At 39.0% G+C, this 115343-nt stretch carries 119 protein-coding genes, 3 tRNA genes and 3 pseudogenes (2 of these 125 cut by a window edge); 16 read left to right on the top strand and 109 right to left on the bottom strand.

What is annotated here, in order from left to right:
- The 47 genes and pseudogenes from C1712_RS12145 to C1712_RS11910 form a co-directional block, all read right to left on the bottom strand.
- Nucleotides 1-835: the 5' portion of a tyrosine-type recombinase/integrase gene (locus tag C1712_RS12145; protein ID WP_245858168.1), read on the bottom strand. The gene continues 284 nt to the left of window position 1, outside the view; 835 of the gene's 1119 nt are visible here — the first part of the coding sequence; the start codon lies at nt 833-835; its stop codon lies off the left edge, out of view.
- Nucleotides 836-949: 114 nt separating this feature from the next.
- The gene (locus C1712_RS12140; RefSeq protein ID WP_102269560.1) at nt 950-1384 is read right to left on the bottom strand and encodes a hypothetical protein; all 435 of its coding nucleotides are present in this window, start codon (nt 1382-1384) and stop codon (nt 950-952) included.
- On the bottom strand, nt 1368-2318 hold the full coding sequence (locus C1712_RS12135) for a DNA-methyltransferase (RefSeq protein WP_102269558.1): 951 nt from the start codon (nt 2316-2318) through the stop codon (nt 1368-1370). The genes C1712_RS12140 and C1712_RS12135 overlap by 17 nt, the downstream gene beginning before the upstream one ends.
- Nucleotides 2319-2368: 50 nt before the next feature.
- Nucleotides 2369-2653: an HU family DNA-binding protein gene (locus tag C1712_RS12130; protein ID WP_087935661.1), complete on the bottom strand. Its 285-nt coding sequence runs from the start codon at nt 2651-2653 to the stop codon at nt 2369-2371.
- Nucleotides 2654-2723: 70 nt separating this feature from the next.
- Complete coding sequence (locus tag C1712_RS12125; protein ID WP_219718873.1) at nt 2724-3116, bottom strand: hypothetical protein; 393 nt, start codon at nt 3114-3116, stop codon at nt 2724-2726.
- Between the two features lie 8 nt (nt 3117-3124).
- Nucleotides 3125-3865: an N-6 DNA methylase gene (locus C1712_RS12120; protein ID WP_180963183.1), complete on the bottom strand. Its 741-nt coding sequence runs from the start codon at nt 3863-3865 to the stop codon at nt 3125-3127.
- Complete coding sequence (locus tag C1712_RS12115; protein WP_102269552.1) at nt 3865-4536, bottom strand: hypothetical protein; 672 nt, start codon at nt 4534-4536, stop codon at nt 3865-3867. The genes C1712_RS12120 and C1712_RS12115 overlap by 1 nt, the downstream gene beginning before the upstream one ends.
- A gap of 35 nt (nt 4537-4571) precedes the next feature.
- On the bottom strand, nt 4572-5666 hold the full coding sequence (locus C1712_RS12110) for a hypothetical protein (RefSeq protein WP_180963181.1): 1095 nt from the start codon (nt 5664-5666) through the stop codon (nt 4572-4574).
- Nucleotides 5667-5678: 12 nt separating this feature from the next.
- Nucleotides 5679-6782, bottom strand: a complete 1104-nt coding sequence (gene dnaN / locus C1712_RS12105; RefSeq protein WP_102269548.1) for a DNA polymerase III subunit beta — start codon at nt 6780-6782, stop codon at nt 5679-5681.
- A gap of 16 nt (nt 6783-6798) precedes the next feature.
- Nucleotides 6799-7776 (bottom strand): hypothetical protein, encoded by a 978-nt coding sequence (locus C1712_RS12100; protein WP_102269546.1) that lies wholly within the window; start codon nt 7774-7776, stop codon nt 6799-6801.
- A gap of 9 nt (nt 7777-7785) precedes the next feature.
- Nucleotides 7786-8292 carry a hypothetical protein gene (locus C1712_RS12095; RefSeq protein WP_102269544.1) on the bottom strand — a complete coding sequence of 169 codons (507 nt, stop codon included), beginning with the start codon at nt 8290-8292 and terminating at the stop codon, nt 7786-7788.
- A 1-nt stretch (nt 8293) separates the two neighbouring features.
- Nucleotides 8294-9040, bottom strand: coding sequence for a hypothetical protein (locus C1712_RS12090; protein WP_102269543.1), 747 nt, complete (start codon nt 9038-9040; stop codon nt 8294-8296).
- Entirely contained in the window at nt 9024-9587 is a 564-nt protein-coding gene (locus tag C1712_RS12085) for a hypothetical protein (protein WP_102269541.1), read from the bottom strand. The genes C1712_RS12090 and C1712_RS12085 overlap by 17 nt, the downstream gene beginning before the upstream one ends.
- A 14-nt stretch (nt 9588-9601) precedes the next feature.
- Complete coding sequence (locus tag C1712_RS12080) at nt 9602-11425, bottom strand: VirD4-like conjugal transfer protein, CD1115 family (protein WP_180963179.1); 1824 nt, start codon at nt 11423-11425, stop codon at nt 9602-9604.
- Between the two features lie 320 nt (nt 11426-11745).
- Nucleotides 11746-13167 (bottom strand): hypothetical protein, encoded by a 1422-nt coding sequence (locus C1712_RS12075; protein ID WP_102269537.1) that lies wholly within the window; start codon nt 13165-13167, stop codon nt 11746-11748.
- Complete coding sequence (locus C1712_RS12070) at nt 13168-13578, bottom strand: hypothetical protein (protein WP_102269535.1); 411 nt, start codon at nt 13576-13578, stop codon at nt 13168-13170.
- Nucleotides 13553-14812, bottom strand: a complete 1260-nt coding sequence (gene mobP3, locus C1712_RS12065) for a MobP3 family relaxase (protein ID WP_102269533.1) — start codon at nt 14810-14812, stop codon at nt 13553-13555. The genes C1712_RS12070 and mobP3 overlap by 26 nt, the downstream gene beginning before the upstream one ends.
- A gap of 12 nt (nt 14813-14824) precedes the next feature.
- Nucleotides 14825-15775 carry a DUF3846 domain-containing protein gene (locus tag C1712_RS12060; RefSeq protein ID WP_102269531.1) on the bottom strand — a complete coding sequence of 317 codons (951 nt, stop codon included), beginning with the start codon at nt 15773-15775 and terminating at the stop codon, nt 14825-14827.
- 46 nt (nt 15776-15821) lie between these two features.
- A complete protein-coding gene (locus C1712_RS12055; protein ID WP_102269529.1) occupies nt 15822-16427 on the bottom strand; it encodes a helix-turn-helix domain-containing protein in 606 nt (201 codons plus the stop codon).
- A gap of 103 nt (nt 16428-16530) precedes the next feature.
- Entirely contained in the window at nt 16531-18180 is a 1650-nt protein-coding gene (locus tag C1712_RS12050; RefSeq protein ID WP_102269527.1) for an AAA family ATPase, read from the bottom strand.
- Nucleotides 18181-18681: 501 nt separating this feature from the next.
- A complete protein-coding gene (locus tag C1712_RS12045) occupies nt 18682-18939 on the bottom strand; it encodes a hypothetical protein (RefSeq protein WP_102269525.1) in 258 nt (85 codons plus the stop codon).
- The gene (locus tag C1712_RS12040; protein ID WP_102269523.1) at nt 18936-19262 is read right to left on the bottom strand and encodes a hypothetical protein; all 327 of its coding nucleotides are present in this window, start codon (nt 19260-19262) and stop codon (nt 18936-18938) included. The genes C1712_RS12045 and C1712_RS12040 overlap by 4 nt, the downstream gene beginning before the upstream one ends.
- Before the next feature lie 49 nt (nt 19263-19311).
- Entirely contained in the window at nt 19312-20250 is a 939-nt protein-coding gene (locus tag C1712_RS12035; protein WP_102269521.1) for a M23 family metallopeptidase, read from the bottom strand.
- 3 nt (nt 20251-20253) lie between these two features.
- Nucleotides 20254-22617 carry a VirB4 family type IV secretion system protein gene (locus C1712_RS12030; protein WP_102269519.1) on the bottom strand — a complete coding sequence of 788 codons (2364 nt, stop codon included), beginning with the start codon at nt 22615-22617 and terminating at the stop codon, nt 20254-20256.
- Nucleotides 22618-22696: 79 nt separating this feature from the next.
- Nucleotides 22697-23110, bottom strand: a complete 414-nt coding sequence (locus C1712_RS12025) for a hypothetical protein (RefSeq protein ID WP_102269517.1) — start codon at nt 23108-23110, stop codon at nt 22697-22699.
- Entirely contained in the window at nt 23110-23391 is a 282-nt protein-coding gene (locus C1712_RS12020) for a hypothetical protein (protein WP_180963177.1), read from the bottom strand. Before C1712_RS12020 ends, C1712_RS12025 begins: the two co-directional genes overlap by 1 nt.
- Nucleotides 23392-23426: 35 nt before the next feature.
- Nucleotides 23427-24980, bottom strand: coding sequence for a conjugal transfer protein TrbL family protein (locus tag C1712_RS12015; RefSeq protein ID WP_102269513.1), 1554 nt, complete (start codon nt 24978-24980; stop codon nt 23427-23429).
- A gap of 7 nt (nt 24981-24987) precedes the next feature.
- Nucleotides 24988-25221: a hypothetical protein gene (locus C1712_RS12010; RefSeq protein WP_087935687.1), complete on the bottom strand. Its 234-nt coding sequence runs from the start codon at nt 25219-25221 to the stop codon at nt 24988-24990.
- 21 nt (nt 25222-25242) lie between these two features.
- Nucleotides 25243-25863: a hypothetical protein gene (locus tag C1712_RS12005; RefSeq protein WP_102269512.1), complete on the bottom strand. Its 621-nt coding sequence runs from the start codon at nt 25861-25863 to the stop codon at nt 25243-25245.
- Nucleotides 25860-26252: a hypothetical protein gene (locus C1712_RS12000; RefSeq protein ID WP_102269510.1), complete on the bottom strand. Its 393-nt coding sequence runs from the start codon at nt 26250-26252 to the stop codon at nt 25860-25862. Before C1712_RS12000 ends, C1712_RS12005 begins: the two co-directional genes overlap by 4 nt.
- Nucleotides 26253-26266: 14 nt before the next feature.
- A complete protein-coding gene (locus tag C1712_RS11995) occupies nt 26267-27139 on the bottom strand; it encodes a hypothetical protein (RefSeq protein ID WP_102269508.1) in 873 nt (290 codons plus the stop codon).
- Complete coding sequence (locus C1712_RS11990; protein ID WP_180963175.1) at nt 27123-31607, bottom strand: SpaA isopeptide-forming pilin-related protein; 4485 nt, start codon at nt 31605-31607, stop codon at nt 27123-27125. The genes C1712_RS11995 and C1712_RS11990 overlap by 17 nt, the downstream gene beginning before the upstream one ends.
- Nucleotides 31608-32420: 813 nt before the next feature.
- Entirely contained in the window at nt 32421-33401 is a 981-nt protein-coding gene (locus C1712_RS11975) for a CAP domain-containing protein (protein WP_102269500.1), read from the bottom strand.
- A gap of 73 nt (nt 33402-33474) precedes the next feature.
- Nucleotides 33475-34146: a hypothetical protein gene (locus tag C1712_RS11970; protein WP_102269499.1), complete on the bottom strand. Its 672-nt coding sequence runs from the start codon at nt 34144-34146 to the stop codon at nt 33475-33477.
- A gap of 34 nt (nt 34147-34180) precedes the next feature.
- Entirely contained in the window at nt 34181-34810 is a 630-nt protein-coding gene (locus C1712_RS11965) for a hypothetical protein (protein WP_180963172.1), read from the bottom strand.
- A gap of 35 nt (nt 34811-34845) precedes the next feature.
- A complete protein-coding gene (locus C1712_RS11960) occupies nt 34846-36336 on the bottom strand; it encodes a hypothetical protein (protein ID WP_102269495.1) in 1491 nt (496 codons plus the stop codon).
- Nucleotides 36308-37066, bottom strand: a complete 759-nt coding sequence (locus tag C1712_RS11955; RefSeq protein WP_180963170.1) for a hypothetical protein — start codon at nt 37064-37066, stop codon at nt 36308-36310. The genes C1712_RS11960 and C1712_RS11955 overlap by 29 nt, the downstream gene beginning before the upstream one ends.
- A gap of 16 nt (nt 37067-37082) precedes the next feature.
- Nucleotides 37083-37439 (bottom strand): hypothetical protein, encoded by a 357-nt coding sequence (locus C1712_RS13075; RefSeq protein WP_245858166.1) that lies wholly within the window; start codon nt 37437-37439, stop codon nt 37083-37085.
- 108 nt (nt 37440-37547) lie between these two features.
- A pseudogene (locus tag C1712_RS13315) lies at nt 37548-37754 on the bottom strand (helix-turn-helix domain-containing protein); the annotation flags it as partial.
- Nucleotides 37744-39132 carry a DNA primase gene (gene dnaG / locus C1712_RS11945; RefSeq protein WP_102269489.1) on the bottom strand — a complete coding sequence of 463 codons (1389 nt, stop codon included), beginning with the start codon at nt 39130-39132 and terminating at the stop codon, nt 37744-37746. The pseudogene C1712_RS13315 and the gene dnaG, both read right to left, overlap by 11 nt.
- Before the next feature lie 14 nt (nt 39133-39146).
- The gene (gene dcm / locus C1712_RS11940; protein WP_146003343.1) at nt 39147-40418 is read right to left on the bottom strand and encodes a DNA (cytosine-5-)-methyltransferase; all 1272 of its coding nucleotides are present in this window, start codon (nt 40416-40418) and stop codon (nt 39147-39149) included.
- Nucleotides 40419-40432: 14 nt separating this feature from the next.
- Nucleotides 40433-40795: a hypothetical protein gene (locus C1712_RS11935; RefSeq protein WP_102269485.1), complete on the bottom strand. Its 363-nt coding sequence runs from the start codon at nt 40793-40795 to the stop codon at nt 40433-40435.
- Nucleotides 40785-41414 carry a hypothetical protein gene (locus C1712_RS11930; protein WP_102269483.1) on the bottom strand — a complete coding sequence of 210 codons (630 nt, stop codon included), beginning with the start codon at nt 41412-41414 and terminating at the stop codon, nt 40785-40787. Before C1712_RS11930 ends, C1712_RS11935 begins: the two co-directional genes overlap by 11 nt.
- Nucleotides 41395-41763 carry a hypothetical protein gene (locus tag C1712_RS11925; RefSeq protein ID WP_102269481.1) on the bottom strand — a complete coding sequence of 123 codons (369 nt, stop codon included), beginning with the start codon at nt 41761-41763 and terminating at the stop codon, nt 41395-41397. Before C1712_RS11925 ends, C1712_RS11930 begins: the two co-directional genes overlap by 20 nt.
- Nucleotides 41764-41892: 129 nt before the next feature.
- Nucleotides 41893-42246, bottom strand: a complete 354-nt coding sequence (locus C1712_RS11920) for a hypothetical protein (RefSeq protein ID WP_102269480.1) — start codon at nt 42244-42246, stop codon at nt 41893-41895.
- A 392-nt stretch (nt 42247-42638) separates the two neighbouring features.
- Nucleotides 42639-43616, bottom strand: a complete 978-nt coding sequence (locus tag C1712_RS11915) for a ParB/RepB/Spo0J family partition protein (protein WP_102269478.1) — start codon at nt 43614-43616, stop codon at nt 42639-42641.
- Nucleotides 43609-44427 carry a ParA family protein gene (locus C1712_RS11910; protein ID WP_180963151.1) on the bottom strand — a complete coding sequence of 273 codons (819 nt, stop codon included), beginning with the start codon at nt 44425-44427 and terminating at the stop codon, nt 43609-43611. Before C1712_RS11910 ends, C1712_RS11915 begins: the two co-directional genes overlap by 8 nt.
- Nucleotides 44428-45036: 609 nt before the next feature.
- Here C1712_RS11910 and C1712_RS13305 point away from each other — a divergent pair.
- The 3 genes from C1712_RS13305 to C1712_RS13300 all read left to right on the top strand — a co-directional run bounded on the left by C1712_RS13305 (nt 45037) and on the right by C1712_RS13300 (nt 46471).
- Nucleotides 45037-45117, top strand: a complete 81-nt coding sequence (locus tag C1712_RS13305; RefSeq protein ID WP_425436028.1) for a hypothetical protein — start codon at nt 45037-45039, stop codon at nt 45115-45117.
- Nucleotides 45118-45370: 253 nt separating this feature from the next.
- Nucleotides 45371-45799, top strand: a complete 429-nt coding sequence (locus C1712_RS11900) for a helix-turn-helix domain-containing protein (protein ID WP_102269474.1) — start codon at nt 45371-45373, stop codon at nt 45797-45799.
- Between the two features lie 69 nt (nt 45800-45868).
- The gene (locus C1712_RS13300) at nt 45869-46471 is read left to right on the top strand and encodes a tyrosine-type recombinase/integrase (RefSeq protein WP_102269472.1); all 603 of its coding nucleotides are present in this window, start codon (nt 45869-45871) and stop codon (nt 46469-46471) included.
- Nucleotides 46472-46763: 292 nt separating this feature from the next.
- Here the strand turns inward: C1712_RS13300 and C1712_RS11890 are convergent, their stop codons facing one another.
- The 5 genes from C1712_RS11890 to C1712_RS11870 form a co-directional block, all read right to left on the bottom strand.
- Nucleotides 46764-47390 (bottom strand): hypothetical protein, encoded by a 627-nt coding sequence (locus C1712_RS11890; protein ID WP_102269470.1) that lies wholly within the window; start codon nt 47388-47390, stop codon nt 46764-46766.
- A complete protein-coding gene (locus C1712_RS11885; RefSeq protein WP_102269468.1) occupies nt 47374-48801 on the bottom strand; it encodes an ABC transporter ATP-binding protein in 1428 nt (475 codons plus the stop codon). Before C1712_RS11885 ends, C1712_RS11890 begins: the two co-directional genes overlap by 17 nt.
- Entirely contained in the window at nt 48798-49475 is a 678-nt protein-coding gene (locus tag C1712_RS11880) for an energy-coupling factor transporter transmembrane component T (protein WP_102269466.1), read from the bottom strand. The genes C1712_RS11885 and C1712_RS11880 overlap by 4 nt, the downstream gene beginning before the upstream one ends.
- Nucleotides 49475-50083, bottom strand: coding sequence for an MptD family putative ECF transporter S component (locus C1712_RS11875; protein WP_219718872.1), 609 nt, complete (start codon nt 50081-50083; stop codon nt 49475-49477). Before C1712_RS11875 ends, C1712_RS11880 begins: the two co-directional genes overlap by 1 nt.
- A gap of 96 nt (nt 50084-50179) precedes the next feature.
- The gene (locus C1712_RS11870) at nt 50180-50761 is read right to left on the bottom strand and encodes a TetR/AcrR family transcriptional regulator (protein WP_180963149.1); all 582 of its coding nucleotides are present in this window, start codon (nt 50759-50761) and stop codon (nt 50180-50182) included.
- Nucleotides 50762-50936: 175 nt separating this feature from the next.
- On the opposite strand from C1712_RS11870, the gene nrdI reads away from it, so the two are divergent.
- Complete coding sequence (gene nrdI, locus C1712_RS11865) at nt 50937-51290, top strand: class Ib ribonucleoside-diphosphate reductase assembly flavoprotein NrdI (protein ID WP_102269460.1); 354 nt, start codon at nt 50937-50939, stop codon at nt 51288-51290.
- A 202-nt stretch (nt 51291-51492) separates the two neighbouring features.
- Nucleotides 51493-51846: pseudogene (locus C1712_RS13295) on the top strand (DUF3793 family protein); the annotation flags it as partial.
- A 138-nt stretch (nt 51847-51984) separates the two neighbouring features.
- Here the strand turns inward: C1712_RS13295 and C1712_RS11855 are convergent.
- From C1712_RS11855 to C1712_RS11795, 13 genes are all read right to left on the bottom strand, one after another.
- The gene (locus C1712_RS11855) at nt 51985-52344 is read right to left on the bottom strand and encodes a hypothetical protein (RefSeq protein WP_102269457.1); all 360 of its coding nucleotides are present in this window, start codon (nt 52342-52344) and stop codon (nt 51985-51987) included.
- On the bottom strand, nt 52337-52663 hold the full coding sequence (locus C1712_RS11850; RefSeq protein WP_102269455.1) for a DUF6809 family protein: 327 nt from the start codon (nt 52661-52663) through the stop codon (nt 52337-52339). Before C1712_RS11850 ends, C1712_RS11855 begins: the two co-directional genes overlap by 8 nt.
- Complete coding sequence (locus C1712_RS11845) at nt 52660-52890, bottom strand: helix-turn-helix transcriptional regulator (protein ID WP_102269453.1); 231 nt, start codon at nt 52888-52890, stop codon at nt 52660-52662. The genes C1712_RS11850 and C1712_RS11845 overlap by 4 nt, the downstream gene beginning before the upstream one ends.
- Nucleotides 52891-52979: 89 nt before the next feature.
- Complete coding sequence (locus C1712_RS11840) at nt 52980-53528, bottom strand: helix-turn-helix domain-containing protein (RefSeq protein ID WP_102269451.1); 549 nt, start codon at nt 53526-53528, stop codon at nt 52980-52982.
- Entirely contained in the window at nt 53525-53791 is a 267-nt protein-coding gene (locus tag C1712_RS11835) for a helix-turn-helix domain-containing protein (protein ID WP_102269449.1), read from the bottom strand. Before C1712_RS11835 ends, C1712_RS11840 begins: the two co-directional genes overlap by 4 nt.
- Before the next feature lie 127 nt (nt 53792-53918).
- Complete coding sequence (locus tag C1712_RS11830; RefSeq protein ID WP_102269447.1) at nt 53919-54920, bottom strand: class I SAM-dependent methyltransferase; 1002 nt, start codon at nt 54918-54920, stop codon at nt 53919-53921.
- Between the two features lie 76 nt (nt 54921-54996).
- The gene (locus C1712_RS11825; protein WP_102269445.1) at nt 54997-55620 is read right to left on the bottom strand and encodes a TetR/AcrR family transcriptional regulator; all 624 of its coding nucleotides are present in this window, start codon (nt 55618-55620) and stop codon (nt 54997-54999) included.
- A gap of 199 nt (nt 55621-55819) precedes the next feature.
- Nucleotides 55820-57553 (bottom strand): ABC transporter ATP-binding protein, encoded by a 1734-nt coding sequence (locus C1712_RS11820; RefSeq protein WP_102269443.1) that lies wholly within the window; start codon nt 57551-57553, stop codon nt 55820-55822.
- Between the two features lies 1 nt (nt 57554).
- The gene (locus tag C1712_RS11815; protein ID WP_102269441.1) at nt 57555-59372 is read right to left on the bottom strand and encodes an ABC transporter ATP-binding protein; all 1818 of its coding nucleotides are present in this window, start codon (nt 59370-59372) and stop codon (nt 57555-57557) included.
- 125 nt (nt 59373-59497) lie between these two features.
- Nucleotides 59498-60442 (bottom strand): helix-turn-helix domain-containing protein, encoded by a 945-nt coding sequence (locus tag C1712_RS11810; protein ID WP_102269439.1) that lies wholly within the window; start codon nt 60440-60442, stop codon nt 59498-59500.
- 118 nt (nt 60443-60560) lie between these two features.
- Nucleotides 60561-62291, bottom strand: a complete 1731-nt coding sequence (locus tag C1712_RS11805; RefSeq protein ID WP_102269437.1) for an ABC transporter ATP-binding protein — start codon at nt 62289-62291, stop codon at nt 60561-60563.
- A complete protein-coding gene (locus tag C1712_RS11800) occupies nt 62288-64033 on the bottom strand; it encodes an ABC transporter ATP-binding protein (RefSeq protein WP_102269435.1) in 1746 nt (581 codons plus the stop codon). The genes C1712_RS11805 and C1712_RS11800 overlap by 4 nt, the downstream gene beginning before the upstream one ends.
- A gap of 153 nt (nt 64034-64186) precedes the next feature.
- On the bottom strand, nt 64187-64798 hold the full coding sequence (locus C1712_RS11795) for a TetR/AcrR family transcriptional regulator (protein ID WP_102269433.1): 612 nt from the start codon (nt 64796-64798) through the stop codon (nt 64187-64189).
- A 210-nt stretch (nt 64799-65008) separates the two neighbouring features.
- On the opposite strand from C1712_RS11795, the gene C1712_RS11790 reads away from it, so the two are divergent.
- From C1712_RS11790 to C1712_RS11775, 4 genes are all read left to right on the top strand, one after another.
- Nucleotides 65009-65626, top strand: a complete 618-nt coding sequence (locus C1712_RS11790) for a TetR/AcrR family transcriptional regulator (RefSeq protein WP_102269431.1) — start codon at nt 65009-65011, stop codon at nt 65624-65626.
- Nucleotides 65627-65692: 66 nt separating this feature from the next.
- Entirely contained in the window at nt 65693-67465 is a 1773-nt protein-coding gene (locus C1712_RS11785; protein WP_102269429.1) for an ABC transporter ATP-binding protein, read from the top strand.
- On the top strand, nt 67437-69182 hold the full coding sequence (locus C1712_RS11780) for an ABC transporter ATP-binding protein (RefSeq protein WP_102269427.1): 1746 nt from the start codon (nt 67437-67439) through the stop codon (nt 69180-69182). Before C1712_RS11785 ends, C1712_RS11780 begins: the two co-directional genes overlap by 29 nt.
- An 89-nt stretch (nt 69183-69271) precedes the next feature.
- Nucleotides 69272-70102: a class I SAM-dependent methyltransferase gene (locus C1712_RS11775; RefSeq protein ID WP_102269425.1), complete on the top strand. Its 831-nt coding sequence runs from the start codon at nt 69272-69274 to the stop codon at nt 70100-70102.
- A gap of 82 nt (nt 70103-70184) precedes the next feature.
- Here C1712_RS11775 and C1712_RS12815 read toward each other — a convergent pair whose 3' ends face one another.
- The 6 genes and pseudogenes from C1712_RS12815 to C1712_RS11755 all read right to left on the bottom strand — a co-directional run bounded on the left by C1712_RS12815 (nt 70185) and on the right by C1712_RS11755 (nt 73388).
- A complete protein-coding gene (locus tag C1712_RS12815; RefSeq protein WP_219718871.1) occupies nt 70185-70628 on the bottom strand; it encodes a hypothetical protein in 444 nt (147 codons plus the stop codon).
- Between the two features lie 12 nt (nt 70629-70640).
- Nucleotides 70641-70787, bottom strand: a pseudogene (locus tag C1712_RS13290) (alpha/beta fold hydrolase); the annotation flags it as partial.
- A 12-nt stretch (nt 70788-70799) separates the two neighbouring features.
- Complete coding sequence (locus C1712_RS12810) at nt 70800-71054, bottom strand: hypothetical protein (protein ID WP_180963146.1); 255 nt, start codon at nt 71052-71054, stop codon at nt 70800-70802.
- A 196-nt stretch (nt 71055-71250) separates the two neighbouring features.
- Entirely contained in the window at nt 71251-71733 is a 483-nt protein-coding gene (locus C1712_RS11765) for an ABC transporter permease (RefSeq protein ID WP_102269424.1), read from the bottom strand.
- A 53-nt stretch (nt 71734-71786) separates the two neighbouring features.
- Complete coding sequence (locus C1712_RS11760) at nt 71787-72650, bottom strand: acyl-CoA thioester hydrolase/BAAT C-terminal domain-containing protein (RefSeq protein ID WP_102269422.1); 864 nt, start codon at nt 72648-72650, stop codon at nt 71787-71789.
- 24 nt (nt 72651-72674) lie between these two features.
- Nucleotides 72675-73388 (bottom strand): transglutaminase-like domain-containing protein, encoded by a 714-nt coding sequence (locus C1712_RS11755; RefSeq protein WP_245858164.1) that lies wholly within the window; start codon nt 73386-73388, stop codon nt 72675-72677.
- 170 nt (nt 73389-73558) lie between these two features.
- Here C1712_RS11755 and C1712_RS11750 point away from each other — a divergent pair, with 170 nt between their 5' ends.
- The gene (locus C1712_RS11750) at nt 73559-74164 is read left to right on the top strand and encodes an L-2-amino-thiazoline-4-carboxylic acid hydrolase (protein WP_102269420.1); all 606 of its coding nucleotides are present in this window, start codon (nt 73559-73561) and stop codon (nt 74162-74164) included.
- Between the two features lie 340 nt (nt 74165-74504).
- Here C1712_RS11750 and rpsI read toward each other — a convergent pair whose 3' ends face one another.
- The 12 genes from rpsI to C1712_RS11685 all read right to left on the bottom strand — a co-directional run bounded on the left by rpsI (nt 74505) and on the right by C1712_RS11685 (nt 84602).
- Nucleotides 74505-74906 carry a 30S ribosomal protein S9 gene (gene rpsI / locus C1712_RS11745; protein WP_102269418.1) on the bottom strand — a complete coding sequence of 134 codons (402 nt, stop codon included), beginning with the start codon at nt 74904-74906 and terminating at the stop codon, nt 74505-74507.
- A gap of 12 nt (nt 74907-74918) precedes the next feature.
- Nucleotides 74919-75356, bottom strand: a complete 438-nt coding sequence (gene rplM, locus C1712_RS11740; protein WP_102269416.1) for a 50S ribosomal protein L13 — start codon at nt 75354-75356, stop codon at nt 74919-74921.
- 238 nt (nt 75357-75594) lie between these two features.
- Complete coding sequence (locus C1712_RS11735; RefSeq protein ID WP_102269414.1) at nt 75595-76401, bottom strand: histidinol-phosphatase; 807 nt, start codon at nt 76399-76401, stop codon at nt 75595-75597.
- Nucleotides 76402-76429: 28 nt separating this feature from the next.
- Nucleotides 76430-77251 (bottom strand): tRNA pseudouridine(38-40) synthase TruA, encoded by an 822-nt coding sequence (truA, locus tag C1712_RS11730; RefSeq protein ID WP_102269412.1) that lies wholly within the window; start codon nt 77249-77251, stop codon nt 76430-76432.
- Nucleotides 77241-78095, bottom strand: a complete 855-nt coding sequence (locus C1712_RS11725) for an energy-coupling factor transporter transmembrane component T family protein (RefSeq protein ID WP_102269411.1) — start codon at nt 78093-78095, stop codon at nt 77241-77243. Before C1712_RS11725 ends, truA begins: the two co-directional genes overlap by 11 nt.
- A complete protein-coding gene (locus C1712_RS11720; RefSeq protein WP_102269409.1) occupies nt 78088-78948 on the bottom strand; it encodes an energy-coupling factor transporter ATPase in 861 nt (286 codons plus the stop codon). The genes C1712_RS11725 and C1712_RS11720 overlap by 8 nt, the downstream gene beginning before the upstream one ends.
- On the bottom strand, nt 78924-79751 hold the full coding sequence (locus C1712_RS11715; protein ID WP_102269407.1) for an energy-coupling factor transporter ATPase: 828 nt from the start codon (nt 79749-79751) through the stop codon (nt 78924-78926). The genes C1712_RS11720 and C1712_RS11715 overlap by 25 nt, the downstream gene beginning before the upstream one ends.
- 478 nt (nt 79752-80229) lie before the next feature.
- Entirely contained in the window at nt 80230-80697 is a 468-nt protein-coding gene (locus C1712_RS11705) for a helix-turn-helix domain-containing protein (protein WP_102269403.1), read from the bottom strand.
- A 394-nt stretch (nt 80698-81091) separates the two neighbouring features.
- On the bottom strand, nt 81092-81667 hold the full coding sequence (locus tag C1712_RS11700) for a ribonuclease E inhibitor RraB (protein WP_102269401.1): 576 nt from the start codon (nt 81665-81667) through the stop codon (nt 81092-81094).
- Nucleotides 81668-81733: 66 nt separating this feature from the next.
- Nucleotides 81734-82369 carry an O-methyltransferase gene (locus C1712_RS11695; protein ID WP_102269399.1) on the bottom strand — a complete coding sequence of 212 codons (636 nt, stop codon included), beginning with the start codon at nt 82367-82369 and terminating at the stop codon, nt 81734-81736.
- A gap of 4 nt (nt 82370-82373) precedes the next feature.
- A complete protein-coding gene (locus tag C1712_RS11690; RefSeq protein WP_102269397.1) occupies nt 82374-83570 on the bottom strand; it encodes a CapA family protein in 1197 nt (398 codons plus the stop codon).
- Nucleotides 83571-83588: 18 nt separating this feature from the next.
- Nucleotides 83589-84602 carry a M15 family metallopeptidase gene (locus C1712_RS11685; protein WP_180963145.1) on the bottom strand — a complete coding sequence of 338 codons (1014 nt, stop codon included), beginning with the start codon at nt 84600-84602 and terminating at the stop codon, nt 83589-83591.
- 170 nt (nt 84603-84772) lie between these two features.
- Here C1712_RS11685 and C1712_RS12805 point away from each other — a divergent pair, with 170 nt between their 5' ends.
- On the top strand, nt 84773-84928 hold the full coding sequence (locus C1712_RS12805) for a hypothetical protein (protein WP_180963144.1): 156 nt from the start codon (nt 84773-84775) through the stop codon (nt 84926-84928).
- Here the strand turns inward: C1712_RS12805 and C1712_RS11680 are convergent.
- The 11 genes from C1712_RS11680 to C1712_RS11630 all read right to left on the bottom strand — a co-directional run bounded on the left by C1712_RS11680 (nt 84907) and on the right by C1712_RS11630 (nt 96640).
- Nucleotides 84907-84992 (bottom strand) — tRNA-Leu (locus C1712_RS11680). The genes C1712_RS12805 and C1712_RS11680 overlap by 22 nt on opposite strands.
- 152 nt (nt 84993-85144) lie before the next feature.
- Nucleotides 85145-85354, bottom strand: coding sequence for a FeoB-associated Cys-rich membrane protein (locus C1712_RS11675; protein WP_180963143.1), 210 nt, complete (start codon nt 85352-85354; stop codon nt 85145-85147).
- Between the two features lie 56 nt (nt 85355-85410).
- Nucleotides 85411-87570, bottom strand: coding sequence for a ferrous iron transport protein B (feoB, locus tag C1712_RS11670; protein WP_102269391.1), 2160 nt, complete (start codon nt 87568-87570; stop codon nt 85411-85413).
- A 13-nt stretch (nt 87571-87583) separates the two neighbouring features.
- Nucleotides 87584-87805, bottom strand: coding sequence for a FeoA family protein (locus C1712_RS11665; protein WP_102269389.1), 222 nt, complete (start codon nt 87803-87805; stop codon nt 87584-87586).
- A gap of 9 nt (nt 87806-87814) precedes the next feature.
- Nucleotides 87815-88024 carry a FeoA family protein gene (locus C1712_RS11660; RefSeq protein WP_219718870.1) on the bottom strand — a complete coding sequence of 70 codons (210 nt, stop codon included), beginning with the start codon at nt 88022-88024 and terminating at the stop codon, nt 87815-87817.
- 414 nt (nt 88025-88438) lie between these two features.
- A complete protein-coding gene (rlmD, locus tag C1712_RS11655) occupies nt 88439-89833 on the bottom strand; it encodes a 23S rRNA (uracil(1939)-C(5))-methyltransferase RlmD (RefSeq protein WP_102269385.1) in 1395 nt (464 codons plus the stop codon).
- Nucleotides 89817-90437 carry an HAD family hydrolase gene (locus C1712_RS11650; protein ID WP_102269383.1) on the bottom strand — a complete coding sequence of 207 codons (621 nt, stop codon included), beginning with the start codon at nt 90435-90437 and terminating at the stop codon, nt 89817-89819. Before C1712_RS11650 ends, rlmD begins: the two co-directional genes overlap by 17 nt.
- 200 nt (nt 90438-90637) lie before the next feature.
- Complete coding sequence (htpG, locus tag C1712_RS11645) at nt 90638-92554, bottom strand: molecular chaperone HtpG (protein WP_102269381.1); 1917 nt, start codon at nt 92552-92554, stop codon at nt 90638-90640.
- A gap of 240 nt (nt 92555-92794) precedes the next feature.
- Nucleotides 92795-93328, bottom strand: coding sequence for a DJ-1 family glyoxalase III (locus tag C1712_RS11640; RefSeq protein ID WP_102269379.1), 534 nt, complete (start codon nt 93326-93328; stop codon nt 92795-92797).
- Between the two features lie 291 nt (nt 93329-93619).
- Entirely contained in the window at nt 93620-94969 is a 1350-nt protein-coding gene (locus C1712_RS11635) for a dicarboxylate/amino acid:cation symporter (protein ID WP_102269377.1), read from the bottom strand.
- 378 nt (nt 94970-95347) lie between these two features.
- Entirely contained in the window at nt 95348-96640 is a 1293-nt protein-coding gene (locus tag C1712_RS11630) for an MFS transporter (protein ID WP_102269375.1), read from the bottom strand.
- A 245-nt stretch (nt 96641-96885) separates the two neighbouring features.
- Between C1712_RS11630 and C1712_RS11625 the strand changes: the two genes are divergently transcribed.
- Nucleotides 96886-97248, top strand: a complete 363-nt coding sequence (locus C1712_RS11625; protein ID WP_102269373.1) for a hypothetical protein — start codon at nt 96886-96888, stop codon at nt 97246-97248.
- A 147-nt stretch (nt 97249-97395) separates the two neighbouring features.
- Here the strand turns inward: C1712_RS11625 and C1712_RS11620 are convergent, their stop codons facing one another.
- Nucleotides 97396-98529: a molybdopterin-binding protein gene (locus C1712_RS11620; protein ID WP_180963142.1), complete on the bottom strand. Its 1134-nt coding sequence runs from the start codon at nt 98527-98529 to the stop codon at nt 97396-97398.
- 146 nt (nt 98530-98675) lie between these two features.
- On the opposite strand from C1712_RS11620, the gene C1712_RS11615 reads away from it, so the two are divergent.
- Nucleotides 98676-98758, top strand: a tRNA-Leu gene (locus C1712_RS11615).
- Nucleotides 98759-98881: 123 nt separating this feature from the next.
- On the opposite strand, the gene C1712_RS11610 is transcribed toward C1712_RS11615, so the two are convergent.
- The 5 genes from C1712_RS11610 to C1712_RS11590 all read right to left on the bottom strand — a co-directional run bounded on the left by C1712_RS11610 (nt 98882) and on the right by C1712_RS11590 (nt 102549).
- Nucleotides 98882-100213, bottom strand: a complete 1332-nt coding sequence (locus C1712_RS11610; RefSeq protein ID WP_102269369.1) for a PTS ascorbate transporter subunit IIC — start codon at nt 100211-100213, stop codon at nt 98882-98884.
- A gap of 21 nt (nt 100214-100234) precedes the next feature.
- On the bottom strand, nt 100235-100516 hold the full coding sequence (locus tag C1712_RS11605; protein ID WP_102269367.1) for a PTS sugar transporter subunit IIB: 282 nt from the start codon (nt 100514-100516) through the stop codon (nt 100235-100237).
- Between the two features lie 21 nt (nt 100517-100537).
- Complete coding sequence (locus tag C1712_RS11600; protein WP_102269365.1) at nt 100538-101272, bottom strand: sugar isomerase domain-containing protein; 735 nt, start codon at nt 101270-101272, stop codon at nt 100538-100540.
- 9 nt (nt 101273-101281) lie between these two features.
- Nucleotides 101282-101725, bottom strand: a complete 444-nt coding sequence (locus tag C1712_RS11595) for a PTS sugar transporter subunit IIA (RefSeq protein ID WP_102269363.1) — start codon at nt 101723-101725, stop codon at nt 101282-101284.
- Between the two features lie 86 nt (nt 101726-101811).
- The gene (locus C1712_RS11590) at nt 101812-102549 is read right to left on the bottom strand and encodes a GntR family transcriptional regulator (protein WP_102269361.1); all 738 of its coding nucleotides are present in this window, start codon (nt 102547-102549) and stop codon (nt 101812-101814) included.
- A 130-nt stretch (nt 102550-102679) separates the two neighbouring features.
- Between C1712_RS11590 and C1712_RS11585 the strand changes: the two genes are divergently transcribed.
- Nucleotides 102680-103375, top strand: a complete 696-nt coding sequence (locus C1712_RS11585; protein ID WP_102269359.1) for a hypothetical protein — start codon at nt 102680-102682, stop codon at nt 103373-103375.
- 246 nt (nt 103376-103621) lie between these two features.
- Here C1712_RS11585 and C1712_RS11580 read toward each other — a convergent pair whose 3' ends face one another.
- A complete protein-coding gene (locus C1712_RS11580) occupies nt 103622-104113 on the bottom strand; it encodes an LURP-one-related/scramblase family protein (RefSeq protein ID WP_102269357.1) in 492 nt (163 codons plus the stop codon).
- 129 nt (nt 104114-104242) lie between these two features.
- Between C1712_RS11580 and C1712_RS11575 the strand changes: the two genes are divergently transcribed.
- Entirely contained in the window at nt 104243-105919 is a 1677-nt protein-coding gene (locus C1712_RS11575) for a DUF1653 domain-containing protein (protein ID WP_102269355.1), read from the top strand.
- A 338-nt stretch (nt 105920-106257) separates the two neighbouring features.
- Here the strand turns inward: C1712_RS11575 and C1712_RS11570 are convergent.
- Both C1712_RS11570 and C1712_RS11565 read right to left on the bottom strand, forming a co-directional pair.
- Nucleotides 106258-106333, bottom strand: a tRNA-Glu gene (locus tag C1712_RS11570).
- 228 nt (nt 106334-106561) lie between these two features.
- Nucleotides 106562-107695 carry a neurofilament protein gene (locus C1712_RS11565; protein WP_102269353.1) on the bottom strand — a complete coding sequence of 378 codons (1134 nt, stop codon included), beginning with the start codon at nt 107693-107695 and terminating at the stop codon, nt 106562-106564.
- Between the two features lie 330 nt (nt 107696-108025).
- Between C1712_RS11565 and C1712_RS11560 the strand changes: the two genes are divergently transcribed.
- Nucleotides 108026-109213, top strand: coding sequence for a S1C family serine protease (locus C1712_RS11560; protein ID WP_102269352.1), 1188 nt, complete (start codon nt 108026-108028; stop codon nt 109211-109213).
- 51 nt (nt 109214-109264) lie between these two features.
- Here C1712_RS11560 and C1712_RS11555 read toward each other — a convergent pair whose 3' ends face one another.
- The 6 genes from C1712_RS11555 to arcA form a co-directional block, all read right to left on the bottom strand.
- Nucleotides 109265-109654: a hypothetical protein gene (locus C1712_RS11555; RefSeq protein WP_102269350.1), complete on the bottom strand. Its 390-nt coding sequence runs from the start codon at nt 109652-109654 to the stop codon at nt 109265-109267.
- Between the two features lie 14 nt (nt 109655-109668).
- On the bottom strand, nt 109669-110916 hold the full coding sequence (locus C1712_RS11550) for an AraC family transcriptional regulator (protein WP_102269348.1): 1248 nt from the start codon (nt 110914-110916) through the stop codon (nt 109669-109671).
- Nucleotides 110917-110992: 76 nt separating this feature from the next.
- Nucleotides 110993-112405 carry a YfcC family protein gene (locus C1712_RS11545; RefSeq protein WP_180963141.1) on the bottom strand — a complete coding sequence of 471 codons (1413 nt, stop codon included), beginning with the start codon at nt 112403-112405 and terminating at the stop codon, nt 110993-110995.
- Between the two features lie 56 nt (nt 112406-112461).
- Nucleotides 112462-113397, bottom strand: coding sequence for a carbamate kinase (arcC, locus tag C1712_RS11540; RefSeq protein ID WP_102269344.1), 936 nt, complete (start codon nt 113395-113397; stop codon nt 112462-112464).
- A 14-nt stretch (nt 113398-113411) separates the two neighbouring features.
- On the bottom strand, nt 113412-114404 hold the full coding sequence (gene argF / locus C1712_RS11535; RefSeq protein ID WP_102269342.1) for an ornithine carbamoyltransferase: 993 nt from the start codon (nt 114402-114404) through the stop codon (nt 113412-113414).
- 56 nt (nt 114405-114460) lie between these two features.
- Nucleotides 114461-115343, bottom strand: the 3' portion of a protein-coding gene (gene arcA, locus C1712_RS11530) for an arginine deiminase (RefSeq protein ID WP_102269340.1). 365 nt of this gene lie beyond the right edge of the window; only the last 883 of its 1248 coding nucleotides appear in the window; its start codon lies beyond the right edge, outside the window; it ends in the stop codon at nt 114461-114463.

The raw sequence follows: 115343 nt of genomic DNA, 5'->3' as shown, positions 1-115343 counted from the left end.
GCGGTGTATAAATCTGTTCCAGATCTTCTACCAAAGGCTTAAAGTAACTGTCGTAATAGTTTCTGTATTGGAACTTCTTTCCACTTTCCGTACTGAATAGGTATTCAGACATCTCATAACGATAGTACCATTCATATACAAAAGGAAATATAACATCCGCAACAGGAATTCTGCGAATGCTATTATCATTCTTTCCCTCAACAATATCAATATACTGTTCATCCAGATTAACATTTTCTTTTTTTATATTCAGCATCTCACTCACTCTTACACCTGTATAAATCATGAAAAGAATCATCTGATAATAAGGAAGTGAGCTTTTCATCCAGAATATCTTGATATCTTTCTTGCTGATCTTTTCTCTTTTATAGCTTGGAATCCTCTTTGCCGCGTACTGTCGTATGCTGATTCCCTTTGCATAGTTCTTTAGACAAAGATCATTCTTGATGGCATAATCATACATCTGTGTCAGCAGTAACTTGACCTTTCTTAAAGTTGGATAATTCTTGCCGCTGTGATCAATCAGTTCTTGCAGCATCTCCAGATCAATATTTGAAAAAATCCGATGATGAAGTGGCTGGCATATTTTATATGCATTTTCGTGAGCATTTTGAAATGATTCTGATATAGTCGGAAACTTAAATTTCTTGAATTCCTGGTAAACCATTTCAAAAGTCATACCTGAATAAAATTTGCCTTCCGTGATGTATTTATTCAGCATGATGATGCCTTCCTTTTTTGTTTTCGTATATCCGATGATCTTATAGCATGCTTCCTTCTTTCCAGTTTTTTCATTCTTCCTTGTGCCATCCCTGACTCTTACCATATAAGGCATATTCCTGTTTCCTGACATTTTGGAAACTGTACCTTTTCCTTTTTCTCTTCTCACGGCATACATCTCCTCATAAACATTATGTCGTGCATTTTCATAAATGTCAGTATCTGTTTTTTATCTATCTCTGCCTCTTTCCTTATGATAGCTGATCATGTTGATTTTCCTGTTTCCATTGATGAAAACATCCATCTGTGGTAGAAGTTCCATATATACATCAGCGTTTTGAAACTTACCGAAAATCTTGCCATCAAAAGATATTCTTTCAACATAGAACAGATCATTTATATATCTTTGCATATTTCTATCTGCTGAGTCCGTCAGCCTGACAATATCTCCAGGATGAACTAAATTGAACAGCTTTTTTAGATTATTCTTATCAAGGTCATCAAATACCTTATGATTTGGTTTCCTTTGTATAATTCGGCTCTTTTTGCAAAATACTTTTCCAGGCCTCATATAAGAATATAACATCTGTTTTTGCCAGTCTATTTCTGATGACTCCCTTTCTCCTGCATATGTCATTATGGAACCATTAAAGTATCTTTTCATCCTGCACTTTCTCCTTTCTGCTAATCCTTTCCTTCATTTTATTGAATGTATCCTTATCTTCCTCAATGAGAATCATATCTCGATTAGATTCCAGTGCGGCTTCACCGGCAACTCCTGAGCCTGCAAACTGATCAAGACCTAATTCATGTTCAACAGATATCAGGTCAATGATTTCTTTTAACAGATCAAGTGGTTTCTCAGCCTGATGAATGCGCTCCTTTTTATTAGGTGCAGGATATTCAAAAGAGGATGGCAGCATTCTCTTTGCACCACTCATTCTATATTCTTTAGATGGATCTGATTTTTCCTTCTTGGCATCTCGTCTAAGCTCTCTTGCCTTTCCTTTGCTGAAGAATACAATGTTCTCTCTATCCTTAACCTTTCTTCCTGTATTCCTTCCTGCCCCCTTTATCCACGGCACCTGTGCATAAAATCGGAATCCTGCTGATATTGCCATTTCTTCAATCTGATTCAGATACACTCTGTTTTCCTCATTTTTATCCGGCAGGAACTCTACCAGAAAGCATCCCGGTTTAAGAACTCTCTTCTTTTCCTGAAAATCTTTGACATCATATCTAAAGCATTTATATTCAGCAAAATTTCTATTTCCGCCTTTATTGCTTTTAAGATCATAAGGGTGATCTGTAATGATGAAGTCTATTGAGTTATTGGCAATATAGGATAAATCACGTCCATTGCCTTCAATCAGAAGACATGTTGACTGATCCCTTGTAACACTATATACACCTTTTGAAAGACGCTGAAAGAGTCCTTTATCAATACCCTCATAAATGCGTGCTCTAATGCTTGGTAGCTTTACTTCCTTTTTCATGAGGTTTAGAACTGCATCCTCAGCTTCCTTCAGTGTAAAATCCTCTGAATCAGCGAAATAATCATATAGACTCAGCTGAATTCCTTGTTCTTTCTGTACCATCACAATCCTTTCTTCCTAAACAAATAAGACCGACTGCTTAGCCGGTCTCATTATTTCACTGCTTCTTTGAATTTTCCTGTAGGTTTAAATATTGGTTTTCTTTTTGGAGATATAATGATTCTCTCACCCGTTGCAGGATTGATACCATTTCTTTCAGGTCTTTCTTTTACTTCAAATTTACCAAATCCGCTAATGCTTACAATGCCACCATTTTCTACACACTCTCTGATTGTATCAAAAATAGTATCCACTATCTCATCTGCTTCACGTTTCAACATGCCATGTTTTTCTGCCACCAATATAGTTAAATCTTTCTTTGTTATATGACTTATCATTTCAATTTCCTCCTTCACTAATAATATAACGTGCTTTCATCATATTCACAACGGTTTATTTTCGTATTATTTATATAATTCTTTCCCCATTGCTTATTGATTTCAATCTTCTTTTTCTATCTATCATTTTTCTGGCTGTTTTCGCTATATCTTCCCATTTTACATAATGGTTTTGTCCACCATGCCAGTCCATAGAATGTTTCATGGTTCTTATAAGAACATGATCATACCATTCATTTCTAAAGAAGCGAACATCTGATATTGAAATGTAAATATACTCATTGTCTGAATTTAATACAGCCGAGAATTCATAATGATTTTTATTGAAGCTGTACAGTTCCATATTGTTCTCTCTGCACATTCTTTTCAGATCATTCCTCATCTGCCTTTGAAACTGAAGATAGTCATTGCCTGTTTCAGAACCACTCGAAAACTCATGATTCAGCCATCTGCTATAATCCATCATTGTTATTAAAATTCTCTTTCCTCATGAACTTTGCCTTTCTTTTTCATCTGTGTTCTGATATATAGTCTTTCCAGTAATTCCGGATAGTAGATATAAGCGGGTGAGGTAATCCATGAATTTCCGGCATCCAGGAACTCACGCGGATGACTGTCTAAGTCAAGACTATTACCAATAATCACCTGCCCCACCTGTCCATGAAGCGACATCTGCACATATGCTGACATTGCCATCATCCAGTCAATATCCTGAGCATAAAAAATGAAATCCTTCATATTCAGGTTTTTATCCTTTATGACATTGCCTGCTGCTATCATCATGCCACCTGTTCCACAGCATGGATCACAGATGGATATTGGATTATTTTCCATCTTTCTATCTAATGACAAATCACTAAGATTTATTTCTGCCATCATATGACTTACATGATATGGAGTCATGAACTGGCCAAAATTTTTATCAAATATTCCTAGATCAGCATATATCTCTGCCAAAAAGTCCTGATTTCTATTCAGTTCCAAAGATTCAATCATAAGATTCAGCATATGCTTCAGTTCATCATTATTTATACGTGAATTCTTAATCTTCATGTCAATCTGTTTCGCTCTTTCCTTATCAGTCTTTAATGAACATGCTGGATTCAAGACAGAAAGGGCGTAAGCAATAAATCCTTCACATGTCTCTCTTCGCCCGACATTCATGGAGTGTTTGTTTATCATGGACAGAAATTCTTTTTGCTGATTATCCATCATCGCTGTCTGCTTTCTCTGTTCTTTAATTTTGAAATTATATCAGGTCTTTTCTTATAAGGAATATACTTTCCTTCATGAAATTCAGGCTGCAATTCTTTATAATCCGATTTAGGTTTAACATCTGTAATTTCCAGAGAAGAACTATCCTTTGCCCAGGAACCAACCAATTCATGATTATGAGCATAATAATCTCCTCCACCCTGTCCATTGCCTAACGCCAGCATCAAAGAAAGAGGTGCTATCGTTGCGGATAAAATCTTACCATTTTCTTCCCAGCTCCCCATGTTTTCCTTGTAAGGGCAATGATCATTATCGATATATTCCTTAGCTGCATGATTCACAATATATCGATATTTTTTCAGACCTTCGCGAACTGGCAATTTCTTGAATTCACTATAAACTCTGTCAAAGATAGAATCTCTTTCTGTATCAATGTTCAACTTATCTTCTATTTCTTTTAACAGTTCAGTATATCTACAATCTGCACCGCTGCCTGCATAATCGCCTATCACATAGACATGATCACCCTTCCAGTCCATAGCCATGTGATTTTCCATTTCCAGTATCAGATCGTTATAGTTATATGACCATTCCATAAGTTTCACAAAATCAGGACTAATCATATATTCCTTTTTATCAATATTTGCAACAAGATAATATTGACCCATTCATTCCTCCTTTATTAGATGTTCAAATTTGAACATCATCTTTCTCTTTCTAATTCTGTCATTCTTTTCTTCATCTTAGGTGTTCCTTTACTGTCATAAAATGTCTTTCCTTTGAATGACATGCTTTCTATATGTGAAAACTCAAAATCGCTTCTGTATCCGCTTCTATGGTTTTCGACAAACTCCCTGACAGGTTCAAATGCCTTTCCAAAATTGAAACTGTCCATAAGTGTAGGATCAGACATTTCGCGAATCAGCTTTTCTCTGTCATATTTGAATGTCATTCTATCATTATCGTATTCAATTGTAACAGATACATTTTTAGCATTTATATCTGACAGCGACATGATCATTTTTCGTCTTTTATAGAACTGATCATATTCATGGTTTCGGTTCTGTATAATTTCATCCATTACGTCCAATGTCCTAAATGCTCTATATACTTTTCTTGAAAGATATTTAAAAATTTTATCATTATGAAAAGCCTCTTCCGCCTTTTCAGCAACGATTTTATTCATATCATAAAATGAAGAAATAATATCATCATCACTTAAGGTCATTTCAGATTTCACAAGATCAAAGAAATAATCATCTTCGTCATGCATGTAATCAAGCAATGTCTTTTCATCCATCTTGTTATGAAAATCAGGCTCTTTCATAAACATACGCAATGCTTTTCTTCTGGCAATCGTATTCATATGTTCATAGTCCTCATTTTCGATACGATGACTAGCAAGATCATGGCGTCTATCAAAAATCAGATTCTTCAATTGTTCATTAACCCTTTTTTCAATATCTGCTTCTATGCCTTCAATACCATTTGCCTTCAATGTAAACTCCTCTTGAATCCTCTTATAGTTATGCATCCCATAATAGTTGCAATATAAAACATTTTCTTTCATATCTACCAGTCCGACAAATTCCTTCTCTTTTCTTAGCAAGAGCCCGCTATTTTCAAATATATGTAGGGTATAGAAGCGATCATCAATATATTTTTTCATCAGATAGTCCGATTGCTGTCTGGAATATCTGTTGCGAATGATTCCATATGTAAAGTCATCCATCATAAAATGAAGCAGCTGCTCTTCACGATTGCCAAAAACATTTCTATAATCAATTGTATTTTCCAACATCAATCACCCCTAATGTCTTCTGGTAGGCAGAAGCAATTGAATATGGCTTTCATCCTGACTGTCCGTAAGAATGAACGGTTTCAAATCTTCATTGAAATGAAGAACACATACTTGTGTATCAAAAGCCTTTAATGCTTCTATCATATACTGCTGATTACATGAAAAATGGACTTTTCTATTTCCTGATACGTTCTCATAAGAAATAGATTCTATAGAGGAACCTATCTCTTTGGATTCTGTTGTCAGAACAATCTCATCATTAAGAAGGTCAAAGGTAACAATCGTAATGCCATCATCACGACAAAAGGATGTTCTATCCAAAGCTTCCAGAAGTGCCATGCGATTGAAATAAATTTCTGTATCAAAATGCTTTGGTATCAGAAGTTCCGTATCAGGAAATACTCCATCCAATAGAACACTTTGAATGATGATATCGTCGTTTGCCATCAATGCCTTGTGCTCATCAAAATAGATATACAGTTCCTCGTCTTCATCAAACAAAGCTGTCTGCATACCCAGCATTTTCTTTGGAATCGTAATGCATATCTCGTTGCTGCTGATAACTGGTCTGGCAACCTGAGACAATCGATAAGAATCTGTTCCAGTTATGATGCACTTATCTTGATTAACCTTGAAGTTCAGTCCGCCAAGGACAGGTCGCGTCTGCTGGTCATTGGCTGAAAAAATTGTCTTATTTATTGCTTCTGTCAGCATTCTGGAATATATCTGGAATCTTGTCTTGGGATAATCAAAGCTGATATGTGGAAATGCCTCACTATCAATAGTGACAAGCTTCATCTCCGCCTTGTCGCTTTTGAGCTTCAGCTGATGATTTTCCTGACGTATCCATATGACTGTATCATTCGCCTTTTTGACAATATCATAAAAAAGCCTTCCATCAATGGCGCAGCTTCCTGTTTCGTAAACGGTAATCTCATCTTGAATGAACTCTCTCATGCTGACTGTACCATCTGTTACCGTTACTATGATTCCATTCTCTTTGACTTCCAGTAAGATAGAATGATATATGGGCAGAATGACTGTTACGGAAAACAGTTTCGATATATGACCCATTACTGTATTGATCTGTTTCTTCGTAATTTTGAAATTCAATTATTCCTCCTCGTCTTTACTCGAAATAGAGCTGATCTATTTCTATATTTCTTGTTGTCTGGGAATTGCTCAGCTGTAGAATATAATACTTCACTTCTTCATTTCTGCTGAAAATCAATTCATAGTGACTGTTGCACTTTTCCTCAGGACATGCGATTTTCTGTACATCGGCAGCTATCTTTGTTTGATCCTGATCGTACAATCCTATTTGCACCGTTTCTTCTCCTTCGATAATTTCTTCAACGATGATATGGCATCCCTGATCATCTGCATATATCTTGTCTATCGGCAGGATTGTACTTGTTCCCATATCCAGCTGAACATTCAGATTCCTGTTATGAATGTTCTGCCCGACATTATGCTGCATATAGAAGTAAATCCCACCTGCCAATAACAGAAGTGTCAGAATGCCTATCATAAGAATGATCATAATCTTTTTCATTCTGCCTGAAAGATGAAGTTTTCGTTTCTGTTTAGGTATTTTGGCTTCAGAAAGCATGATCATATGCCTTTCATAATCTGATTTCAGATTTTTATAGAGAATAACATATGCACGATTCCCTGCTTTTTCATCCCTGATCATTTTTTGCAGCTTTGAGATTTCTGTATACTCCTCATATGCTATAACAATGTCAGCTTTCCTGTGCAGCAGTTCAAAAACCTTTATCAAAAAGGCAACTTCACTAGCATCTGTAAAAGAAGAATAATCAAGAATCAGGCTTCTGACATTATCCAGATGATTGACACTGTTCAGATATCTGATATCACTGCAAGTCAGCACATTTTCTAAGGTATCTCTGATTTCTGTATACTGATTTTCTTTTTCCTCACTGCATATAATGATTGTCAGTGGTTCATCAATCTTACTCACAGGCTGTATCATTTGCACATATTCATTTTCTTTTTCAGAATGTGCGGTATAGATATCTTTCTTTGTATCTCTCTTTCTCAGAAGCTCGTCAATTTTAGTTTTGTCAACTGCTATCTCAATCACTCCTTTTCCCTAATTAAAATATCTTTCATCAGTGTGCTTTTCATCAACATCAATTGTAAAGGTATCTTCTCCAACAACCTTCACTGAATCAACGGAGTCATCAGCATCCAGCATCACTGCAATAAAATCCAGTATATTTTTATCACTCCCTGGCAAGATTGCTAGACCATCATTTTTGTATATGACTTCCAGATAGTAATCAAGACCGTATGATAACTGGATTTCCTGATATCTTCTTTCCTGTATCGCCATTCCAAGCATATATTTTGCCAGCAGGGACAATGCTCTTCCTTTGGAAAAATTCTTAAAGCCTACTGCCCTCACACATTTTTCAGCCTCCTTTTCAACAGCAGATATATATTCCTTACCTATCGTTATCTCCATACCGCTGCAATGATCATTCATCTGTTTCATCACTATCATTCCGACATAGACATGATTCAACATTAGATCTGCTTCCAGTTCCTTATCGGTTTCCTTTAAATTCATAAGTTCAATTTTTCCTATTTTTGCCATATCATTTCTGAAGCTCAAGGCTTCTTTTTCTCTCCTTTCTTTTTACCTTTTTTCTGCATATATCTCGCAGACTTCTGTAATCCAGCACAATCTCCTGTTCATTTCGGCCGTTAAAAAAGGCAAAGACATCTTTCTTATGTATCTTTGCCTGATATACGTATCCATGTTCACTGAATCGGGTTGCAAACCATTCAGCTGTCTTTTTGTCAAGTGTCCATGAAAGAGCTTCATGCTGATTATCTTTTTGTCCTGTTCCCCTATATACAGTAAGAATATCCTGAAATGAACCATACATCTCAAGATCCTCTTCATTCATTAAATATCGAGGATCAGTCTTTTTGAATAGTTTCACTAACTGGCTTTTCTTCAGATTTGCATCAGCATTGGGAAATTCGCAGCTTATCCATGCCTGATGCAGATAAAGAGATAGATCTTTTTTAGATACATGATCTTTTGTAAATCTTAGAAAAGCCATAAAGTAGGTATCGCATAAAACAGATATGAATCCTGTATAGCTATCAGTATTATCTATTCTTTTGAGAATAGTCTGACGAAAATAATCCAATGTATCTGTATCATCTACAATGCTGTTCAAATTTCCATTTTCATCAATAATAAATTCTGATTTAGCATATGGATGATAGATAAACGGTCTTCCAAGCGGATGATTTGTTTCAACATCCATATACAGAAAATGCTTTGCGATTTCTCTGCAGTAGTCCATATCCGTTCTATCTGCTTCTTTCATCCACAGTTTTCTCCTTCCTGCTATCCTTTATCAAATGATTATAATAATCCTCATCTTCCTGCAGTTCATTAAAATAGGCTTCCGGGCTCTGCCAGTCCACAGTGCCAAACACCTCATCTGCAACCTTTTCATACCCGCAGATATTCATAAAGTCACGATAACAATACGGGTCATCACTCAATTCGGGAATATAGCAGACTTCATCAGAATGATTCAGATATGCCCACATATTCTTATAGACAAAACCCTGCTCAGTTGTTCCTCGTTCATAAATCGGTTCACCATATTTATCTATACCTGTTATGCCGCCAATTGTAAGCATTTCATCAAGTACTCTTTTCATTTCTTTTGTATATAATCCCTGATAAACAAGTGTTTCTCTTTGATCCATTCCTCTTTTGATTATAAGGATTTCATCTTTTCCCAGTTCAAGAGGAACGTTTCTGCCATAAACCTGAAAGATGTTACCGTCAGGCAGGATTGTATCAACAATCAGTCTTTTTTTCTCAAGCAGGGTATTTATCTTATTGAATTTACCATTATCCATTTTGCATCACCTTCCTATATCTTTTTATTCATTCTCATGTTCAGCAGCGGTTTAGGAATTTCAAATTCATTCTTGATATCAGGAATATATGGTATAAGTGCTTCATCATGTCTTTCCGGTTCTTCCAGATAATAATCCAAAAGATCATAGAAATCATACTCACTGCAATCCGGCAGTGTTGTCAGCATAGGATTCATGCGCATGCGTATAACGACAGCTTTTCCATCCTCCAGCTTCATCAGTTCATTGGCATTTAGAAGCGGTCTCGCCATAAGGGAACGGCTGACATTTCCATGCGGCATGATGAATACCGACTCTCCGGTCTGCTCACTCACACTTTCCGTTTCAATCGTCCTGCTCCCAATCTTATCTGAAATTTCCTTAGCTGTTTCAAGATTCTGAGTAGAAATATAAATCATAAGATTGCAGTTTGCTTTGATTGTCTGTGTTACCTCTTTGCCATAAATTTCTTCCAGCTGCCCGAAATCCTGAAGGTAAAGATGCCACTGCTGATTTCGTCCACGAGAGATGGAAAGCTTCTTGGGAAGGTCATTCAGCTTCCCGGTTGAAGCTGTTTCGTCCCAGAAATAATGAAATTTTCTAGGAAGCCTTCCACCTGTTTTATTGGCTTCAAATGACAGCACACGATAGATTTCATCTATAAAAAGTCGTGCCAATGAATCCATGCTTGATTTCTCATCAGGATTAATCAAGAAGATAGCAGTCGGTCTGGAAGAAAACTTTGTAATGTCAAATGAGGAGCGTGAGGTCTGTTTAGCAACCAGTGAGGATGAAAACATACCAAGAGTAGCTGAAGCTGATACATAAAAGCTCATTCGAGTTCTGTCCGTAGCTAATGCTGCCGGTCCAAAAGCTGTCCTTGCAACATTGCCCACCGGAAGATTATTGAAGAAATCATTTAACGCTACATGATCATCTTCATCCGGCTGTCCTAATGTGTTCAGAATCTGATAGCAAGTATATAAATTCTTCTGGCTGTCATCACAGTCTGCACCTGCAACTGCAAGTATAAGTGCTGTAATAATTGCTCTCTCTCCATCTGTCCATAATTTTTCTGACATTTTAGACTCCGGGCAGAGTGCTGCTGCGATATCTTTCGCATACATATCTGCCTCATCAGTTTTATTTTCCTTTAGGCATCGAACAACTGAAGTCATTGGGTTCCACTGATCACCGGTCCACTGTTTTCTGAGGTCGAGCAGATAGACATCATATCCCTGCTTTACCAGATAGTTTCTCATCATCTTGTATAATTCCTTTTTAGGGTCATTGACAAAGAATGACTCCTTGTTGATATCGAGCTTTAATCTGACTCTTATCTTTCCTTCTGATGAACAGCACAAAATGCTTTCATCCATCAGCTGAGCATTTCCATCGAAGGAATATCTGACGTTAATATCCTCAAGATCTCGTATGTCAAAATAGCTGTTCAGATCTATCTGCTTCCCTTTTTCAATTACGATTTTCTTAGGATAGACCAGATGAAAAATCTTATATAACTTCTTTAGTTTTCTCTGTTTCCACTGCATCAGACAATACAGAACATCAAGGTTTCCAATCCTGAACGTTTCAATGAATTGCATCCTTTCGAGATGCTTTGCATATTTTCGACTGGAAAGCACTTTAATTCTTAGCACCTTTACTTCACTGGAAACTGCCTGCGAAGCTATCATGATTGATGGAATAAGAGTCTTTCTTGTCTTTCCCGATGACGTCGTTCCGATGATGATGGAATGAATACACTGCATTTCATACCAAATTGTCTGTCCAACCTTCTTTACAACCATACCTCCCGGACTTTTCTTTCCGCCTCGCATCCCCAGACGATAAAGCGATCTCTTATTGAATATTCTGCTGATTTCATGATCAGATGCCCATTTGGCACTTCCATGCTCATCCCTGTTCTGCAAAAAGCCTAGTCTTCTGGTCATCAGCATAAAGATCATTGCATCCAGACAAAAACATACAACTAGATATTTTGTTTCTGAAAATAATTTGACATACAGATATAACGGATTCAGATAATCATAGAATGGATGTATGGAAAAAGTAAAACAGTCAAAAAGATATACCGTTACCATAGGTCCAATGAATAAAAGCAGTACAGCTAGCGATAATGCTGTTCCAGCATATCTTTTCAAATTCCACGTCCTTCCTTCAATCTGTTTGATATTTCAGCATCCCTATCAAGTCGGATTTTTCTGGATTCCTTTGCCATCTTCTCCAGCTGAGAAGCTGATAATTCACATATCTGTCCATTATCCTTCCCATACATTACTGCAACTTTCTCAATGTCATAAAAGTCCTTGTACTCCTTAAGAAATACCTTAAAGTTCTCATTTATATCAAAAGTCAAAATTCCATCGCCTTTCGTGATGGTTTGCAGATTCTCATTCATCAGTTCCAGAATATTAAAGGAATGATTCAAAAAATAGGTCATTGTTTCTCTCTGTGAAATCAATGTTGCATATTTTTCCATGCAGACGTCCTCCAGAATTTGATGAAATGAAACTCTATCAAGATGAAACTGATCTATATGGTATGCTTCAGAAACAGCTTCTAACAGATATCCATTCAATGCCAGTTTTCTTAATCGTTTCTCATCACGAAGTGCACCATCAATATACGATTCCAGATAACCTGATTCTAGAAGACGGCTCTCTTTTATTTTTCCTGCTTCGCTCAAAAAAACATCAATCTGTTCATCCTTATCCATTTTTGAAAATCCATAAAGATGCAGCAGATAGTCTTCAAAGTTTTTTTCACTTTCAAATCCTTCTACAAGTTCTCTTCTGTCAAGCTCACTGATATTCGCTACCTTTTTCACAAAACCAGTATCATGGACTTCGCCCATCAGATCTAGATGAAATTCCAGATGCTTCATGTCAGGCATCAGAAACGCTTTGATTTCTTCATCATCTAATCCCAAAGAAATACCTTTGACGATAGTATTGAATTCATTTGGCTCATCTGTTACTTCAAGTATCATATGAACTTCTTGTGGAAGAATTCCTTCTGTCAGTGCATGTATCATTGCTGGATAAAGCTTTGAATAACAGTCAAAAGAGCTGATTTCTTCAAAAGGAATCTCCATCATGCAGGCACTGCGTATAGCCTTCATTGATTCAGCCGACTTTTCCCTATCGAATATATAGCCATAGTATTCGTCAGTGTAGGAATTCTGTTTCAGAAAAAGTCGAAGTTCTTCCATCTGATCCGCTCTATATACCTTAGGCTGAGCGTACAGGAGTATGCGTGATTCATCCATTCCATCTTCAAGACCCTTGTTGATTTCATCCAGAACTGCGATTTCCGTATCAGGATTACGAAACATTGCATACAGAGTTTTGTTATCCTTATATGTAGCATTCTTAAAAAAACGTACAAATTCATTTATATGCTGACTGCTGTAATTTTCTGAAACAAGCTGTTTTAGCACCGTCATATTTAGTCCGGATGCAATAGCATTTCTGATGGATTCACGCTGACCTTTATTGAATTTACGACCATGAATCAGATCGATATACATCCTGTTTTCTTCTATCTTTCTCAATTTCATTTATCCTCCTCTTTTTGGCATCCTATGATTAAGATAATGGATAACATAACGATTCAGTTTTTTTCTTCTGGTTTCACGATGTCTCCCACAGTATGAAAGAAGCTTAGCAATTCCTCTGCTGTTATAGCCAATGAAATCAGGTGTAATCATTCCTGATTTGATTTCAAGCAGAAGATTGAACATCAGTACATCAATGCACTCCATCCTCATAGATACAATGCGGATGGATGGGTCATTCAGATAAGAGAGAAACGTACTGTCAAGATTATATTCACTGTGCATCAGTCTGTTATTTATCATTTCCAGACAATCCAGACCAAAGTAATCATATACACGAAAACAGATATTCCTTCGCATATCTTTTAAGGTCATCATGTATCGGACATCATGTATTTCTATGTTCCTCTTCATATTCTCTCTCCTCACGTTCCTTTTCCGTTTCTCTTATCATCATTCTCTGGTTTCTCTCTCGAATTCGCTGCATCTGACGAAGCTGCGACAGTTCATGTTTCATAGAGTAGAAAGAAAAACGCATCAGATCATATCCATGACATCTCACAAGTTTTTTGGTTTCCCTGCGTATATCTTTTGCAGCCAGAAACCTTGAAAATCGCATAATAGGCTGTTCACTGACACTCTGACGATATACTTTCAGCATTTTCAGTATGGAATTTCCCAGACTGGCATATAATCTTTTCTTCTGATCATCTAGATACTGCAATTGTCGTTCTCCGCTGCCATATAGTTCTTCATTGGAGTGGTAGACTTCCTTCAGCATATTGCTGTAAGTACGATAATCATCAGCTAGTCCCTTTTGCTTCAGCATGATTTCAATCATATGGTCAATTTCATTCAGATATGGTTCCAAAGCATGGGCATTATAAGACAGTCGTCCAGTTGTTGGCAGCATTTCATTCAGTTTCTGAAACTGGTCAAAGAATTCCTTTGTCAGATGAAATTTTGGATTTACATATCTCTGCACTTCTATTGTCCTGAGCGTTCGATATGACTGAAGCTCTTTTAAAAGCTTGTCATCATTGATGATTTCTCTCATATGAAGAAGCACCTGTCTGGAAGCATCTTCCTTTCCTTTCAGCAGCAGACTTCTGTCAACAGCTTCTCTGGCAATGGCAGCTCGTATCCTGCTGATGCTTCTTGAAGAAAAAAGTGTATTGTCAATCGGATTTCTTTTATCATAAAAGTAGAAATGCACATGAGGATGATCTGTATTGACATGATAGAATCCACCCCATGCGACATCCTTCAATGGAATATTTTTCTCCTGTGCCATCTTCACAACCACTTTCCTTGTCAGTGCAGCAAAATCACGTTTATCCTTCAATCCAAAATCAGCAGCATCTTCTTTAGTAAAGGAAATGACACTCTGCCAGATATATGTCGGCTTATGATTCTGATATTCCTCCATGATATCTTCATAGGATTTATCACCCTGAAAATCAAAACATCCGCTGCTTCCTTTACGATAGAAATAATATGAGAACATATCATTTGCTTCATCATCTTTCATCATTGAAAGCTGGTTCTTATCGGCACGATCATCACGGTCATAATATCCAATGCATTTATCAAAATCTGTAATTCCGGAAATCTTCTTATATTTTGTATTAAAAAACAAGGTACTCATTAAGGCACCTCGCTAACGGCTTCTTTCTTCTTTAGCTTTGTTTTTTGAACTGCGCTGAACTGTTTCTCTTGCACGACTGCCGATTTCCTGTAGTTCGTGTTCTATGTCTATTTTCTGTGTATTCTCATATACAAGCCAGTCCGAAAATCCTATAGAATCATCTACGGTAAAATCAAGCGGATGAAATGTCATACGGTGCTTGATCAAATCATAATGATGATTGATTTCATATCCAGAGCCATAAGCTGCCATAGCCAGTCCGCCATCTGGACTGATTCCAATGTCCATGCCATTTTTTATATCATACTGATTCATAATAAAATCCTGCATGGCATGAACATCAGCAAAAGCAAAATAGCTTGTTTCATGACGCTTGGCGATATCATATCGCTCTATCTTTGCGATAACTGATTTTTCAAATTCTGAAATATCAGATAATTTTTCCAGCATTCCAATTATTTCTTTATTGTGAATCTTTTCTTCGGCTTCAGTGCATTCATGTACAGGCTTGGAATTCAATAGTTTAAAACCGCTTCGTTCCAGAATTGAATCAACAGTTTCATTTTTACCCGGTTCAAACAGTTCTTTTTCAATATTTCTTTTCATATATTTTTTTGTCTCCAGACCATTCAGACCATAAAAATGAACTTCAGGGCTCTTAAATCTTTCATAGAATTTTGCTGCCTGATAATCACTGAGATCAGTAAAATCCTCTTCTGATAAGCCACAGATAAAAAACGTTCCAGCTACAATATCATAGATATTTCCATCACGTGTTCTAAGTGCTCGATTCAAAGGAAGACCTTCCAGTTTTCCTTCATCATTGCATACAAGTCCAACCATATCCTCAAATGGATAGGTACATTGAATACTTCCGCCCACTATTTCTCTATATGTGCTTAAATCCTGCCTGATATCCTTAAGGTATGGAAGCTTGTCTGGCTCTACTATCAGAACTTTCATATATCCACACCACTTTCTATTTCTTCGCTTTGAAACTTATATTGTTTCATGAATCACCCTTTCCTTTTCTTCTATAAAAATCTTCCCTAGCCATGTGTCTGATGTCTTCAACTAATGTATCAATTTCAATGCTGCTTAGATGCAAGGATTCTCTCATGAGATATTTGACCATATAAATGCATTCAAGCATCTGAATTGGAATTTCACGATTATGCTGTATATCTTTTTTCATGGCTCGACTAACTGCTTCCTGTATCATCACAATGATTGTATCCATTGATTTGGTTATATACTCTTCATGGATTCCTTTTTCCAGAATCATGCGAATGTATTGGGAAACATCCATTTCATTTTTTTCTGCTTCCCTTTTAATTTCAGAGTATAACTGTTCAGGCAATCGAATGGATCTGGATGTCATTGGCATCTTCTTTTCCAAAGGAGCAAATTCCGTAATATCATATCCAAAGGCTTCATTGTATTTTTGAATATGATATTTCGTCGGTGTTCTGCGTCCTGTTTCATGTGCAGAAATAACTGATCTGGGAAGTCCGGTCATGATTGCAAGTTCTTCCTGTTTCAGTTTGTTTCTGGTTCTAAGTGCATGGATTACATCTCCAATTTTAAAAGTTTCCTCTTTGATCTTTTCCTCCAATCCTTAAATTTAAAGGTAAAATCATTTCACCTTTTTAATTCTTCTATCTCAACATCGAAGAAAATAAAAACAGAGATTGCTCCCTGTTTCATGTTCATTCAATTCACTTTTCCTGCCACTCTATTGCTGCATCCTTGCCATGATGTGCAAGCCCGATATAAACAACTTTTCCATCTATTTCGATATCATATTGTCTCTCTCTGATCTGTTCAACTGCCTGTTTTGCAGCTGTCTGCAATTTTTCCTGACTGGCTTCGCTGTCTGAACCAATGTACTTAAATTCAAGCACGAAGGATGTCTTGTTTTCATCTTTCGCCTGAAGTATGATATCGCATCTGCCTTTTCCCTCTTCACGATTGCTGATGATTTTATAATCATTCTTTAGCCATGCACACATGCCTAGAAACAGAACATGATAGCTGTTTTCATCCTTTAGGTCATGATATGATGGTAATATTAACAGCATGTTTTGATATCTGTCTTTAAAGTCTTCTTTCTTTTCAAGCCTTAAGGCATTGAATAACCCATTGAAATCTGTTTCCTTTACATCTAAATAGTAGGCAGTAAGGTTCCTAAATTCCTGCTGAACTTCCTGATTTGGAATCTTTAAAACATAGAGGTTATTTTGCCTATCCACTGTTTTTTCAATCGTCAAATATCCTGCATTGACAAACAGTCCCCATAAGTTCTCTATTTCACTGATTTCAAAAAAACTTGTTTCCAGATACATGGTTGTCTCTAAATATCCAGTCTGAACTAGCTTTTCATAATCTCTGTCAAAAGATTGGTTTCTGATTCTCATAGCCTCTCTGATCATTTTATTGCTGCTGGTATATAGCCAATATGGATTATCTTTACCAGTTGCAGCATAGTTTAAAACTGACCATGGATTATAGATCTGCGTATTTCCAAAATGATAGCCATTATACATTATCTTGACAGTATCATTTAATTCCAAATCATAATATTCCAGCAGTTCACTGACTTCCGATTCTGTAAATCCAAAATACTGAGAATAGTTTTCATCGGCAACGGTACATACCACAAGATTATTCAGATCACTGAATAGATTTTCTTTCGCTACTCTTTGAATTCCTGTCAGCATTGCATACTGTAAGCTGTTCGATGATTTTAAGGCTTGATGAAGCATAGAGGATAGATTTTCTCTAATCTCATTATAGAATCCATTAATATGGGCTTCAATGAACGGCGTATCATATTCGTCGATAAATATCATAACTTTTTTCCTATAGTATCTTTCCATTTGCTTCATTAAAAAAGATAGTGCATTATCCAGACCATTCAAATCTGTTTTATCAGGCATAGAAAAATTTCTTTTAATGTTTTCAAAAAAAGGTAAATCATATTCATCTAAATCTTTGAATACATCATTGTTTTTCTGATACAGTTCCGCAAGAATCTGCTGAATGTTGTTAATCATCATTTGTTTATTACCCTTAACATCCGCAAAAGAAAGAAAAATGGTTGGGTACTGATTCATCTCAGAAGCACATTCTGTTTTCATGATTTTGGTATCCCTAAAAAGTTCTTTTGAATCCTTTGTAATATCAAAGAACTCTGCCATCATGGACATATTGATGGTCTTTCCAAATCGTCTTGGTCGAGTGATTAAAGTGACTTCATTTCCTTTATCCAAGTAGTCCTTAATCATCAAAGATTTATCGACTACATAATAATTTCCGGTTTTTAGTTTTTCATAACTTTTTTGACCTAATGGAACTCTTTTTTTCATATAGCCACCTCACTTTTCTAGTTTCATTATAACATAATCATTAATGGGTTTCAGTAACTATTTGTCTTATATCTTGCCAATCTTATTGATTTTTTTCGACATAGATAAGCTTTGAAAAAGAATAAATATCTAACTATAATTCTTAAAAAAATCACTTCATGATTTTTTAGCAGGATAAGGGAATGTGACGCAATGATGCGCCAATTCCCGACTTGAACAACTCACTAGAAGTGAGTTTTACCTTTTAAATAAAGGGTTTAGTGAAATATGTATCATGTATCGCAGGTATCGTGTTTATCCTTATTTTGGAGTGCATCTCATGCGTATATGCTTTTTCTATCGTGCATTTGAATGGAAGCTGCCGTATGATGCAAGTCATCCCATCATGATACAAAATAGCCTGTATCGCTGATGCATTCCTTCGTTGTTTGCCATACGATTCACACGACATATGAACATCTGTATGCTAATACCATTCATAATAAAAAACATGATACAAATTTACCTTCCTCTTTTATGTTCACAAAACTTCTTTCTGCCTTTGCGTATCTGTCTGCCTATCTTGCCATCATTTCTGATAAAATATACGCTTCCATCATTCATCTCAATTCTCTTGCTAAGATAGTCTGAAAGATTAATCTTCTCATCTTCCTGATAGTCTATCGCTGTCAGTTCCTGCGTTTCCGTATCTATAGCCGCGATCCTTTTAATCTTCTCTCCTTTAGAATTCAATGCTAAAAAGTTAACAATCTTAATCATCTTTCTCTTAACATTTCCTTTTTCTTCCTGTTTTCCAAAACATATCTGACCTTTGGAATTTTCTCTTCTCCCATTTGCATAGGAATCAGATATTCAAGGATATCTTTTCTTAAGTTTTCATCAGGAATTCTATCCGCATATTTACCCATTGTTGTTAACAGGAATCTCCCATCCTGATCATATAATGCATAGTCCTTTTCATAATCTGCCATCACTATAAAAGCAGCAATATTCTTCGGATCCGCTTCGATTCTCACGACTGGAAAATCAGAAATCGGCTGACGAAATCTGCATTCATAAACATTCAAATATTCTTTTTTCAAATCGCTTCTCCTTTTTCAAATAACTGATTTCTTTAACACATTGCAATAATCAATCAAAATTCCAAAGCAGTCGTGGGTTAAAGAAAATACTATCCTTATAGCTATAGCCTTCTCTTACATCTGCAACATCAGATGACCAAGTTTCAAAATGAAGATGAGGTCCTGTTACACGTCCGGTGGCTCCGCTATATCCTACAAGATCACCAGCTTTTACTGTATCACCGGATTTTAAAAATGACAGTTCTCTCATATGACAATATATGATAATAAGCGTTCCATTACGCATCATGATTGTATTTCCGCCGGTTTCCGAATGATAAACCACTTCAACAGTTGCATCAGCAGCAGCATAGAGAGGAGTGCCGGTCGGCACAGCAATATCCATTCCATAATGCATTCTCCATTCTCCAAATGGATTGTACATTCCAACATCCCCAATGCCTGACCAGCTTCCTTTTTCCACTGGCAAAGAAAGATTCAATTTCATATATTCCCCCAGCTCTTCCGGAATATTTCCTATTGTCGTAATATCAGCACTTTCCTCATTTGCTTCTATGATTTCAATAACCTTTTCCTTATCCAGTTCGCTAAATTCTGGCTGGCTTATGAGTCTTTCAACAAAGCTCACCAGAGATGTTTCTACATACTCTTCCCCCTCGCTGTCCATTGCCAGCATAACAATTTCTTTTGCCCTGTCATGACCAATCGTGAAAGGATCATCAATCATACAGGAAGGCACGATAACCCATGCGATATGAACGCTGATATGAGTTTCCTCATAAACTTCCTGTATCGGTTTTTTCCACACTTCTTCATAAAGTCTTTGTCCTTCCTCTGTCGTTAAAAGCCCCTTTACTGATGTAAGCTCTTCTGAGGATGACGCTCCAAAGGAACTCATTGCCAGAATGAAAATAAAGACTGTAAAAACAAAGACAATCACAGGCAGCACCATGACTTTTTTGAGTTCATTTAAGCCCAGTTCCTGCATAAATTATGACCTCTGTTCATTCAGAATAAAGCTGTCAAAAAGTTCCTTGCATTTATCCGGAAGGACGACTTCAATCTGCAAAGCGTTGGCTCCCAGACTCATATGACACTGACCGATTTCTGCATACTGAAGATATTCAGCATCCTTATCTGAAATGATTTTATTTGATTTCAGATACTGGATACTTTCTGCTTCCTGCTTGAAGAAAAACTTATAATTGCTGTTTCCAATCAGTGCTGTTCCAAATTCCTTCACAGACTCATTCAGCATATCAGAAATTTCCTGTGTAGATGTTGTCAAACCTCCGTTGTATTTTCTAATCACTTTGATCAGAAGCTTCTGGAACTGCATGACTTCAGGCATATTCTTGTTCATCAGGACATGACATTCATCCTCATAGATTTGTATCCATTTTGAAAATCTCCCTGAGATGACTTCCGTAAGAACATAGCTCAAAATATTGTAATACTGCGTACGAAGCACTGTCGTATCCTTGTTCTGAAGTCCAGCCAGATTAAAGCAGATCGTATCGTTACCAAGAGATATATTTGTATGCCCATTGAACATCGGACTGTCAGCACCTACAGCCATTCTTTTAATGAAATTCTTTGCAATTTCCATGCGATTTTTCTTGTCCAGATTATTCCTGTCCGCCTTCTCAAAACGTTCTTCCATGATGTCATAAAGATCCTTCATAACAGGAAAGTCTTCAGGTTTCTTTTTGACAATTTCTTCTGCTGTTGTTTCAAATGAATAGCCCCATTTTTTATAAAGTTCTTCTATAGCATCCTCAACCTCAGATAGAAGAACTCGATCCAGACCTGTAAAATACATGCCAAAGAATGTCCTCAAAAACTGAATATGAGAAGCAAGCGGAAAGATACGATGCAGTGGAATCTTATCTCCTGAGTCATCATCGTCTATCGTGATTCTGATCTGAAGCGGATTGATGATGCCAAGTACTCCGTTTGAACAGTTGATGACTTCACCATTCAGATGCTTTGTCAGCTTGTTCATCTGCTTTCCCTCAACATCGACTATGATCTGCTTCATTCCTCTGGAATATCTGTGAAGTATCAGATACATGAGAAAATATGTCTTTCCTGATCCGGTACATCCAAAGACAACCTCATTGGAATTGGTTCTTGATTTGGACTTGACAAGATGATTATAGAAGATTGCTCCACCCATGCTTCTTGAACGTCCAATCAGGATTGGAAGATTATCATCGCTCAGTGATTCATATACAAAAGGAAAACCCCAGCTGATGACATTACACACAACATCTTTGGTGTATTCCTTGATTCTGTTACAGCATAATGGTGCAGATGAATAGAAAAGCTCCCTCTGATCAAAAAATCCCTGTCTGATCAACATGTCTAGATTGCTTGTTTCCTGCACTAAAAGATTCTCTAATTCAACTAATTCTTCAAGAGAACTTGCCTCTAAGCGAAGCGTTACGACAAAGCTCACTGCCTTCTTTGTTCCTCTTGAAAGGCTTTCAATCATCAGTTCTACTGATTCCATATCATTTTTTAGCTTTTCCTGTTCTGAACGCTTAGTTGCCTTGTCATAATTCTTGCACAGATTATTGTACTGCTTGTCATAGGTCTTCATCAGTCTGGCAGAATCGCAGTCTTCAACATGCAGAGAAAAATCTACACCCTTAAATCCTGTCAGATAGGAAAGCCATGCAAAAAAAGGAAAATCCGGATATGAATAAACATGGAATGTTTTACAGTAGACACCATCAATATAGATATACTGCGAGAGCTTATCCTTATCTGCCTTGATGCCAATTGGACTGATATAATCGCAGACTTCCAGATCCTTCAGATGACGGATATCCTTTCTTTCGTAAAGACTGCGAAAGGGATTGAAATAGCGATAGATTGTCAGTAGATGTTCATAGAAATCCACATCTCTTGCAGAAAACATGGACTTGAACAGATACATGGCATCATGTTTCAGACGTTCCAGCTCCTCCTTATCTTCATGACGGAAGATGATATAAAAATATTTGTCAACAAGATCGCGATTTCCTGTCTGCATCTGAATATATTTCTTTTCATCTTCTATCAGCTCAAAACGAAGGCGATCACTATCATTGCTTAATTCCATTTTCTTTTGCAAATCAGAAAGCTGATGGAGATAGGTATTGATATCTGATCCAGTTTCTGAACTGAATATCTGATAGTTGGTAAACTTTCTGTTATTTACGAATGTTTCCAGAACATTGATATATTTTGTCTGTTCCTTTTCCCTGACTCCAAAGATGTTTAAGGGACTGACAGCTATAGCTCCTATATATTCCTTAGTATCAGCCAACTGTATGGTCTCATTTTCTTCATCTATCAGCAGATTCATGAAATCCCTGCTGGTTTCATTTCGCTTTCTCCTCTTGGCTTTGATTTTAATATCAGGTATCTTCAATTTCTTCTTCAATCTACACATCCAATCTCTGCTGTCTGCCGATGACTTTTTTCAGCTCAGGAATATTGTCCTTATCATCCTTTTTATGTTTCGATTCCTGATTGCTCTTCATCATATCCTTTAGCTTTCCATCATATTGAAACAAATCAATAATAAACTGATTATTCTGCATGATTCTTCGCTGAAGCTCCTCGCATTCATCTGTATTTCCTGTTTCAGCAACAGCAATCAGTCTTCTCTTCATTGCCAGATTGCATGCCATAAGCTCCTGAATCAATGTTGGCGTGACATCTTCTTCAGCCAGCTCAACATCAACGATCAGAGGCGGTTCTCCATTCCTTCTTTTTTTCGGTTTTCTCTGCAGATACATGCAGACTATTACTGCCGTCATGACTGCAAGAGAGAGTATCTGTACAAGCATTTCCATCATTTCTTCACCTTCCCTTTTTCTTTGTTTCTTGTATCCTGAAAATAAAGCTTCTGTACAAAAATGTACCTTACTGCTTTGATCAGAATATCAAGAAACCTCTGCTGCGTTGTCGGCACTTCGAGAAGAAGTGCACCTATAAATATAATGGCTGAAACCGTCCATTGATAAGCAAGTCCTTTATCATAAAGCTGTATTGTATAAAAAAAGACTGCACCGACGACAGCCATGAATAATACTTCCTTTAATGAAAATCCAAGAAGAAAATTATCCTTGATCATTTTCTTCTTAGGAATAAAATATATTTCCTTTTCCTCTATTTGAACCTCCTTTCCTTGCTGTTTCTACTTTTGTTCAGCCTTCCGGTTGTATTGATCTTTCCAAAACCATTTTCAGAGCTTCTGCTTTCTTTCCCATCTCTGGAGAAAGACCCCGTCTGTCCAGTCATTCTTTCACTCATATCTTCCTTAGAATCCGATGAATAATCGTTATCTTTCATTTTCTGCCCTGATGAATGTATCGTGCGTTCACGAGAAGAAACATCCTTTGAAGTTAACGGACTATCTTTAGAAAACGCTGCTTTCAAATCCGCTTCCTTCTTGCCTTGCCTAAACTGAGAACCTAATCCTCCGGTTCCTCTGGAAACCTTATCCTTTACAGCGTGATAGGCATCACTGCCTAGAATAGTTGCGGCTCCGCCAACACCTCCGCCATACTTCATAGCCTCTTTGACATGGGAAGCACTTCGGTTGATGGAGTCTTTCATTCCGCCTGCATGAGAAACAGCTGTACCGCTCATTCGAGCAATGTTATTCGGTGTATGAGCCAGCATGGAAACACCACTTTTTGCCATGTTTCCAATAGCACCTGCTCCTCCAGCTACTACTTTTGCTGTTGATATTGCACTGCTGGTCATGATTAAAGAGGACTGAAGACTTGACAGACCTTCCATGATACCAGCATTATATCCGCCTATCATTGCAGCGACCTTATTTGGAATAGCTATGATTACAAGAAGAAGTGCAATCGTAAACAGCAGCTTTGCAAGTCCGGATGCTTCTGTTCCTAGTTCAGCAATCAGCTTGAACATGAATAGAAACAGAAATATCTGTACTGTATTCATCAGAAACGGTCCAATGATATTATTTTTCCAAACAGTAAATGCTGATGAATTCTCTTTATTGGTCAGCGATAACGCGCAAAGTGGCGTTATGATCTTAAAGAAAGCCAAAGATACCTGACGACTTGCCATCTGCAATCCAATAAAGAAGATGATAATCCACATGACCAGCCCAACAAACATCGGCATGATAAAGTCAAATTCATAAATGTAGTTTTCTTCATCATCTCTTGCATTGATATCAAAGTCTTCTCCTGTAAAATCATCAATGAATGTCTGAGCCTCTTCCTCCTCCATTCCCGTCGTTGCCACTAGCATGGTTACTGCAAACCCTTCTCCGGCATCCTCTCCGCTGGCTGATGATTCTCCTGAAATCACATCCCCGGCAAGTATAGCCTTGTTGATCTGCGTTACTCCATCTCCTATGGTCGTTAATAATGGAGGCGTGGCAAGAATGATGACTACAATCTGAAAGACCGCAAAGATCTTATGTCCCCACTTTTCAATATCATTCGATATAACCAGCCATATCCACTCATAGACCAGCTTCAGCGGAAGTATGACGAGCGCAATTGTCATACAGGTTGAATAGCAGCTCGTCACAAAGCTCAGGTCAATGAATGAAAAACCTGATATTTCCGTCAGAATGATATCTACGATATCAATGATCCAGCCTAGAATCGCACCCAGCGGTCCGAAAAGAATAGATCGAATCGTATCGCTGATTGTCTGTATAATTCCATCAAACATACGCTAGCTAGACGAATGATTTCAGCCAGTTGATGACATCCGGTGCGAGATAGACAGCAAGAAGAATGGCACCAATCATTCTGATCCTTCTTAAATATTTCTGCTGATTCTGTTCATCGCTGACCTGTGAAATAACCAGATAGCCAACAATCATACAAATCGCAATAGGCAATGCCAGCTGCTGAGCATATCCCAGCAAAGCATTGACAATATTGGTAATGACACTAACGACTCTTTCCAAGCATTCCTCCTCCTTTTACTTTTATATCTGTCTGTCCTGCGTTCTTTGATGAATAGTTCCCTCGCGAAGAGAAAACTGCAGGACAGTAATCTGCTTTTTATTGACAACAGCCTCAATGCTGTAATACTTTCTATCGATGCGGTACTGTTCCTTTTTGATCTCTCGTCCGATATCCTTGAGTACTTCTGCATTATCCTGGTTGGCTTTTAGATAGCTGATGACCTCACTGTAATCACGAAGTATCATTCCGGCAATCATAAGTTTCTCAAACACACGAGTGAGCATTTGATTCTTCTCATCTTTTGTACCTTTTCTATATTTCATGGCATCAAACTCAAGCATCATCGATAGTTCCTTATCCAATGTTCCTGCATTCTTTCTCAAAGCTTCAATTTCTTCGTCAAGAAAAGATGCAGCTGAAGCATCCATAATATCGATCATCATATCTTCATGATGTCGGTTCATATAGGATTCTATCTGTCTGCTCACAGATGAATAAGGTTCAAGAAGAATACGATCAATATGACCTTCAAGACTTGCTGCTTCCTTTTCATCCATATAGGAAGGATTTATTTTCAGGAGCTTTATAATCTCATTACGTATTTCTTCCCTTTCATTTCTTTGAATCTCACTGTGCTTCACATCAGCCTCCTCATCTTTCTGTCAACCTTTTTTAAAAGCTGCAAAGACTGTCTGTTTCGCCTATATTCAGCATCCAGTTCACTGGTTCTTTCTTCAGGTGTCAGCTTGTGATAAAAATGAAGCTTATCCATCAGAAAACTCTCCAGCATATGGAAAACACTTTGATAGCATTCTGCCTTATGTTTGACCTTTGTCTGCTGGAAGATAGTTTTATCGTCAATGCTCAGACTCACAATCAGATTGTTCTTCCCGGCAAAATTACTGTTGGCAATAAATCGCTCCACCTTTTCCCATTCTCTATCAATTTTCTTTTTACCATTTCTATTTACTATGACGTTCACTTTACATAAATTGAGATAGTTGTTATCGACAGATAACTCAACTTTCATGTTCACCTACTTTCTTAATAGAATACAACTTCATATCCAACATACTCCTGTCGATCATTTCTGATTGGATTGCAGTTATATCCATTTGCTTTATGTTCCTTTATCATCTGCTGGGCATAAGTAACAGCTGCCTGATAGCTGCTCTCATAATCATACCCATCACTGAAAAGAAATCTTCTGTTCTCTGCTGTCAGATGTATTTCTGTCTTTGTCGGTTCGGAACTCTCCTGTTTATTTTGATCATTATGAGAAGAACTGCTGATATCATCAGACTGCTCAGGACTGGTTTGAGCTGGTCTGGAAACTGATTCTGTTTCAGACGTTATCTTATCCTGTTGACTTGATTCCTCTCTAACAATAATTGTGTATTCTTTTCTTGCTTCATTGCCCACTTCATCCTTTGCGATGGCTGCAACATGATAAGTTCCGCTCTTGGATAGATTCATATCTCCTTCCAGTATCACTGAAAAGGAACTGTACTCATCCTTAACTTTCATCATTTCAATCAGATCATCCTTAGAGATGCCTGCCTGAACTGTCAGTTCATTCTTTTCTTCCTGAAAGACAGGAGGTGAGGCATCAACAATTTCAACTGTCAGTTCAATTTCATGGTTATTGTAAATATACTGTATTGTCTTTGAACCTAGCCTTGATGTATCAATAAGAGGACAGATGACCGTATCCTCATCCGAAATGATACGGTCACCATCCAGATTAAACTGAGTTATCTTTTGCCCATTAACGGTTTTGACAAGTTCGGCAGAATTGAAGAGGGAACCTGCAGGAATGGTTAAATCCTCTACAAATTCTATTTCTTCATCTCCTGTCGCACATCCAGTCAGCAGCATCAAAAAAGATACAATGATCAGCTTACTTCTTTCGACCATTTCTTTTTCTGATCTTCAATGTTGCCAGTACAATGACACCCGATACAGCCGCAGCACTTATCCATAGAATAATATTGCTTGTATCTCCGGTCTGTACAGACTCACCTTTTGCAGGAAGCAGGACATTCGTCATTGTTACATGATATTCATTATCCTTTGAATCTCCAGTCAGCTCTATTCTGATGACTTCCTCGCTTAATGCATAGCCTTCCAGCGCTTTTGTTTCCTTGCAGAAATAAATTCCATTAGGCATATCTTCAAAGCGAGCAATTCCATCTTTATCACTGACTGCTGTAGCAATCACATTCATATCTCGATCGTATAGAGTGAATTCTACATCCGGCAATGGATCTTTGGAAATCTTGTCAATCTTGCTGATGACAATATCCGTTCTCTTGAGCATATTGACAATTTCCTTTCCTTCATTGATTGCGATATTCAATTCAGGAACATCCTTGCCTTCATATGTGATTTCAAAATCAAAGCTTTCTCCACTAACGATGTAATTATCATCCGTTGCCATTTCGACGATATGATATGAACCAATTGGAAGTTCAGGTACATCCATAAGATGTCCATTTTCATCAATACCACATACTGCAATCAGTGTATTTTCAGCAATTCCTATTTCATCAGCATAATTCATGATATCTTCTGATGCATAGATTCCAAAAGCAACTTTCTTATAGGCTTCCTTATAATCATCCGCATAATATGGATGTTCTTCCATGATTTTCTGAAGTTCCAGATTGACCTTGGCTCTTGTATTTTCAAGTTCGCTTTCAATAATCTGAAGTTCGTTTTTCTGATTATCCTCAATCTCAAAATAATGCTTTTCCATATCCTGTACAAATGGCTCAGGCACAACACGTTCAACATAGTAATATTTGCCTACAGGAAGTTCCTTGCTTTCAACAGGCTCATCCCCGCTCGTTAATGATTCAATCAGTTCATCCTTTTCATAGTAGACAATATCATTGGCTAGTTTAATTTCTTCAGCTGCATAGATATCAATTTCAGCATTGGAAATGATTTTCTTTTCAAATACTGGTTTTTCCACTATACCAAATTCTGTTTCCACTTCTTCAGTACCTGTAAAGACTTCACCCGTCTTTAGCCATTTCAGTTTTCCCATGACCATTTCATCGATCATTTCGACTTTCTGGACAACACCAGTATCTGTTACAGTAAATTCAACTGTCTGGCTGATTGCAAAGCCATAAGGAGAGCTTGTTTCAATCAATTCATAGGTTTTTCCAGGTTCAAGTCCTTTAACAATATGCGGTTCATTCGTAGAAATCCATGTTTCAAAGACCGTTCCATCTTTTTCCTTTAATGTCAGATGAGCTCCTGGAAGTTCTTCTCCTGTTGTTGCATCTTTTTTAGAAATTTCCGTCTTTGTGATTTCATTTTCAAAGTATGCAGTAAGCTTTATTACTTCAACATCCTGACCTTGATATGTACAGTCTGCTTCATATACCGCATCTGTGGAAACATAACCAATTGGCGGTTGAATTTCCCTGATTTCAAATTTATATAATGGCAAGTCTGCCTTAAAAACAGCTTTTCCTTCCTTGTCAGTCAATGCAGTTTCAATCAGCTGTCCTTCCTCTACCAGAAGCTTTTCACTTCCAGCAGCATATATATTTTCTTTAGCGTATAATCCAAATTTAGCACCGCTTAATAGCTGTGCTGTATCCTTGTCTTTCTTGATGACACTGATTTCAGCTTTCTGGCGTTCGTTGATATATTCTGTTTCTTCAAATACAACAGGTGTGTACTGATCGGCATACTTTAATTCAATTTCCTTTATTTCCTTGTTCAATACAAACCCTTCGCCTGCAGCAGATTCTTCAACAGTATATTTACCAAGAGGAAGTTCTATGGTTTGTGCTTTCCCACTGGAAGTTGTCAGTTCAGCAACAGTTTCACCTTTTTCGAATATGATGTCGCCCTGCTGATCTGCACTTAAAATATCTTCAGCTGCTTTTACAGTAAAAGAAGCTCCATCAATCGGTCCGTTTTCATAGATAAACTGGATATTTCCATCATCATCCTTGCTTACATCTGTAAGGTGTTCTCCAGTCTTGATTACAGAAATCTTTCCTTTTGCGGAAACATCCTTCATTGAAACACGAATAATCGGCGTTTTTCCATCTTCAGCCATCTCATAAGCAGTTCTGTTGGTAACAGTAAATTTCACTGGTTCGTCATTAAGGATGTATCCATACGGTGCTTCTATCTCTACCAGTTCATATTCGCCAGCTTCCAATACATCTGCTGTCATCACAGTACCAGTTTCATCTGTTGTATATGTATCTACATAATGAGGCAATGGAAACCATACCCAATGCCCTACATATTCACCTGTTTCAACATTGTGAATCCTGAATGAAGCATCTGGAAGCAACACTGTTTTTCCTGTTTCTTCATCAACCTTGACTGCTTTTATCAAGGCTTTGAAGGAAGCGTCATTCATGACACGCCATACCTGCGGTTCCCTGCTGTCTTCCGTAATATCGATAAAGAAATCAGCAACAGGCATCAGATTTTCAGGAACTTTTGTTTCCCTTGCCTGATATCGTCCGTATGGGAGTTCAATAGACAAAGCATAGCCATTCTCATCTGTTGTCAGAATATCATAAACTTTTGCTTTATCCCATCCGTTCTTTTCAACATCGGATGCCAGCTTGACTGTAAATTCTGCTTCAGGTACCTTTGAAGCTTCTCCTGTTTCATCAGTTGAAATCTTGATAATCTGGAAAGCCTGCTTCTTTACCTGTTCCTTAGATACCTGAGAGCGGGTAATCACTGAAACAGTCTGATTTTCATAAGTACAGCGAATATCATAGACATTTTCATCAAGCAGATACCCCAAACTAGGCGTCTTTTCTCTCAACTGATAATTTCCTAATGGAAGTCCGGTAATATCATCCATAGCACCAGAGGTATCTGTTTCTCTTGTAGCGACTATATCACCTTTTGTGTAGTATTTTTTAGTCTTTGTCTTATTGTAGATATCCTCACCGGCAACAAGCTCATAGACAGCCCCTTCAAGGGTTGCATCTCCCTGTGCAGTTGCACCTGTTTCCTTATCTTCTTTTTTCAGCTTAATGGTAGCCGTAGGTTCAGCATTTGTCTGTTCAGCTGTACCGGTAATCAATTCAGTGTATTGATCCTTATAGCTTAAGGAAACAGTGATTGGCTTGCTATCAAGAAGATAGCCATCTGCTGCCTGTACTTCAGTCAATGTATAAGTTCCAAGCTTTAGGCCATCAATAACAAGCTTTCCTTCTGAATTGGTTTTAACAGTTTCATCAAATCCATTTGGACCTGTTACACGATAAGTCGTTCCTGGAATGACTGAACTCTTATCAGCATTATATTTTGTCAATACAATCTTTCCGCTTGGTTCTTTATTTGTCTGTTCGATGGAACCGACTATAACACTTGTATGCTGATCTTTGTATGACAGTGTGATGCTTACAGGTTCCTTATTTAGAAGAAAGCCATTTGCCGCCTGAACTTCAGTAAATGTATATGTTCCTAACTTCAATCCTGTCAAATGAATGCGGCCGTTCTTGTCTGTCGTATGGTCTGCCTCATATCCTGTATCGCTCGTTACGTGATATTTCGTTCCAGGAATAGTAGAAGATTTATCTTCATTGTACTTGGTTAGCGTAATTTCTCCTGTCGGCTGCTTGTTGACAAAACTGTACACATGATCTGATGGATCATCGCCAGCTTTTACAGTAATCGTTCTTACTGTGTCGTCAATGAGAAAGCCTTCCGGACTGTAGGTTTCTTGAATTTTATATGTTCCAGATGCTTCTTCCTTAAAAATTATCTTACCATCATCATTAGTTGTTCTAGTTACGGTAGAACCGTCAGGATAAGTAATTTTAAACTTTGCACCGGACAATGCATTTCCTTCTTCATCCGTCTTTAAGATTGTAAATCCGCCTAGATCTTCTACCATCTTGAAGACATTCAAAATCTGATAGACTTCTCCATCCTTGTCAATCAGATAGCTTGCATCTGTTACCTGAACCTTATCGCCTATAGCATGAATATATTCATTATCGCCATAATAGATAGCAGCGTGTTCTGCTATTCCATGATTTCCAAAGTAAACCAGATCACCCGGCTTCCATTGTGACTTATTGGTTGTGCTTAACTGCTGCTTTGATTCCATTAGCTGCTGACGCTGAGCTTCCGCAGTTCTTTCAAGTTTAAAGCCTATCGAGTGCTGAAATACATATTTTGTAAATCCCGAACAGTCAAAGCTGTCTGGTCCATTGCCTCCATAGACATACGGTTTGCCCTCATGCTTTTCAGCTTCTTTGATGATGGCAGCCCTGTCAGGATTTGAAAGATCTTTTGCCATGACATTCATAGGTACAGCATTGACAAAAGTCATCAGAACAGTGATCATTACCAGCAATAATCGTTTGATCTTATCTCTCATTTTTCCTCTTTCCTTTCTTTTGTTTTCCTTCATATAGTGATCAATGATTTATGCATTGAAAAAGGGGCAAACGCCCCTAAGTATACCTTACCTTATAATAATTAATCATTACCTCCTCGCTTCTCGTTCTAAAGCTCTAGACTTAATAAATTTTTCCATTTTGACAGGATGATAATCCCTTTCGATGCAGTCATATACATATCGATCATATGCTTCATCTATCTGTTGCGCTTCCTCTTTTGTACAATGAAGACGTTTTGTAAGCAGACTTATATATTCCTCTTCAGAAACTTCAATTGTTTCTATGCCAAATAGATCTTCATCATGAATAAAGCACTGGAAAGGATATGTTTCTGTCTTGGATGGATAAACCTTTCGCTTACATCGATAACAGACTCTAACCATTTTCTTGGACCTACCTCTCGTTTCTCCATATTAGTTTTTCTGTCTTTTTCAGATAATCTTTATATTCATTGACCATATTGCCTATTTCTTCCATTCTGGAATCATCTATTTCCAACCATTCCTGATATAGCGATTCCAAAAGACACTTTTCTTTTAAAAATAGATGCATTTCTGGTACTGAAAATGAAGTCTGATAAATATATTCGGCAATATCATATAAAGCAGAAATCTTATATGCTTCTCTAAAAACTTCATCAGATCCTTTTTTTAGAATATTTTTCTTGTAAGCCTCATACTCTTTTGAAATCTTTTCATTTAATTTCTGTTTTAATTGTTCCTTGCTATTCTTTATTCTTCATTCTCCTTTTCAAGCAAAAAAGACTCGTCATGAGTCTTTTGAATCATAATTCATTGTTGAAAATTCATTGAGACAAATACCAATCCATCAGCATAGCGAACACCAATCGCCATATAACTGTTTTCATCCATAATTGTTCTCCTATGTCCTGATGAAGCAAGAAAACTGTCTAAGACAGCCTGCGGAGACCAGCCCTGAGTACCAGCAAAAACATTCTCACCACCTGCAATAATTCCATAATTGGTTTCAACCCAATATGAATTAACAACTGATCCATCAGGACGTGTATGACTGGCATAGCCCATATCGGCCATATCCTGTGCACGCTGATTTGCAAGACTTTGGATCACAGCATTAGTTCCCAGTGCAGAAAGCCCATTAGCTGTTCGGTAGTTATTCACAAGAGCAAATAACTGATTGGCAAATTCCGTTTCTGAAATCTGTGACTGTGAAGGCGTCTGTTCTTGCTGTGAATCAGATGAACTCTCTTCTTTTTGTGTCTGGCTGTCATTGCTGTTTTGTGATGAACTCTGAGTGTTTTCATTCTTTGCAGTATTTTGTGATGACTGACTGGAAGCTTTGCTTTCAGTAGCTTCGGTTATCTTCTCTTGGGTTCTGCTATTGTCAGTAATCTGATCATTGTCTGCTTCATCCTCTTGTTTAGATGGTTTCTCTTCACTTTCCTGCTGTTCCTGTGGTTCTTCAGTTTTCTTCTCTAGAACAGTTATCCTTGTGGAGAATTCCTTTTGTTCATCCTTAAGCATTGCAATAATCTTAACTGTCTGCGTTCCCACATTCTCTGCTTTATCTTCAGGAATGTCAATCTTATCTGCATTTGTTTCCTTTATCAGCATTTTTTCCGTTAAAACAGTTCCTTCTTCAACTTGTATATCAGAATTGAAGACAACTCGAATGTCATCTGTTTCCTGATGAGAAAACAAAACATACATCAGAAGACATGCAAAACCAACTGAAATAACCATAATACCTGTAATTGTTTTTTTGTGTTCTTTCCATAAAGTTTTCCACATAGTTATCACCTCATGACTATCTTGTCATGTTCGTTCTATATTGTCAGCAAAATATATTCATATATTTCTAATTTCAGATTTCTTTGATATTTCCGGCGAGTGTTATCTTAAGCAAGGTCATATTCAGACGTTTTTTTGCTATATCAGATATCTCCTTCCAGCTACTATCCATATTTGCATCCGTCTTTAATGCAAGTGAATATTTTTCAATAGAATCATCATAATATGACAATAACTTCATTACCTTAGAAGAAAAACTTGCTTTTGGTCCTCTCTTGTGTTCGTCCAGCAGAATCAGCCATTTTCCATAGGCACCGTCAGCTAGGATCATATTGCCTTTTTTCTCATATATAATACCAGATTCACTGAGATACTCTTCAACAGACTTTTCAACATTTACTGTTTTCTTTTTTGCCTTGATCTTTTCCACAGAATTCTTGGAACCTTTTGGACGTCCTCTGCGTTTCTCCATGACCACAGCTTCATCTCTTTCTGTCACAAAATAACGGATAGTCAGTGCAACCCCATACCCGCTTTTAGTGTTTGCTTCAGAAATGACCTGATCATTACTATGCTTCATTTTCCTCATTGCCATGCAGCAACTAGGAAGTGTTGGCTTCTTAGACATCATTTTATGAAGTTCTCCTGCATTGACATCGACATACTCTTTTTCTTCAGCCTTGGCTTCTTCAATCATCTGTGAAATTTTCTTGACATAATCTTCTATTTTTACGCTCTCTTTCATTGTTATACTCCTTAATTTTCTTAAAATAAATGCTTTATATAGTTAGATTATATATCATATGCTTTCTTTTTTCATTATTTCTATATCGAATCTTCAGTTTTTTCAAATAGAACTGCATGGATTCCTCTGGAATATCAGGCTGTGCTAATTCTCTCATTTCTTCAGGAGATATTCCAAAGGATGCAATCTCTCTTAAGCAGCGCATCTGCTCTATCGACAATCGTGGATCACATATAAACTGCATGATGCTATAAGGGATATGTTTTTCAAAACCCATACGTATCTGCTCCATCTGTTTTTCACTGAAACATGGATCAGCATAAAGCTTAACATAACGCAATGGGAGTTCTGCACCTTTTCGGATTTCTATAATCTGCTGGCTAGTGAGATTGTCATTTAAAACAAGGGGAAGAATCTTTGTTCCTCTCTGCTTGAAATAGATGAAACGAATCTGCTGCATGACATCAAGACTCTTTTCAGGCTTCAGATATGTAGCAACTTCCTCTACTGATAGTCCGCACATGATTCCATAATATCCCTGCATGATCTGATCACATGATAGATTCTTATTCGCTAGCAGTGTCAATTCATCATCATTCATACCCGCATCAATACCACGTTCAATGATTTCTTTCTGGTCTTCACTTAACTGTCTGTCACTCATGATATGAATTAATCGAACTGTCCTTTTAGGAATCCTCATAGTCTTTCACCCCTGTTTCTGTCTTTTCTGCTTCTTTCCCTTTCTATTGCCTTCTGGCCTTCTTTTTTAAGCTCATCAACTAGACTATAAAATCTGTCATTTTCAATTGAAGGGCGAAAGGTTACTGACTCATAATCAATCCATTTATCACCATCATGAATCAATGTCCAGTACTCGTCACCTCCATTGACCTGCTGAATGAAAGCCATATTCTTATACACAAATCCATCTCTAATTGCCCAGCTGACATCACTGATAGCATTCATTAAATCCATTCTTCTTTCACATCTGCGAAAATGATATCCGTACTCCTCTTCACTCAAGTCATCATCCTCAAATGGAATTCCACCCTTTTTCAGCCATAGGTTTTCCTGACATTTCTTTATCAGCTCTTCTGTTTCATTAGGCAAAAGATCACTTAGATAATCTTTCGTCTGTTCATATCCCATTACTCTGTCAAATGAAATGCAGGAAGAAGCATCATCCATTAAAATCAAAGCCAGCTCTTTATCCAATCTTTCCAGATGATTGGATTCGTTAAGATAATAGAAATCGTGAACATGTTCTGAGTCATAGTTTTCAAGAAACATCTTGAGTTCTCTAACTCCATTTTTAGAAATATGCTGAGTATATTCATTAAGCTCCTCTTGATTCAATATCTCATTTCTTAGTTCATTGACATCTCTTATTTTCACTGATTCTATGAATTTAACCATCTGACAAATTCCTTCAGATTCATTTTGCATAATATTCAGCTTTATATCCTGTATCTGTTCATAATAATGTCTTAGCATTTCCTTAGGCATAAAATCCTGATTTATGTTTTCCAATATCTTCTCTATGCTTTCTCTGGATTCCTTGCACATAATCTGCTGATATTTGAAATCTACACAAATTCTATTTTCATGACAACCATACTCATCACAGAATTGATAATCTATCCAGAATCCTCTCATAGCTGAAATAATTGGCAGTTCTTGATTACGAAGATCTTCAATATAGTCTAATAATTCTTCATATCTTATAGGTGCATCAAATGACATAAATATCCTATCATTTTCAATGTCCATTTCATCAAGCACTCTAAAATGAACAGATTGTAGATAAGGCAGCAATTTATCATCCAGATTTCTAATGACAGCAGCCTCTAATAATTTAAGATTATTCCACTTCTTTCTTTGTTTTTCTGAAAGGTTATTAATCTTATGCAAAAGTTCATCATACTCCATATAACCATCAATCTGCATTTTAATCCAGAACTGGGTATCTTTAAGTTCTTCTTCAGAAAAAGATTCAAAAACATCAAAGATAAAATGAGGATAAAGTCCATAATGTTCCCACAGTTCTGCAAGAAGCATTATTTTATCTTCCGACATCAGATAATCCATGTATAGCTTCTGCTTATCTTCTGGAAGACCGGAATACTTTATCTTTTCGATTGCTTTATCAGAATAAAAATTATTTTCTATGATTTCCTCCTCTTTCAATATCTAGTGACTCAATAAAATTCTTTTTCAGAAAAGGAATACTCTCTTTCCTTTCAGAAAGGGTGACATTGATGATGCTTAGTCCACCAACATCATAACTAATATCCGAATAACCGAATATTTTCGCGTTTCCATTGATCAGACAACGGCCATGAATAAAGGCATGCTCCTTGATGATTGCCTTATCCCTGACTGTAACAAATTCTTCTATACGACTATGACCGCCTATGATAGCTGAACCATTGATTTCACATCTGCCCCTGAGTTCTGCCTTGCCATACAGATAAGCATTGCCGCCAATAATGCACCTGTCATAGAGCTGAACATCACCAGTTACAATTGCGTTCTCTATGACCCTGCAATGATCCTGAACGATTACATTGCCTTCAACGATAGCATTGTCTTCAATAACCGATTCTCCGCCAATCAGAGCATTTTCTCTTATAATCGCACAGCCAATAACCTTGCTGTATCCGCTAATCTCAGCATCATCTGAAATCATGCTGCTCCCTTTAACAAAAGCATTTTCCAGCACCTTTGCCTGTCCGAATATTTTTGCATTATCATCAACCCAGCATCTGTCATCCTGAGATAGATTATGATAGCCACAGACATATCCGCCAACCGTTCCTTTTTTTATAATGCGTTCAATAGACTCAAATGTTCTTTCAGCTACGATTCTGTATAGGACAACACCATGTTCCATATCCATGATTGTCTGTTCGCTCAATCTATATTTAGGACTATTATTCATCCATCTCTTCACCATCCTCTATGTACCATCGTGAAGGTCGTCTGATTTTTTCAGATGCTTTGCGACGATACCACGATATGATCGTATTATAATGTGATTTATATTTACGACCGGTAGAACCTAGATGATAAGATAAATCATTGATCAGAATCATACCATCCCTGAATCCGCACTTCTTTATGATGCTTTCGTATTCATCTTCACTTAGATAGACATTCTTCAGATTTCCATAAACACCGAAGCGTTCTTCTCCCTTATTTTTAGATAGACTATTTTTATACTTCGTGTCCGCTGGAAGTGTTTCTTCGTTCTGATTGCTTTCCAGTTCGTTTGAATTGGAATGGTCCATCTTCTTTTTCAGATATCTGTATCCGTCGCAGAGTTCCAGATTAAGATAAATCTTTCTGCATCTGACATGACTTCCTTTTCGGATATATTCAATATCAACATATCCTTTTTCCTCAAGCTGATGTATCCATTTGGATACGCTGCTTATAGAAACTTCAAATGTTTGAGCAAAATACTGATTATTGGCATAGCAATACCCTTTCTGCTTTGACAATGCTGCAATTTCAGAAAACAAAAGTCGGCAGCTTGATGATAGTTCATTATCATATCGAACGATATCTGCAAAGATGGAATATGTACGTTTCTTATCCTTCATTGACTCTTCCTTTTTTTATTGGAATTTCAGGAGTAAAGGTACGGTCTGCCATTTTTCTGTCTGTTGCTTCTTTTGTCTGAATCTTCTGCTGGCATAGCTGGTAGGTTTCCCTGATACTTTCCATATCTAATCCATAGTTTTCCTGAATCAGATGGAAAAAATGGGATCTATCCAGAACATCTCTATCCTGATGAATAAAATCATCCATCATTTCCATGATCAGTTCTTTCTGTCTGCGAAAGTTCATGACAGGATCATAGCAGTAGGATGCAGCAAATTCATAGCCATACATATAATTGGCAAGAATTCCATCCATTTCTGCTTTCTGCGTTCTTAGCATGTCATCGGGATCTTTCCCATCAGGCAGAACCGCAAAAGAAGCATCCAGTCCTTCCTTGATGCACTGTCTGTATATAGAAAACATCGCTCTCTGTCCAGCATCATCACCGTCAAGAACAATGACAACATTTCGTTTGATCTGCTTGAGATATTCAATCTGTTCATGAGTCATTGCTGTTCCCATGATAGCCACAGTATTTGGATACCCATTTGCATCCATTGTAATGGCATCCATATAGCCTTCCACAACATAGATTTCCTTTTTGCTCCTTGATTCATGAACTGCATTGTAGTGATTAAAAAGAATCCTGCCTTTATGGAATAAATCAGTGGTAGATGGGTTGATGTATTTTGCATCCAGTTTTGTTTCATACTGTCCTTTTCTTCCGGCAAATCCTATCAGATAATGGAAACGATCATATATAGGAATCGTAATTCTATGTTCATAGGGACTGTAAATCCCAAAGTCATTTATGCGAAAGAAATCATTTTCAGCAATCTCCTCCCTTGTAAACCCGCATTTCTGCTGAAGAAAGCGAATAACGAGATGAACATCATGCATATAGCCCAGTCCAAATCTCTTCTGTGCCTCATCATTTATTCCACGTCCAGTCAGATACTCATAACTGCCTTCAGCATTTGCAGTCTTAATATTGTAGGATAAGTATTCCTGTATGATTTCATTCATCTTGATCTGACGTCGCTGTTTCTCATTATAAGGATTATAGGTGAATTCCTGTGTTATCTTCATCTTCAGGTCATTGCTTAGTCCTCCAAGCTCAACCACCTTATTAAAGGCTTCCTTAAAGCCACAGTTTTCCATCTTCATCACAAATGTGATGACATTTCCTCCTGCCCCGCAGACAAAGCATTTGAACAGCTTCTTTTCTCTGTTAACGGTTAGTGAAGGATTCGTGTCATCATGAAAGGGACATATACCCACATAGTTTCTTCCTGTTTTTTTCAGATCTATATAATTTGAAATGACATCAACGATATCGACCTGATCAACAACTGTCTTAATGACATTTTCTTCCAATCTTCCTCCTTTGTTTAGAACAGCTGATTAAATATAGCCATCAGCACATTGACAACAATGGAATTTCCCGCCTGACGATACATCTGATGTCTGCTGACACCGGCTGATATGACCTTTTCTACATCTTCATCCGTAAATCCCATCAGTCGATAGGCTTCCTTGACAGTCAGCCTTCTAACTAGCTGATCTCCTATTCTTGCCATATCGCCAATATCTTCATCAGGATATTGAGATGAATCTACCAGGTAATAACCTGTATAACCGCATGTCAGGGTTGCAGAGATTCCTCTGCTGTCAAAAATGCGATTGGTCTGTGATACTCTTTTTCCATGAATATTCTTTCTATTGATGCATTTCATGAAATTAAATCTTTTATGTTCTATATTCTGCGGAACATAACAATCAGGCAGCTTCATTGTTTCATCATGTACGGAAATCATCTTCAGCATATCCTTATGACTGATAAAATCAGATTTATCTGCCTTATTTTCCATCACATCCTGAAGTGAAATCGTCAAAGGAACTGGCATAGGAAAATCATAATGGTAGGCTCCATAGATCGATATCATGAAGCATCTTTCTCTATGCTGAGGTACTCCAAAGTCCGAAGCATCCAGAATCTTATAATATGACTGATATCCAAGTGCCTCCAGTTTCGCATACCATTTTCTGAAATTCTTCAAATTCCTTGTTCCTATGACTTCCGGAACATTCTCCATCATAAGAATCATAGGAAGTCGATTCATTGCATATCCTTCCTCTAGAATTCGTTCAATTTCCCAGAGAAGTCCAGAGCGTGTATGAGATTCCTTATCCATTCCTCTCATGGCTCCGGCTCTGCTTAGATCCTGGCATGGAAATGAATAAGTCAGAAAATCTATTTCAGGCAGATCACTCATATGTATCTTTGAAATATTTCCATAGTTCTTGGATAAGACATTTGCCAGATAATATCTTTTGACTTTATCTATGCCTGTTTTTTCTGTAATTGTATGCCTTTGATTTTTGAAGTCATATCCCACATCCAGTTTCTGCAAATAGTCTATCATTTCTTCCTTTTCAGGAAATGAATAGATTTGCATGATTCTGTTAAGGTCACAATGGATAGCAGCATATGCCAATATGGCATCCTTATCAATTTCACTTATTCCTGTGACTTCATGATTTATTTGAAGATTTTCAAATCCCTTTGCCTGAGCTCCAATACCTGCAAAGGTTTCAAAGACTCTGATTGTCTTTTCTTTCGGCCATTTGAATGTAGTATGCAATAGCTCATACAGGTTCAAATGCACCTGATTTCCTAAACAGCATTCACGCTGCCAATCTTCTGAAGCCTGTTGAACGCTTCCCTATATGGAATGTGAAGCGTGATGCCTTCTTTATTTTCCAGAACGATAATCATCTCTTTGCTGCTTAGCTCATAGCCAGCAACGACTACTTCCATTAAACGTCCCTCAACCTGCAGTTTCATTCTGCTCTTGATAGGATAAGGTATTTCAATCAGTTCATCACTGGTTAGACTGCGTTCGTATTGAGCAAGCTGTTCGATAGCCTCTGTCAGCACTTTTGCAATAACTGGAGAAAGCATGTCAAAATCCACTTCCTTTTTGACTAGAACGATTTCACCATTAGGCTTTTCCGCAGTCAGTCGTTTAACTTTCAATATTCCTCTTTTCTTCTATTTTCTTGAATCTTTCTATGGCAATTTCCGGAATTGGATTATCCATCAGTATAGATAATACCTGTTCCTGATCAGCACCATTTGATAATGCTGTTCTTGCCAGTCGCATCAGATATGGATGATATTCTGCTTTAGCAAACAAAAAAAGCTGACTGTATGATAACCCTGTTGACAAACCTTTGGAAATCTCAAATACCTGCAAGTGAGAAAATTGATTTTCCTCCATCATTCTTTTAATGGAATCTCTGCAATATTCTTCATATTTCTGATATTTTGGCATCTGATGATTTCTAGATAAGGCAGCCTGATAGATTTCATGACCTTCTCTAGTCATGCTTTCTCCACATTCAATCAGCTCACGCGTAAACCTAAATATTTCATCCATATCATTGCTAAGCTTATAGCCTCTGTTTGACTTGATGATCAGCATATCTGTACAGTTTTCCTTATATAGAAGCCTGCACTCTCGGATAAGCTCCCTTAGTCTTCTGGGCTTGTAATTTCGGTTGAACTTTTCCTTTAATGTTTTCTGCAATTCGCTCATCACAATCCATTCATCATGTGACAAGCTGTCAAAGATTTCATCCTGCAGTTTGTTCAACCTTGCCTCCTTTCTTAGTTTCTTTTGTTAAATACTCTTCAAAAGTTTTACTGATGATAGTATTTATCTTATATCTGACACCGGATTCTGTAATGCTGCTTTTCATCCCAATGCTGTCATTTGTATCATAGGCACTGCGATATATCAGTGATTTCATGATAAATTCCTGGTCATTTTCAGACATTATATCCATCATCTCTTTTACAAAATCCTCTTTGCTTTGAATAAAACGCAGACGTTCTTCCAATTTTTCTTTGTCTGTAATCAGTTGAATAAGTCTGCTTTCCTGATCCTGCTTACGATTTTTCTGTGGGATACCATCAAAGGAAATACCACTTAATTCGTACATACGTTCCTCTAATATTGCCAGATCCTCTTCTAGCTCGCTTTTCTGTCTCTGCCAGTATGAGTAGCTTAGAAATTCATTGACAAGACTCTTTAAGATTTCAGTGTGAACAGTCCCTGTTTTTACCAATCTCTAATCCATATCAGCAAGCTTTCGAGCAATCTGGTTGTAGTGATAATATAAGAGATTTCCTGACATATTATATTTAGACAGCAATTCCTTTCTATTCATATCCAATACAAATACATCCATCAGCATTTCCTGATCTTTTTCAGGAAGTCTTTGAATGAGCCCCAATACATACTGCATATTTCCTTTGACTCTGATTAGATCTTTTTTGCATCTTTCTATATATACCTGAGGAATTGAATCCTGTGGGTTATCAATGATTTCCTGATAATATTTCATCAGTTCCTTGTTTCCCTTATAATTTTTCAGTTCCCTTAAAATTGCTCGTCTTCTTTCATCTTTTTTCGTATATCTCATCAATCAGTAACACCCGCCTTCAAACCGTCAGATAATAAGATACTCTAATGAATCATTAAAGAAATCATTATACTCCCTGCAATGCAAAAAGAGCTGTCAACAACAGCTCTTTGCACAAAATCATCATTAATATTCACTTATCATCAATATCATGTTATCACTAGAATGTACTTATTTTCGCAGTGCAAAAAATATTTTTATATTTTTACCATATAAAATGCCTTGTTTTACTGCTTTTTCAAGATGTATTCGTCTCTCAAAATATATTATTATTACATTTATTTTTTACTTTGTCATTAGAACAATTATTAAGTTATTTCTTGATAGACTATATATTTCATTATTACTAATAATGAAACATGTATAATCAATAATTATTACACACACCAAACTTACTTATCTTTCATTAATTCAGGATATTCAAGATACACCTTTTCTAAAATACTTAAGACATAATCATATATATTTTTTCCAGCAATTACTATATCATGATTTTCAAACCAATCTGGTAGGCTTTTTTGTGAGAACATCAATGACTGTTCTATTGCTTCCTGTCTCTGTTTTCCTGATGGAATATTATCCATAATTGTTTTATCAATCTCGTAACTCAACTTTGCTTTTTTGTTTTTATCTTTTAATACATCTAATCTTAATTCTTCGTCATTGTGTAATTGCTCTATTAAAAGCTGACTCTCTTTTATACTGATTTTTCTTTTGCTTTCCAATAGAAAGCGATAAATTCTTTGCTGTTTTTTATCATCCAGTTCTGCTAATTTCAATGCAACAGAAATGTTGATTTTTTTATCATCAAGAAATTCCAGAAGTTCATCACATAGCTTATCAAGTGTTAAAAATCTATTCATTGTAGAATCTGTCATTTCATAAAGACTGGCAAAATATTCCCTGGTTGACTGTTTTTCATAGCTTTCATCAGACCTCTTACGGCTATTTACCAGCTGATTGTATTCAGCTTTCATTGCTCTTACTCTTTCAAGATATGAATAATCACTGGTTCCTCTGGAAAAGAAATTAGTAAAATTGATAATCTGAACTTCCTGTATTCTTGATAGATCTCTTTTGATGATGGCAGGAACCATCTTTTTGTTTGCTTTCCTGCTTGCATATACTCGATTATATCCTGCTAGCAAATATCGTTTTTCATCTCTTTCACTGACCAGAATTGCCTGCATGACACCTGCACATTCAATAGACTCAATCAGCTTTTCCATACGAACACCTGTATGAAGCTTAAACTTATGATCAGGATGTGTTTCCAGACAATCAGGATCAAGATAAGTATATTCTTCCTTTTCAAATCTGATTGTTCCATCATTGCCAAAAATATTCTGTATTTCCCTAGGTCTACGCATCTAATGACACCTCCCTTACGATTTCCTGTGCCAAATCAAGAAAGGCATATGATGCTTTCGATGTGCTTCTATGCTGAAGAATGCTTTTTCCTAATGAAGCACATCTTGCGATAGCTGCACTTTCAGGAATAATGCTATTGAATACATGTACCTTTCCATTGCACATGGAACGTATCTCTTGCACATATCCTTTATCTTCTCTCCTCATAAAATGCATCTTATTAACCACTACCCCTAACACTCTTAGCTTTGGATTTTCAGTTATCCTTGCTTCCCCTACAATTCTAACAGCGTCCACGATACCATCCATACTGTACATGGATGGTTCTGATACTACTAAGATGCTGTCAGCAGCTGTATATGCCTGTGCATTTTCAATCCCTGCTACAGGAGGACAGTCAATCAAAATAAAATCATATTTGCTTCTTACCTGCTCCAAAATATCTCTATAAATCGTATTGCGATTTTTTCTGTTTCTGAATTCTTCCTTATAGGTAAAGAGATTTCTACAACCTGCTATGATATCTACATAACGTAAACGGATAATATATCTATTTAATCTAATCTTCTTTTCATCCAGCACATCATCAAGCAGATTTCCTAAATTCTTCTCTTTATATAAATGATTATCTACAATTAAGCCAGTTGTTAGATTTGTCTGTTCATCATTATCTAATACTAAAACCTTATACCCCATTTTAGATAATGCAACACCTGCATTGATGGTTACTGTTGTCTTGCCTGTTCCACCTTTCTGATTGGTTAATGCAATGATATGTCCTTTTTTGTTTTTATTCTTTATTTTCTTCATGTGTATCACCTCGATACACATTATGTCGTGCTTTTGAGTAATTGTCAGCGTCTAGATGTTCAAATTTGAGCATTTTATATATACATAAAAATGCAGAAATGTAGTTTAAATAATAATATGAAAACCACAATTTTATAAATGGTTATTGTCCGCTATAGGCTTTCAACAAAATTATCCGAAAGCCTTGAAAATAAAGGATTTATCATATTCTTCACCTTAGCTCTTTATACGGTTACACACAAGTTTACTCATTTTTCCTTGCTCATAGGGGCAAATGCAAGGACAAGAGAATCTCATAACAAGATATAAGAGAGTGTGGTGATCGTAAAACTGTAATGTTTGTGCGAATATATTATAACAGAGGTTTTTCAATGGACAAGTACATTTACGATGAGAATAACGGATTATAGTATGAATTGCAGGATGACTACTATTTTCCCTGCTTTACCTAGCCAGCCGAAAAAGAAAGACCTATTGGCCTTGGAGGCAGCGTCATTTGCGGTATCTGGAAGAATACCACAGAGTTACATACACCATTCTTCTTACTAGCGGCAAGTTCAATTCCTACCTTGCGACGTCAACAGACAGGCACAGGGTATCACGGAACAGTTGAAGGCAGAAAATGCTTTAGAATGGACACAGAGAATAAATAACATACGAGCGTATGCAAAGGAGATTGTAGAAAAGTGAATCATCTTTGCATAGATAAATGGTGCAGAGAGAAATCTCTGTCGCTAATCATTTTAAGAAATCAGAAATACTTTTTAATCAGTTGTTTTCTGAAATCAACCAACTATCACACATTCATTGAAACTATTTGGTTCAAATAAAACAGCGAAAAGCCCTTGTTATCAACAGTTGCGCTATTGTTAATCTGCATTGCTTGTCATACAATAGATGTCGTTCTATAATTGACTAATCAAATTCAAGGAGGAAACACATAATGTTTAGTGAAAATCTAAAAGTCTTAAGAAAGCAAAAAGGCTTTTCCCAAGAAGAACTAGCAGCAAGACTTCATGTAGCCAGACAGACAATCTCTAAATGGGAGAAAAACTTATCCGTTCCTGATGCGGTTACTTTAATTCGTCTGGCTGAGATATTAGAGGTATCTGTCAGCGAATTGTTAGGGGAGAAAATTGAAGACGAAAATGTTACCAGCGATGTTGCAACGCAGCTATCCAGAATAAATGAGCAGCTTGCAATTAAAAACCGTCGCTCACATCGCATTTGGAAAATTATTGGCATTATACTAGCGACAATCATTCTGGTAAATATTTTTATTGCTATCATCTTTAGCATTCAATACCTCGATAACGGTACTCAGAATAACCAGCCGGTAGTAACTGACGAAACGATAATCGTAGACGAATAAAGTTGCTATAAAACATTCAGCTATATGTATGACGTCGTGTATGGGTAACACCATAGCGACGTTTTTTCTGTGTCTATCTGCTATGTCTCTGTCAAAGGATTTCTTTCTGTGTGGCTGTTGTCTATCCTGCTCCTGCATCTCCTGCAACTGTCTGGGTCTGTTTCAGACGCTCTCCCTTTCGGGCGGCTTCTGCGGGCTACTCTTTTCCTTAACCTGTCGTCCCCATTCGGCAAGACTGCGATTGTGCTGCTTTACAACGGCTTCTGCTTCACGATAGGTCTGCATAAACGTCTGTACATTGGGATAACCTTCCTCTTTGAATGTATCAGGGATTTTATCCAGCCTGCCGAGAATAGAAGAATTCCCGATGACTACAGAGAAATATCCTTTGTCTGCCTCAGCCCAGACGGAGTGGATGAAGTGGCGAGTACGGTAGGGATTATGTATAGGACGGCACACAAGAAGGTCGAGGAGTTAGAAGGCTTCCATTGTCATCAACTCCGACACGCATTTACAAGCAATCTGCTATCGAATGGGGTAGCACCGAAGGATGTGAAGGAACATTTTGGACACGCCGATATCAATACCACAATGAATATCTACGCTCTCGCTACAAAGGAAGCGAAGCGCAGTTTCGCAAAGCTGCTGGATGAAGTAGTCGGCGAGGCATAAAAAATCCCCCTTGTTTCGGCTCGTAAGGTCAAAAACAGAGAAAATACATAAGATTGGAACACAATACAGACGTAAAGCCTTGAAAACAAAGGGATTTTAGAGGGTTGAATAGATAAATTAGAATTTATAAAATCGGATTTTGTAAAAAGTCTAATCACTGTAAAGGATTGTGATTATCATTCAGAGCATTTTTTAAAAATCTAAGGATAGACTCCGAAAGAATATGGAAACATATAGAAAAAAGCGACAATTCTATCGCTCTTGTTTCTATATTTATACATGTAAAATCATACTATAATTCATATATGAGCTTATTCCATTTTGGTAAACGATGCAAGGCACGCACAATATTGCATTGTTCGAGTAAATCACCATCTGCTGAACACATGGTCGCATACCACATTGGTTTTGCAAGCTTTCCATCGTCACATACCAATTTATCTAGAGAACTTGCAAACTGAAAATGAAAATGGCTTAATAATCCTCCTTCCTTGATGGAAGATCTTTCAGGCATTGGAGGCATAGCCAATATATAAGTAAATGGGCTGCCTTCTCTGCCATTTATTGCACGCAGAAGATAATTAGGCTTTGATTCTAACCCTTTTTCCACAATAGAATCCAGTGTATAATCAAAAACCTCTATAATCTGCTTGTCAGATGTAAACCATTCAATCGTCAGAATGCTTTTTTCTTTATTGCTTTCTTTAATATTCCAGCCATAAATCTGAATTAAGTTTTCTTCTGTTATTGTCTTGCATGATTGTTGCCAAAAGACTTTTACTCCTTTTGAAAACATCGGAATACCTTGGCAGATAGATTCAGCTTCTTCCCAGCATGCCAACATGTTTTTATCATGACTGTTAATGTAGTTTTCAAAATTATCCCATTGACCAATCCATTCTTTAATATCCAGTTCCATAATTACCTCCATCTAATCGAATAATATAATCACACCATTGGGCAGTTAATTCTTCATCATGCGTAATTACAAGTACGCATTTTCCCTGTTTTTTTAACATCTGCAATAAATTTCCAACCTGTGTCATATGATAGTGATCCAATCCACTGGTCGGCTCATCCAATACGATTAATTCCTTGTTTGAAAGTATGGCAGATGCAATGGCAACTCTTTGCTTCTGTCCTCCTGATAGACTCATCGGGTGTCGTTCACTTACTTCACTAAGGCCTAGCATTTTCAATACCTGATTACATTGTTCATGATTGCTATTTCCAAGCAATGCCTCATCTCTTACAGAATCACTAAATAATTGATAATTTACATCTTGCATGACAAGAAAGGCATGATCAGTCAGTTGCTTTCCTTTTACCATCTGTCCTTTCCATTGAATGGAACCTGATAATGGTTTGATCAGACCACATAATGTCTTTGCCAGAGTACTCTTGCCTACTCCATTATGTCCTACTAATCCAACAACTGTTCCATTATATAAACAAAAAGTATTTAGCTTATAAACTTCTGTTTTTTTATCATATCCTATGACTAAATTCGAAGCCTTTAATAGCACATTTCCACTTACAGCCTGAGAATTCAATTTATTTTCTATAATTTCTTTCAATATATCAAGTCGCGTTGCTCTCAATCCAACTTCATATAATTCGCTCTGTGAAAACTGCAAAAACTCTTTTGCAGACCATTCCTGTTTTATTTCTCCACTTTCAAATAATACATATCGATCTGCAATATCATTGAGCCATGCAAGTCGATGTTCCGCTATAATGATCGTTTTACCTGACTGTTTCATTTCAAGAATCATCCTACGTAATTTAGAGATGGCTGACGCATCCAGATTACTTGTCGGTTCGTCTAAAACCAATATTTTAGGATCAAGCATTGTTGATGCTGCAAAAGCGACACGTTGCTTTTCACCTCCAGAAAGCTTAAAGATATTTCGATTCATAAGACCATCTAATTGAAATCTTTGAACACATTCGTTAACTCTCTTTTTTATTTCATCAGAAGGAAAGCCACAGTTTTCACATGGAAAAGCTAATTCTGCCGTCGTATCCGTATTGAAATACTGCGTCTTAGGATTTTGAAATACACTTCCTACATAAAGCACATATTCTTCAATCGTAGCATTTCCTGCCTGTAAACCAGATGTATCGCATTCGCCACTTAATTTGCCTGTAAAAAACATAGGACACAATCCATTAAGAAGTCTTGAAAAAGTTGTTTTTCCGCTGCCGCTTCTCCCACAAAGAACAATGCACTCTCCTTCTTCTATTCCAATCGTTATTTCTTTCAATGAAGCCTGTTCACTATTCATATAGGAAAAGGAGATATTTTTGCTAGATATGATATTCATCATAAAAATCCTCCCTTAAACATAATTAGCGGTATCGTACTTATAATCATATAGATCCAGTCGTAAATTTGCATTTTTATCTGTACCATGCTTGTATGTCTTCCTGATAGCCCAATTCCTTTTGTTAAAGCAGCTACCGAAAGATCTCTTGCTACCGTACTGCCATTCATCAATAAAGGAATAATGACATATTCTAAAGATTGTAAGGGATGAAACATACCTATATAAATGTTTCTCATCGCCATACCATCGCGAATCTGTCGATAGTCTTCCATAACGGTAGGAAAAAAGCGTATAACAACAGCACAAGTGATAATAATTCCTTCTGGAATATGACACTTTCTCAAAGCACAAAACAATTCACTTGGTGTAGTCGTACTAAAAGCATAGGCTCCTGCAATCAAACAGGGAAGAATCATTCGTATTCCAACGGCTGCCATTGCGACAAAATTGAGTAGAGTATTTGTCCCAGCCGAATCAGTCATCATTCCGATGATAAGCAAAAGCATATAGATAATCGTAAAACGCAAAGCGCTTTTTGTTTTTCCGGAAAGAAAAAAGGGCAACAAAAACAATACAACGATTATTACTTCCGTTACAGTATTCACATGAAAGAAAAGCAGCAGATTGGCTTCTAAAAGCAGATATAATTTTACTCTTGGATCAAGGCAAATCATTATATAATGCCTGCTTTCTGAAAATGCTTTTTCATCATTCGCTGTCCAAATATTCCACCTATAATTGCACAGATTAAAATAGCAATACAGCAGATGCCGAAGGTTCCCATATTGATTGAAGCAAACATTGCATCAATGTAAGCCGCATCTTTCCCACGTTCAATTAAATTAGCAACATATGCATCTTTCATAAACCACATAGGAAGAACTGGTCCAGTCAATCCAAATGAAAACACAATATAGCTCAAAAGTATCAGCATCTTATTTTTATATTTTCCGATTTTACAGATAATATCGGCTAAAACGCCACATACAATATTAGCTCCAAAAGATAAAATAAAATGACCTGACGCAAAGAAAAACAGTCCCATAACAATACCCATAATGGTTATTGCCCCAAATTTAGGTACTTTAGCAACCATTAACATATATACACATCCTGATATTAAAGTGGCTAATGCAGGAAGCAATACATATGCAAAACCAGCAAACAAAATACCGCTTGAAAATGTTGCTATGGTAACCAGCACAAAATATATTGCTGTATAAATCCCAATTGAAATAAAATCTGGGACGTCTAAACGATTTGCATTGTTCATTTTTTTCATAATAACCTCCATCATTTTCATAAATTTGTTTTTAGACTCAGGAGAATTTCAGTTAGCTTTGTCTAACTCGATGATTAAAATTTTTTGAGTGATTTCTCACTCAAAAATATGATTACAGACTCCTTCAGCCTGCCAAAGCAGTATTGTCGGATAATGCTCACCTAATATATGTCGCTGAGAAACACTCATTAGCAAGCTGCCCAATGCATCCATTGCTAAATCCTCTGAAACCGCTAGATTTCCGTACATATTGAAGAATTTTTTATATAACGTTTTCTCTGAAATACGCTGTTCTTCTTTATCGACATCCGGAATCATCTCCATAACATATAAGGCATCTTCCGTCCAGAAACGCTCCATACCACTTCTATCCAAGGCGTCACAGCCGGCAATAATAGAATTCCTTAATCGTTCAGCAGGATTTATATTACCTGAGGCAAAAAGTTCATTCATGGCAGATTCGTAAACCTTACCATGCAGACTACGTAAAAGGGAATAAAATAAATGCTCCTTTGTTGGATAAAACTTATAAAATGCCCCTATAGAGATTCCCGCCTGATTAGAAAGCTCACGTACAGTAATCTTTTTTACACTTTTTTGCTTAACTAGAGCAAGCGCAGATTCTTCTAATTTCAGTTGGATATTCAGCTGTTCTTCATGAGTAAAAGCTACTGGCATAATTCCTCCTATGAACATTTTTTAGTTTTGTTCATAGGAACAGTATAACACTCTTGATTAACTCTGTCAATATATTATAAATTACTCTAGAATCCTCTATTGACAAAATAGTTAGCTCATGCTAACATTTATCTATGAAGTAGTTAGTTTAGACTAACCGAAAGGAGAATCAACTATGAAAATTGCTTATGCTTCAAGAACAGGAAATGTAGAATCCATTGTACAGGCATTAGGAGCTGATGCTTTAAGAATTGACACAGGAAACGAAACAATAGATGAGCCTTATGTTTTGTTTACCTATACAGACGGATATGGTGATGTTCCAATGGAAGTGGAAACTTTCCTTTTGGCTAATTCTATGAATCTAAAAGGCGTTGTTGTTTCAGGTGATCAGGGCTATGGAGAAGCTTACTGTCTAGCAGGAGATAAAATTGCAGAAACATATGATGTTGAATGTCTGTACAAGGTAGAAAACAACGGTACAGATGAAGATATTGCAGCAATAAATGACATTCTGTCCAAAATGTGATTTACCAAAGGATGAAGTCGAATTTGAAGAGCCGTTAGCTTTGTACTGTGGTCTGGTTCTAAAAAAGGTTAAAATTGCAAATATGTTTCATGTTTCTGATAAACAATTTAACAATGTAAGGGAATTGGTACAACGTTATCAAAACATACTGTTTCATCATGGTGTGCATATTTATCTTTTTTAGGAAGGCTGTCAAAGACTTACAATCTATGTCTATCATAAGGAGGCATTAAAACTCAGACTTTCACAATCAGAAGTTCATTCTTTTTTAAATGTTCTTGATTATCCAGCCAAAGATTTGGCAACCATTTTCAGACATTTAAATAAAAGATTATGTGAAAGCTGCAGCTATCCTCATGAAATTGGTATATTTTTGGGATATCCTTTAGCAGATGTGAAAGGATTCATAAAAAAAGAAACCTGCTTGCTATGCAGATGCTGGAAAGTATATTCGAATCCTAAACGTGCGCAAGAATTATTTAAGCTTTATGCTCGCTCACGCGATGAATTGCTAAATGGTGTTTACGAAGGAAAACGCATAGAATGCTTAATATAAAAGACTATAAAAGTGTTGATGTTGTATCATCAAATTACTTCATAGTCTTTTTTATATGAAATTATTATCTATTGTACTAATGGTAAATAACAGTATCATTTTGAATAATAAAAGAATTTCATAGTATCATCTATAAAGTTACCATCTGTTTTTTACCATCATATAAAGTTTTTGATAGAATTCCTCATTAGACTGTTTATTCAAAATAAGTCCGATCATGAGCCCATCCAAAAAACCATATGTTCTATAAATAAAATTCATGCTCTGCCATGTATCATCATAACTGTTTAATAGTTTCTCTATTTTATCTTCAAATCGTATACCTTTAGCTTTTTCTTTAATGCAAGCCTTCTGTTCCTCTAATTTGTTATCAATTTCTAGATATTCCTGACTTTTCAGCATATAATCATCATTTTGAAGATAAACCAATGCCTCCATATAGATTTTCATGATCTTATCAATATCTGAATCATTGCAAGCAGTGTCTTTTCTACTCATTGCTTATATCTCCCCTTTTCTTCCACTTTTTATTAAATTCTTTTTCCTTTTCCATGACACTCAGCAATAACGATACTCCATAACAGAAGCCGTTTTCAAATTCATATGGATCAGAATAAGAAAGCAGATCCATATAGATATCCTCAAACTCATGCAGCAGTCCATGCTGCTCTGATGGAAGCAGTTTTTTCATCTTCTCTATCATTTCAGTTAGACGATCTATCTTTGTTTTATAATCCACTTTCTCATAGCAATCCAGCCTTTCATATAGTTCTGCCCTTAAGTACATTTCTATGATTTCTTCATTTGATTGTCTCATAAATTATCCACCAGATCTTTCATCTTTACATTCAATGCAAAAGACAGCTTACACATGAGTGTAAGGGTTGGATTCTGTTTTCCATTCTCAATAAGTACAATGGAGTTCCTATGCAGATGTGATTTCTCTGCCAGTTCCGCCTGTGTCAGATATTGCTTAGTTCTGTAATTCTTTACTTGTTCACCAAATAGAGTTAGAATCACGCTATTATCTAAATTATCTTCCATATATTACATTCACCTCCAAATTCATTATGTCGTGCATAATTGAATATGTCAGTATAGAACAAACAAAAAATGATGTTCAAATTTGAACATCAAAATCTACGCAAATTTTCAGGAACCTCCAGCATATCCAATAGTGTTTCTATATCAATATCCATTACTGTCATTATGCCTTTTAGTAATTCAGGCGTAACTTTTGAGCGACCATATTCAAAGTTGTTAATATAGTTTCTCTGAATGCCCATTTCCATTGCCAGCAGGTTTTGACTAATTTTGCGAGATTTTCTGAATTTCTTAATCATTCTAATGATCTTTTGTCTGTCAATCATTCTGCATAGATTGTCATTAAGCATTTGATCAATTTTCCATTCAGTTATTTCTTCATTATAAAGCTGTTGATAAACGCTAGAAAAAAATATATGCATACTGATACCATAAACTGATAAAATACTTTCCAGCACTCCAATCGTAGGATTACGCTCTCCTCTTTCCACCTTTGTATAGCTGTCGCGGTCTATATGTGCCATTTTACAAAAATCTGCAACAGACCACCCGTTTTGTTCCCTGTTGCTGACAAGAAGTCTTGATAATGTCTTCAGATGAATATGATCATGATCAGACAACGTTGATTTCACTCTCATGAAAGCATTTCACCTGTTTCCAATGAATACAGGATAGCTGTAAATCTCTGATCAAACAAATCACTGATATTTTTCTTCATACATTCCATCAGATGTATATACATTAGAAATGTTCCTTCAGAAAGACCGTCTTCCAGTTTCTTTAAATGCTTCGCATCCATGCCAGCAAATGCTGCCATCTTATTGATAGTCCATTTCTTTTCTTCCCTGTATTCTCTTATTCTTTTTCCTGCTGCCTGTGCAGTCAAACTGATCTTCGCCATGACTTTCGACCCCTTTCTATAAGTTCATTTTATCGCGTATCTTAAAAGAAGTCAGTGATAACATTTTTAGTTTTTAAAAAAAGAACAGGCGGATTATAATCTCACTTGTTCTTTATAAATTCATTGTTTATTTTCTTAAGATATCAATATCCTGTATTCCGGAACATAACAATTCCGTGCGTTTTTCACAATTCGTAAATCCTATACGTTTAGCGGATTCACTAACCTCATTCTTTAGAACACCCATATCCATTCCTTGCATATAATACGGAAGATATCCCATGACCATATCCCAAGGTGAAGTATGATCTTTTGCGATTGCTTCCGAAATAACCAGCATGACTCCTCCAGGATTCAAAGCATCATAGCACTTTTTCAAAAATACATCCATGTTTCCTTTTGCAAACAATGCTACAGATACTGCAAGAATTAGATCATAACCTTTTCCAATATCATCTGTAAGAAAATTCCCATTGATGACTTCTATTCTATCGGATAGTTCCATCTGATTTGCTGATTCTTCTATGATGGAAGCAGGCATCAGATCAATAAATGTTCCTTGGCGCTTTTCATCATCCTTTACTACCGACATTCCAAGAAGACCGGTTCCGCATCCTAAATCCAGAATACTGTTTATTGTTTTATTTTCAGGCAACGAACGGACAATATCCAGCAGTTCCTTCTGGCGATATCCTTCCTGAGCCTGACGCATCATTGCACCCATTGCTGCAAAATCCAATGACTGATCATTAGTCTGCTGCTGCATAGGCTGAGGTCCTTCCGTTACAAGCTTGACGATATCAAATGGCATGGATCCTTCATTCATGATGTAATATTGGATAAAGCTTCCCAAATATTCCGGTTTGCCTTTGACAAGATAGGTTTCTGCCTCATCGCTGTTTCTGAACATCTCGTCGTTCTTCACTACAAATCCTATTGAAGTCAGCCCTTCCAAAAAATAAGCAGTATTGCTTTCATTCCACCCTAGCTTGGCAGCCAGATCCTTTGCACTGATATCTGCACTTAAATGTGAATATACATCCAGCTGCAAGGATGCAGTCACTACCTTTGTATAAAGCGGTAGGAAAGATAACTGAGCTAACTGATCAAATACACTTTTTTTATTCATTTGTGATTCTCCTTTCTTCTTTAGTTAGATATGGCTAACTAACAATTTTATAATTAGACGGTACTGCTTCATACCGTCAAATTATCCTATAGTTGTTGCTTTTCTGCATCAAGGTTAAAATGCCGGCTTCATAGACTCTGGCTACTTCACTCATGCTGCGAATCATTTTCTCACGATCTGTTTCCTCTATGATAATCCTTTTTAAAATGGAAAAGTAGCCGCTCATCAGCAGTTCCATAGTATCCAATGAAATCAAATTTAATTTATTTTTTGAATGTCTGGAGGACTCATCAATATTCTCTGTATTGGAACGCTGAAGAGATTCAAAAAAATTCTCATACTTAGTTCCCTGAGAACATTCAAGAATCAAAAGCATCTCATCGTGATGTGCAAGGAGATATTCTGCTATCTCCGGTATTCTTTTGATATAGACATCACACATCTTAAAAATTCTTTCTTCTTCTGCAATGCTGTTCATTTCACCAAGTACACGATGAAGAACATCCATAAAGCCTTTCGCTGCATCATCCGTCAGCGCATAGAAAAGTTCTTCCTTATTAGCATAATATCCATAAAAAGCTCCCGTCGTCACTCCGACCTTGGCTACTATTTTTCTTAATGGTGCACTTTTAAATCCATATTTTAAAAAATATTCTTTCCCACAGGAAAGAATACGTTCCTGTGTATCAGATTTTTCCACAACATATCACCGCCATAACTAAGTTATATAACTTAGTTATATTATATCCTTGTACATGATAATGTCAAGCATAAAGATAATAATCAAGAAAACCACATCTTTCTAATCATAGCTAAACATGTTCAAATTTGAACATGTTTATAAACAAAAAAAACACACATACATTAATGTTCCTGACTTATGTATGTGCATTCTTAATTTAAACTGTCCAGCCTAAACTTTCCTGCTGAATATGATACAGCTTATAATATAAACCATTCTTTTTCATAAGTTCACTATGTGTTCCACTCTCAACAAGTTTTCCGTTATCCAAAACTAGAATTTGGTCAGCGTCAGCAACGGTTCTTAAACGGTGGGCAATTATAATGACAGTTTTATTTTCAACTAATTTTGCAATGGCTTTCTGTACGAACACTTCATTTTCCGGATCTAAGGACGCTGTTGCTTCGTCTAAAAGAATGATTGGCGAATCTTTTAGCAAGGCACGAGCAATAGAAATCCTTTGACGTTCTCCGCCAGAAAGTGTACTTCCATTTTCGCCCAACAAGGTATTGTAGCCGTCAAGCATATTACGAACAAATTCGTCACAATAAGCCGCTTTAGCCGCCGCAAATACCTGTTCTTTAGTTGCGTTTGGATTTCCCATTTGAATATTGTTAAATATTGTATCATTGAACAAAGTAACATCTTGAAAAACGAATGACATTTTCTGCATAAGATTTTCTGGATTTATTGATTTAATATCTTTATTCCCAATGGTTATAGTCCCTTTTTGTATATCCCAAAATCTTGCAATTAATTTGGCAATCGTACTTTTCCCGCTTCCAGAAGTCCCAACCAAAGCTGTAACATAGCCTTGCGGGATTTTGCATGAAACATCATGGATAACTTCTTCTTCATTATAAGCAAAAGAAACATGGTTCAATTCAATATCATAGTTTTTTGGTGTTTCCTTTTTGCCACTCATCACAGAAGTTGTTAAAAGTGTTCTCATTCTTTCTGTAACTACATTTAGATTTAATAATGTAGTTAGCTGTGATAATATAGCCAGAATCGGACCATAAATTTTTGTCACGATTAAGAAAAACATCAACATAGGTAACAATTCAATCTGTCCGTCAAGCAACAATAAAGTCCCTACAAAGATTGTTATGCCTACACCAGCTTGCAAAATCATGCTTGCGCTGGACATAAAAACTCCGACTGCCATTTCAACTTTGACTGCAATTTTTTTCATAGTCAGAAGTGCTTTATTTAATGTTGAAAATTGAGAGCCACTTAAATTACAGGATTTAATGATTTTCATTCCTTCTAAGTATTCCTGTACCTGACTTGAAGCCTGTAATTTAGCGTCAACTTGTCGTTCAAATAATTTTTGCTGATACTTTCTGCTGAGCCATATAATCAAAAATGCAAATGGCATAGTTATGAACACACAAATAGCTAAACGCCAATCAAAAAAAGCAAGCAAGATACAAGTAATAGTTGCAGAAATTATGTTTGCAATAAGAGGTGGTATGGTACTGCTTAGCATGGACTCCATACTACTACAATCGGACATCATATTGGTTGTTAATTCTGATAAATCCTTTGTATTAAAGAAACTCATAGGAAGCTTTCTAAGATGTTCTGCAATACGAAGTCTAGTAACATTTGACTCTTTATATGACGCTATATATGTTTTTCTATAATCATTTTTCGCCGCAAAAAAGACTAAAATTGCCGAAATGACACCAGCTCCCCATAGCAACCAAATATGTCCCCATTCAAGCTCTTTCCCAACAAACGGATTTAACAATTCGCTGAAAATCATTACTGTTATGCAAAATGGAAGCAACATTGTTATATTAGTTAATGTACAAGCGAAGATTGCCTTTTTCAAATCAGAATATCCTTTATCAGATAAAAATAACGCTTCTTTTAATTTTTTCATATTACAGCACCGCCTTTCCAATGATTTTCCAGTCTATTGCTTCTGTGTAGTGTTGCCACATTTGGAAATAACGTCCATTTCTCTGTATTAAACTATCGTGATTTCCACATTCAATTAAATGCCCTTTTTCCATTACAAGAATTTTGTCAGCATTACGGATTGTTGATAAACGGTGTGCAATAATGATAACTGTTTTATTCTGCATGAGCTTTTCAAAAGCCTTTTGTATCAAGTATTCGTTCTCTGGATCGCTGAACGCCGTTGCTTCGTCCAATACGATGATAGGGGCGTCTTTAATAATTGCCCTTGCAATAGCAATTCTTTGACGCTCTCCACCAGAGAGATGTATACCTTTTGTACCTATCACAGTATCATAGCCGTTAGGCAGCTTCATAATAAAATCATGGCATTGAGCCGCTTTTGACGCTTGAATAATCTGCTCTTTTGTTGCATTAGGATTTCCCATACCAATATTGTCATATATGCTCTGCTTAAACAGGAAAATATCCTGAAATACAAAACTGACATGTTTCATTAAATCATTCATAGCTATATCTCTAATATCCACATTACCTATTTTAATGCTACCAGTAGTGACATCCCAAAATCTGGAAATCAAATTTGCTATTGTACTTTTTCCACCGCCAGATGGACCGACAATCGCTGTAATTTCTCCCTGCTTAGCCTTAAAAGAAACATTCTGAATTGCCAAGTCGTTTTCCTTTCCAGTATAAGAAAAGCTCACCTTATCAAAAACAATATCATTGTTTTCTGGCTTTTTAGGATTTTCAGTTTCTGGTAATACGGGAATATTAAATATCTCATCCATTCTTGCTACATTACCATTTATTTGCATAAATGACTCTGACACATACATGATTTTGTTTAATACTCCCGCAACGGCAGGTACAAATAGCAAATAAAAAACAAAAGTCATCAAAAAAGTTTTAAAGTCTGATGTATTAGAACCTATAAGTATACCTACTGGAATTAACACAAGATAGATGTTATTGATAATAGTTGTAAATGCAGGCATACAGTTCTGCCACCCCAACGAAAATTTTAATACCCATTGTGTGTATTCAGTGATTGCATGTTTCAATCTTTCAAACGAATTAGCTGTTTGATTAAATGCTTTTACCACAGGCATACCACGCACATATTCAACAGAAGCATTATTCATATCTTCCAGTGCAACTTGATATTTTTCCATATTTTCTTTCATGGCTCCGCTACCATAGCCCATGAACTGTACAATAAAAGCTAATATAATTCCTACTAAAGAAGCCAAACCAAAACGCCAGTCTATCGCAAACAGTAAAATAACCATAACAACAGGTGCGGTTACGGAAGCGACAAAATCAGGAAACTGGTGTGCAATAAAACCCTCAACACTTTCTATATTATCGTCCATTATCTTTCTGAATCGTCCACTACCGATAGTTAAATGATAACCTAAAGGTATTTTCGTGATGTGTTCAGAAAATTTTATTTTCAATTCATATAGTGTTCCAAAAGCCGCAATATGAGAACAGAAGATAGCCAAAAAGTATAGTAATATATTAGCTATTATGCCTCCTAAAGCAAGCCAGCCATATCCCATAACTTCACTCATATTTAATCCGTCTAAATCAGGATAGACTTGAATAATGGAAACGATGATAAAATAAACTGCTATATAAGGAACAAATGAAGCGACAGACGCTAATGATGAAAGAATTGCTGATAAAAAGACTAATCCTTTCTTGTTTGAAGCCAGTTCCAAACAGCGAGCTAAACCAGTTTTTGGTTTTTGTTGTTTTGGCGATTTTTTTGCCATAAGTATAATCCCTCCTAAATAAAAATGATGTAGTTAGTCATAGCTAACATACACCATTTTAATTACTTTCCATATTTCTTTCTACCCCATAACTATATATATCGCCTTAAAATAGCCCAAAAATGCTAATTATTTTGTTTTCGATAATCTTTTGGCAATATATCATATACTGAATGGAACGCTATTGAAAATTTGCTTGCGTTATTATACCCCAAGCTTAAAGCAATATCATTTATTTTTCTGTCGGTATTTTTTAGCTCATTAGCGGCGATATTCATTTTGTACTTTTTTATATAAGCATACGGAGTATCGCCATATATTTGAGTAAAAACCTTGTGGAATAAAGATAAATTAAAATCCTTTTCAGCAGTTAATTGCCTTAATGAAACTTTTTCGTCTAAATGTTCTATCATATGATTGTGTATTTCCTTTGCCTTCTGTATATACTTCTTGTCATAGTACTGAAATGACTGATTCTCATCATGTGAAAACTTATTGATACGAAACAAGAATTCTATCGCCTTTATGCGAAAATATGAAATATCATTTATATCCTTTGCTTCATAAATTTCCGAAAATATATGTCCAAGTTCTTTTCCTGCATGACATAGGTATCCATTCTCGTCAAGTCTAAGATGCTCACTAATTTTGTTTATATTCAGATCAAATGAATCTAAAAGCTGAATGGAATTGCAGCTTAGTGACTGTATGTCGATGACTAAGCTAAATGCAAAGCACTTTTTCAATGGAAAAGAAAAGAATGAAGGCAGATATTTTGTTCCCATAACAGCAAAAGATCCTTCAGAAAGGTAAAACACTTGATGATTGGAAAACTCGCATTCATAGCGTCCGCTATAGCAGCATACAATTGAAATGATATTTGGATTAAATTGCTGAGAAGGCATGATATCTTCAGTATCAAAATCCAGAAAACAAAGGGAAATCCCATCAAAGAGCTGATAGGTTGACACAATTCCCTTTCCGCTACAGCCATATTCTATAACCGCATAATCTTTTCCTTGTTTAATGATCTTTGCCTTATTTCCATACCATGATTCATTTAATTTCATTTCAATATCCACCCCTGAAGTTAGTTAATTCTAACCAAAATACTACCACATACATAATATATGTACAATAGAAAAATCACACACCCTTTTTGATAGGCATGTGACTTTATATATATGATTATAACTTCCAAGAACCAGTTTCATTTTTCTGTTCAACAAACTTTTTATATAACCCATCTTCCTTTATCAGCTGCTGATGTGTTCCCTGCTGAACGATTTGACCATTATTGATTACTATAATCTTTGATGCATGTTTCACTGTTTTCAAGCGGTGAGCTATCATGATAACTGTCTTATCCTTCATCAGTTCTTCCATCGCCCTTTGCAGCTTATCCTCGTTTTCCGGATCCACATTAGCTGTCGCTTCATCAAAGATAATGATTGGCGCATCTTTTAAAATGGCTCTGGCAATAGAAATTCTTTGTTTTTCACCACCTGATAACGAAGATCCGCCCTCACCAATGACTGTCTGATAGCCTTCTGGCAACGATTCAATAAATTCATCACAGCATGCTTTCTGGGCAGCCAGTTTCACATCTTCTAAAGTTGCTTCTGGTCTGCCGAATTTAATGTTGTTTTCTATCGTATCATTAAACAGATAAACATTCTGAAAGACCATGCTGAGCTGATCCATCAACGATTCCAGTGTATAGTCCCTGATATCATGTCCGCCAATAGAAATACTTCCCTGATTGACATCCCAGAATCTGGAAATCAGATGACACAATGTCGTCTTTCCGCTTCCGCTAGGTCCGACAATAGCCAATGAAGAATGGTGCGGAATTGTCAGCTGAACATGGTGAAGAATTTCTCTCTTGTCATAGGAAAAGCTGACATCGTTAAATACAATTTCCTGATTCTCAGGCTTGATTTCTTTTCCATGTTCATCAAGTATCGGAGTTTCATCTACCTTATTGGCATGATCAATGGAGCTTCCTGCCAGTCTTAAAATTGCCAGACCGCTGCCTGCAGATTGAATCTGTGCAAATATCAGAAATGATACAATAATCATCATCAGACAGTAAGTCAAAGACATTGTCTGATTCCAGTAAAACTGTATCGCCGCAAGGATAATCAGAATACTAAACAGTTTTAAGACTATTTCCTGAGCAATCGTATATGGTGTGAATAGTCTTTCCATTGCCAGATTGCTGGCACGATTATTTTCAATTGCTTCATCTATATTCTGATGATTGTTTTCTGAAAGATTAAATGAGCGAACAATAAACATTCCTTTGATATTCTCTAAAACCGCCTCTACCAGCTTTGCTGTTGATCTTTGGCGTTTTGGAGCAATCATGCTGGATTTCTTTTCCATTTTGGAAGTGATGAAAAAATAACAGATCGTTCCCAGCAGAACAATAAAGCCGATACGATAATCAAAGAAAAAGATATACATGATAAAGATCAGTGCATTGATGATGCCAGTCAGGGTAATGACCAGTACCATTGGAACGGTTGTTTCTACTTCCTGCAAAACGGTTGTCGCAATCCCGGTAATTTCTCCTAGGCTGTTCTCATTGAAAAATCCCATTGGAATTGTCTTCAAGCGATTTCCTATGTCAATTCTTTTCCATGCCGACATGTAGTATCCTGCATGTGTCTGATGAAGCTGAGTTGAATAGTTGCAGGCAATTCGTCCTACTATGCTCAACAGAACCATGAAGAATGTCATGAATATATAACGAACATCATGACTTTCATTGACAACTGCCTCTACCGCAAAGAAAATGGCACCAATCATGAACATATGAAAGATAGCATAGAAAATACCGATAATAATAGATTTTTTTATGTGTTTCTGCTCAACGCCAGCAAAATCCCATATTTTCTTTAAAACCTTAATCATAATGCTTCCTCCCTTGTTCCTATATGTGCCTGCCACATCTGCTTATATAATGCATTGTTTTCAAGCAGTTCTTCATGTCTGCCAATGGCTTCTATCCTTCCTTCATTTACCACAACGATCTTTGATGCCTCCGTAATCGTTGACAGACGATGTGCCACGACAATCAGCGTCTTATCCTTGACCAAAGAAGATACTGCCTTTTGCACGATTGCTTCATTTTCCGGATCGATATAGGCCGTTGCTTCGTCCAATATGATGATCGGTGCATCCTTCAGCATCGCTCTTGCGATAGCAATTCTCTGTCGTTCTCCTCCTGATAAATGTGTTCCGCTGCTGCCGCAGATTGTCTGGTATCCATTTTCCAGCGACTGAATAAACTCATGACAGCCTGCCTTCTTAGCAGCTTCCATGACTTCAGCGTCATCTGCATCAGGATTTCCCATTCTTATGTTTTCCATGATTGCATCATTAAACAGATAGTTGTCCTGTGATACATAGGCGATCATCTGATTCAGCTGAGAAAGCGGAATCTGCTTAAGAGAATGATTTCCAATCGTAATATCTCCCTTTTCAACGTCCCAGAAGCCTGCAATTAGCTTGGTAATCGTTGATTTTCCACTGCCGCTCGGTCCAACAAATGCACAGACCTCATTTGGCAGAATATTGAGATTAATATGATGAAGAACCTCCTGACCTTCATGATAGCCAAAGGATACATCTTTCATTGTGATAGCTGTATCTTCAAACTGAACGGGTATATTGCCATGATCCTGTTCCGGAGCATAAATCAGACCTTCCACAAGATCCACGATTGTTCCTACCACTGCCAGACTGTCTGTAAAGGACATTGCCGCAATCAAAGGATCGATGATTCCGAATGCAAGAATCATAATCACAATAAAGCTTTCAACGGAAAGACTTCCGTTCATGACAAACCATAATCCAAACGGAAGAACCGTAATCATTGTTGAAGGCGTTACTATACGGCTTGCAGACGAAGGAAGCTGACAACTTTTCATCCACTGATAAAAATATTCAGCATTGGCCTTTACCGCATCCGCATATTTCTGATAAGAATTCTTGCCCTGATTAAATGCCTTGATGACTTCAATGCCATTGATATATTCTACAATGGCGGTATTCATCTTCTGTGCAGTTTCAACGGAGCCCTGATATTTTTTCGCATAATCCTTCATCATAAAAGACATGAAGAATAATCCGATCGGCAGCGAAATCAAAGTAATGAGTGCCATACGCCAGTCAAGAATCAATAGATAAACAAAGACAAAGAGCGGCGCCAACACATTGCTGGTCATTTCAGGCAAAAGATGTGCTAAAGGAGTTTCCATGCTTTCTACCTGATCGACAATGAGCTGCTTCATCTGCCCGCTTGATACATCCAGCAGATTTCCCATCGGTACTCTGGTAAGCTTATGCATACATTGAATACGGATGTTTTTCATAATCGAGAATGCTGCCTGATGTGACTTTGACAATGCCAGCGTATACAGTACCGCCTTGATAACATATCCTGCTAATGCAATAGCACACCATGTCAGATAAAAGCTGAAATTCTGATTGCCATGAAGCAGTCCGATGATCATCTGTGCTGCACTGTAATAAGCAGCCATGCTGCAGGTTACGCCAACCACAGCCAGTACGATTGCCAATATAAGTTTTCCATGTTCTTCCTTCCCCATATCCCATAGACGAAGGAGAGGGGATTTTTTCTTTGTTTCCATAACTTCTCCCTTCTGTTAGTTTTAGCTAACTCATCATTTTAAATAAATGAGTTCCTGTGAACCCTTATCACTATTATTTGTATTGTCTATTCCTATCATCTCACTTTCAGAAGTTAGTTTTAGCTAACCAAATTCTTTAAAAGAAAGAGTTCCTTAGAACTCCGCATCATAAACAGTCGCATATCCGGCGTTATAAAATGCTCTCAGTCTTGTAATATACTGATAAGCTTTTTCCCTGTCCATCTTATGATGGACGATTTCAAAAAAGCCGTTGAAAAAAGCTGTATTGACAATATGCATAAATTCTTCATCAACACGCTGTTTTGGCTGCATGACATCCAGATATTCCAGTGAGCCCTTCGTTTCTATATCAATCAGGGTATTCATGAAACGATCCTTCTGCGCTTCATCCGCCTGACATAACAGCAGCTGAAATTCATCAAAGTGTTCATAGATATAATTCAGCAGCATTTTCTGTCCGTTCTCGCTGTATTCCAGCATATAGTCATAATCATCATAGGATTCCATCTGCCAGAACTGTTCCTGAATCTTCGTAAACATCTCTATATATTCATCTCCAACAGGCTGAATGATAGCATCAAAAAGTCCCTGCTTATCTTTAAATCTTGTGTAAATTGAACTTGTGCTGGTATCTGCTTCTCTGGCAATCACTCGAAGCGATGCATCACGAAATCCCTTAGACAGAAACTCCTTTTTTGCGGCGTCCAGGATTTTCTCATAAACGCCTTCCTTTCTCTTTGGCATGGCTCACCTCCAAACTTTTAAAACACTGTTACGTAACACTGTTTTAAATATAAAACATCTTTTTCCTTTTGTCAATTGATTCAGGAAATTTTTGACTTCAAAATTTATTGAAAATTTAAAAATATCAGTAAATGATTGACAACTGCATACAATAAGATATAATGATAATGTAATTATCGATAATTAAGTTATCAGTAAAGGAGTGGTCATTTGTCAAAAAGAGATACTACACTGGATCCTAAAATTTTAGACAGTGCCAAGCAGGAGTTTCTGAAGGAAGGTTTCCTGAATGCCTCTTTAAAATCCATATGCGGAAATGCTGAAGTCACAACCGGAGCTTTATATAAAAGATATAAAGGCAAAGAGGAATTGTTTCTTGCTGTCGTTCAGCCTCTGCTGGATGACTTAAATGAGATCATCAATCAAAAAAAGCTGACTGATCCCGATACCGTATCTGATGAAGCACTAATCAGAAGCTGGGATATGGATGAAAGCTATATGCTCTGGTGGTTTGAATTTCTATATCAGAGAAAGGAATGCTTTAAGCTTCTTCTATGCAGAAGCGAAGGCTCAAAATTTTCAACCTTCAGCCATGACTGGGTACAGAAAATGTCTGATTACACATATGAATACTACAAGGAAGCCTATCGAAGACATCTGACGGAGGTACAGGTTTCCCGCAGAGAAATGCACGTACTTCTATCTGCCTTCTGGGAAACCATTTATGAACCTTTCGTTCATGATTTCAGCTGGGAAGAAATCATAAGATACAATCAGCTTGTCTGCAATCTGTTTGACTGGTATAAGGTTTTAGGATTTAAACATTAGCTCTCTATCGGGAGCTAAAAAAATTAACTGTTAGTTAGCTTAGACTAACACGCAAGGAGGATATCTATGTTTAAAAAAGTCTTTCAATACGCTCATGAATATAAAAAGAAAACATATCAATCCATCATAGTATTGATTATTGCTGTTGTTTTCAGCATTATTCCTTATTTTATGATTTACCGACTGATCAATCCGCTGCTCAATCGACAGGACATTTCCATGTCTTACTGCCTGCTTCATATCGCCGTCATCGTCTTATGTATGATCATGCACGGCATCTTATATGTGAAAGGACTGGCATTATCCCACGAAAGCGCCTATCATACCTTGAAGAATATCCGTACCTATCTGCAGGACTGTCTTGAAAAACTTCCTTTAGGTGTTATTCAGGAAAAAGGAAACGGTGTTCTCAAAAAAATGTTCATTGATGACATCGACAGCATTGAACTGCTGCTTGCTCATGCAGTTCCGGAAGGAATTGCAAATGTTTCCATACCGGTTATTATTCTAATTGCAATGTTCTTTATTGACTGGAAGCTGGCTCTTTTATCCCTATGCTCGCTGCCTTTCGGCATCATTTCTATGATGATCATGTATCGTGTAGGCATGAAGGAAATGGCAAATTATTATGCCTCTGCCGGCAAAATGAACAATACCATCATTGAATATGTTCAGGGAATGGAAGTCGTCAAGGTTTTTAATCATGATGCAGCTTCTTATAAGCGATTAAAGGATGATGTCACAGCCTATCGTGATTTCACCTTAAAATGGTATCAGGCATCATGGCCATGGATGGCTCTTTACAGCAGCATTTTGCCATGCATTGCCTTGTTCGCATTGCCGATTGGATCTTATCTGGTTTTACAGGGATATAGTACGCTGACAGACTTTATTCTTATCTTGTGCTTATCCTTTGGCATGGGAGTTCCTATTTTGAAAGCACTGAATTTCATGTCCACCTTTCCTCAGCTCAACTATAAAATCGAATCATTGGAAAAGCTCATGGCAAGTGAACCTTTGAAACAAAACAGCAAGGCTTTTATGGGAGAAGATTTCTCTATCAAATATGATCATGTCTGCTTTAGCTATGACAAAGACGAGGTGATCCATGACGTGTCACTTAATATTCCACAGGGACAGATGGTTGCCTTTGTCGGAGAATCAGGTTCAGGAAAAAGTACCTTAGCTAAGCTGCTTGTCCATTTCTATGATGTACAAAGTGGAAAAATCAGCATAGGCGGACAGAATATCTGTGATATGAGCATCGAACAGTTAAATAAACAGATTTCTTATGTTTCACAGGAACAGTTTCTATTCAACACAACACTAAAGGAAAATATCCGATATGGAAATCTGGAGGCTACCGATGAAGAAGTTCTTCAGGCAGCTAAGCAGGCACAGTGCAATGACTTTCTATCACGTCTTGAAAAAGGAATTGATACGCCTGCCGGAGATGGAGGAAAGCAATTGTCCGGAGGTGAAAGACAGAGAATTTCACTGGCCAGAGCAATCCTAAAAGATGCACCAATCATTATTCTAGATGAAGCGACTGCTTTCATTGACAGCGAAAACGAAGACAAGATGAACAAGGCTATTTCACAGATTATTCAGAATAAGACAGTTCTCATCATCGCACACCGCCTGCCTTCCATTGTCAATGCTGATCAGATTATCGTTATGAAAAAAGGAAAGATTGACGGTATTGGAAAGCATGAGGATTTATTAAAGAATAATGCCGAATATCAGAAGCTATGGAACGCTGCAACGGCTTCTCATACTTGGAAAATCAAAACAAAGGAGGTAAACTCTTATGCTGAAACTGCTATCCAGAATCATTAAAATTTCTGGCAAATATAAATCACGTATTCAGATTGCATTTATCTTTGCTTTTCTGAAATCAATGCTGTCAAAAGCACCTCTATGCATTGCATTCCTTGTTTTCATGGAATTTTATAATCAGACGATGACCGTAGAAAAATGCTGGCTATATGGTTTGGCACTGCTTATCAGCGTTCTGCTGGAAACACTATGTCAGTATATTTCCGATCGTCTGCAGAGTGCTTCCGGCTATTACATTTTTTCAGATATGCGCATTCGTTTAGGAAATCATCTTAGAAAGATGCCGATGGGCTACTTTACCGAAGGCAATTTGGGAAAAATCAGTTCTGTCCTGTCAACGGATATGGTATTTATTGAAGAAAACTGCATGACTGTCGTCGCGAATACCATGAATTATATCTTCTCGCAGTTCATCATGATAGCCTTTCTATTCTACCTTAACCCCTATATCGGAATGCTATCCCTGCTTATTATTCTCTGTCTGGTCTATATAGGACATCTGCTTGATAAAAAAGCATTATACCATTCTGACATCCGTCAGCAGCAAAGTGAACAGCTGACCAATGCGGTTCTGGATTTCACAGAAGGTATAGGCATCATCAAAACCTATAATCTGATGGGAAGACAGTCAAAACAGCTTACAGATAATTTTGATCACACTATGAAGGTTGCGCTAGATTTTGAATATGCTGTTGCACCTTATACTCGACTGTTGAATATTGCCTTTGGAGTTGGATCCAGTATCATGCTGCTGCTGGCATTCATACTCTATAAACAGTCCATGTTAGACGTTCCTTATCTGATTGGCATGATACTCTTCGTATTTGATCTTTACGCTCCTACAAAAGCACTTTATAGTGAAAGTTCTCGTTTTACGGTAATGAGCAGCTGTCTGGATCGCATCGAAGATGTTTTCCGTGAAAGCGAACTGAATGATAGCGGAAAAGAGGAGTTTCCTGTTTCTTCTGAATATGAAATTGAAATGAAGGATGTCAGCTTTGCCTATGGAAAGAAGGAAGTGCTGCATCATGTAAACTTTCATCTAAAAAAAGGTGAAATGCTGGCATTGGCTGGGCCAAGCGGTTCTGGAAAAAGCACCATTGCTTCCCTTCTGACACGATTCTGGGATGTTTCGCAAGGGGAAGTCTGCATTCATGGCAGAAATGTCAAGGATGTTCAGCTGGCAAGCTTGATGAATCAGATCTCCATGGTATTCCAGAGAGTGTATCTTTTTCATGATACCATTTACAATAATATTGCCATGGCAAAACCTGATGCGACAAAAGAAGAAGTGATTGAAGCAGCTAAAAAAGCTCGCTGCTATGACTTTATCATGGAACTGGAAAATGGCTTTGATACCCTTATTGGAGAAGGCGGAGCCAGTCTATCAGGCGGTGAAAAGCAGCGCATATCCATAGCCCGCTGTATTCTAAAAGATTCGCCAATTATCATTCTGGATGAAGCAACCGCTAATGTTGATGCTGATAATGAAAGCTACATTCAGGAAGCCATCATGGAACTATGCAAGGGAAAAACACTGATTGTAATTGCTCACCGATTGCATACTATTGAGAAAGCCAATCAAATACTTGTCATTGATCAGGGAAGCATTGTACAGTCAGGCACTCATGAAGAACTTCTGAAAGAGAAGGGATTATACCAGAAACTGGTGAATAGGAGTGAATCAGTCTATAAACTTACCAATCAGCCAGGCTAATGCAGCTTGGCTTTTTATCTATGAAAAGGGATTCTCATCTGATATAATAGTTATACAAGGCTAACCAAAAAAGGAGGCGAATATAATAAATGAATAAAATACATATTGAAAAGAATTCGGTTCAGGAAACTCTGATCGTACCTCTGTTTGGAAGAAAAATGTGTGCTGAGAAATTTCCTGAATTATATACCGATACATCTGCAAAAGCATTCTGTGAAAAGCTGGATTATGATTTTAGCGAGCTGGAAAAGAAGCAGGATACCTTTTTCTACGAGTTTGGTGCATTGGAAGCAGCTATGCGACAGCTAGATATGATGTGGGAAATAAAGAATTATCTCAAAAAGCACCCTAATGCAACCGTTGTAAACTTAGGCTGTGGATTGGATCAGACCGGACTTGCATGTGATAACGGTACATGCCATATTGTCAACATTGATTTTCCTGACATTATTAAGATTCGTAATCTTTGGATGCCAGTACATGAAAGAGAAGAGAATATCGTGGCAGATATAAGAAATGATTCATGGATGGATCAGATAGATGGAAGCAGGGGAATCATTCTGTTTGCTTCAGGTGTCTTTCATTATTTTAAAACAGAAGAAGTCAAAGCACTGGTTTTAAGACTCTCACAGCATTATCCGAACGGTTGTCTGATTTTTGATACAGTAGGAAAAACAGGACTCAGGCTCATGATGAGTAAAATTCTTAAAAACATGGGAATACAGGATGTGAAAGGCTATTTCTGTGTTTCTGATCCACTTAAAGAATTAAACTGGTCGGATACAATCAACGTGAGCTCAAAAGGATATATGCTGGGCTATTATGACATGAAAAGTCCAGGCATCCATCCATCTCATCGTCTGCTTGCAAGACTGGGGGATAGAATGATGAAGATGTCAATTATAAAGATGGAGTTTTAAAACATCTATGCTTAAAGCAGAAAAAAATGAAACGTTCTCAATTCTATAAAAAGAATCGTTTCATTTTTTTATCTTTAATTGTTTATTTTTCCCTTTTCAAAATGTATTCGCTGACTTTTCTAGCATATTCATCAAGTTGTATCATCAAGGCCAGATGTCCACCATGCAGATTGGTAATAAGCGTTGGGTTAGTCATGATACTAACCAGTGAATCCTTACATGCCTGATTGAATGTATGATCGTCTTCCGATAGGATCAGCAGAACTCTGTCATCAAATTTTCTGAAATCATTCTCCGTCATGCCAAAATGATTCTGAGCATCGACCAGAAAATCAATCATATGATATTCATAAGATTTATCTAACAGTTTCATCATGACATTGCACAGATTTTTCATCTGCATTTTTTCTTGTTGTGTGAAGCCATCCGTTTTCTTTTTCAATACTGCCCATTTTATCAGCCATTTATACAAAGCAAAAGGTATGAAAGATAAGAGTTTTTTAGCTTTCTTCTGCCCTTCTATCATATTTAGCAAAAACTGATAGGCGTCCTCACCCATATCTTTTGCAAGAGAACAGGTATTAGATAGTATCATTCCTTCTACACATTCCGGATAATAAGATGCAATGATCTGAGATACTATTCCACCTAATGATTGACCTACCAGCCATACCTTTTCATCCAGATTTTGAAGAAGCTATGATACAGCCAAAGCAAATTCCATATTATTCTTAAATTGTATCTGATAATCAAAAGTCAGTAAGGAAAAATCTTTCGCAAATCTATCAAAATGCAGATAAAATAAGTCCGTTAAGCCTATCCCTCCACTTAGAAGCAAGACGGTGGATTTTGCATCGGGATTCCTGTAATAGCGATAGGAAAATTCCTTTTCCATAGGTAAAATAACAGTATGCTTTGTATATTTTTGATTAAATTCCTCTATACTGATCATATTTATGTGCCTCCTCATTCAAATATATAATCGGGCTTTGCTCTGAAATCCTGCTAACTGAATAGAATACAGTCTGCCCCTTTCAGATAATATAATGGACAAAACTTTAACGACGAGCTGCAGTATGATAATAATTGGAACAACTCTCATAAACGGAAGATGATTTTTTCACATCGTGCCTCATCTCTTTTATTCACTATAATATAGTCAATATAAATCCATCAATGACTGCAATGATGCCATACATAATAATTCCTCTTAAAAATGAATCTATATGCTTCTTTGGATTTTGATACATCTTTTTATCAGGAATTTCGCTAAATCGTATCCTTTTCGTATTTCTCCACCATATAAGGTCAATAATAACGAAATCAAATAAATTCAATGCTTCACCTAATATCAAGATGTTTATAAAATTTACCCTAAAATCATCTGATTTAATAAAGATCCCAAAAACAAGCAACACTATCATAAACATCACTAAATTCGCTATAAAAACTTTAGGTATATTCGTTTCTTTCGTTTTATCTTTATATTTTTCATTGCTTCTTATGATATTCTGTACATCTGTTGGATATGATCTTAACCCTAAAAGATTCTTTTCATCAGTTCCTGTTTCCAGAAAACATATAAGAAAAAGCACACTGCACAAAATAACTGTTTCTATAATTACGTTCATCTTGCTCCATACTCCTCACCATATAAAGACCATTTTTTATATCTTGAATCTTTTTATTGCCATACTTCCTCTATCCACCTTATGCATTCCTGACCCATCATGGTTCGCTCTCTAGCACATTCCTTTGGATATCGTTTTTCTGATTTAATAAAATACTTTATTGAATCTTCACAGTCTTCTAACATCATGTGGCTCATATACTCAAAACATATATGCTTATATGGATAGAAAAAATTGTAACTAATCAGGCGTTCTTCCAGTTTTTCACAGCTTTCCTTTGACGGCCAGATGGTATCCATCTTTGTTGAAAACATCAAAATAGGTGCTTTGATTTTTTCAATCGATATGATTGAATCAGGATTGATTTTTTTATTCATATTTATAGCAAGAATATTATATTCCCTATTTTTGATGATTTCCTTAATGATTGGTAATTTTCTTGTTTTATAGGGTGTATATGGGAGTTCCCTTCCCTTATAAGACCAGCAGCTCGTTTTGGATGGTGTTTTTCTGTTCATCCCCTCACTATAAAACCATGAAGGTGTCTTCAAAATGACACAGCTCAATTCATGAAATGCTATTGCAGCAGCAGCTGCATATTCAGCACCTTTTGAATATCCTTCAATTCCTATTTTTTTATATCCCATTTGTTTTAGCCAGTCTATTGCCTCTTTAATGTTTTCAAGTTCAATTTTACTTAAAGATTTGACAGAATTAGCTGTTTTAAAATATCCAAGAGCCAATGCTGGTATTCCATTAGTCTGCAAATATTTTGCAAGTTTCTTTGCATGCGCTAGCCCGCCTTCACTGCCTGATAATACAATCATAACCTTATCTTTTCTGTCTTTGACTGGATATAGAACACCGTCAGCTTTACGTAGTGTTACTGTTATATTTTCAATAACATTCTTTTTCATGGTTTTCTCCTATTTGTTTTCAATTTATCTTTTATCATTTCTTATTTTTTGGATATTATTATTCATTAAATGTCTACCTAAATTTCTATATAGAAACTTTTTCATAGCTGATAGTCCCTGATTATGCTCCTGAAACAAATCATCAGGACTATCATAAATTCCAAAATCGTGATTGATTCCTTCACTTTGAATGTAAGTATCGTTTCGATCGAAATCAATGATTGGATTATGTAAATCCTTAACTGCAACACCGTATCCACAAAAACTGCCTTGACAGGTCTGGTTTATTTTTTGCAGCTGCATAAGATAACTCTTATCAAGGATAAAACCTTCAAGCTCATACCATACATTATCTAAATATACTTCAACCCAGCTGTGTAATATATTTATTGGTGCGTTTTTATATACAATCCCCGTCATGGCTCCCTTCTGTAACTTTTTGTCAATCGTAAACCCATGTATTCGACAAGGAATACCAACACCTCGCAGCAATGCCATAAATAGAATGCCTTTGGTATTGCATTGTCCATATCCATCGGTCAAAACTTTTGAGGCAGGAATATGATCATCAACATTATAGCCAAATAGAATTTCATCTCGAATGAAATCATATATCTGCTTCAAACGAATATATGCATCCATATCTTTCCATTGTCTTTCAATGATTAATTCTTGTATATTTGGACTTGAATAATCTAATAATGATGTTTCTTTTAGATATTGCTCCACACTTTTCATCGCCCTTCAAAATCTCATTTTGTAATTTAATTATATCTCTACAAAGTTACATAAACAATAAAAAAATAAATTTAGTTAGTTTGGGCTTACTTTATATTATAGAGAAATGCTATAATTTGGTTAGCTTAAACTAAACATTTAGAATATTATGATATTTAGGAGATGATACTATGAGATATGGGTTCAGTATAAGATTGTATGGTTGGTTTTATCATACTGCCTGTAAGCATGAAATCAAAAGAATGCATATCGAAAATAAGGCAGATATAGAGAAAATTAAAAATGAATATATATCCATTATTCATCGTGCAAAAAACATAGGACATTCCCGACTTTTAAGTGCATACTGCATGGGAGCATATTTTATAGCAATGAACAGAGCAAATACACTTTCTCCAGAAGAGAATTACGAAATCTTAAAAAATGGACTCTATGCAAGCAGACTCTTTCATATAGCTATGGGTGATGCAGATTCATATCTAAGCACTCGTAAAATGAAAAAGAGAAAAATATGGGAGGCTCAATCTCATCTTAGAAGATATGAAAATGACTGGATTGTAGATGTTTTAGAAAAAACAGATGAATTTGAATTAGGATATAATTACTTCCAGTGTGGTGTATGCAAACTTTGTGCAGATGAAAACTGTCCTGAGTTAGCTAAGCATATATGTCAATTGGATTTTGTACTGGCAGATATGATGGGCATGACACTTAAACGCACCCAGACTATAGCTGACGGAGCCGAGTATTGCGATTTTAGATATAACAAAAAATAAATAAATCTATGATATGTTTCAATATGACAGTAGGCCGCTTCATAATGCAAAAGAAGATGTTCAAATTTGAACATCTAAACAAATACCGAGATGATACAAAAGGCTCCATCACATAATCTTACGCCAAAATTACGCCAAATTTTACGCAGAAATTACGCCAGTTTGCTGCATATTTGCTGCATAATTTCCGTCAATAGATGACTTTTTAGCAATTCTCAGCACTTTTTTTCAGAAATTCACGGTCTTCATAAATATTTGAGGACATGAAAAAAACCCTCGTAAATAGAGGGCTTTTTGCATAATTTGATTTTTACTGATGTTCTCAGACCACAATTTAATACTATCGTTTTGAGAACTGTGGCGCACGACGAGCCGCTTTCAAACCGTACTTCTTACGTTCCTTCATACGAGAATCACGAGTTAAGAAGCCAGCCGCTTTCAGTGCCGGACGATAATCTGCACTTGCTTCCAGCAGCGCACGCGCAATACCATGGCGCATAGCACCCGCCTGTCCGGTATAACCGCCGCCGCCAACATTGATCTTAATATTAAACTGCGTCAATGTTTCCGTTAATTCCAACGGAGAGCGCACGACCATACGCAAAGTTTCCAGTGGCAGATACTCCTCCAAAGTTTTACCGTTTACTGTAATCGTTCCATTTCCCGGAGTCATAAAGACACGAGCAACAGAAGTCTTACGACGTCCAGTTCCGTTATACATAACTGTATTTTTCTTTGCCATCTCTTACTCCTCCTATCCTTTGATTACCATTTCCACCGGCTGCTGAGCTGCATGCGGATGTTCACTGCCGGTATAGACAAACAAATGTCTGCGCTGCACATTTCCTAAACGAGTGTGCGGCAACATGCCATATACTGCTTTTTCTACCCATTCAACAGTATATTTGCTCTTCATCTCTTTAGCAGTACGAACACGAAGTCCTCCCGGATACATAGAGTGAGAATAATATTTCTTACCTTCCATCTTATTTCCGGTCAATTCAATCTTGTCCGCATTGATTACGATCACATAATCTCCGCAATCAACATTCGGTGTGTAAGTCGGTTTGTGTTTACCACGTAACACAGCAGCTACTTCCGTAGCAAGACGTCCTAATGTCTTTCCTGTTCCGTCCACTACATACCAAGTACGTGTAACGTCTGCAGGTTTTGTCATAGTTGTTTGGCGCATAAATTCTACTTCCTTTCTGTTTCATCTAAACTGTACCGGGTTTAAAATAAAACACTTAAGAAAACCTATGATCCATCCACATGCCTTTTCCCGTTAGCATCTCAAACGCATGCAGATCAGACCACAAGCCGTGCCTTTTTATATTCTAAAGATAAATACCGCATAAGTCAATGCTTTTTTTCACTTTTTAGCACTTTTTTCTCCCTATTTCAAAGGCCGTTTCCATCGTTTCCCTTCTTTATCTTAACAAACGATAATCAGACAAAGAAACTTCCTCCAAGATCGATAATCCAAGCCCCTTTAGATAAGCGCGTGCCTGCCGATCATAATCCTCTCTTTCCAAAGAAGCCGGATCATGCGCATCGACACCGATGACCACCTCATTGCCGATTTCTGCCGCAATTTCCCAAAACTCATGATGCGGATATTCCTCGATCTGGCACGCCGCATTATAAGCAGCACCCTCCAAATTATACTCCAAAGGAATATGCAATCGCTTCGCCGCTTCACAAATCTGCCTGCTCGCTTCCCGCGCCTGATCATCAAATACCTTACGCCCCCGCATAAACAGATCAGGATGCGCCATATAGGCATATAAACCTGTTTCCATCGCCGCAATCGCGCCCTCTACATAACGCTGTAAATAAAGATCCTCCTTGCAGCGATTCCCATAATACTGATTTGCGATCTCATCGCTCTCATAATAATGATTGCCCAAAATGATATAATCTACCTGCTCCTCAATCAGAAACTGCCGCAGCCATGGCAAATACCGTGGATAATATTCACATTCCAGTCCCAACAGGATCTCAATCTGACCGCGATACTTTTCTTTCAGTTTGCGGATACTCTCCGCATATTCGTGAAACTGCACCAACGGCATACGCATGTGTGCCACAAAATCACTTTCATAGTTCCATGGCGCATGATCCGAAAAACCAAGCACCTGATAACCGCCTTTTATAGCGCTGATCACATAATCCTCATCACTGCCGCATGCATGCATACAGCGATAAGTGTGCGTATGGTAATTACATTTCTTCATGAAATCCCTCCTTGCCAAAAACTACTGCTTATCTCTTATGCCCCCACCATTTTCTAATATCTCTCTCCTGTGATTCCTCCATCAGAAACCGCAATATCGCCTCCCGACAATCATCCTTTTCATAATCCACCCGTACCAGATAAAGTCCTTGCGCTTCTGCCTTATAGCGACAAAGATGCTTATCCTTTCCTTCCAGCATCACTTCTACATCTGCTTTTGTCAGTTTCCCTTTGCCTACCTCTAAAAGCGTTCCTGCCATCATACGCACCTGATAGCGCAAAAAACCATCGCCTTCGAAAATCATGCGAATGCCATTTTTTTCTTCGCAGATCAAAATCGCATCTATCGTGCGCACCCGTGATTTGCGCTGATCGATCTTCGCACTTGTAAAAGAAGTAAAATCATGTGTTCCAACCAGCACCTGTGCACATTCCTGCATTTTCAAAACATCAAGTTTTTCTCTTACCGGCGCCATAAAACGAACCGCAAATGGATTATTACCACAATCACCGACCAAATAATCATAACGCTTTGAAACCGCATCAAAGCGTGCATGGAACTGATCACTGACCGGCTCTATGGACTGAATCCGGATCGTCCCCGGCAAAAGACTATTCAGCGCCATTTTCATGCGCTCTCCTTTCATTTTCTTTTCACTGTCAAAATGAAAAACCTGTCCCAGTGCATGCACACCGCCATCGGTTCTTCCGCTTGCCACTGCTTCACAAGCATGTCCCAGCATTTTTTCAAGCGCTTTTTCTATCACTGTCTGAATGCCGACTCCATTGATCTGCTTCTGCCAGCCATTATAGTCCGTGCCATCATAGGCAACAACTGCTTTATAACGCATACCCAACCCCCTCTAAAAATAAACTTCCTATTCTTAATGGATCCAAATATCCCATAGCAATCAAAATCGGCACCGCCATCAACAAGAAAGAACAGCCCAGCATGATCCAATCCCGTCCCGCCATTTTCAACTGCTTATAGCGCGTTCGTTTACGTTCAGGAATATAGCCCCGTGCTTCCATTGCATTGGCGAGATCTTCCGCCCGCTGAAACGCTGACACAAATAGTGGCACGATCAAAGAAAGCACCGCCATGATCTTTTCCTTCAGTTTGCCCTCTTCCATATCGACTCCTCTTGATGCCTGCGCCTTCATGATACGCTGCGTTTCTTCAATCAATGTCGGGATGAAACGCAAAGCGATCGAAATCATCATCGCAATTTCATGCGCCGGCACATGCAGCACCTTAAACGGCGTCAATAAATCTTCTATTCCCAACGTCAGATCCAATGGTTTGGTCGTTGCGGTCAAGGTCGTCGTAATCATGATCATCAGCACCAAACGCACTGCGATATAAAAAGTCTGAGCCAAAGCATCACTGTAAATCGCAAAATCTCCCAGTTTTACCACCACATAGCCGGTGCGCACCACCAACAGATTGATCACCAATAAAAACACCATCATCAACAGCATCGGTTTCATAGACTTCCATACCGAACGAAGTTTCAAATGCGCAATCAAAAGCAGCACAAGCGCTACCACACCTAAAATGATATAAGGAAAATATCCGGCAGGAATGAAGATGGCTACCATAAAAAAGATCATGCCCATGATTTTCGCTCTTGGATCCAAACGATGGATCAAAGAATCATACGGCATATAGCTGCCCAAAGTAAAATTATTCATGTTTCTGCACCTCACTTTGGATGGCTTTTGCCAGCGCCTCAATGCTCAGCATATCTTTGCCCAAAGAAAATCCTCTTTCGCGCAATGCCTCCCGCATTTTGATGACTGCCGGCGGATCAATGCGCAGCTGTTTCAATAATTCGACATCTTCAAAAAAAGTCGTTACATCACACTGCTTCTTGATTTTCCCTTTCGCCACGACCACGACCTCATCACAGCTATGTAAAACATGTTCCATATCGTGTGTAACGATCAGTACCGTTTTATGATATGTCTTATTTAATTCCACAAACAGATCCATCATTTCCTTTGCGCCCTGCGGATCCAGACCCGCCGTCGGCTCATCCAGTACCAGCACCTGCGGATCCATCGCCAAAATACCTGCAATCGCCACTCTTCGTTTCTGCCCGCCTGACAATTCAAACGGCGATTGATCCAAATAGCTTTCATCCAAACCGACCAGCTTCAGCATTTTTACCGCCATGTCTCGCGCTTCCTCTTCTGTTGCCCCAAAATTTTTCGGCCCGAAGCAGACATCCTTTAAGATCGTTTCTTCAAATAATTGATATTCCGGAAATTGAAAGACCAAACCAACCTGCTTGCGCAATGATTTTAACTGTTTCGGCTTCTGATCCGCTGTAATAAGACGATCCAACACTTGCAGTTTTCCCTTGCTCGGCAATAACAAAGCATTCAAGTGCTGCACCAACGTCGTCTTGCCGCTGCCGGTCTCACCGATGATCGCAGTAAACGCCCCTTCCTTGATTTCCAGCGATACGTCATCCAAAGCAAGATAAGAAAACGGTGTGCCTTCTTGATAAATATGCGTTAATCCTTCATAGCGTATCGGCATATTTCATCCACCATCCCTTCCATCGTCGTACATTCTTTTACCGGCATTCCCAGTTTCTGAAGTGCATGCGCCACCTTCAATGAAAACGGAATATCCAAATGCAGATCGATCAGTTCTTTTTCCTTCAGCAGTATTTCAGATGGGTGTCCTTCCATAACTACTTTTCCCTGATCCAATACGATCACATGATCGCTCATCGCCACTTCTTCAATGTCATGGGTAATGGAGATGATCGTCATTGTTTCGTTCTCATGGATTTCCTGTATCAAATGATTGATGTCGCTGCGGCCCTGTGGATCCAGCATGCTCGTCGCCTCATCGAAAATCAAAATTTCCGGTTTCATCGCCAGCACTCCGGCAATCGCTACACGCTGCTTCTGCCCGCCGGAAAGTTTTGTCGGCTCGCTTTCCAAGTAAGCCTCCATATGCACCTTTTTGGCATAGGTTTCAATGATCCCCTGCATCGATTCAGTGGGAATCTGATGATTTTCTAAACCAAATGCAATGTCATCGGCAACCGTCGCACCGATAAACTGATTATCCGGGTTTTGAAACACGATGCCGATCTTATCGCGGATCGCATACAGATTCTCCTCATTTAAGGGAAGACGATCTACTTCAATGCTTCCGCCATCTGCTTTCATCAGACCGATCAGCAATTTGGCAATGGTGCTTTTTCCGCTGCCGTTGTGCCCGATGATCGTTGTGTAAGCACCCTCTTTGATCTGAAAAGATACATGTGACAAAGCATCACGTTCTTTATCATAAGAGAAGCTCACATCCTTTACTGTAATTTTATCCATTTGATCACCCTCTGCTCTATCTTAAAAGCGAACTTATTTTATCATAAAGCAGATAGAAAATCCAAACAATCAGCCGGCAATCGTGTATTTTTGCTTTTTCCTATTCAGTTAAGCGGTTACTTCTCAAACAGAGCGATTTTACGGCAAGCCAAAACAGCAGAACTGCTCTGTTGCAGAAAGGATGGTAAAAAAGCGATACACCATCGAAATCGGATACAAGAAAAAACAACACCAATGCCAATCCAATCATCACTCCATGACCTTTCCCATCAAACATCACAAATATGCACAAATAAAAAAGGATGCAGAATGAAAAAACCATTAGAAAAACAAAGCGAATAACATGCTTCCCATGTCGATCAGATTAAGAAACAGATACTTATCAATTAGGTATTTTATACAGGTCCATATACCCATATAAATTATGCTTCCCGATAAATGATATAAGGATGAAAAATTCTTTATCACATAAGGCAGATCACGATTCCATCTCTTTCATCGCCTTTCTGATCTTGATCCGCAGCATGATCCCAAAGCCCCATACAAAAAATCCACATGCCATGGTGATGAGCATCTCAATTTGTGTATCTGCCAGTACCTTAGTAAAAGTAATACTGATGATAATGCCGATGACGATCAATACTTCAGTAAAGATCTCCAATGTTTCAAACTGTGCTTTTGTTTTCAATAGATAAAATGCCGATCGTTCCCCTTGCTTCTGCTTATCTTCATCTGTCATTTTCTTTGCATATAATAATTCCGATATCTGTACATCCAAAGCTTCGCATAACGCTTCATAAAGTGATAGATCCGGCATGGTCTTACCTCTTTCCCATCGGGAAATCGTCTTGTCGCTCACTCCTAATTGCTGTGCCAGCTGCGCTTGGGTCAAAGCTTTTGCTTTACGACAGCGAGCGATAAAGCAACCAATTTCATGTGGATTCATAACGCCTCACTCCTTTACTCTTTTATTTTACTTGAACACATGAAAAAAAGACAGGACAGAAAGTGAGAATCCACTTTATAAGCCCATCTTTCTAACGGTTTGACACGAAATCTACACTTTCTTAACGCACAGCATGAGATGAATAAAATCATTTCTCTCTGCCCATAAATTCCTATAATCACTGCGTAGAGCGTATAGAAAAAACATATCTTTCCTGCCTCAAAAAAAATCTCATGATGGTAGGATTGCCACAAGAACAGCCTTTCTTCCAAGATTGTGTAAACATCTATACCAAAAGAAAAGATTGTGCCCGCTTGCGCATTGGTCACAATCCTTTCGAATTTTCATTTTCATTGCGTGTGTCTGATTTTTGAGGACGCTCCGTTTTCCCTTTTTAGTAACTTACCCTTGCATGCCAGCCCTTGTACTCGCCATGATGCGCATACGCCTGATCAGCAAGATAAAGCTCATTGGTTACCAATTTGATCTGATCGATCGGCGAAATGTGCAAAACGATCAAGTCAAATTCATTTTCTCCGGCGGAAACGACAAACCCTTTATTAACGACTGCTTTTTTGAAAGCATCGGCATCTTCCTGTGTCGTGAAATGAACAAGATGCTGGATCGGGCGATCGACTTCATGATGATCGCCTTCATTTTTCAATTCCTCTGCCAGCCGTTCATGCTCCTTGGAAATATGCGCTACCGCAGCCGCTGTTAAATTCTTATAAGTATCGTCTTTGCGCCTTGCCGCGTCGGGCTCGTCTGCTTCGCTTTCTTCCGACCCTTCCTCTTCTTCATCGTCCAACTGAATACTGTCGATCTTTGTCGGTTCAGATGGCTGTGGCTCATCGTATAACAGTTCTTCATCCAGTTCTCTGATTTTTTTCTGTTCATTCTTTTTTAGTGCATATGCCGTTACTGCCGCGACACCTGCCAATACTGCAATGCCTGTTACTGCTTTTTTCATATTTTATCACCACTTCTTTCTTTTCTTTATTGTACCACACTTCCCCTTATATGAACACTGCTTTTCCTATTGTTTTCTTTCCAAAAGCACATTCTCTTTCTGCCCTTTTCTGCGCCGGCTGATCGCTATGCCATCGCCGATTTTCAAAAATTCACTTTCAAATTCCTCATTTTCCTGCAAAAACGCAATATAACCGCGGATCTTTCTTATCAACCGTTTGAGATTGCGGGAATGCTTGATTTCCACTTCCCCGCTTACCATGCCATGAAACTCAAGATTATCCGTAATGATCGCACCATCCTCCTGCAAATTATGCCGGAACTGCTGAAAGAATTTGATGTACTGCGCTTTTGCCGCGTCAATAAAGATCAGATCAAACTGTTCTTCACTGTGAAAATCAAACGCATCCATTTCCAAGATCTGGATCTGTTTTTCCAAACCGGCTTTTGCAATATAGGCAACCGCTTCCTCATAACGCTTTTGATCGCGTTCGATCGTCGTTACCTTGATTTCCCGATCTAGCGATGCCATACGGATCGCCGAATAACCGATCGCCGCACCGATTTCCAATATCGAGCGCACATGATGTGTTTCAATATAAGAACAAAGAAATGCGATCCCCTCCGGCTGCATGATCGGAATACGTTCTTCCTCTGCTTTTCTTTCTATCTCCTGGAGCAGCTTTGCCAATTCCTTTTTCATCGTATTACTTCTGCTCCTCTTTCAAAAACTGATCGTCAATGATCGCGGCCGTTTTCTCCTGCAAACCGGCAATGGTTACGCTTTGTCCTTCATAACCGTTCAAACCGTGTTTGTTCGCTAAAGCTTCACTATACGCATCCAAGCGATAGACCCGATAATTATGACGCGTATTCATAATATCTGCCGCATCGCCCTCATAATGGGTCACAAGCGGGATCCATTTTACATTTTGCACACTGATCTTCTTGCTCTCATGATCCTGCACAAAATCAAAACTGATCATACCGCCCAGCACATTATCCACTTCCAGCATACCGCTGAGAAAATTCCCCAATGAGTAAACCGTCAACATTTCATTTCCCGCACTTCCTTTCACCCATTCTACCTTTTGAATGACATGCGGATGCGTGCCGATCACGACATCTACACCAAGATCCGCAAATAGCTGTGCATAGTGCTGCTGCTCTTCATTTACCATGGAATCATTTTCTGTTCCCCAATGTGCCGATACGATGACGACATCACTGATTTCCTTTGCCTTTTTCACATCATTCGTGATCGTTGCATCATCAAAATAAGCAACGCTGTAATCATATTCCGGTATGACCCCATTGGTTCCATAAGTATATGCCAAAAAGGAAAAGGTAATGCCTTTGCGCTTGATCGTACGAATCGTATCGCGATCTTCTTGCGATGTATAAGTGCCGGCTGCGATGATGCCTTCTTTGGATCCCCAGACCGCAGCACTGTGATCGATGCCTGTCTGCCACTTGTCCAAACAATGATTGGTTGCGGTATTGACAAGATCAAAACCGGCTGCTTCCACATCATCGGCAATGGCGCTTGGCGTATTAAACGTCGGATAACCGGATAAGCCCAATTCATCACCGCCAAGGATCGTTTCCTGATTGATAAAAGCCAGATCAGCGTTCTGAATATCCTGTTTCATCGGTTCATACATTTTCGCAAAGGAATACTGCCCGTCTCCTTCAGCTCCTGCTTCTCGATCCGCTTCCTCATAGATCGAATTATGGATCAGATTATCGCCGACACCGACAAAGGAAACAATGGTATCTTTTGCTTCTTCTTTTGTTTTATCTGTTTGACTGTCCTTTTCCACTAATTGATTCACGCGATCCGGATCAGCGGAACAAGCGCACATACACAGCGCGCTTAACAAAATTGCAACTACTTTCTTCATCTTCTTCACCTCATGCTATTATGCCGGCTGGGTTGCCAAATATTCTTCCAGCGTGATGCCTTTCTCCATGATCGTCTGCGCCGCTTCCTTGCCGACATAACGGATATGCCAAGACTCATGACCGAATCCGGTAATATCTTCTTTCCCTTTCGGATAACGCAGGATAAATCCATAATCCGCCATATGGCTCAAAAACCAATCATAATGAGGAGAGGATTCGATTTCCTCATAATTTTCTTGATCAAAGGTCACATCGATCGCTAAAGCCGTATTATGTTCACTTTGTCCGGGACGGGCAAAATAGGTATCTGCATATGCTTCCCCTTCTAAATTCTTATAATATTCATACAGCGTTCTTTGATAAGCGATATCGCGCATGCTGGCGATGCTTTTCATCGTAAAACCTTCTTTCGCTGCCGCTTTCACAAAGGCATCAAACTGCTCGGCGACTTCCTTTCTGACATACTGTGTCGACGGAAAGCAGGAGTAGTCCTCACCGACTACACAGACATTCGGCGTTTCCACTAGATCTGATGGATAGAAATCATCCGGCAGCTTCGAGAATTTATTGACCAGCTGCAAAAGATCATCGGTATCTTCAATTTCATCGATTTCACTGTAATAAGGAATATCTAAGTTCAAATTGACATGCAGCACCGCTTCTTTTGGGTCCTCACTTTTCTGTAATTCCTTGATATAGCGTTCTGTCTTGTCACTTCGATAATAAGACAGCTCTAACATTTCCAGCATCTGTGTTTCAGAAACACCGCTGTCCCGCAGCTTTTTGATTGCGGCTTTTTTTCCTGATCCGTTTTGTATATGACAATAAAGAGCAACATCTTCACTTGTGGTTTCTTCATCCAGCAGCTCTTTCAGCGTTTCCGGATAAGGGCATTGATCCCGGATTTCCTCAAAATCAGTTATCTTTTGAAGCAATGCGCTTTGTTTCTCATTAAATCCCAATTCACTGAAGTCTGCCGATCCACAGCCGCATAGCAGTAAAACGGTAAACAAACAAGTTATTTTTTTCATCATTTCACCTAATTTCTAATTTTACACCATTATTATAATACAGATTGCGCATAGTATCAAAACGAAGATCAAAACACCGGTCGATTCAGCGAACAATAGCGGGCATGCATGCAGCTGAAAAAATATCATAACAAAGACAGAGGCAAGCCCATAGATCAGATAAAAACAGAATGAAACACATAGACACATCAGCATATAATCGAAAGAAGCGAAATCAGTTTTATAAAATTACAGTAGTAGAAAATATCCGTACCGGCAGCGATCGCATACAAAAAAACTCGCCTCAGCGAGTTCTTGGTTTAACTGGTGCAGAAGAAGAGATTTGAACTCTCACGCGGTTGCCCGCACTGCCGCCTGAAGACAGCGTGTCTGCCGTTCCACCACTTCTGCATCTGCTTTGATATTATAGCAGAGAGATGCTTTTTTCGTCAATAACTTTTTTCATTTTATCCACTTAGCATCATACAAATCTCCCCGCATAGAAATCACTTGTATCACACGAAAAAAGCAGCCTGATCACAGATACAGACTGCTTCTTTCGATCAATCTTGATGATCGACAACTTTTAACACGATACGGGGTCCCTGCCGCATTTGCTCGGCACTGCTTTGTCGATATGTTACATGGCAGTTTTGATGACAGCTTGTGCAGTTGCCGGTGCAGCCCCCATGATTTTTATGCTGTTTCCATAAAGAGCGAATGATCAAACTGACAATAACAGTTAATAACAATACGATGATGACATTACCCATTTTCATTCCTCCTCACGTTTTGATCGATACCTGTTTACATGGATCTCTTTGGTATCTTAATGTTCCTGTCTGCTGAACTTATTTTTTCTAAACAGTAAATATAGCACCGCGATCAACAATACGAAAGCAACGACCGTAAATACATTGAATGTCACTTCTCCGCTCACCAGTCCGCCGATCTGATAAATGATCAAGGCGCTCACATAAGCGAATACACACATATAGCCGATGGCGAAAATCGTCCACTTTCCGTTGTTCATTTCTCTTTTGATCGCACCCATTGCGGCGAAGCAAGGCGCACACAGTAAATTAAAGATCATAAAACTATAAGCCGCAAGCGGTGTGAAATCTGCCGCTACCTGTGTCCAGATCTCATTGCCCGTTTCCGACAGCTCGCCGCCATACTGATAAAGCACCCCAAAAGTATTGACTACTTCTTCCTTCGCAATCAGGCCGGTAATCGTAGCAACGGTTGCTTTCCATGCCATATCGCCCAGCCAGCCAAGCGGATAGAAGATCCAGGCAATGCTTCTGCCAATCGAGGCAAGCAGGGAAGTATTATTATCCTCCACCATGCCAAAGCTGCCGTTTTCAAAGCCGAAGCCCTGCAAGAACCATAAGATGATGCTGCTAAGCAAGATGATCGTTCCCGCACGTTTGATAAAGGACCAGCCGCGTTCCCAAGTTGCACGCACGACATTGCCGATGCTTGGCAGATGATAGGCCGGAAGCTCCATCACAAACGGTGCCGGATCACCCGCAAACATTTTACATTTTTTCAAAATGATACCGGAAACAACGACTGCCGCGATCCCGATGAAGAATGCAGAAGTCGCAACCAGTGAACTATTGCCGAATACCGCACCCGCAAACAAACCGATGATCGGCATCTTAGCGCCGCAAGGAATAAAGCCGGTCGTCATGATCGTCATCTTGCGATCGCGATCTTGTTCGATCGTACGGCTTGCCATAATGCCCGGCACCCCACACCCGGTTGCCACCAGCATCGGAATAAAACTCTTGCCGGATAGGCCGAAGCGACGGAAAATACGATCCATGATGAAAGCGACACGCGACATGTAACCGATATCCTCCATAATAGAAAGCAGTACATACAGTACCAAGATTTGCGGCACAAAACCAAGCACTGCCCCGACACCGGCAACGATGCCATCTTGAATCAGCGAATACAAGACACCGCTGACATGAAGACTATTTAAGAGCTGATCAAAGAATGACGGTACCATTTCACCAAACAAAACATCATTTGCCCAATCCGTTCCCATCGTTCCGATCGAGAAGGAAGTTGAACCCATGGCAATCGTATATACCACAAACATAATGACCGCAAAGATCGGCAGTGCCAAAATACGATTCGTTACGATTTTATCGATCTTATCGGAAATCGTAAGCTCATGGCTCTGTTTGTTCTTTTTTACGCTTTTCGAAATGATCTGCGTCAGATATTCATAACGCTGCGCCGTAATGATGCTTTCCGCGTCATCATCTGCTTTCTGTTCACAGGCGTTCACGATTGTTTCGATCTGTTCCTGATCACTTTCACTGATCGTTACCAGTTCATTGATCTTTTCATCCCGCTCAAATAGCTTGACCGAAAGGAAAGGAATCGTCTTTGCATCCGTTTTTCCTTTTAACAGATCGCTGATCGCATCCAAACTCTGTTTTACATCACCGTAAAAGATCGAAGGCGCTGCGGTTGCTTCACCCGCTTTGGCTGCTAATGCGGCCTGATTGGCTGCCTCTAATGTATTAGTACCTTTCAAAGCGCTGATCGTTACGACCTTGCAGCCCAGCAGCTTCGATAACTGATCGACATTGATCTGATCACCGTTGCGCTCTACCAAATCCATCATATTCAAAGCGACAACGACCGGAATTCCCAATTCCAAAAGCTGTGTCGTCAAATACAAGTTACGTTCGATATTCGTTGCATCAACGATATTCAAGATCGCATCCGGTCTTTCATGCACCAGATAATTTCTTGCTACGACTTCCTCCAGTGAATAAGGAGAAAGGGAATAGATACCCGGTAAATCCTGAATCGTTACTTCTTTATTGCTTTTTAATGTTCCTTCTTTTTTCTCAACGGTTACGCCCGGCCAGTTTCCCACATGCTGACGCGAACCGGTCAGATGATTAAACAAAGTTGTTTTCCCACTGTTTGGATTTCCTGCTAATGCGATTTTTATGCTCATCGTACCACCTCTTTTACGCTACTTCGATCATTTCCGCATCACCCTTGCGCAGTGATAATTCATATCCGCGGACATTCAACTCCATAGGGTCTCCCAGAGGTGCAACTTTACGTACGTGTATTTCTACGCCTTTGGTAATCCCCATATCCATGATCCTTCTCTTCAGTGCACCGCTTCCATGCAGTCGCACAACGGTTATCGTTTCTTTCGGCTTACACTCATTCAATGTTCTCATCTTGTCCTCCTACACCATAATGCGATTTGCCAATGCTTCATCAATCGCTACTCTTGTTCCTTTTACCTCTAAGATCATATTGCCCGCAACTCTTTGAATCACAGTAATATTCCCTTTTTCCACAAACCCCATATTCGCCAAATGACTGCGCAGTTTGTCTTTTCCGGTAATCTTTTGAATCTGTACGGTTTTCCCTTCTTCTACATAGGTAATCGGCATCACATTACACCATCCTTCCGAAGTTAGTCCTAACTAACAATTTTAGTATAAGCCCGCTGGAAGTATCTGTCAAGAAGAAAATTAGTTATAACTAACTTTTTTTGAAAGAAAGTGTAATTCTGCTTAAATTGCTTTCATCAAAACCTAATTCAAAAAACAATCGTTTTCTACAAATAAAACGATTGTGATTTCCTTTTTCACACCCCCCCATTATCCTGCACCTGCACCATGCCTTTTTGCTTTTATGCCTGTCCCTGTTTTATTATCAATCTTCTATTGCCGGGAACTACAAAGAAAAGAAAAAAGCCTATAAACATGGGTTTTATAGACTTTTGATGTTTGTTTTTATACGAATATTATTTTTTGTTTGTGCATTTTTCATTTTCCTATAAAGAAATGCTGCTACACTTCTTTTTATGATTTCCTATTTAACAAGCAGATACTTTCCGTATGTGTCGTATTAGGAAATAAATCATACAGATAAAGATCCTTCGTCTGATAACCGAGTTTAGCCAGCTCTAACAGATCGCGCACCTGCGTTTTTGGATTACAGGAAATATAGACGATGCGCTTCGGCTTTGCTTTGTTTACCGCTCGCAAAAAAGTAAGATCGCTGCCTGCCCGGCTTGGATCCATGATCAAAACATCAGGCTGCCATCCCCGTTTCGCCGTATCCGTTAAAAACCTGCCTGCATCCTCACAGATAAATGTGATATGATCGATCTTGTTTCTAAGCGCATTGCTTTTGGCGTCCCGCACCGCATCACGGTTCACTTCAACCCCATAAACCGCTTTCCACTCTTTTGCCATGCTCATACCGATCGTACCGATGCCACAATACGCATCTAACAGGATTTCATCACAAGCAGGCTGCGCCAGTTCTTTGGCTTTCGCATACAGCTTTTCACACTGCTCATGATTGATCTGATAAAAAGATTTCGGGGAGATGCGAAAACGCAGTCCGCATAAAACATCCTCGATATAACCCTTTCCAAACAGCACTTTTTCCTGTTCACCCAAAACGATGCTGGTCTTGCGCGTATTGATGTTCTGCACGATCGTTGTGATATACGGACATCTTTTTCGCAAGGCCGCTACCAAGTTTTTACTGCCCGCAAACATTGATGTATTCGTAACGAATACCACCATTGTTTGATCGCTCGCAAACCCTCTGCGAATCAATACATGACGCAGAACACCGCTGCGGCGATCTTCTTCATAAGGCGCAATGTGCATCTCATTCACCAGCTCGGTAATGACCCGCACCAGCTCATTGCTTTTGGCATCTTGAAGCAGACAGTCATGGAATGCAACGATGCGATGACTTTCTTCTTCATAAAAGCCGGCAATCGTCCTGCGTGCACGATTTTTCTGAAAACCGATGATCACCTTATTGCGATACGCATACGGCTCTTTCATACCTACCGGATCATGCACGGTGATTCCCTTCAGCCCCGCTTCGCGCAATAGCTTTATCACACCCTGCTTTTTCCACTCCAACTGCTTCTGATATTCCATATGCAATAAATGACAGCTGCCGCAGCGCTCAAAGATCGCACAGTTTACTTTACAGCGCACATCGCTCTCATTGAGACGTTCCATCGTTTCAATGATCATGCCGGCTTTTCCCTTACGCGCCTTTATTCTGACCGTTTCACCGGGCAATGCGTTTTTAATAGCAACTTTTTGTCGCTTTACCACAGCGATTCCCTGTCCGTTCTCATCCAGCTCTGCAATCCGCACTTCTGCTTGCTCTGTATGCGGCTCTCTTTGCTGCAAGTGCCTTCCCTTTTTATTTCGTTCCTTCATTTGCCTGCTCCTTTATATAGCGCCACACCGTTTTACGCATATCCTGCGATGTTACTTGAAGCGCCTGCATCCCGATTTTTCGGGCAGCCTCCACATTGCTTTGCAGATCGTCTAAAAACAAGCATTCCTTCGCATCAAGCTGATAGCGCTCTAATAAGATCCGATAAATCTGCTCCTGCGGCTTGATCAGCTTTTCCTCAAACGAAAGCACCCAGCCATCGAAGCGTTCCCGATAATTCCCTTTCTTGCTCACATAGTCCCATGACTCCTGTGCAATATTGGACAATAAATAGACGCGATAGCCCTGTTCACTTAATTCATCTAACAGCTGCTGATGCGCCGGGATCATCTCTAATACATACAGCCACTGTTTCGCAAACACATCGATCCATTTCGCATCCTCTTGATACTTTTCCTTTAATTTCTCGATCAATGATGAAAAAGTGAGCAGGCCCTGATCATAGCGCTGCCATTCTTCACTTTGAAACATCTCTTTACAGATCCGTTCACAAAGTGTTTTTTCATATCCTTGTTTTCGGTAATAGGCAATCGGCTGAAACGCATTCAGCACATTACCGCAGTCAAATACAACCGCTCTGATCATTTTCACACGCCCTTCCTTTTTTCTTCATTATAGCAGATGCGCTTTTGAAATACATCTTGTTTTCCGTTTTTCTCAAGCATGCGTGCTGTAGATCATACTTCCTTTTGTTTCATTCTTTCGCATATGAAAAGAGCAGACCTGTCTGCTCTTGCTTTGCATGATTTAGATCAAGATCAAAACAAACACTGTTGTTTCTTTGCTTATGCCTTAGAAGCCTTGATCATAAATTCACAAACTTTATTCGAGAAAGCCACCGGATCATCAATACTGAAGCCTTCGATCAGCAATGCCTGATCATACAGCACATCCGCATAATTTTTCACTGCTTCCTTATCCAGTGCATACACCTTTTTCAATGTATCGAAGATCTCATGATGCGGATTGATCTCCAAAATTCGTTTTGCTTTCATGCCATACGGGTTGCCATCCGGCATGGATTCCAATACTTTTTCCATTTCGAATGACATGCCTTCCGCTGCGGTCAGACAAACCGGATGCTGCTTTAATCTTGCCGATATCCGCACTTCGCTCACCTTGTTTGTCAAAGCCTCTTTCAGATCTTCTAACAGCGCTTTATTTTCTTCCGCTGCATCGCTCAGCGCTTTCTTTTCCTCTTCGCTTTCCAGATTCAGATCGCCCTGTGATATGTTTTTGAACGTCTTTTCTTTATAGTTCATCAGCATCTGTAAGCAGAATTCATCGACATTATCCATCAGGTACAAGATTTCATAGCCTTTATCTTTTACCACTTCACACTGCGGCAGCTGATCGATCTTGTCCAGTGTTTCTCCTGATACATAGTAGATATGTTCCTGACCTTCCTTCATTCTTTCCACGTATTCATCCAGCGTAATCAGTTTCTTTTCCTTTGAAGAATAGAACATCAAAAGATCGGATAATACATCTTTATGCATGCCATAGTCATTATACACACCGTACTTCAGCTGCAAACCGAAATTCTCCCAAAACTTTTCATACTGTTCCCGATCATTTTTTAACATATGCAAAAGTTCAGACTTGATCTTCTTTTCAATACGGGAAGCGATGGCTTTTAATTGGCGGTCGTGCTGCAGCATCTCACGGGAAATATTTAAGGATAGATCCTGTGAATCCACTAACCCTTTGACAAAGCGGAAATATTCCGGCACCAATTCGCTTGCCTTATCCATGATAAAGACGCCTCTGCTGTATAACTGTAACCCTTTTTCATATTCCTGTGAATAGAAGTTATACGGTGTTTTGCCTGGAATATACAGCAGCGCCGTATAAGAGATCGTACCTTCTACATTGGTATGGATCACTTTCATCGGATCGACATAATCATTGAATTTATTTTTATAAAACTCGTTGTATTCCTCATCCGTAATATCTTTTTTATTGCGTTTCCATAACGGCACCATAGAGTTCAAGGTCTTGATGACTTTCTTGGTTTCATACTCATCTTCACTGCCTTCTTTCAATACGCTTTCTTCCACTTCCATCTTGATCGGATAACGAATGTAATCAGAATACTTGCTGATCAGACGTTCTATTTCAAAGGTACTCAGATATTCGCTGTATTTTTCTTCCTCACTGTCATCTTTTAATGTCAAGACGATCTTCGTACCGTGTCCTTCATATTCGCATGGCTCGATCACATAGCCATCACTTGCATCGCTGGACCAGTGATAAGCCTGTGTTTCCCCATATTTGCGGGAATATACATCTACGGCTTTTGCCACCATGAAAGCAGAATAGAAGCCGACACCAAACTGACCGATGATATCGACATCCTCATCTTGTTTTTCCGCTTCGGCCATTTTTTCCTTAAATGCCAATGAACCGCTTTTCGCGATCGTACCTAAATTTTCCTCTAATTCTTCTTTGTTCATACCGATGCCATTATCGGTGATCGTCAAGGTCTTGGCATCTTCTGCTTTCTCAATCGAGATTTCCAGATCATTGCGATCCACATCGGATAAGTTTTCCGTCAAAGAGCGGTAATACAATTTATCGATCGCATCACTCGCGTTGGAAATGAGTTCTCGCAAGAAAATCTCCTTATGTGTATAAATAGAGTTAATCATCAAATCGAGCAGTCGTTTTGACTCTGCCTGAAACTGTTTCTTTTCAGCCATATCCTATTCCTCCTTTAGCACTCTTACCATAGGTCTGCTAATAGTATAGTCTTTTTGATTAGCACTGTCAAGCATTTAGTGCTAAAAAGATTCGACATTTCCATACAAAAAGAAACCGATGACAGAAAGAGACAGCCTGATCTGCTCATACAGGCGCTTTCTCTCTTGTATCGATTTCTTTTTTCAGCAGATCTGCCAACCCTCTCTCTATTTTTTTAATGGGTTGGAGCTTGTGAGCAATCAATAATAAATAGAACGCTTTACCTGATCGCTCTTTTCTTTTCCTGCCAGCGCTTCTAAGATCGCAAAGCCAAAATCAATCGATGCGGCAGCGCTTCTGCCGGTAATGATCTTATCATCTCTAACTACATACTGATCCACATAAGTGCCGCCAAAATCCTCGTTCATCGATGTAAAGCAGGTGTACTGTTTTCCTTTCAAGTAACCGGCACGTCCTAAGATCGTCGGACTGGCACACAGTGCACAGACATAGCGTTCCTCTTCTACAAAGGTCTTGATCAGATCTTGTACAGCTGTACTGTTTTCTAATTCCTCATATTGCGGTCCGCCCGGTAAGATCAGCGCATCAAAGTCCTGTGGATGTAATGCATCCATGCTGTGCAGATCGGCGCACGTTAAACCAAAGCGCCCGACCGCCGCGTCTCCTTTCAATGAATAGATCTGCACATCTACGCCGCCTCGTCTTAAGATCGCATAAGTGCCGACCGTTTCTACTTCTTCAAATCCATTTGTTACTACCATACATGCTTTCATATGCACACCTTCTTTTTTGATCTTTCATCGATCAAAAACAGTTCCTTTCTTATTGATTATTATAGCACGTTTCTTGCTTCCATTTCATCATCCAAAGCAGGCGTGTCGTAAAAAAAAGCCGAAACACGATTTCACTTGCTGCTTCGACTTTTTACATCACTTTATTGATCATCTGTCTGCTTTCATCAGGAAAAGCTCTCTTGATCCTTTTTCTATCTACTGGCTTACGACTAGGATCCTACTGTTTGATTCCTAATTTAAGCCGTTTTCTTAGCATGCGTTTGTTTCATCTTACGCATTATAGACATCTTCATCCAGCGTGCCTTCTGATTTGGCTACCGCAACCGCAGCCGCCGCATCTCCATACACATTCAAAGAAGTAACCAGCATCTCGATCGGACGGTTGATCGCTAAGATCAAAGAATACGCAAGCAGTGCCGCATCATTGGTATAGCCCATACCGCTCAATACCGTAAACAGAATGATCGCGCCTGCTCCTGGTGCCGCCGGTGTACCGACACTGGCAATCAAAGCCAGTACCGCAATGACAACAATATTACCGATCGTTATTTCATAGCCGGCGCTTCCCGCAATAAAGATTGCCGCAATGACCTGCATGATCGCTGTTCCATCCATATTTACCGTCATACCTAATGGCAGTGTGAATGAAGCCACGTCCTTCGGTACCCCTAATTCTTCAATACAAGTCTGGGTGTTTAACGGCAGCGTTGCCGCAGAAGATGAAGTGGAGAAGCCAAATAATGCGACCTTAGACATCTTCTTGGTGAACTTAAACGGATTTAATCCGGTAAATACTTTGATAAACAACTCATAACCGACGATCAAGAATACCAGCAGCGTCAGTGTTGTGGCAATGACATATGCGGCAGCCGGTTTCAAATGTTCGATGCCGTATACCGCAAAGGTTCTCGTAAGCAGTACAAAGATTGCGGCAGGACCGAATTTCGTAATGACAAAGCTTAGAATGACAGTTACGATGTCATTGATCTCTTCCATGAATTTCTTTAATACCGTTACCTTATCTCCCAGTTTATGCATGGAAAGTCCGAAGGCAACTGCCAAGAACACGATCGACAATACCGCACCGTTATCCGCAAATGCCCCGATAATATTAGATGGAATCGCATTTACGACAACCAGCAAAGGATTGGTACCGGTAGAACCTGCACTTGCACTCAGATTGCTGACTTCCACATCAAACAGTCCAAAATGATAAACGCTCATACCGACAATTCCGGCAACGATCAATCCCGCAAAAGAAGTAATCAGGAAGTATTTGATCGTTTTATAAGAAATACGCCCTAATTTACGCGTATCGGAAATCGTACACATCGCCAAGGTAATAGAAGTGAACACCATCGGCACGATGACCAACTGTAATGCTTTGATAAATAATTGCCCCAAAATGTAGAAGATACCAAAGGCGTTTGCCCCGTCTTCTGCCGTAATATCCTGGAATAAGACTGAGTTGATCGTATTCCAGAGATCTGCCTGTCCGTTTGCCATCATCTGTTCACGGATCAAAATACATCCTGCACCGGCGATCAAACCGAGCACCAGTGCGATCGCCATTTGAATGGCCAGCTTGTTGGCAGCACTGTTTTGTTTTTTCTGTTTCATATGCTTTCCTCCCTTTTGCTATAAAAAAACGCATCTACCAATGGAAGATACGCGTTTGCTCGTTGAAAACATATGTGATCTTCCTTGCTTCCCTCTCTGGAGAAACTTAAAGGCATCTTGTTTTTTTACACTTGCAGTATAATCCTGTTTTGCGAATTCGTCAAGTATTCTTTTTTCTTTATTCATCGCTTCTCTTGGCGTTTTCGTCCTTGTTTTGCTTTCTTCTCTTTTTATGCTCTCATTCTTTTATCTTTTTCTTTGATCAAATGAAATGATTGAAAAAGCGATCGTAAAGAAAACAGAATATAAAAGAACGCTTTTGTGTGCAGACGCACAAGCCATGCCTGCCATTACAAAAGCGCTCCTATTGTCTTGATCTTAATGCTTTTCTGATTTAGGATCTTTTACAAATAACAAGATAAATGCCCCGATCAGCATCAGCGGGATCAGTCCCAATATACCTAAATTCGTTTCCCCGGTCATCATGATAATAATGGAAATTGACATCGGCCCTAATATTGCGGAGAATTTGGAAAAGACGGAAAAGAAGCCAAAGTATTCATTGGAATCCTCCTTATTCGGGATCAGCTTCGCAAAATAAGAGCGGGATACGGATTGAATCCCTCCCTGAAACAATCCTACCAATAATGCCACCACCCAGATCAGTGATGGATGATAAGGAATCAAAACACCGGCGATCACGACGCCTAAATAACCGACGATGCCCGCAAAGATCATCTTTTTAGAGCCAAAGCGTTCGATCAGTCTGCCAAAATAGATCGCACTTGGAAAAGCGAGAAGATTGATCAAAATCACGACGACCAGGCTCATGACATCACTGATGCCCATTTCCGTTGCCAGCGAAACCGCCATTTTGATTACGGTATTGACACAGTCGATATAAAAGAAATAAGATAAGCAGAATAAAAAGATATTTTTATTTTGTCGGATATTCTTAAACGTATGCCATAACCGGCCAAAGGATTCTTTTACGACATGATCGACCGGTTCATGGTACTGTTTCTGTTTTACATTTTTTAACATCGGCAAAGAATAGATCGCCCACCAAAGCACTGCCAGCGACATCGAGATAAATACCGCCACCCGATAGGTCAGATCAAAGCCCATGATATGTGCGGTGCCGTTCGCATCGCCAAAAAGCGTTACGATCGCAAAAGGAATGATAAAGATCAAAAACGGCAAAGTGGAACCGATATAGCCCCAGGCATAGCCTGCTGCCGAAACGTGATCTACTCGATCATCATCGCACACATCGACGATGAAAGCATCATAGAAAATGATCGTGCCATTATAACCCAGCATGGCGATGCAGAACACGACGATCGCCGTCATATAGTCTATAAAAGGCAAAGCCAAAATAAAACCGGCAATGATTCCGATATAAAGAAAGATCTTAAACAAGCGCATCTTCTGCCCTTTATAATCAGCGACCGTTCCAAGGATCGGCGAGGCAAACGCCAAGATCAGACCATAGATCGTATTGGCCCATCCGACATAGACGCTGCTGTCACCCGGTGTGATCTTTGCGATCAGAAGCGGAAACAAAACCGTCATCGTCGTTAATACCTGCGCTGAATTGCCGACATCATATAAGATCCAGCTAATTTCTTCTTTTGTAAACCCCAGCTTTGTTAAAATTCTTGTAAACATTCTATCTACCTCACAAATTCATTCCGGCTCTATTATAACAGTTATTTTTTTATTCTGCCTACTGTTTTTACAGAGTTTTAACGAAAGTCTTATCTCGATCCTTCTTTCCTGCACCTCTTTTATGCTTGTATGATTTTCTCAATAAAAAGGCTTGTATGATTTTCTCAATAAAAAGGATTGCCAAGATAAATAAGTTCTGTTATACTATCGAAGTTAGTTAAAACTAACTAAAGGAGTTGTTATCAATGTTTTCTATCTCACAATTATTGGCATGGCTCGCCGTCTTATGCCTGGCGTTGTTACTGCTGCTGCCATGCTTCACACGATTGGCTGCTCGTTATCCAAAAATGCGCAAGCCGGCTTGCCTCTTAAAACGTATGCATATCCCCTTAGGGATCTTATTGCTTTTATGCAGCGTATTTCATGGAAAACTGGAAAAGCGCTTTTCCTTAGAATCGATCATGATCTTGGTATTATTGGCGCTATTGATCCTGCCTTATCCGCTGCGCCGTCTCTCCCCTTTGCTTTGGCGAAAGGTACACCAGCTTGCATCACTGCTGCTGCTTGCTGCTGTCATTTGGCATATCGCACTGGCTTTATCCTCATAAAGAAGGTGTGCTGTTAGAGAAAATATTTCTAAATCGATCCGATAATAGCTGTTCTTGTAAAGAATGGTCTCCATCTGGAACATCAATTCAAGAAATGTTTTTCTCATCAGGCACACTCTTTTTGTCGGAGCTGTTTCCCCTATTTCCCTAAATTCGTCTGATACGATCGAGCACGGCATAGCTGATCCGGTTATAAAAACCCTCGCCATCCTGATAGGAAGAAATGATTTCCTGTTCATCTATCGCCCCTTGATAAGTGATTGTAACATTCATTTTCCCGTCTGCATCCATCTTTGGTGAAGCAATAGAAACCGTTAAGATCTCTTTGCTTTTATCTTCTGCTGCCAATAAAGGTGATGAAACAGTTGTATGCATGAGCCGATAATCCAAAAGCACTTCCTCCATCGCACCTTTTCCCAACAAAGAAAGCAGGACGCCGCGGCTGCCGCCATCCACGATCATCAATTTAAGACCGCATTCTTGTAAATGGGCGATCGCCGTTTCCTCTAACGACATGCCGTCTATGGAATATACCGCATCTTTTAGAATGGCACAGACCTCTGCCGCACAGGATTCACACATCTGTTCTGCCTGATGCAGCGATGACGCAGAAGCCATGACCCTCACATCAGTGCCATATGGCTTCGCATAGGTCGCGACCGTAGGATTTTTCTGTTCCATATGGCTTTGTAAATATTCACTGATCGTCGATTCTTTTAAGCCATGTGTTTTTACCATGCGGCGTGCATAAAACAGATGGCTCTGTGTCCGTAAAAACGGTGTTACCTCAGTTTCAAACATTGCCCGCATTTCTTTTGGCGGACCGGGCAGGACAATGATATGCTTGTTTTGAACGGTGCAGTGAAATCCCGGTGCTGTGCCGTACTCATTTTCATATACATCACAGCCTTCCGGCACCAAAGCCTGCTTGCGATTATTTTCACTGATCTTCGCATCTTTTACATTCGCCTTTAAGCGCTTTATCAGGTTCTCATAAGCGGCCGCATCAAACACCAAACGCTGCCCCAGCAGATCAGCGATCACTTCTTTGGTAACATCATCTGCAGTAGGGCCAAGGCCTCCTGTCGTAATGATCAGATCACTTCGGGAAAATGCCAGCTCCAGCGCTGCTTTTAAGCGTTTGGGATTATCGCCGACCACACATGCATGATATAAATTCATGCCTTCTTCTGCCAAACGCTTTGCGATATACGCCGCATTGGTATTGACGATTTCTCCCAGCAGCAATTCTGTTCCGACACAGATCAGTTCTACATCCATACTTTCATCTCCATTATTCATCAAGGCTATTGTATCACATTTCTATTTCTCTGAAGTGTTTTTTCACGATTGCTTTTGACAGGTAATCATTTGTATGCTATACTACCACTGCATGTAGCGCATCTTGGCGCGCATCGTTAAACTATGCGGGCGTGGCGAAATTGGCAGACGCACCAGACTTAGGATCTGGCGGGCAACCGTGGGGGTTCGAGTCCCTTCGCCCGCACCATTTTTCAGATATTTCCAGTCCATTAAGGGATTGGAGTTTTTTTATAGGCTGCTCCTATGCTTTACATGAAAAAATCCTTTCAACGAAACGCATTGAAAGGATTTTTTATGATATGCCATTTACTTATTTCGTTTTTTTATTCACCGCTTCTCTCCAACAAAGAAGTGCAAACGCCGCAACAATAATTGCGATACCGATATAAGGATACTTCATTGCGATCATAACAGCCATGACATCTAAGCAGTCATGTCCGACTCCTGCCGCACCGTAAACGGCATAATCAAAGATCGTAAATAAGAATCCTGAGCCGACAATCAGTAAGAATCCATAGACCAATCCGGAAATGACGGCACCGCGGGTTCCACCTCGCGCATTACCGAAAATACCGGCAACGCCCCCAGTGAAGAATGCACCGATGATAGATACGAGCGGAACCACTTTGAATAGTGCGGATGATACGAACATACCAGCGATCATGCCGATTACCGCCGTAACAAACCCGATCATTAAACTATTCGGCGCATAAGCAAATAAAGCAGGAACATCTAGCGCAGGAATCGCACCAGGCACTAATTTGTCAGAGATTCCCTTAAAGGCAGGCACCAATTCGCCAAGGAACATACGAACACCTTGCAATAAGATCAAAATACCGGCTGTGAATCCCAATGCTTTTAAGATGCCATACACGATATAATTCTGATCCCCGGCATATCCGGCAACCGCTTCCGGTCCGGCCAAAATGACAACCAATAAATAGAATACACCCATCACGATCGACACTGACATCGAGGTATCCTTAAAAAATTCAAGCGATTCAGGGAGCTTTATATCCTCTGCATTTTTGTTCTTATCGCCTAACCAGCCACCTACATAAGCAGCCGGAACCGTACCTAACATTGTCAAATGTGCAATGGCGAAATGATCGCTGCCTGTCACTTTGCGAACCGTCGGCTGTCCGATTGCCGGAAGGACAACCATCAGCACCCCCTGCAGCACAGAACCGACAACCATGATCATCGTTTCACTAAATGAAGCCGCATACAAACTGCCGGCAATCGCAACAGATAAGATCCACATCATATGTCCGGTCAAGAAAATATATTTCAGTGGACTGAACCGGGCAATTACCACATTCACAAGGAAACCGACCGCCATAATGATGGCACTGGTACTGGCAATGACCGGCACGGCATTCTGCATGGCGCCGACAACTGCCTCTGAAGAAGTCGCAAATCCTTCCAAATGAAATACTAATGAAAATAAATCTACAAAAGGCGATATTTCCGAAACGATCAAACTGGAACCCGCACTTAATACCAACATTCCCAACGCTGTTTTTACCGTCCCTGAAAATACTTGTCCGACATTTTTCTTTTGCAACAATAATCCGATCAAAGCCACCAGCCCTAATACGATGGCCGGCGTTTTCATGATGTTTAATAAAAAATCTAACATATCCTTTTCCTCCTAGTTATTTTATAAAATCCCATGCTCCTGAAAATACACTTCTAGTTTTTCTTTCGCTTCCTTCACATCCACCATATTTGTCAAATAAACAACATTTTCCTGATCTTGAAAATTCTTCTTGAACTCATTAGTCGTAACGATCAAATCACAAGGTTTTCCTTTCACGGTACCCATATCCCAGTGTTCAATGCCGCATTTGACGCCTAACTGCGCACATGCACTGTCTACGGTCATTTTCATAATTAAAGAAGAACCGACGCCAAGCCCACATACTGTAATGATCTTCAACATTTTTCTTCACCTCCTCACTTTTTACAGACAGTCGATCAAATCACCATATTGTTTGATGTACTCTGCATTGATCGCATCTCCCTTATCAAGATTGCTGCTTACATAAACCGGTGGAATGACGCCTTTTTCCACACACAGTTCAACTGTTCTTGCCATGATGCTGTTCATGACCGTCATCCCTAAGATCGTTGATGTTCCTGTAAAATTCGTCTCCATTCCCTCTATGGATAAGCAGGCATCACCGCAAACACACTTCACATCAATTACCACATCTGCCACCTCTCTTAAGTTTTTCCCAGAGCTGTGACGGCTCGATACACTTGATGAAAATGCTTTTGAAACCAAAACGATGACCTTCATACCGATTTCTTTTGCGGCAAGCGCCATGTCGATCACTCCGGCATTTCTTCCGGAAATGGATACGATGATCATTGTGTCATCGCTCGATACATTTTCCAGCTTTAAGTAATCAGCGCTAAACCCTTCCACACGTTCCTGTAAAGTGCTCAGTTTTGCCTTCGGGAACAGTGCCAAATGAGGAATCAGCAACGCATTGACCGGAACCAATCCCCCGGCACGATAAAATACCTCCATGGCAAACATTTGAGAATGTCCGCACCCAAATACATGGATCAATCGCTTTTTACAAACCGATTCGGCACAATATTGAGCCGCTTTTTCGATTGCATCTGCCTCCTCATGCACTTGTCGATCTAATTGATCTTTTAGAATTTCATAATACTCGATCTGTTTCATCTTACCCTCCTAATAGTTTTGTATCATAGCCATGATTTTTTCTTTTGGCTCATTACCTGTTATCGCCTGAATAAAATCTTCATCTTGCAGTATTTGGGCAACGCTCCTGATCATTTCCATATGCGATTGTACATCCGTCGCCCCAAAAGCGAAGCAACAACTGATCTCCTGATCGTCAAACTCAGAAAATGTGATCGACTCCCGAAACACGACCAACGAAAGACAAGGCTCCTTCACATTTTCACCTGGCTGCCCATGAAAGAAACACACTTTAGGAACAAGAATCATGTACGGTCCAAATTTCTCTACTGTTTCAATCATAGAAGCAATGAATGCATCGTTTACTTTATCCTTATCCTGCAGAAGCTTCCCTGCAACACGTGCCGCTTCTCGCCAGTCATTGACTTTCTTATCACATAAAACCAAATCTTCTGTTAAATAGTCTCTTATCATAGTTCCTCCTCATTTCCATTACACATTATATCGTTATGTCGTTATAACCAGTTTTTACCATAATAATGGGAAGCTATGTTCCCATATTATTGCCCTAATTGAACTGTAAACTCAAAGATGTCTCCTTTCGATACGATCGTCGAATAACAAATCGTTTTGTCATTGCAATAGGATGTTCTTTTTACCAGCAATCCATATTGATTTTTTCGACAATGCAGTAAATTACATTCATGGCTGTTAAGCTCGGTCGCTTTGAATGTCTCGATCGCCCGATTGATCTTAACATTGTACTCTTCTTCTAATGTTTTATATAACCCTTTTTTCGTGAAATCAATATTCAGTAAAAACGCGAAAGAATGATATGGAAACCATGCCTTCTCAACCATGACCGCAACATTTTCTGCTAATCGCAGACGTTCCAGAAATACAACTTGTTCTCCTTCTTCTATCCCTAAATGCTTCGCAACTTTATAATCAGCAGGTACTATTTCTCTTTTAATGATCTGTGTCGATGAGATCTTTCCTTGCTTTTCCATCTCTTTTGAGAAGCTATAAACATTATTCAAACTCTGAACAATGCTTTTATTAGAAACATAAGTACCTTTCCCTTGGCTTTTTTCAATTTTCCCCTTTCTTACTAATTCATCAATTGCGAGGCGAACCGTCATTCTCGAAACATGGTAAATGTTACATAGTTCACGCTCTGAAGGAATGCGATCTCCCTCTTGATAGGTACCATTTTCAATTTGTTCTGCTATTTTTGATGCAAGTTGACAGTAAAGTGGGACTTTGTTAAACGTTTCCTGCAATTTATCAGCCTCCATTTACACATTCAATATAACTCGTTATAACCAGTTTGTCAATATCTTTTCTGCAAACGCTATCATTTTATTTGTATTACTGCTATAATTACATTATAAAATAAATGAAATAAACCTAGCGGGAGGAACCACTATGAAAAAAATAAGCATGTTACTGTTCATTTGTATATTATGCGGATGTTTCGCAAATGATGCAAACGATAAAAAAGCTCCGGATTCAAAACAAGAGCAGCCATCCTCAAAGGTTGTCGAGCAACAGGAAACACAGGATGAGGATATGATTTATTTTGAACATGAAGGTTATTTTGCCCATGATCTGCGGGATACTGCTTTTGCCTACGAGAATTCCATCGAAGTTGCCATTATTCATGTCGATCGCATTGATGGCGTTGAGACTTACAGCAGTGTTTTCGATGCGTATATCACACCGCAGACTTTCGGGAAAGCAACCATCTTAAAGAGTTTTAAGAATGTTTTGGATGAACAGCAGGAAATCACTTTTTACCGTACCGGCGGAAAAGTGGAATTCAATGAATTTGTGAAAACCCGTCCCGAAAAAGAACAGGAAATGCTGCTGAAAATGGAAAAAAAGCCAAAATATGTAAAAGAATACTTCACAGGTGACATTGATGTGGAAGAAGGAAAGACCTATTTAGCTTATTTAGTGGAAGACAGCGACATTCATAACGACGGCGCTTATGCGATCGTCCATTACCAGACAGGACTAAGAGAAGTAAAGGATACCAAATCACAATCCGGAAGTTCTATACAAGTACGAAATAATTTCACGAATGAATGGGAAAACTTAGATGATATCATTGATTTATGAAAGCGATCGCTATATTGTTGCAGGTGGAAATCACTTTTTGTAAAGCCGCTGCAATTACTGTAACACGACAGCGGAGCTGCTAACAGCTCCGTTTTCATTTGTAAATAAACGGATATTCCACAAATACAGAATATCCAAGACAGCGATCGCACATGATCTGATGTTTATTTCTTAAAACGAGCAGAAAAATAAAATCTCATTTTGCTTATACATGCTTATTTTTGATCTTGTTCCATTGTCTAACTGTTACCCTCCTGCACTTGCGGATGCCGATGATGCGGCGCCGTCATCTTTATCCATGTCGATGATCAGCATCACACAAAGCGCCAGTAAAGCATCTGCTTCCTCAACGATCATCAAATCATAGGTATCCGCCCATGTAAACATCCGCTTTTCGACTTCCGCGATCAAACGATCATTTTGTTTCATCACAAAATCATACGCAAAGAAATTGCCTCTGATTTCCCAGTCTTTCCCTGCAACTTCATATTTTGGCGTCAGCGCGAATCGTTTTCGCACCTCATATGTTTCTTGCGCGATCGTTACCGCATACTTCCGTGTAAACGACCACATCTGTTGTTTGATATCCGCTACTTCTTCTTGCGCCATATTATAGATCTTGACCTTATGCCCGAAAGAAAAGGCTTTCCCAACTGCTTGATAAACCGGATTGCCCGCTTCGTCATAAACATAAAATGATTCTTTCCATGAAAACTTTTCTTTGATACATAAATTCATATACTGCACCTCATTTCACACTTTCATTGTATCACATCGCATCCTTATCTTTAAGAGGAATTGAACAGCGCACATATTCATAAAGTAGAAAAAGTGGTACAATACTAGCAGAAGTGAAAGGAAGATCTTATGTACTGGTATGAACAAGCGAACTGTTATCATCTTTATCCACTAGGCTGTTTTGGATGTGAAAGCCATCATATCGCATCATCACAAATAAAACATCGCATTCTGGAATTGATTGATTGGATCCCCCACTTACAGGAACTGGGCATGGATGCGCTCTATTTAGGGCCGATCTTTGAAAGTGAGGAGCATGGCTATGATACCATCGACTATTTTACGATCGATCATCGACTGGGAACAAATGCGGATTTTAAGCAAGTCGTATCTGCTTTTCATCAGGCAGGCATCAAGATCATCTTAGATGGTGTTTTTCATCACGTCGGGCGTGATTTTTTCGCTTTCAAAGATCTATTGCAAAACAAGGAAAGCTCCCTTTACAGAAACTGGTTTGAAGGTGTTGCTTTTACACAGGATTCCCCCTATCATGATGGGTTTTCCTATGCGTGCTGGGAAGGGCATTATAATCTGGTAAAACTGAATTTGGCAAATGAAGAAGTGTTAGACTATCTATTGAAAGCCATACAGATGTGGATAGAGGAATTTCAGATCGATGGGCTGCGTTTGGATGCGGCGAATTGCATTGCCTTTTCGTTCTTTGAACAATTACGTACTTTTGTCAAAGCCAAACGGGCAGATTTTTTCTTGCTTGGAGAAGTGATCCACGGTGATTACAATCGCTGGGCAAATGCGCAGATGTTAGACAGTACGACCAATTATGAAGTTTATAAAGGACTGTATTCCTCTTTTAATTCCCGCAATTTTTTCGAAATCGCTTATTCGCTGAATCGGCAGTTCGGTGATCGCGGTATTTATCGTGGACTTCCGCTTTATCAATTTGTCGATAATCACGATGTTACTCGTATCTGCGATCAATTACAGGATCCTTTTGATCTGCAGGCACTTTATGCTTTATTATTTACCATTCCCGGCATACCGAGCATTTATTACGGCAGTGAATGGGGCATCCATGGAAAAAAAGAATATGGAAGTGATGCTTCCCTGCGCCCGGCAATCGCGATCAAGCAACAAAACCGTTCACATGAGCTGCTTTCTTGGATCAGCGAGCTTGCCCATTTACGCAAAGAGCATCCTGCGCTGATAAGTGGAGATTATGCACAGGTCATCGTCAGAAATGAACAATTTGTATTTCAACGCACATGTCCAAAAGAGCGTTTTTGCGTTGCCTGTAATTTAGATGAGCAGCCTTACACCCTTGCTTTCTCTTCCGATCTGCCGTTATGCGATGTCATTCACCACACGCTGTATTTCCCTGAAAATGAGGAAATCACTTTGACCTTGCCGCCGAAATCCTGTATTCTGCTTTCTTCTATGCTTGCGGAAGAAAAAGATGATTCTTTGCCGGATGAAGATGCTTTGGTCATGCAGATCAATGAACATGCAAAAGAAAATCTGCCGCAAGCAGAACAGAGCGATCCAAATGAGATCATTATCAATGGAATCTATCGCCATTTTAAGGGAAATCTTTATAAAGTGATCGCACTAGCAACCCATAGTGAGGAAGCAAAGCCTTATGTGATCTATCGGCAGATGTATGGTGATTTTGCCTTGTGGGTGCGCCCGCTGGATATGTTTTTAGAAACCATTGAGCGAGATGGCATGCGCTTTAAGCGATTCCAATTTCTGTTTCGCCAAAATGAAGCCGACCAGCTTACAAAATAGCTGATCGAATGATTTATGACATAAAAACAGCCGTTTTGAGTAAAGCGGTTGTTTCCATTTGCGTTTTCATAACGCAGCTTTGATGTGCTCCGTGATGACATCCATGGCGAACCCAATCATCAATCGTAAATTGTATTTGTGATCGGCACACAGCCCTAAGCACATGACAACGAGCAAAGGCTGCATCACCGATGAAAAGCCGCCATTTGAATAGGATCACAATTCTTTAATTTTATCATTTTTTTACATCCATACTTTTCTGTTAGCAGAAGTGAAAAGCCCATGAAACAATAAAAAAGACTGTGTTCTCATATTCTTCACAGTCCGCTTTTTTATAATGGTGACGCGTACGGGATTCGAACCCGTGAATGCATGCGTGAAAGGCATGTGAGTTAACCGTTTCTCCAACGCGCCAGGATCTATGTAAAACGCTGTTGATCAGCGTGCTTGCATATTATAGCAAGTAACCATGCGCCTGTCAATGCTTTTTTTTACTTTTCGAAACATTTTCAAGCGCACTTTTTTACCATCCTTTTATCCGTCGTTTAAGACAAAAAAAGAGCCTAGGCTCTGCCAGCAACTCTGTTATTAAAATACGGCAATAACAAAGACTGCTTTCCCTTTCGGCTCTTTCTTGCTCATTTACTGTGGCAGCTCCATTGATGCGATTTCGCACAACGCATCGTAATACCGATAACGCCAGTCTACGCAGGCAAGCGCACTTTGCGCAATCTCTTTTGCTTTCCATAAATCTGTTCCCAAATACACCGAAGCATAACGGTAATAAATATAATCCTTGATCTGATTATCTCTGAGCAGATAACGGTAATCTTCATCACCATGCCATTGATCACCGTGCTTGATATATAGATCCGCAACATCTAATTGCAGTTCCAGCTGCAAATCTCCATACAGATCCGCAAACTGTCCCAATACCTCATACATAAAGTCCTCATAGAACACGACATCCTTGTACTGATACTGCGGCAGCGTCGCATATGCAAATTTCATAAAATGCGCCGGGAAGTCCATTACCGAATGCTTTAACAGTTCTCCTACCTTTTCCAGCGAATCTAAATGATAGCGCTGACCGATTACCAGCAGTTTTTCCATCAAATGAAATTCTTTTAGGTATTCTTCTGAGTTCAAACCGAATTCCTCGCCGGCTTCAAACCCAAGCGACTCGTCGATCATCCGGCACAGATCCGCAAAATCAGGCGCACTGATCGGCAGCTGCGATCTGACAAACTGCACTAGCCGCTCTACCAGTTCTCTGTCACAGCCATCTTTTTCATACGTCGCATTAGCAAACTGCGGTTCTGATTCTTCCACCAGCCGTTTGACAATTTCATCGACATCACGCTCATATGTCAATAATTCTACGACGTCCCAATACTGCTTCGTGAATCCATGTGCATGCAGGACCGCAAAGCAGTCCTCTAGATTCATTAGATCATAGACCGCATCCTTTTCCGCCGCCAACTGCTTCTTTGTTTTTTTCGGCGCTTTCTTCAGCTCGAGCGCTTCTTGTTTTTTAGCGGCGATGCGCTTTGGCTCTTTTGCGGCCGCAATCCGTTTTGGAGATGGCTTAGCGGCGATTGCCGGTGCTGTTTTGGCCGTTGTCAGTTTCTTGGCTTCCGGCTTAGCGGCGATCTGCTTTACTTCCGCTTTTGTGCTTTTCCCTTTAGCGCCAGTCTGCTTTGTTTTTTTCACTGCCTGTTCCTTTGTAATTTCCGTCTTTACTTTCCTCGTCGATGCTTTTGTTTCCGTTTTCATGACTCGTTCTCCTTTTTCCCAAATTGTATCGTGTTTTATACAGTGACATAAAACTGTTCCTTTCTTATATTATAACACTTCCCTATCGAATTTTTAAGAAATATATCAATTTAGAAACAGTACCCGACATTTTCTCATAAAACCGCTTCAAAGTGAGAGAAATGAACGTTTTCTGAAAGGGAGTTAAGCAATGTGCCTCCGTTTTCCCTTCCATCACATATTCAAAGGGAGAAACAGAAAAAAATATGATAATTTCACATCTTTTTCTAACAAATAAGTTGATTTTTTTGGTATAAACTATACACTGTAAGAAGAAAGAAGGAATGTACGATGGAAGATTTTAATATAACGGAAGAAACGATCATGCAGGAGCCACAGAAACAACCGGAAGAACCAAAACCGAAAAAGGCAAAAAATCCGATGGCAAAGAGAGTGCTGAGCGGTGCTGCGATCCTCGCTTTGGGATTTGGCAGCGGAGTCGGCGGCGCATATTGTTACAATGCGCTGAATGATGACAGTACGCCGGTTATTCAAACCAGCACGGCTACCCCTACCTCTACTAAGACGAGCTCCGGTTTGACTTACACGCAGATCGCAGAGAAAACGATGGACAGCGTCGTTGCCATTCAGACTGAATCAAAGACGACCGGATCTTTTATGCAGGATTATATTACCGAGGGAGCAGGCAGCGGTGTCATTATCTCAAAAGACGGCTATATCGTAACCAATCACCATGTCATTGACGGTGCATCGAAAGTAACGGTTACCTTAAAAAACGGCAAGACCTATAACGCCAAATATGTAGGCAGCGATGAACAAAGCGATCTGGCTGTCATTAAGATCGAAGCCGATGATTTAACGCCTGCGGTATTAGGCGACTCAGATCAATTATCGGTCGGCGATACGGCAGTGGCGATCGGTAATCCTTTGGGAACACTTGGCGGTACCTTTACGACCGGAGTCATTTCCGCTTTAGATCGAGAATTGACGATCGACGGTGAAACGATGACGCTGATGCAGACCAATGCGGCAATCAATCCCGGTAATTCCGGCGGAGGCTTGTTTGATGCAAACGGCAATCTGATCGGCATTGTCAATGCGAAATCATCAGGAGAAAGCATCGAGGGCCTAGGCTTTGCGATTCCGATCAACGATGCGAAAACAGTGATCGAGGAATTGCTGGAAAACGGCTATGTCACGACACGGGCCAAACTGGGCGTATCAATGGTCGATGTAGAAGATGAAATGACGGCAATGCGTTATGGTGTAAGCAGCTTAGGCGTTTACATCGCACAGGTAGAAAATGGCACTGCTGCTGATGAAGCAGGATTAAAAGTCGGTGATCAGATCATACAGATGGATGGAGAAGAAATCGACAGTGCAAGCGAAGCGAAAAAGATCATTCATGCGCATAAGGCAGGCGATCAGCTGAAAATGATCGTAAAACGCGATGGCAAAGAAATGACCATAACGCTGACTTTAGGCAACAGCGGCAATACCGATACCAATCAATTTTAAGTAAAAAGAACTGCAATTTCTATCGTTGTTTTCGATATCGTTGCAGTTCTTTTACGTTTTTCCATCGAAGCGATGTCCGCATTTGGCACAAGTAATGGTAATCTTTCCTTTTCGCCTCGGTACCCGCAGTTTCTGACCACAGGCAGGGCAGCGGAAGAAGCGATAGGTTTGGTGTTCCCGCAAACGGCGCCGTTTCAGCGATATTCGCTCTTTCCAAAGATCATAACAGCGCAAAAAACGCGCATTCTCTTGTGATCGCCGAAAGATATTTTTAGAAAATACCCGCATATAACAAATAACCAGCAGCAGGATCATCATGATGCGAAGCAAGATACTGTCCGCCAAAAACAGCATTCCGATATTTACGATCAATACCATTACCAGAAGCGCGATCGTTAATTGGTCGATTCCGTAGCGCCCTCTCATAAAATTACGAAACATGACAGCTCCACTCCTTATTTTTCCTGCAATGCGATAGATTTGCGAAATACGCCCGGCGTCATATTCTTGATCTTCATAAAGTTGCGGGAAAAGGTTTTCGTATTATTGTAGCCGATTTCAATCGCGATATCGGCAATCGCTTCATCCGTAGAAAGCAGCAGTTCACATGCCTTATTGATGCGCAGCACATTGATCAAGTCATCAAAATTCTTTTCGACCTGCGTGATCAAAATGCGGTTTAATTCCACAATACTGAGCTGAAAACGGCTGGCTACCGAAGCCACATTCATATCTTCCTGATCAAAATTGTTATGAATATAAGTAATGATTTCATAGGACAGCTGCCTTTCCTTTTCTTTGACGATGCGATTCATCTTGCGATAGATCTTACGATATTCATTCGGCGTCGTTCCTATCCGAGAAGCAAACACCTTTGAGATGTGTGAAGCATCGACATAGCCGGTGATCGCCGCAATTTCATTGAGCGTTAGATCTGTATACATCAAAAAGGTAATGGCTTTCTCAATTCGGATCTCGTTCAATAGATCATTAAAGGTCAAACCTGTCGTATCCTGAATATACTTGCTGATGGCAGATTCACTCATATAAAACAGATCGGACATTCGATTCAGTGTCAGCTTCTCACTGGCATGAGAATAAATGTATTTCAACATCTGATTTTTATCATCACTTTTCTCCAGACGTCTGCCTTCCATTTGACTCTTATTCATTACTCTTTTGAAAATTACGATCAGCTCGATCACTTTGCTGATGACAAAAATGTTGCCCATTTCTTCCTCGTTGGTTTCTTCCATAAACGATTCCATGCCTACTTCACTTCGAATATCACGCAAGATATAGCGAATCTGATTGGCTTCATCACTGTTGCAGTAGACGACCGGATGCTTCGTGATCGAATCAATGATATCCAGAATCTCATTATCCGTATTATACAGCGTTTTGATAATGTTATTCGTAACCTCCGAATTATACACGATCCGATAGTTTTGAAGCGGTTCCTCGACTGCGGAAATCTTCGTGATCTCCCATGGCATGATGGCTACCAGTGTATAAGGTTTGATTTCATATTCGATATCATCTACGATGAGCCTCCCATGCCCTTTCATGAAAAACAAAAAGCGGGCAGTCTGATGGATCAGCGGCTTTGTAGGCGCTTCTGTTACTTCCATATCAAAACCGCAGAATTTTTTGCGGTCATAATTAGAACAGAACTGATTTTGAATTTCAATTAGTTTTGACATAACTGCTACCTCTATCTTTTTTCATTATAACATAAAAAAACCGGAAAGTTCCGGTTTTTTATATACTATGATTATTTTACAGCATCATCATTGCAACAGATAGGATAATGATATCGATGACAAGCAACATTAAGAGCAGCTTAGCCGTAAACTTGATCCAAGTCGTCCATTCCACACGGGATGTCTGAAGACCACCCATTACGACACCGGAAGTCGGTGTAATAAAGTTTACCAAACCACAGGCAGCTACGAAAATCATGATCATGACTTCCGGACTCAGGCTGAGTTTTGCGGCCAGCGGTCCAAATACCGGAAGGGAACCGGATGCAAGTCCTGAAGTAGAAGGAATTAAGAAGGACAATCCTAAATATACAATGTATGACATACTTGCAAATAATCCAGAGTTAACGCCTTGTAATGCGTTCGCAGCCGCAGTCAGGATATAGTCCTGCAAGCCGGTTTCTGCCATCAAGATAGAGATACCGCGCGCAACGCCTACGACCAATGCAACAGATACCATGTCCGCAACACCGGAAATGAAAGAATCAACGATTTCTTTTTCTTTCAGTCCATATACCAGACCGACAATGATTGCCATTAAGAAGAACCATAGCTGTAAATCCTGGAAGTACCATTGACCTAACGGTAAACCAGTCAGCCAACCGGTCCAGCTATCGAAGATCGTAATGCCGAATGAACCCCAAGGAATCATACCGAGGATCATCACAACAAACGCAAATGCAAAGATGACCATGACTGCTTTTCGTTTGCCGGTAAATTCCAGCACTTCTTCATTGTCGCCTTTTCCGTATTCTTTTTCCGAATCGGCAACTTCTTCTGCGCTTAACAATGTCGCTGCTTTATTCGCCTGCACTTTCTTTGCATAACGCATAACATACCAAGTACATACAACATAAGCAGTCAGCCACAAGATCAAGCCGAGTCCGATCAGGACAGCCTGATTTGCCACAAATCCCTCACCCATTGCACTGGTAACGGCATCAACGCCGGCACCGACCGCAAACGGATTGACCGTAGAACCCAGACATCCAAGTGCTGCACCGATCAAAATAACGGAGCATCCGGTCAAAGCATCGAAACCTGCGGCCATCATCGTCGCAACGATCATCGGATAGAAACCGATCGTTTCTTCCGCCATACCGTATGAAGTTCCGCCTAATGAGAATACAAACATCAGCACCGGAATCATCATGATTTCTTTGCCTTTCATTCTGGCTACCAACCTGGCGATACCGGCATCAAGAGCACCGGTCTTCGTAACAACGCCAAGGAAACCACCCAGAACCATAACGAAGAAGGATACATCAATCGCATCTACCATTCCTTTCGGAGCGGCCATGAATAATTGATGCAGCTTCGCAGGTGTTACGCTGCCGCCGATAAACTGTGTTACGATCCATAATATGATGATGATCAAAAATAACACGGTGAAGGCGGAAGGCATCTTAAACCCTTTTCTCTTTTCCATAATCCGTCCTCTCTTTCTTTATATTTGATTGAATTTTGGATAAATTGATCGTGATACTATTTTCTGATGATAGTACCTGTTTCCCCATGCAGCGCATCCTTCGCTCTTTGCAGCGAAGTAATCAGCGCCACGCCGTCCGGATTATTTTCCACAAAATCCAGACATGCTTCTACTTTCGGCAACATGCTGCCAGGTGCAAAATGACCTTCGTCGATATATTGTTTTGCCTGTGCAACATTGATTTCTGCCAGTTCCTGCTGGTTTGGTTTATTGAAATTGATGCAGACGCGGTCTACTGCCGTTAAGATCACCAGCATATCCGCTTTCATATCCATTGCCAATTTGGCGCTGGAACGGTCTTTATCAATGACGGAAGCAACACCTTTTAAGCCGTCTGCGCTTTCCACGACCGGAATACCGCCGCCGCCGACCGTAATCACGATATTGCCTGCTTCTACCAGCTGATTCACCATATCCAGTTCTACGATGCGTACCGGTTTCGGACTAGGTACCACACGGCGATAACCACGTCCGGCATCTTCTTTCATCGTAAAGCCTTTTTCTGCCGCCAACTGATCAGCGGTTTCTTTGTCATAGAACATTCCTACCGGTTTTGTAGGGTTCTTAAATGCTTCATCCGCAGCGTCTACCACGACTTGGGTAACGATTGCGGCACAGCCTTTTTGAATCTTGTTTCTACGCAGTTCTTCCTGAATCGCCTGCTGTAAGTGATAACCGATATAGCCTTGGCTCATTGCCCCGCATTCAGGGAACGGCATCGAAGGAGTCCCTGCTCCTCCGTTTGCCGCATAATCCATAGCCAAGTTAATCATGCCGACCTGCGGACCGTTTCCATGTCCGATGATCACATCGTTGCCCTCTTTTACCAGATCAACGATCGCTTTCGCTGTGTCTTTCACTAATTCCAGCTGTTCTTCAGGCGTATTTCCTAAAGCGTTCCCGCCAAGTGCGATGACTAACTTTTTTCCCATGCTCGATCACCTGATTACATCAAAGTCGCATACATGATCGCTTTGATTGAATGCATACGGTTTTCTGCTTCGTCAAATACTTTTGACTGGCGAGATAAGAATACTTCATCGGTAACTTCCATTTCCGGCAGACCGAATTTTTCATGGATATCCTGTCCCACTGTTGTATGCAGGTCATGGAAAGAAGGCAAGCAGTGCATGAAGATCGCATCCGGCGCTGCCATAGCCATTACTTCTTTGTTTACCTGATATGGACTTAACAGTTTGATACGTTCTTCCCAAACAGAATCCGGTTCACCCATGGATACCCAAATATCCGTATAGATCGCATGTGCACCGGTTGCACCGACTTTTACATCATCGGTCAATGTGATCGTCGAACCGTTTTCCGCTGCGATCTTTTTGCAGGTTTCTACTAATTCTTCAGCAGGCATCTGTTCTTTTGGTCCACATGCGGTAAAGTTAATACCCAGTTTTGCACATACTACCATCAAAGAGTTGCCGACATTGTTGCGCGCATCTCCGAAGAAGGTGAAGTTCAGACCTTTTAATCTGCCGAAGTTTTCTTCGATCGTCATCATATCGGCGATCATCTGGGTTGGGTGGAACATGTCAGTCAAACCGTTCCATACCGGAACACCTGCATTTTCCGCTAATGTCTCTACCATTTCCTGAGAGAAACCGCGGTATTCGATACCATCATAGAAACGTCCTAATACTTTCGCTGTATCTTCGATCGATTCTTTTTTGCCCATCTGTGAAGAACCCGGATCCAGGTAGGTAACGCCCATACCTAATTCATAGCCGGCTACTTCAAAAGAGCAGCGGGTACGCGTAGATGTTTTTTCAAACAGCAGCACGATATTTTTTCCTTCTAAATATTTGTGCGGTGTACGCGTCAGTTTCAAGCGTTTCATTTCTTTAGAAAGCTCGATCAGATACAAAATTTCTTCTGTTGAATAGTCTAATAATTTCAAAAAGTTTCTTCCACGTAAATTAACTGGCATTTTTCTTAATCTCCTTTTCTTAATTCTTACTTTCGTCGCTTATCGGTAAGTCGCTCTTACCATTCTACTTCTTCACGCACCAACGGCATGGACATACATCTAGGACCACCGCGTCCTCTTGACAGTTCGGCACTCGGCATTTCCAATACGGTCAATCCTTTTTCTTTCAGCAGCGCATTGGTCACATCGTTACGTTCGTAAACAACGATCACGCCCGGTGCGATACATAATGTATTAGAACCGTCATTCCACTGTTCGCGTTCTGCCGCGATCTTGTCGCCGCCGGCACACATGATCAGTTCTACCTTCGGAATGCCTAAATATCTAGCTAAGATATTTTCCAGCTTGTCGTTCATTTCTTTTACCAGCACTTCATTGCTGTTGTCTGGATCAGCAGTGATCTCAAACACCTGAAGCGGTCCCATGATACCCGGATGCACGGTAAACTTATCTTTATCGATCTGTGTGAATACCGTATCCAAGTGCATGAAGGCACGGCTGTTAGGAATGTTGAACGCCAAGATCGTATCGATCTTCGCATCTTTATGTGAGAACAGATTTTTCGCGATCATTTCGATTGCGTCTGCCTGTGTTCTCTGAGAAATACCGATTGCCAGAACATGATCGTTCAGGTTCAGGATATCGCCGCCTTCGATATGGAATGGATTATAACGGTCAAAGTATTTGTCTACCTGTCCTTTGTATTCCGGATGATGATCGAAAATGTATTCCGCATAGATCGTTTCACGATTACGGGTAACTGAATACATACGGTTCAAAGAAACACCGTTGCCGATCGATCCGAATGGATCGCGGGTAAAGTATAAGTTCGGCATCGGATCAGCGATAAAGTTGCTTTCATCGCTTACCAGATCGACCAGTGAATTTTCAATGTTGCGCAGCTTGGAATCCAGCTCGTTTACATTGATGCCTTCCATC

The sequence above is a fragment of the Massilicoli timonensis genome, assembly GCF_900199515.1.
GTDB lineage: Bacteria > Bacillota_I > Bacilli_A > Erysipelotrichales > Erysipelotrichaceae > Massilicoli > Massilicoli timonensis.
Note: the sequence above shows the minus strand (reverse complement) of the source record. Positions and strands in the feature narration are given on the sequence as shown.

What these genes read in the sequence shown, in the direction of transcription:
- C1712_RS12140 (WP_102269560.1), bottom strand. Translation starts at nt 1,384, where the DNA reads ATGAAAAGATACTTTAATGGTTCCATAATGACATATGCAGGAGAAAGG.
- C1712_RS12135 (WP_102269558.1), bottom strand. Translation starts at nt 2,318, where the DNA reads ATGGTACAGAAAGAACAAGGAATTCAGCTGAGTCTATATGATTATTTC.
- C1712_RS12130 (WP_087935661.1), bottom strand. Translation starts at nt 2,653, where the DNA reads ATGATAAGTCATATAACAAAGAAAGATTTAACTATATTGGTGGCAGAA.
- C1712_RS12125 (WP_219718873.1), bottom strand. Translation starts at nt 3,116, where the DNA reads ATGGATTATAGCAGATGGCTGAATCATGAGTTTTCGAGTGGTTCTGAA.
- C1712_RS12120 (WP_180963183.1), bottom strand. Translation starts at nt 3,865, where the DNA reads ATGGATAATCAGCAAAAAGAATTTCTGTCCATGATAAACAAACACTCC.
- C1712_RS12115 (WP_102269552.1), bottom strand. Translation starts at nt 4,536, where the DNA reads ATGGGTCAATATTATCTTGTTGCAAATATTGATAAAAAGGAATATATG.
- C1712_RS12095 (WP_102269544.1), bottom strand. Translation starts at nt 8,292, where the DNA reads ATGGCAAAAATAGGAAAAATTGAACTTATGAATTTAAAGGAAACCGAT.
- C1712_RS12090 (WP_102269543.1), bottom strand. Translation starts at nt 9,040, where the DNA reads ATGAAAGAAGCAGATAGAACGGATATGGACTACTGCAGAGAAATCGCA.
- C1712_RS12085 (WP_102269541.1), bottom strand. Translation starts at nt 9,587, where the DNA reads ATGGATAATGGTAAATTCAATAAGATAAATACCCTGCTTGAGAAAAAA.
- C1712_RS12080 (WP_180963179.1), bottom strand. Translation starts at nt 11,425, where the DNA reads ATGCGAGGCGGAAAGAAAAGTCCGGGAGGTATGGTTGTAAAGAAGGTT.
- C1712_RS12075 (WP_102269537.1), bottom strand. Translation starts at nt 13,167, where the DNA reads ATGAAATTGAGAAAGATAGAAGAAAACAGGATGTATATCGATCTGATT.
- C1712_RS12070 (WP_102269535.1), bottom strand. Translation starts at nt 13,578, where the DNA reads ATGAAGAGGAACATAGAAATACATGATGTCCGATACATGATGACCTTA.
- mobP3 (WP_102269533.1), bottom strand. Translation starts at nt 14,812, where the DNA reads ATGAGTACCTTGTTTTTTAATACAAAATATAAGAAGATTTCCGGAATT.
- C1712_RS12060 (WP_102269531.1), bottom strand. Translation starts at nt 15,775, where the DNA reads ATGAAAGTTCTGATAGTAGAGCCAGACAAGCTTCCATACCTTAAGGAT.
- C1712_RS12050 (WP_102269527.1), bottom strand. Translation starts at nt 18,180, where the DNA reads ATGAAAAAAAGAGTTCCATTAGGTCAAAAAAGTTATGAAAAACTAAAA.
- C1712_RS12045 (WP_102269525.1), bottom strand. Translation starts at nt 18,939, where the DNA reads ATGATTAAGATTGTTAACTTTTTAGCATTGAATTCTAAAGGAGAGAAG.
- C1712_RS12035 (WP_102269521.1), bottom strand. Translation starts at nt 20,250, where the DNA reads ATGCAGGAACTGGGCTTAAATGAACTCAAAAAAGTCATGGTGCTGCCT.
- C1712_RS12030 (WP_102269519.1), bottom strand. Translation starts at nt 22,617, where the DNA reads ATGAATCTGCTGATAGATGAAGAAAATGAGACCATACAGTTGGCTGAT.
- C1712_RS12025 (WP_102269517.1), bottom strand. Translation starts at nt 23,110, where the DNA reads ATGGAAATGCTTGTACAGATACTCTCTCTTGCAGTCATGACGGCAGTA.
- C1712_RS12020 (WP_180963177.1), bottom strand. Translation starts at nt 23,391, where the DNA reads ATGATCAAGGATAATTTTCTTCTTGGATTTTCATTAAAGGAAGTATTA.
- C1712_RS12015 (WP_102269513.1), bottom strand. Translation starts at nt 24,980, where the DNA reads ATGTTTGATGGAATTATACAGACAATCAGCGATACGATTCGATCTATT.
- C1712_RS12000 (WP_102269510.1), bottom strand. Translation starts at nt 26,252, where the DNA reads ATGAAAGTTGAGTTATCTGTCGATAACAACTATCTCAATTTATGTAAA.
- C1712_RS11995 (WP_102269508.1), bottom strand. Translation starts at nt 27,139, where the DNA reads ATGGTCGAAAGAAGTAAGCTGATCATTGTATCTTTTTTGATGCTGCTG.
- C1712_RS11990 (WP_180963175.1), bottom strand. Translation starts at nt 31,607, where the DNA reads ATGAGAGATAAGATCAAACGATTATTGCTGGTAATGATCACTGTTCTG.
- C1712_RS11975 (WP_102269500.1), bottom strand. Translation starts at nt 33,401, where the DNA reads ATGTGGAAAACTTTATGGAAAGAACACAAAAAAACAATTACAGGTATT.
- C1712_RS11970 (WP_102269499.1), bottom strand. Translation starts at nt 34,146, where the DNA reads ATGAAAGAGAGCGTAAAAATAGAAGATTATGTCAAGAAAATTTCACAG.
- C1712_RS11965 (WP_180963172.1), bottom strand. Translation starts at nt 34,810, where the DNA reads ATGAGTGACAGACAGTTAAGTGAAGACCAGAAAGAAATCATTGAACGT.
- C1712_RS13075 (WP_245858166.1), bottom strand. Translation starts at nt 37,439, where the DNA reads ATGGACCATTCCAATTCAAACGAACTGGAAAGCAATCAGAACGAAGAA.
- C1712_RS11925 (WP_102269481.1), bottom strand. Translation starts at nt 41,763, where the DNA reads ATGTACGAATTAAGTGGTATTTCCTTTGATGGTATCCCACAGAAAAAT.
- C1712_RS11920 (WP_102269480.1), bottom strand. Translation starts at nt 42,246, where the DNA reads ATGAGATATACGAAAAAAGATGAAAGAAGACGAGCAATTTTAAGGGAA.
- C1712_RS11915 (WP_102269478.1), bottom strand. Translation starts at nt 43,616, where the DNA reads ATGCGTAGACCTAGGGAAATACAGAATATTTTTGGCAATGATGGAACA.
- C1712_RS11910 (WP_180963151.1), bottom strand. Translation starts at nt 44,427, where the DNA reads ATGAAGAAAATAAAGAATAAAAACAAAAAAGGACATATCATTGCATTA.
- C1712_RS11900 (WP_102269474.1), top strand. Translation starts at nt 45,371, where the DNA reads ATGTTTAGTGAAAATCTAAAAGTCTTAAGAAAGCAAAAAGGCTTTTCC.
- C1712_RS11890 (WP_102269470.1), bottom strand. Translation starts at nt 47,390, where the DNA reads ATGGAACTGGATATTAAAGAATGGATTGGTCAATGGGATAATTTTGAA.
- C1712_RS11885 (WP_102269468.1), bottom strand. Translation starts at nt 48,801, where the DNA reads ATGATGAATATCATATCTAGCAAAAATATCTCCTTTTCCTATATGAAT.
- C1712_RS11880 (WP_102269466.1), bottom strand. Translation starts at nt 49,475, where the DNA reads ATGATTTGCCTTGATCCAAGAGTAAAATTATATCTGCTTTTAGAAGCC.
- C1712_RS11875 (WP_219718872.1), bottom strand. Translation starts at nt 50,083, where the DNA reads ATGAAAAAAATGAACAATGCAAATCGTTTAGACGTCCCAGATTTTATT.
- C1712_RS11870 (WP_180963149.1), bottom strand. Translation starts at nt 50,761, where the DNA reads ATGCCAGTAGCTTTTACTCATGAAGAACAGCTGAATATCCAACTGAAA.
- nrdI (WP_102269460.1), top strand. Translation starts at nt 50,937, where the DNA reads ATGAAAATTGCTTATGCTTCAAGAACAGGAAATGTAGAATCCATTGTA.
- C1712_RS11855 (WP_102269457.1), bottom strand. Translation starts at nt 52,344, where the DNA reads ATGAGTAGAAAAGACACTGCTTGCAATGATTCAGATATTGATAAGATC.
- C1712_RS11850 (WP_102269455.1), bottom strand. Translation starts at nt 52,663, where the DNA reads ATGAGACAATCAAATGAAGAAATCATAGAAATGTACTTAAGGGCAGAA.
- C1712_RS11845 (WP_102269453.1), bottom strand. Translation starts at nt 52,890, where the DNA reads ATGGAAGATAATTTAGATAATAGCGTGATTCTAACTCTATTTGGTGAA.
- C1712_RS11840 (WP_102269451.1), bottom strand. Translation starts at nt 53,528, where the DNA reads ATGAGAGTGAAATCAACGTTGTCTGATCATGATCATATTCATCTGAAG.
- C1712_RS11835 (WP_102269449.1), bottom strand. Translation starts at nt 53,791, where the DNA reads ATGGCGAAGATCAGTTTGACTGCACAGGCAGCAGGAAAAAGAATAAGA.
- C1712_RS11830 (WP_102269447.1), bottom strand. Translation starts at nt 54,920, where the DNA reads ATGAATAAAAAAAGTGTATTTGATCAGTTAGCTCAGTTATCTTTCCTA.
- C1712_RS11820 (WP_102269443.1), bottom strand. Translation starts at nt 57,553, where the DNA reads ATGAAAAAATTAAAAGAAGCGTTATTTTTATCTGATAAAGGATATTCT.
- C1712_RS11815 (WP_102269441.1), bottom strand. Translation starts at nt 59,372, where the DNA reads ATGGCAAAAAAATCGCCAAAACAACAAAAACCAAAAACTGGTTTAGCT.
- C1712_RS11810 (WP_102269439.1), bottom strand. Translation starts at nt 60,442, where the DNA reads ATGAAATTAAATGAATCATGGTATGGAAATAAGGCAAAGATCATTAAA.
- C1712_RS11805 (WP_102269437.1), bottom strand. Translation starts at nt 62,291, where the DNA reads ATGATTAAGGTTTTAAAGAAAATATGGGATTTTGCTGGCGTTGAGCAG.
- C1712_RS11800 (WP_102269435.1), bottom strand. Translation starts at nt 64,033, where the DNA reads ATGGAAACAAAGAAAAAATCCCCTCTCCTTCGTCTATGGGATATGGGG.
- C1712_RS11795 (WP_102269433.1), bottom strand. Translation starts at nt 64,798, where the DNA reads ATGCCAAAGAGAAAGGAAGGCGTTTATGAGAAAATCCTGGACGCCGCA.
- C1712_RS11785 (WP_102269429.1), top strand. Translation starts at nt 65,693, where the DNA reads ATGTTTAAAAAAGTCTTTCAATACGCTCATGAATATAAAAAGAAAACA.
- C1712_RS11780 (WP_102269427.1), top strand. Translation starts at nt 67,437, where the DNA reads ATGCTGAAACTGCTATCCAGAATCATTAAAATTTCTGGCAAATATAAA.
- C1712_RS11775 (WP_102269425.1), top strand. Translation starts at nt 69,272, where the DNA reads ATGAATAAAATACATATTGAAAAGAATTCGGTTCAGGAAACTCTGATC.
- C1712_RS12815 (WP_219718871.1), bottom strand. Translation starts at nt 70,628, where the DNA reads ATGATAGAAGGGCAGAAGAAAGCTAAAAAACTCTTATCTTTCATACCT.
- C1712_RS12810 (WP_180963146.1), bottom strand. Translation starts at nt 71,054, where the DNA reads ATGATCAGTATAGAGGAATTTAATCAAAAATATACAAAGCATACTGTT.
- C1712_RS11765 (WP_102269424.1), bottom strand. Translation starts at nt 71,733, where the DNA reads ATGAACGTAATTATAGAAACAGTTATTTTGTGCAGTGTGCTTTTTCTT.
- C1712_RS11760 (WP_102269422.1), bottom strand. Translation starts at nt 72,650, where the DNA reads ATGAAAAAGAATGTTATTGAAAATATAACAGTAACACTACGTAAAGCT.
- C1712_RS11755 (WP_245858164.1), bottom strand. Translation starts at nt 73,388, where the DNA reads ATGAAAAGTGTGGAGCAATATCTAAAAGAAACATCATTATTAGATTAT.
- C1712_RS11750 (WP_102269420.1), top strand. Translation starts at nt 73,559, where the DNA reads ATGAGATATGGGTTCAGTATAAGATTGTATGGTTGGTTTTATCATACT.
- rpsI (WP_102269418.1), bottom strand. Translation starts at nt 74,906, where the DNA reads ATGGCAAAGAAAAATACAGTTATGTATAACGGAACTGGACGTCGTAAG.
- rplM (WP_102269416.1), bottom strand. Translation starts at nt 75,356, where the DNA reads ATGCGCCAAACAACTATGACAAAACCTGCAGACGTTACACGTACTTGG.
- C1712_RS11735 (WP_102269414.1), bottom strand. Translation starts at nt 76,401, where the DNA reads ATGAAGAAATGTAATTACCATACGCACACTTATCGCTGTATGCATGCA.
- truA (WP_102269412.1), bottom strand. Translation starts at nt 77,251, where the DNA reads ATGCGTTATAAAGCAGTTGTTGCCTATGATGGCACGGACTATAATGGC.
- C1712_RS11725 (WP_102269411.1), bottom strand. Translation starts at nt 78,095, where the DNA reads ATGAATAATTTTACTTTGGGCAGCTATATGCCGTATGATTCTTTGATC.
- C1712_RS11720 (WP_102269409.1), bottom strand. Translation starts at nt 78,948, where the DNA reads ATGCCGATACGCTATGAAGGATTAACGCATATTTATCAAGAAGGCACA.
- C1712_RS11715 (WP_102269407.1), bottom strand. Translation starts at nt 79,751, where the DNA reads ATGGATAAAATTACAGTAAAGGATGTGAGCTTCTCTTATGATAAAGAA.
- C1712_RS11705 (WP_102269403.1), bottom strand. Translation starts at nt 80,697, where the DNA reads ATGAATCCACATGAAATTGGTTGCTTTATCGCTCGCTGTCGTAAAGCA.
- C1712_RS11700 (WP_102269401.1), bottom strand. Translation starts at nt 81,667, where the DNA reads ATGAAAAAAGCAGTAACAGGCATTGCAGTATTGGCAGGTGTCGCGGCA.
- C1712_RS11695 (WP_102269399.1), bottom strand. Translation starts at nt 82,369, where the DNA reads ATGAAAAAGGAATTGGCAAAGCTGCTCCAGGAGATAGAAAGAAAAGCA.
- C1712_RS11690 (WP_102269397.1), bottom strand. Translation starts at nt 83,570, where the DNA reads ATGAAGAAAGTAGTTGCAATTTTGTTAAGCGCGCTGTGTATGTGCGCT.
- C1712_RS11685 (WP_180963145.1), bottom strand. Translation starts at nt 84,602, where the DNA reads ATGAAAAAAATAACTTGTTTGTTTACCGTTTTACTGCTATGCGGCTGT.
- C1712_RS12805 (WP_180963144.1), top strand. Translation starts at nt 84,773, where the DNA reads ATGAAACACATAGACACATCAGCATATAATCGAAAGAAGCGAAATCAG.
- C1712_RS11675 (WP_180963143.1), bottom strand. Translation starts at nt 85,354, where the DNA reads ATGGGTAATGTCATCATCGTATTGTTATTAACTGTTATTGTCAGTTTG.
- feoB (WP_102269391.1), bottom strand. Translation starts at nt 87,570, where the DNA reads ATGAGCATAAAAATCGCATTAGCAGGAAATCCAAACAGTGGGAAAACA.
- C1712_RS11665 (WP_102269389.1), bottom strand. Translation starts at nt 87,805, where the DNA reads ATGAGAACATTGAATGAGTGTAAGCCGAAAGAAACGATAACCGTTGTG.
- C1712_RS11660 (WP_219718870.1), bottom strand. Translation starts at nt 88,024, where the DNA reads ATGCCGATTACCTATGTAGAAGAAGGGAAAACCGTACAGATTCAAAAG.
- rlmD (WP_102269385.1), bottom strand. Translation starts at nt 89,833, where the DNA reads ATGAAGGAACGAAATAAAAAGGGAAGGCACTTGCAGCAAAGAGAGCCG.
- C1712_RS11650 (WP_102269383.1), bottom strand. Translation starts at nt 90,437, where the DNA reads ATGATCAGAGCGGTTGTATTTGACTGCGGTAATGTGCTGAATGCGTTT.
- htpG (WP_102269381.1), bottom strand. Translation starts at nt 92,554, where the DNA reads ATGGCTGAAAAGAAACAGTTTCAGGCAGAGTCAAAACGACTGCTCGAT.
- C1712_RS11640 (WP_102269379.1), bottom strand. Translation starts at nt 93,328, where the DNA reads ATGAAAGCATGTATGGTAGTAACAAATGGATTTGAAGAAGTAGAAACG.
- C1712_RS11635 (WP_102269377.1), bottom strand. Translation starts at nt 94,969, where the DNA reads ATGAAACAGAAAAAACAAAACAGTGCTGCCAACAAGCTGGCCATTCAA.
- C1712_RS11630 (WP_102269375.1), bottom strand. Translation starts at nt 96,640, where the DNA reads ATGTTTACAAGAATTTTAACAAAGCTGGGGTTTACAAAAGAAGAAATT.
- C1712_RS11625 (WP_102269373.1), top strand. Translation starts at nt 96,886, where the DNA reads ATGTTTTCTATCTCACAATTATTGGCATGGCTCGCCGTCTTATGCCTG.
- C1712_RS11620 (WP_180963142.1), bottom strand. Translation starts at nt 98,529, where the DNA reads ATGGATGTAGAACTGATCTGTGTCGGAACAGAATTGCTGCTGGGAGAA.
- C1712_RS11610 (WP_102269369.1), bottom strand. Translation starts at nt 100,213, where the DNA reads ATGTTAGATTTTTTATTAAACATCATGAAAACGCCGGCCATCGTATTA.
- C1712_RS11605 (WP_102269367.1), bottom strand. Translation starts at nt 100,516, where the DNA reads ATGTTGAAGATCATTACAGTATGTGGGCTTGGCGTCGGTTCTTCTTTA.
- C1712_RS11600 (WP_102269365.1), bottom strand. Translation starts at nt 101,272, where the DNA reads ATGAAACAGATCGAGTATTATGAAATTCTAAAAGATCAATTAGATCGA.
- C1712_RS11595 (WP_102269363.1), bottom strand. Translation starts at nt 101,725, where the DNA reads ATGATAAGAGACTATTTAACAGAAGATTTGGTTTTATGTGATAAGAAA.
- C1712_RS11590 (WP_102269361.1), bottom strand. Translation starts at nt 102,549, where the DNA reads ATGGAGGCTGATAAATTGCAGGAAACGTTTAACAAAGTCCCACTTTAC.
- C1712_RS11585 (WP_102269359.1), top strand. Translation starts at nt 102,680, where the DNA reads ATGAAAAAAATAAGCATGTTACTGTTCATTTGTATATTATGCGGATGT.
- C1712_RS11580 (WP_102269357.1), bottom strand. Translation starts at nt 104,113, where the DNA reads ATGAATTTATGTATCAAAGAAAAGTTTTCATGGAAAGAATCATTTTAT.
- C1712_RS11575 (WP_102269355.1), top strand. Translation starts at nt 104,243, where the DNA reads ATGTACTGGTATGAACAAGCGAACTGTTATCATCTTTATCCACTAGGC.
- C1712_RS11565 (WP_102269353.1), bottom strand. Translation starts at nt 107,695, where the DNA reads ATGAAAACGGAAACAAAAGCATCGACGAGGAAAGTAAAGACGGAAATT.
- C1712_RS11560 (WP_102269352.1), top strand. Translation starts at nt 108,026, where the DNA reads ATGGAAGATTTTAATATAACGGAAGAAACGATCATGCAGGAGCCACAG.
- C1712_RS11555 (WP_102269350.1), bottom strand. Translation starts at nt 109,654, where the DNA reads ATGTTTCGTAATTTTATGAGAGGGCGCTACGGAATCGACCAATTAACG.
- C1712_RS11550 (WP_102269348.1), bottom strand. Translation starts at nt 110,916, where the DNA reads ATGTCAAAACTAATTGAAATTCAAAATCAGTTCTGTTCTAATTATGAC.
- C1712_RS11545 (WP_180963141.1), bottom strand. Translation starts at nt 112,405, where the DNA reads ATGGAAAAGAGAAAAGGGTTTAAGATGCCTTCCGCCTTCACCGTGTTA.
- arcC (WP_102269344.1), bottom strand. Translation starts at nt 113,397, where the DNA reads ATGGGAAAAAAGTTAGTCATCGCACTTGGCGGGAACGCTTTAGGAAAT.
- argF (WP_102269342.1), bottom strand. Translation starts at nt 114,404, where the DNA reads ATGCCAGTTAATTTACGTGGAAGAAACTTTTTGAAATTATTAGACTAT.